This window comes from Serratia grimesii NBRC 13537 (genome assembly GCF_001590905.1).
Lineage (GTDB): Bacteria > Pseudomonadota > Gammaproteobacteria > Enterobacterales > Enterobacteriaceae > Serratia > Serratia grimesii.
Genome location: NZ_BCTT01000003.1, coordinates 56,703 through 170,876 on the forward strand (window position 1 = coordinate 56,703; position 114,174 = coordinate 170,876).

At 52.8% G+C, this 114,174-nt stretch carries 112 protein-coding genes and 1 riboswitch (2 of these 113 running past the window's edge); of the genes, 47 read left to right on the forward strand and 65 right to left on the reverse strand.

The window, feature by feature from the left end:
* Positions 1-555 carry the beginning of a glucose-6-phosphate dehydrogenase gene (gene zwf, locus SGR01S_RS02595; protein WP_037419787.1) on the reverse strand. It extends 921 nt beyond the left edge of the window, so 555 of the gene's 1,476 nt are visible here — the first part of the coding sequence; the start codon lies at positions 553-555; its stop codon lies beyond the left edge, outside the window.
* 352 nt (positions 556-907) lie between these two features.
* Here zwf and SGR01S_RS02600 point away from each other — a divergent pair, with 352 nt between their 5' ends.
* The 3 genes from SGR01S_RS02600 (at position 908) to SGR01S_RS02610 (ending at position 4,401) form a co-directional block, all read left to right on the forward strand.
* A complete protein-coding gene (locus tag SGR01S_RS02600) occupies positions 908-1,780 on the forward strand; it encodes a MurR/RpiR family transcriptional regulator (protein WP_037419984.1) in 873 nt (290 codons plus the stop codon).
* Positions 1,781-1,968: 188 nt separating this feature from the next.
* Positions 1,969-3,411 carry a pyruvate kinase gene (gene pyk / locus SGR01S_RS02605; RefSeq protein ID WP_037419789.1) on the forward strand — a complete coding sequence of 481 codons (1,443 nt, stop codon included), beginning with the start codon at positions 1,969-1,971 and terminating at the stop codon, positions 3,409-3,411.
* Positions 3,412-3,516: 105 nt separating this feature from the next.
* Positions 3,517-4,401: a leucine-rich repeat domain-containing protein gene (locus SGR01S_RS02610; RefSeq protein ID WP_061806447.1), complete on the forward strand. Its 885-nt coding sequence runs from the start codon at positions 3,517-3,519 to the stop codon at positions 4,399-4,401.
* 66 nt (positions 4,402-4,467) lie between these two features.
* Here the strand turns inward: SGR01S_RS02610 and lpxM are convergent, their stop codons facing one another.
* From lpxM to znuA, 3 genes are all read right to left on the reverse strand, one after another.
* A complete protein-coding gene (gene lpxM / locus SGR01S_RS02615) occupies positions 4,468-5,436 on the reverse strand; it encodes a lauroyl-Kdo(2)-lipid IV(A) myristoyltransferase (protein WP_061806448.1) in 969 nt (322 codons plus the stop codon).
* Between the two features lie 149 nt (positions 5,437-5,585).
* The gene (mepM, locus tag SGR01S_RS02620; RefSeq protein WP_037419795.1) at positions 5,586-6,908 is read right to left on the reverse strand and encodes a murein DD-endopeptidase MepM; all 1,323 of its coding nucleotides are present in this window, start codon (positions 6,906-6,908) and stop codon (positions 5,586-5,588) included.
* Positions 6,909-6,929: 21 nt separating this feature from the next.
* A complete protein-coding gene (gene znuA, locus SGR01S_RS02625) occupies positions 6,930-7,883 on the reverse strand; it encodes a zinc ABC transporter substrate-binding protein ZnuA (protein WP_037419799.1) in 954 nt (317 codons plus the stop codon).
* Positions 7,884-7,961: 78 nt separating this feature from the next.
* Between znuA and znuC the strand changes: the two genes are divergently transcribed.
* The gene (gene znuC, locus SGR01S_RS02630; RefSeq protein ID WP_037419807.1) at positions 7,962-8,720 is read left to right on the forward strand and encodes a zinc ABC transporter ATP-binding protein ZnuC; all 759 of its coding nucleotides are present in this window, start codon (positions 7,962-7,964) and stop codon (positions 8,718-8,720) included.
* Positions 8,717-9,502, forward strand: a complete 786-nt coding sequence (gene znuB / locus SGR01S_RS02635; protein ID WP_037419809.1) for a zinc ABC transporter permease subunit ZnuB — start codon at positions 8,717-8,719, stop codon at positions 9,500-9,502. The genes znuC and znuB overlap by 4 nt, the downstream gene beginning before the upstream one ends.
* Before the next feature lie 68 nt (positions 9,503-9,570).
* On the opposite strand, the gene ruvB is transcribed toward znuB, so the two are convergent.
* From ruvB to SGR01S_RS23585, 7 genes are all read right to left on the reverse strand, one after another.
* Positions 9,571-10,575 (reverse strand): Holliday junction branch migration DNA helicase RuvB, encoded by a 1,005-nt coding sequence (gene ruvB, locus SGR01S_RS02640; protein WP_037419811.1) that lies wholly within the window; start codon positions 10,573-10,575, stop codon positions 9,571-9,573.
* 20 nt (positions 10,576-10,595) lie between these two features.
* Positions 10,596-11,210: a Holliday junction branch migration protein RuvA gene (ruvA, locus tag SGR01S_RS02645; protein ID WP_037419814.1), complete on the reverse strand. Its 615-nt coding sequence runs from the start codon at positions 11,208-11,210 to the stop codon at positions 10,596-10,598.
* Positions 11,211-11,322: 112 nt separating this feature from the next.
* Positions 11,323-11,844, reverse strand: a complete 522-nt coding sequence (gene ruvC, locus SGR01S_RS02650; RefSeq protein WP_037419817.1) for a crossover junction endodeoxyribonuclease RuvC — start codon at positions 11,842-11,844, stop codon at positions 11,323-11,325.
* A gap of 73 nt (positions 11,845-11,917) precedes the next feature.
* The gene (locus SGR01S_RS24125) at positions 11,918-12,661 is read right to left on the reverse strand and encodes a YebC/PmpR family DNA-binding transcriptional regulator (RefSeq protein ID WP_012145503.1); all 744 of its coding nucleotides are present in this window, start codon (positions 12,659-12,661) and stop codon (positions 11,918-11,920) included.
* Positions 12,662-12,679: 18 nt separating this feature from the next.
* Positions 12,680-13,126: a dihydroneopterin triphosphate diphosphatase gene (gene nudB / locus SGR01S_RS24130; protein ID WP_037419820.1), complete on the reverse strand. Its 447-nt coding sequence runs from the start codon at positions 13,124-13,126 to the stop codon at positions 12,680-12,682.
* Positions 13,126-14,910 carry an aspartate--tRNA ligase gene (gene aspS / locus SGR01S_RS02665; RefSeq protein WP_037419823.1) on the reverse strand — a complete coding sequence of 595 codons (1,785 nt, stop codon included), beginning with the start codon at positions 14,908-14,910 and terminating at the stop codon, positions 13,126-13,128. Before aspS ends, nudB begins: the two co-directional genes overlap by 1 nt.
* An 84-nt stretch (positions 14,911-14,994) precedes the next feature.
* Positions 14,995-15,225, reverse strand: coding sequence for an FmdB family zinc ribbon protein (locus tag SGR01S_RS23585; protein ID WP_322740269.1), 231 nt, complete (start codon positions 15,223-15,225; stop codon positions 14,995-14,997).
* A 202-nt stretch (positions 15,226-15,427) separates the two neighbouring features.
* Between SGR01S_RS23585 and SGR01S_RS02670 the strand changes: the two genes are divergently transcribed.
* From SGR01S_RS02670 to SGR01S_RS02695, 6 genes are all read left to right on the forward strand, one after another.
* On the forward strand, positions 15,428-16,006 hold the full coding sequence (locus tag SGR01S_RS02670) for a hydrolase (RefSeq protein WP_061806449.1): 579 nt from the start codon (positions 15,428-15,430) through the stop codon (positions 16,004-16,006).
* Positions 16,007-16,053: 47 nt separating this feature from the next.
* Positions 16,054-16,869 (forward strand): DUF72 domain-containing protein, encoded by an 816-nt coding sequence (locus tag SGR01S_RS02675; protein WP_037419829.1) that lies wholly within the window; start codon positions 16,054-16,056, stop codon positions 16,867-16,869.
* A 102-nt stretch (positions 16,870-16,971) separates the two neighbouring features.
* Positions 16,972-17,367, forward strand: coding sequence for an MAPEG family protein (locus SGR01S_RS02680; protein WP_061806450.1), 396 nt, complete (start codon positions 16,972-16,974; stop codon positions 17,365-17,367).
* Positions 17,368-17,470: 103 nt separating this feature from the next.
* Positions 17,471-18,214 carry a carboxy-S-adenosyl-L-methionine synthase CmoA gene (cmoA, locus tag SGR01S_RS02685; protein ID WP_037419835.1) on the forward strand — a complete coding sequence of 248 codons (744 nt, stop codon included), beginning with the start codon at positions 17,471-17,473 and terminating at the stop codon, positions 18,212-18,214.
* The gene (gene cmoB / locus SGR01S_RS02690; RefSeq protein ID WP_037419839.1) at positions 18,211-19,182 is read left to right on the forward strand and encodes a tRNA 5-methoxyuridine(34)/uridine 5-oxyacetic acid(34) synthase CmoB; all 972 of its coding nucleotides are present in this window, start codon (positions 18,211-18,213) and stop codon (positions 19,180-19,182) included. Before cmoA ends, cmoB begins: the two co-directional genes overlap by 4 nt.
* 188 nt (positions 19,183-19,370) lie before the next feature.
* Positions 19,371-21,212 (forward strand): putative phage tail protein, encoded by a 1,842-nt coding sequence (locus SGR01S_RS02695; RefSeq protein ID WP_061806451.1) that lies wholly within the window; start codon positions 19,371-19,373, stop codon positions 21,210-21,212.
* Between the two features lie 101 nt (positions 21,213-21,313).
* On the opposite strand, the gene cutC is transcribed toward SGR01S_RS02695, so the two are convergent.
* A complete protein-coding gene (cutC, locus tag SGR01S_RS02700; protein ID WP_037419844.1) occupies positions 21,314-22,072 on the reverse strand; it encodes a copper homeostasis protein CutC in 759 nt (252 codons plus the stop codon).
* Positions 22,073-22,216: 144 nt separating this feature from the next.
* On the opposite strand from cutC, the gene SGR01S_RS02705 reads away from it, so the two are divergent.
* Positions 22,217-23,368, forward strand: a complete 1,152-nt coding sequence (locus SGR01S_RS02705) for a MalY/PatB family protein (protein WP_061806452.1) — start codon at positions 22,217-22,219, stop codon at positions 23,366-23,368.
* Here the strand turns inward: SGR01S_RS02705 and SGR01S_RS02710 are convergent.
* Complete coding sequence (locus SGR01S_RS02710; RefSeq protein ID WP_061806665.1) at positions 23,365-23,928, reverse strand: VOC family protein; 564 nt, start codon at positions 23,926-23,928, stop codon at positions 23,365-23,367. The two genes, SGR01S_RS02705 and SGR01S_RS02710, sit on opposite strands and share 4 nt — an antisense overlap.
* 863 nt (positions 23,929-24,791) lie before the next feature.
* Here SGR01S_RS02710 and argS point away from each other — a divergent pair.
* Positions 24,792-26,522, forward strand: coding sequence for an arginine--tRNA ligase (gene argS / locus SGR01S_RS02715; protein ID WP_037419850.1), 1,731 nt, complete (start codon positions 24,792-24,794; stop codon positions 26,520-26,522).
* Positions 26,523-26,596: 74 nt separating this feature from the next.
* On the opposite strand, the gene murJ is transcribed toward argS, so the two are convergent.
* From murJ to rimJ, 4 genes are all read right to left on the reverse strand, one after another.
* A complete protein-coding gene (gene murJ, locus SGR01S_RS02720; RefSeq protein ID WP_037419854.1) occupies positions 26,597-28,132 on the reverse strand; it encodes a murein biosynthesis integral membrane protein MurJ in 1,536 nt (511 codons plus the stop codon).
* A 122-nt stretch (positions 28,133-28,254) separates the two neighbouring features.
* Positions 28,255-29,175: a Gfo/Idh/MocA family protein gene (locus SGR01S_RS02725; protein ID WP_061806453.1), complete on the reverse strand. Its 921-nt coding sequence runs from the start codon at positions 29,173-29,175 to the stop codon at positions 28,255-28,257.
* Positions 29,168-29,812 carry a YceH family protein gene (locus tag SGR01S_RS02730; protein ID WP_061806454.1) on the reverse strand — a complete coding sequence of 215 codons (645 nt, stop codon included), beginning with the start codon at positions 29,810-29,812 and terminating at the stop codon, positions 29,168-29,170. The genes SGR01S_RS02725 and SGR01S_RS02730 overlap by 8 nt, the downstream gene beginning before the upstream one ends.
* 9 nt (positions 29,813-29,821) lie before the next feature.
* On the reverse strand, positions 29,822-30,406 hold the full coding sequence (rimJ, locus tag SGR01S_RS02735; RefSeq protein WP_037419996.1) for a ribosomal protein S5-alanine N-acetyltransferase: 585 nt from the start codon (positions 30,404-30,406) through the stop codon (positions 29,822-29,824).
* 345 nt (positions 30,407-30,751) lie between these two features.
* On the opposite strand from rimJ, the gene mdtH reads away from it, so the two are divergent.
* From mdtH to SGR01S_RS02760, 5 genes are all read left to right on the forward strand, one after another.
* Positions 30,752-31,957, forward strand: a complete 1,206-nt coding sequence (gene mdtH / locus SGR01S_RS02740; RefSeq protein WP_061806455.1) for a multidrug efflux MFS transporter MdtH — start codon at positions 30,752-30,754, stop codon at positions 31,955-31,957.
* 86 nt (positions 31,958-32,043) lie between these two features.
* Positions 32,044-32,292 carry a hypothetical protein gene (locus SGR01S_RS02745; RefSeq protein ID WP_061806456.1) on the forward strand — a complete coding sequence of 83 codons (249 nt, stop codon included), beginning with the start codon at positions 32,044-32,046 and terminating at the stop codon, positions 32,290-32,292.
* A gap of 129 nt (positions 32,293-32,421) precedes the next feature.
* Positions 32,422-33,069, forward strand: coding sequence for a glutaredoxin 2 (grxB, locus tag SGR01S_RS02750; RefSeq protein WP_061806457.1), 648 nt, complete (start codon positions 32,422-32,424; stop codon positions 33,067-33,069).
* A gap of 28 nt (positions 33,070-33,097) precedes the next feature.
* Entirely contained in the window at positions 33,098-34,738 is a 1,641-nt protein-coding gene (locus SGR01S_RS02755; protein WP_061806458.1) for an ABC1 kinase family protein, read from the forward strand.
* A gap of 137 nt (positions 34,739-34,875) precedes the next feature.
* The gene (locus SGR01S_RS02760; protein WP_061806459.1) at positions 34,876-35,439 is read left to right on the forward strand and encodes a lipoprotein; all 564 of its coding nucleotides are present in this window, start codon (positions 34,876-34,878) and stop codon (positions 35,437-35,439) included.
* Positions 35,440-35,528: 89 nt separating this feature from the next.
* On the opposite strand, the gene yebF is transcribed toward SGR01S_RS02760, so the two are convergent.
* The 4 genes from yebF to dbpA form a co-directional block, all read right to left on the reverse strand.
* Complete coding sequence (gene yebF / locus SGR01S_RS02765; RefSeq protein WP_061806460.1) at positions 35,529-35,888, reverse strand: protein YebF; 360 nt, start codon at positions 35,886-35,888, stop codon at positions 35,529-35,531.
* Between the two features lie 70 nt (positions 35,889-35,958).
* Positions 35,959-36,267, reverse strand: coding sequence for a N(4)-acetylcytidine aminohydrolase (gene yqfB, locus SGR01S_RS02770; RefSeq protein WP_037419871.1), 309 nt, complete (start codon positions 36,265-36,267; stop codon positions 35,959-35,961).
* Between the two features lie 39 nt (positions 36,268-36,306).
* A complete protein-coding gene (locus SGR01S_RS02775; protein ID WP_061806461.1) occupies positions 36,307-36,630 on the reverse strand; it encodes a YebG family protein in 324 nt (107 codons plus the stop codon).
* Positions 36,631-36,718: 88 nt separating this feature from the next.
* Positions 36,719-38,101: an ATP-dependent RNA helicase DbpA gene (gene dbpA / locus SGR01S_RS02780; protein WP_061806462.1), complete on the reverse strand. Its 1,383-nt coding sequence runs from the start codon at positions 38,099-38,101 to the stop codon at positions 36,719-36,721.
* Positions 38,102-38,344: 243 nt separating this feature from the next.
* Here dbpA and purT point away from each other — a divergent pair, with 243 nt between their 5' ends.
* On the forward strand, positions 38,345-39,523 hold the full coding sequence (gene purT, locus SGR01S_RS02785) for a formate-dependent phosphoribosylglycinamide formyltransferase (protein ID WP_061806463.1): 1,179 nt from the start codon (positions 38,345-38,347) through the stop codon (positions 39,521-39,523).
* Between the two features lie 35 nt (positions 39,524-39,558).
* On the opposite strand, the gene SGR01S_RS02790 is transcribed toward purT, so the two are convergent.
* Positions 39,559-39,801 carry a YoaH family protein gene (locus SGR01S_RS02790; protein ID WP_061806464.1) on the reverse strand — a complete coding sequence of 81 codons (243 nt, stop codon included), beginning with the start codon at positions 39,799-39,801 and terminating at the stop codon, positions 39,559-39,561.
* Positions 39,802-39,864: 63 nt separating this feature from the next.
* A complete protein-coding gene (locus SGR01S_RS02795) occupies positions 39,865-40,872 on the reverse strand; it encodes a glycosyltransferase (protein WP_037419878.1) in 1,008 nt (335 codons plus the stop codon).
* Positions 40,873-41,372: 500 nt separating this feature from the next.
* Between SGR01S_RS02795 and pabB the strand changes: the two genes are divergently transcribed.
* The 4 genes from pabB to SGR01S_RS02815 all read left to right on the forward strand — a co-directional run bounded on the left by pabB (position 41,373) and on the right by SGR01S_RS02815 (position 47,029).
* Positions 41,373-42,746, forward strand: coding sequence for an aminodeoxychorismate synthase component 1 (pabB, locus tag SGR01S_RS02800; protein ID WP_061806465.1), 1,374 nt, complete (start codon positions 41,373-41,375; stop codon positions 42,744-42,746).
* Positions 42,743-43,321, forward strand: a complete 579-nt coding sequence (locus SGR01S_RS02805; protein WP_037419887.1) for a CoA pyrophosphatase — start codon at positions 42,743-42,745, stop codon at positions 43,319-43,321. The genes pabB and SGR01S_RS02805 overlap by 4 nt, the downstream gene beginning before the upstream one ends.
* 444 nt (positions 43,322-43,765) lie before the next feature.
* Positions 43,766-45,130: an L-serine ammonia-lyase gene (sdaA, locus tag SGR01S_RS02810; protein WP_037419890.1), complete on the forward strand. Its 1,365-nt coding sequence runs from the start codon at positions 43,766-43,768 to the stop codon at positions 45,128-45,130.
* A gap of 282 nt (positions 45,131-45,412) precedes the next feature.
* Positions 45,413-47,029 (forward strand): EAL domain-containing protein, encoded by a 1,617-nt coding sequence (locus SGR01S_RS02815; protein WP_061806466.1) that lies wholly within the window; start codon positions 45,413-45,415, stop codon positions 47,027-47,029.
* 18 nt (positions 47,030-47,047) lie between these two features.
* On the opposite strand, the gene SGR01S_RS02820 is transcribed toward SGR01S_RS02815, so the two are convergent.
* Positions 47,048-48,592, reverse strand: coding sequence for a TerC family protein (locus tag SGR01S_RS02820; protein WP_037419896.1), 1,545 nt, complete (start codon positions 48,590-48,592; stop codon positions 47,048-47,050).
* A 573-nt stretch (positions 48,593-49,165) separates the two neighbouring features.
* Here SGR01S_RS02820 and manX point away from each other — a divergent pair.
* The 5 genes from manX to mntP all read left to right on the forward strand — a co-directional run bounded on the left by manX (position 49,166) and on the right by mntP (position 53,482).
* Positions 49,166-50,137, forward strand: a complete 972-nt coding sequence (manX, locus tag SGR01S_RS02825) for a PTS mannose transporter subunit IIAB (RefSeq protein WP_061806467.1) — start codon at positions 49,166-49,168, stop codon at positions 50,135-50,137.
* 55 nt (positions 50,138-50,192) lie between these two features.
* Positions 50,193-50,990: a PTS mannose/fructose/sorbose transporter subunit IIC gene (locus tag SGR01S_RS02830; protein WP_037419902.1), complete on the forward strand. Its 798-nt coding sequence runs from the start codon at positions 50,193-50,195 to the stop codon at positions 50,988-50,990.
* Between the two features lie 15 nt (positions 50,991-51,005).
* Entirely contained in the window at positions 51,006-51,848 is an 843-nt protein-coding gene (locus tag SGR01S_RS02835) for a PTS mannose transporter subunit IID (protein WP_012145539.1), read from the forward strand.
* Between the two features lie 191 nt (positions 51,849-52,039).
* Positions 52,040-52,498 carry a DUF986 family protein gene (locus SGR01S_RS02840; protein ID WP_037419903.1) on the forward strand — a complete coding sequence of 153 codons (459 nt, stop codon included), beginning with the start codon at positions 52,040-52,042 and terminating at the stop codon, positions 52,496-52,498.
* 220 nt (positions 52,499-52,718) lie between these two features.
* Positions 52,719-52,901, forward strand: a riboswitch (yybP-ykoY riboswitch).
* An 11-nt stretch (positions 52,902-52,912) separates the two neighbouring features.
* Complete coding sequence (gene mntP / locus SGR01S_RS02845) at positions 52,913-53,482, forward strand: manganese efflux pump MntP (protein WP_037419904.1); 570 nt, start codon at positions 52,913-52,915, stop codon at positions 53,480-53,482.
* Positions 53,483-53,538: 56 nt separating this feature from the next.
* On the opposite strand, the gene SGR01S_RS02850 is transcribed toward mntP, so the two are convergent.
* Positions 53,539-54,930, reverse strand: coding sequence for an MFS transporter (locus SGR01S_RS02850; protein WP_061806666.1), 1,392 nt, complete (start codon positions 54,928-54,930; stop codon positions 53,539-53,541).
* A gap of 129 nt (positions 54,931-55,059) precedes the next feature.
* On the opposite strand from SGR01S_RS02850, the gene SGR01S_RS02855 reads away from it, so the two are divergent.
* Positions 55,060-55,797: an ArsR/SmtB family transcription factor gene (locus SGR01S_RS02855; RefSeq protein ID WP_061806468.1), complete on the forward strand. Its 738-nt coding sequence runs from the start codon at positions 55,060-55,062 to the stop codon at positions 55,795-55,797.
* On the opposite strand, the gene rlmA is transcribed toward SGR01S_RS02855, so the two are convergent.
* Positions 55,794-56,615: a 23S rRNA (guanine(745)-N(1))-methyltransferase gene (gene rlmA / locus SGR01S_RS02860; protein WP_037419909.1), complete on the reverse strand. Its 822-nt coding sequence runs from the start codon at positions 56,613-56,615 to the stop codon at positions 55,794-55,796. The two genes, SGR01S_RS02855 and rlmA, sit on opposite strands and share 4 nt — an antisense overlap.
* 144 nt (positions 56,616-56,759) lie before the next feature.
* On the opposite strand from rlmA, the gene pgeF reads away from it, so the two are divergent.
* Complete coding sequence (pgeF, locus tag SGR01S_RS02865; RefSeq protein ID WP_037419912.1) at positions 56,760-57,476, forward strand: peptidoglycan editing factor PgeF; 717 nt, start codon at positions 56,760-56,762, stop codon at positions 57,474-57,476.
* 52 nt (positions 57,477-57,528) lie between these two features.
* Here the strand turns inward: pgeF and cspE are convergent, their stop codons facing one another.
* The 3 genes from cspE to SGR01S_RS02875 form a co-directional block, all read right to left on the reverse strand.
* Complete coding sequence (gene cspE, locus SGR01S_RS02870) at positions 57,529-57,738, reverse strand: transcription antiterminator/RNA stability regulator CspE (protein ID WP_002221949.1); 210 nt, start codon at positions 57,736-57,738, stop codon at positions 57,529-57,531.
* A gap of 41 nt (positions 57,739-57,779) precedes the next feature.
* Positions 57,780-57,896, reverse strand: a complete 117-nt coding sequence (locus SGR01S_RS23590; RefSeq protein WP_071593021.1) for a DUF2627 domain-containing protein — start codon at positions 57,894-57,896, stop codon at positions 57,780-57,782.
* An 877-nt stretch (positions 57,897-58,773) separates the two neighbouring features.
* A complete protein-coding gene (locus SGR01S_RS02875; protein ID WP_061806469.1) occupies positions 58,774-59,772 on the reverse strand; it encodes an MBL fold metallo-hydrolase in 999 nt (332 codons plus the stop codon).
* A gap of 224 nt (positions 59,773-59,996) precedes the next feature.
* Between SGR01S_RS02875 and SGR01S_RS02880 the strand changes: the two genes are divergently transcribed.
* On the forward strand, positions 59,997-60,287 hold the full coding sequence (locus tag SGR01S_RS02880) for a hypothetical protein (RefSeq protein WP_037419918.1): 291 nt from the start codon (positions 59,997-59,999) through the stop codon (positions 60,285-60,287).
* Between the two features lie 39 nt (positions 60,288-60,326).
* Here the strand turns inward: SGR01S_RS02880 and SGR01S_RS02885 are convergent, their stop codons facing one another.
* The 3 genes from SGR01S_RS02885 to SGR01S_RS02895 form a co-directional block, all read right to left on the reverse strand.
* Positions 60,327-61,694 carry an amino acid permease gene (locus SGR01S_RS02885; RefSeq protein WP_037419921.1) on the reverse strand — a complete coding sequence of 456 codons (1,368 nt, stop codon included), beginning with the start codon at positions 61,692-61,694 and terminating at the stop codon, positions 60,327-60,329.
* Between the two features lie 176 nt (positions 61,695-61,870).
* Entirely contained in the window at positions 61,871-62,107 is a 237-nt protein-coding gene (locus SGR01S_RS02890) for a DUF4060 family protein (RefSeq protein ID WP_037419924.1), read from the reverse strand.
* A 67-nt stretch (positions 62,108-62,174) separates the two neighbouring features.
* Positions 62,175-62,489, reverse strand: coding sequence for a phage protein NinX family protein (locus SGR01S_RS02895; protein ID WP_037419927.1), 315 nt, complete (start codon positions 62,487-62,489; stop codon positions 62,175-62,177).
* A gap of 170 nt (positions 62,490-62,659) precedes the next feature.
* On the opposite strand from SGR01S_RS02895, the gene fos reads away from it, so the two are divergent.
* Positions 62,660-63,067 carry a fosfomycin resistance glutathione transferase gene (gene fos, locus SGR01S_RS02900; protein ID WP_061806470.1) on the forward strand — a complete coding sequence of 136 codons (408 nt, stop codon included), beginning with the start codon at positions 62,660-62,662 and terminating at the stop codon, positions 63,065-63,067.
* Between the two features lie 49 nt (positions 63,068-63,116).
* On the opposite strand, the gene SGR01S_RS02905 is transcribed toward fos, so the two are convergent.
* Positions 63,117-63,389: a YebO family protein gene (locus tag SGR01S_RS02905; RefSeq protein ID WP_061806471.1), complete on the reverse strand. Its 273-nt coding sequence runs from the start codon at positions 63,387-63,389 to the stop codon at positions 63,117-63,119.
* Between the two features lie 99 nt (positions 63,390-63,488).
* Positions 63,489-63,632, reverse strand: coding sequence for a PhoP/PhoQ regulatory lipoprotein MgrB (gene mgrB, locus SGR01S_RS23595; RefSeq protein ID WP_461531917.1), 144 nt, complete (start codon positions 63,630-63,632; stop codon positions 63,489-63,491).
* Between the two features lie 181 nt (positions 63,633-63,813).
* Here mgrB and SGR01S_RS02915 point away from each other — a divergent pair, with 181 nt between their 5' ends.
* Positions 63,814-64,047: a YobH family protein gene (locus SGR01S_RS02915; protein WP_037419940.1), complete on the forward strand. Its 234-nt coding sequence runs from the start codon at positions 63,814-63,816 to the stop codon at positions 64,045-64,047.
* Positions 64,048-64,089: 42 nt separating this feature from the next.
* Here SGR01S_RS02915 and SGR01S_RS02920 read toward each other — a convergent pair whose 3' ends face one another.
* Positions 64,090-64,329 carry a DUF2766 family protein gene (locus SGR01S_RS02920; RefSeq protein ID WP_004945684.1) on the reverse strand — a complete coding sequence of 80 codons (240 nt, stop codon included), beginning with the start codon at positions 64,327-64,329 and terminating at the stop codon, positions 64,090-64,092.
* A 202-nt stretch (positions 64,330-64,531) separates the two neighbouring features.
* On the opposite strand from SGR01S_RS02920, the gene SGR01S_RS02925 reads away from it, so the two are divergent.
* Complete coding sequence (locus tag SGR01S_RS02925; protein ID WP_037419942.1) at positions 64,532-64,744, forward strand: YccJ family protein; 213 nt, start codon at positions 64,532-64,534, stop codon at positions 64,742-64,744.
* A gap of 454 nt (positions 64,745-65,198) precedes the next feature.
* Positions 65,199-65,585 carry a helix-turn-helix domain-containing protein gene (locus tag SGR01S_RS02930; RefSeq protein WP_037419945.1) on the forward strand — a complete coding sequence of 129 codons (387 nt, stop codon included), beginning with the start codon at positions 65,199-65,201 and terminating at the stop codon, positions 65,583-65,585.
* 29 nt (positions 65,586-65,614) lie between these two features.
* On the opposite strand, the gene SGR01S_RS02935 is transcribed toward SGR01S_RS02930, so the two are convergent.
* From SGR01S_RS02935 to lysM, 3 genes are all read right to left on the reverse strand, one after another.
* The gene (locus SGR01S_RS02935; RefSeq protein WP_037419947.1) at positions 65,615-65,968 is read right to left on the reverse strand and encodes a DUF1304 domain-containing protein; all 354 of its coding nucleotides are present in this window, start codon (positions 65,966-65,968) and stop codon (positions 65,615-65,617) included.
* A 427-nt stretch (positions 65,969-66,395) separates the two neighbouring features.
* A complete protein-coding gene (locus SGR01S_RS02940) occupies positions 66,396-67,337 on the reverse strand; it encodes a pirin family protein (protein ID WP_061806473.1) in 942 nt (313 codons plus the stop codon).
* Positions 67,338-68,054: 717 nt separating this feature from the next.
* The gene (lysM, locus tag SGR01S_RS02945; RefSeq protein ID WP_037419951.1) at positions 68,055-68,501 is read right to left on the reverse strand and encodes a peptidoglycan-binding protein LysM; all 447 of its coding nucleotides are present in this window, start codon (positions 68,499-68,501) and stop codon (positions 68,055-68,057) included.
* Positions 68,502-68,727: 226 nt separating this feature from the next.
* Between lysM and SGR01S_RS02950 the strand changes: the two genes are divergently transcribed.
* Both SGR01S_RS02950 and SGR01S_RS02955 read left to right on the forward strand, forming a co-directional pair.
* Positions 68,728-68,919: a YdfD/YebW family protein gene (locus SGR01S_RS02950; RefSeq protein WP_012145560.1), complete on the forward strand. Its 192-nt coding sequence runs from the start codon at positions 68,728-68,730 to the stop codon at positions 68,917-68,919.
* 130 nt (positions 68,920-69,049) lie between these two features.
* Positions 69,050-69,274, forward strand: a complete 225-nt coding sequence (locus tag SGR01S_RS02955) for a biofilm development regulator YmgB/AriR family protein (protein ID WP_037419954.1) — start codon at positions 69,050-69,052, stop codon at positions 69,272-69,274.
* Between the two features lie 89 nt (positions 69,275-69,363).
* Here the strand turns inward: SGR01S_RS02955 and ompC are convergent, their stop codons facing one another.
* The 6 genes from ompC to SGR01S_RS02985 form a co-directional block, all read right to left on the reverse strand.
* Positions 69,364-70,446, reverse strand: a complete 1,083-nt coding sequence (gene ompC / locus SGR01S_RS02960) for a porin OmpC (RefSeq protein WP_037419956.1) — start codon at positions 70,444-70,446, stop codon at positions 69,364-69,366.
* Positions 70,447-71,097: 651 nt separating this feature from the next.
* Positions 71,098-72,081 carry a succinylglutamate desuccinylase gene (astE, locus tag SGR01S_RS02965; RefSeq protein ID WP_061806474.1) on the reverse strand — a complete coding sequence of 328 codons (984 nt, stop codon included), beginning with the start codon at positions 72,079-72,081 and terminating at the stop codon, positions 71,098-71,100.
* Between the two features lie 11 nt (positions 72,082-72,092).
* Positions 72,093-73,433, reverse strand: a complete 1,341-nt coding sequence (gene astB, locus SGR01S_RS02970; protein WP_037419960.1) for an N-succinylarginine dihydrolase — start codon at positions 73,431-73,433, stop codon at positions 72,093-72,095.
* Between the two features lie 54 nt (positions 73,434-73,487).
* Positions 73,488-74,960 (reverse strand): succinylglutamate-semialdehyde dehydrogenase, encoded by a 1,473-nt coding sequence (astD, locus tag SGR01S_RS02975; RefSeq protein WP_061806475.1) that lies wholly within the window; start codon positions 74,958-74,960, stop codon positions 73,488-73,490.
* Positions 74,960-75,994, reverse strand: a complete 1,035-nt coding sequence (gene astA / locus SGR01S_RS02980; protein ID WP_037419966.1) for an arginine N-succinyltransferase — start codon at positions 75,992-75,994, stop codon at positions 74,960-74,962. The genes astD and astA overlap by 1 nt, the downstream gene beginning before the upstream one ends.
* A 52-nt stretch (positions 75,995-76,046) precedes the next feature.
* Positions 76,047-77,261, reverse strand: a complete 1,215-nt coding sequence (locus SGR01S_RS02985) for an aspartate aminotransferase family protein (protein WP_037419968.1) — start codon at positions 77,259-77,261, stop codon at positions 76,047-76,049.
* A gap of 690 nt (positions 77,262-77,951) precedes the next feature.
* Between SGR01S_RS02985 and SGR01S_RS02990 the strand changes: the two genes are divergently transcribed.
* From SGR01S_RS02990 to SGR01S_RS03015, 6 genes are all read left to right on the forward strand, one after another.
* On the forward strand, positions 77,952-79,274 hold the full coding sequence (locus SGR01S_RS02990) for an ABC transporter substrate-binding protein (protein ID WP_082797595.1): 1,323 nt from the start codon (positions 77,952-77,954) through the stop codon (positions 79,272-79,274).
* A gap of 60 nt (positions 79,275-79,334) precedes the next feature.
* Positions 79,335-80,276 carry a carbohydrate ABC transporter permease gene (locus tag SGR01S_RS02995; protein ID WP_061806476.1) on the forward strand — a complete coding sequence of 314 codons (942 nt, stop codon included), beginning with the start codon at positions 79,335-79,337 and terminating at the stop codon, positions 80,274-80,276.
* Positions 80,266-81,099, forward strand: a complete 834-nt coding sequence (locus SGR01S_RS03000; protein WP_061806477.1) for a carbohydrate ABC transporter permease — start codon at positions 80,266-80,268, stop codon at positions 81,097-81,099. Before SGR01S_RS02995 ends, SGR01S_RS03000 begins: the two co-directional genes overlap by 11 nt.
* A 3-nt stretch (positions 81,100-81,102) precedes the next feature.
* The gene (locus tag SGR01S_RS03005; protein ID WP_061806478.1) at positions 81,103-82,512 is read left to right on the forward strand and encodes a leucyl aminopeptidase family protein; all 1,410 of its coding nucleotides are present in this window, start codon (positions 81,103-81,105) and stop codon (positions 82,510-82,512) included.
* Entirely contained in the window at positions 82,512-83,645 is a 1,134-nt protein-coding gene (locus tag SGR01S_RS03010; RefSeq protein WP_061806479.1) for an ABC transporter ATP-binding protein, read from the forward strand. Before SGR01S_RS03005 ends, SGR01S_RS03010 begins: the two co-directional genes overlap by 1 nt.
* 61 nt (positions 83,646-83,706) lie before the next feature.
* Positions 83,707-84,699, forward strand: a complete 993-nt coding sequence (locus SGR01S_RS03015; protein ID WP_061806480.1) for a LacI family DNA-binding transcriptional regulator — start codon at positions 83,707-83,709, stop codon at positions 84,697-84,699.
* A gap of 8 nt (positions 84,700-84,707) precedes the next feature.
* Here the strand turns inward: SGR01S_RS03015 and SGR01S_RS03020 are convergent, their stop codons facing one another.
* Positions 84,708-85,634, reverse strand: a complete 927-nt coding sequence (locus tag SGR01S_RS03020; RefSeq protein ID WP_061806481.1) for a glycosylasparaginase — start codon at positions 85,632-85,634, stop codon at positions 84,708-84,710.
* A gap of 243 nt (positions 85,635-85,877) precedes the next feature.
* On the opposite strand from SGR01S_RS03020, the gene SGR01S_RS03025 reads away from it, so the two are divergent.
* A complete protein-coding gene (locus tag SGR01S_RS03025; protein WP_061806482.1) occupies positions 85,878-86,852 on the forward strand; it encodes an alpha/beta hydrolase in 975 nt (324 codons plus the stop codon).
* A gap of 1 nt (position 86,853) precedes the next feature.
* Here SGR01S_RS03025 and SGR01S_RS03030 read toward each other — a convergent pair whose 3' ends face one another.
* The 6 genes from SGR01S_RS03030 to SGR01S_RS03055 form a co-directional block, all read right to left on the reverse strand.
* Entirely contained in the window at positions 86,854-87,822 is a 969-nt protein-coding gene (locus SGR01S_RS03030) for an ABC transporter ATP-binding protein (RefSeq protein ID WP_061806483.1), read from the reverse strand.
* Entirely contained in the window at positions 87,812-88,798 is a 987-nt protein-coding gene (locus tag SGR01S_RS03035; RefSeq protein WP_061806484.1) for an ABC transporter ATP-binding protein, read from the reverse strand. The genes SGR01S_RS03030 and SGR01S_RS03035 overlap by 11 nt, the downstream gene beginning before the upstream one ends.
* Positions 88,795-89,745: an oligopeptide ABC transporter permease gene (gene opp4C / locus SGR01S_RS03040; protein WP_061806485.1), complete on the reverse strand. Its 951-nt coding sequence runs from the start codon at positions 89,743-89,745 to the stop codon at positions 88,795-88,797. The genes SGR01S_RS03035 and opp4C overlap by 4 nt, the downstream gene beginning before the upstream one ends.
* A 2-nt stretch (positions 89,746-89,747) precedes the next feature.
* On the reverse strand, positions 89,748-90,704 hold the full coding sequence (locus SGR01S_RS03045) for an ABC transporter permease (protein ID WP_037419221.1): 957 nt from the start codon (positions 90,702-90,704) through the stop codon (positions 89,748-89,750).
* Between the two features lie 48 nt (positions 90,705-90,752).
* Positions 90,753-92,441 carry an ABC transporter substrate-binding protein gene (locus SGR01S_RS03050; RefSeq protein ID WP_061806486.1) on the reverse strand — a complete coding sequence of 563 codons (1,689 nt, stop codon included), beginning with the start codon at positions 92,439-92,441 and terminating at the stop codon, positions 90,753-90,755.
* A gap of 153 nt (positions 92,442-92,594) precedes the next feature.
* Positions 92,595-94,013, reverse strand: a complete 1,419-nt coding sequence (locus tag SGR01S_RS03055; protein WP_061806487.1) for an aminotransferase-like domain-containing protein — start codon at positions 94,011-94,013, stop codon at positions 92,595-92,597.
* A gap of 144 nt (positions 94,014-94,157) precedes the next feature.
* Here SGR01S_RS03055 and SGR01S_RS03060 point away from each other — a divergent pair, with 144 nt between their 5' ends.
* The 3 genes from SGR01S_RS03060 to SGR01S_RS23600 are packed head-to-tail and all read left to right on the forward strand — an operon-like array spanning position 94,158 to position 96,732.
* Entirely contained in the window at positions 94,158-95,558 is a 1,401-nt protein-coding gene (locus tag SGR01S_RS03060; RefSeq protein WP_037419213.1) for a cytochrome ubiquinol oxidase subunit I, read from the forward strand.
* Between the two features lie 2 nt (positions 95,559-95,560).
* Positions 95,561-96,568 carry a cytochrome d ubiquinol oxidase subunit II gene (gene cydB / locus SGR01S_RS03065; RefSeq protein ID WP_061806488.1) on the forward strand — a complete coding sequence of 336 codons (1,008 nt, stop codon included), beginning with the start codon at positions 95,561-95,563 and terminating at the stop codon, positions 96,566-96,568.
* Between the two features lie 14 nt (positions 96,569-96,582).
* Complete coding sequence (locus tag SGR01S_RS23600) at positions 96,583-96,732, forward strand: DUF2474 domain-containing protein (RefSeq protein WP_073963403.1); 150 nt, start codon at positions 96,583-96,585, stop codon at positions 96,730-96,732.
* Between the two features lie 49 nt (positions 96,733-96,781).
* Here the strand turns inward: SGR01S_RS23600 and SGR01S_RS03070 are convergent, their stop codons facing one another.
* The 14 genes from SGR01S_RS03070 to SGR01S_RS03135 all read right to left on the reverse strand — a co-directional run.
* A complete protein-coding gene (locus SGR01S_RS03070; protein WP_061806489.1) occupies positions 96,782-97,867 on the reverse strand; it encodes a fatty acid desaturase family protein in 1,086 nt (361 codons plus the stop codon).
* Positions 97,864-98,946 (reverse strand): fatty acid desaturase family protein, encoded by a 1,083-nt coding sequence (locus SGR01S_RS03075; RefSeq protein ID WP_061806490.1) that lies wholly within the window; start codon positions 98,944-98,946, stop codon positions 97,864-97,866. The genes SGR01S_RS03070 and SGR01S_RS03075 overlap by 4 nt, the downstream gene beginning before the upstream one ends.
* Entirely contained in the window at positions 98,939-100,072 is a 1,134-nt protein-coding gene (locus SGR01S_RS03080; protein WP_061806491.1) for a sterol desaturase family protein, read from the reverse strand. The genes SGR01S_RS03075 and SGR01S_RS03080 overlap by 8 nt, the downstream gene beginning before the upstream one ends.
* A complete protein-coding gene (locus tag SGR01S_RS03085; RefSeq protein WP_082797596.1) occupies positions 100,069-100,689 on the reverse strand; it encodes a phosphatase PAP2 family protein in 621 nt (206 codons plus the stop codon). Before SGR01S_RS03085 ends, SGR01S_RS03080 begins: the two co-directional genes overlap by 4 nt.
* Positions 100,686-101,969, reverse strand: coding sequence for a F390 synthetase-related protein (locus SGR01S_RS03090; protein WP_061806492.1), 1,284 nt, complete (start codon positions 101,967-101,969; stop codon positions 100,686-100,688). Before SGR01S_RS03090 ends, SGR01S_RS03085 begins: the two co-directional genes overlap by 4 nt.
* On the reverse strand, positions 101,966-102,772 hold the full coding sequence (locus SGR01S_RS03095; RefSeq protein ID WP_061806493.1) for an MBL fold metallo-hydrolase: 807 nt from the start codon (positions 102,770-102,772) through the stop codon (positions 101,966-101,968). Before SGR01S_RS03095 ends, SGR01S_RS03090 begins: the two co-directional genes overlap by 4 nt.
* Positions 102,765-103,781, reverse strand: coding sequence for an NAD-dependent epimerase/dehydratase family protein (locus tag SGR01S_RS03100; RefSeq protein WP_061806494.1), 1,017 nt, complete (start codon positions 103,779-103,781; stop codon positions 102,765-102,767). The genes SGR01S_RS03095 and SGR01S_RS03100 overlap by 8 nt, the downstream gene beginning before the upstream one ends.
* Positions 103,778-104,788, reverse strand: coding sequence for a 3-oxoacyl-[acyl-carrier-protein] synthase III C-terminal domain-containing protein (locus SGR01S_RS03105; protein WP_061806495.1), 1,011 nt, complete (start codon positions 104,786-104,788; stop codon positions 103,778-103,780). Before SGR01S_RS03105 ends, SGR01S_RS03100 begins: the two co-directional genes overlap by 4 nt.
* A 281-nt stretch (positions 104,789-105,069) precedes the next feature.
* Positions 105,070-105,747, reverse strand: coding sequence for a respiratory nitrate reductase subunit gamma (gene narI / locus SGR01S_RS03110; protein WP_061806496.1), 678 nt, complete (start codon positions 105,745-105,747; stop codon positions 105,070-105,072).
* Positions 105,748-105,749: 2 nt separating this feature from the next.
* A complete protein-coding gene (narJ, locus tag SGR01S_RS03115) occupies positions 105,750-106,472 on the reverse strand; it encodes a nitrate reductase molybdenum cofactor assembly chaperone (protein ID WP_061806497.1) in 723 nt (240 codons plus the stop codon).
* A complete protein-coding gene (gene narH / locus SGR01S_RS03120) occupies positions 106,469-108,013 on the reverse strand; it encodes a nitrate reductase subunit beta (protein WP_061806498.1) in 1,545 nt (514 codons plus the stop codon). Before narH ends, narJ begins: the two co-directional genes overlap by 4 nt.
* Complete coding sequence (locus tag SGR01S_RS03125; protein WP_061806499.1) at positions 108,010-111,786, reverse strand: nitrate reductase subunit alpha; 3,777 nt, start codon at positions 111,784-111,786, stop codon at positions 108,010-108,012. Before SGR01S_RS03125 ends, narH begins: the two co-directional genes overlap by 4 nt.
* A gap of 323 nt (positions 111,787-112,109) precedes the next feature.
* Positions 112,110-113,363: a hypothetical protein gene (locus SGR01S_RS03130; RefSeq protein WP_061806500.1), complete on the reverse strand. Its 1,254-nt coding sequence runs from the start codon at positions 113,361-113,363 to the stop codon at positions 112,110-112,112.
* 48 nt (positions 113,364-113,411) lie between these two features.
* A protein-coding gene (locus SGR01S_RS03135) for a glycosyltransferase family 2 protein (RefSeq protein ID WP_061806501.1) crosses the window boundary here: on the reverse strand, positions 113,412-114,174 show its 3' portion. 140 nt of this gene lie beyond the right edge of the window; 763 of the gene's 903 nt are visible here — the last part of the coding sequence; its start codon lies beyond the right edge, outside the window; the stop codon is at positions 113,412-113,414.

Sequence of the window (114,174 nt, forward strand, 5' to 3'; positions counted from 1 at the left end):
CAGCACGGTCTCTTTACCGAGGTAGTGGTCAATTCGGTAAACCTGAGACTCATTGAAATATTCCGCGACCTGATCGTTGATCACGCGTGAAGACGCGAGATCGGTACCAAGTGGCTTTTCCATGACGACACGTGCTGGCTCGTGGTTCAGCTTGGCTTCGCCCAAGCCTTTGCAGATCGCGCCGAAAGTGCTTGGCGGCATCGCAAAGTAGTTAATGGTGGTGCGATGCTTCTGGTCCAGCATTTTGCCCAGTTTGGCAAAGTTCTTGCTGTCGTTCACATCCAGGTTGCAGAAATCCAGACGCGCGCTCAGCGTGGCCCAGAGTTCGTCATCCAATTTTTCTTTCATAAAGGTGCCAAGCGCTTCCTTGACCACTTTGATATAGGCTTCTTTATCCCACTCGGCACGGCCGACGCCGATAATACGGGTATCCGGGTGGATATGACCGGCTTTCTCTAACTGGTACAGGGAAGGCAACAGCTTACGACGCGCCAAATCGCCTTTCGCGCCGAAAATAACCAGGTCACACGCCTGGGCTGTAGAGGTTACCGCCATGTTCATCTCCTCGTTGCAGGATATTTGTAATTTTCTTACATTACTAATGTACTCTCTTTAACTACGGCCAGTAAACCCGGATCAAAAGTAGAAAAAAAGCCCTGGAAATTGCAGTGTTAAGCGTTATCTGGCGTAAATGCCGCTGACCGAACGAAAAACTGTAATTTTCTGTCTTTTTTGACACTCTTTTACCATTATGAAAGTTAGACACAGGTCATGTTCTGATGAAAAAAGACTGCATACCCTCTGTCTACACTGCCAACGGTCTCCAGCACGTAGTATATTTTCACTAAACCGGCATTGATTTCTCCTTTGATTGAAATCGACATACCCTATGAGTGACTCTCGTTATATGAATACGCTGGAAAAAATCCAGAGCCATCTGGAGCTACTGAGCAAATCTGAACGGAAAGTTGCAGAGGTGATCCTGGCCTCTCCGCAGACCGCCATTCACTCCAGCATCGCGACGCTGGCCAGGATGGCGGACGTCAGCGAGCCTACCGTCAACCGTTTTTGCCGCCGTCTTGATACCAAGGGCTTCCCTGATTTTAAGCTGCATTTGGCACAAAGTCTGGCCAATGGCACACCTTACGTAAACCGTAACGTGGAGGAAGATGACAGCGTCGCTTCCTATACCGGTAAAATTTTCGAATCCGTCATGGCGAGTCTGGATACAGTAAAGGCAAATTTAGATATTGCAGCAATCAATCGTGCTGTTGATCTGCTTACCCAGGCAAAAAAGATCTCTTTCTTCGGTTTAGGTGCCTCGGCAGCCGTCGCCCATGACGCCATGAATAAGTTTTTCCGCTTCAATATCCCGGTAGTCTACTTCGATGATATCGTCATGCAACGTATGGGGTGCATGAACTCCAGCGAAGGTGATGTGGTGGTATTAATCTCCCACACCGGCCGCACCAAAAATCTGGTGGAAATGGCGCAGCTTGCGCGAGAAAACGACGCTACGGTGATCGCCATTACCTCACGCGACACCCCTTTGGCACACGAAGCAACGTTGGCGTTATTGCTCGATGTCCCCGAAGACACTGACGTTTATATGCCCATGGTGTCTCGAATTGCGCAATTAACGCTCATCGACGTTCTCGCTACCGGATTTACCTTGCGTAGAGGGGCCAAATTCAGAGATAACTTGAAGCGGGTCAAGGAAGCGTTGAAAGAATCGCGCTTTGATAAGGGTGTAGTTATTCCCAATAATTTCGACTCGTAACCGATGTGAAAAAAACTGTCGGTCAGGATAATCTGAACGGCAGCATTAGAGGCAGTACCCTGTTAAAACGCTCATGCGGGTAACCCGAGTGAAACATCAGTGTAGTAAAATTACATTTCACTCCTGGTTTCGTTATCCGACGTTATCGCAACACCAATAATTTGCTTCACCAGTCAACGGAGTAATACATGTCCAGACGGCTCAGAAGAACCAAAATTGTTACCACACTGGGTCCGGCTACTGACCGCGACAATAATCTGGAAAAGATCATTGCCGCTGGCGCTAACGTAGTTCGGCTAAACTTTTCCCATGGCAGTGCTGAAGATCACCAAGCTCGCGCTGACAAAGTGCGCGAAATTGCTGCCAAGTTGGGACGTCACGTCGCTATTCTGGGTGACCTGCAAGGGCCGAAGATTCGTGTTTCCACCTTTAAGGAAGGCAAAATATTCCTTAACATCGGTGACAAATTCCTGCTCGATGCCAACATGTCCAAAGGCGAAGGCGATAAAGAAAAAGTCGGTATCGACTATAAAGGCCTGCCTGCCGATGTTGTGCCGGGCGATGTGCTGCTGCTGGACGATGGCCGCGTACAGTTGAAAGTGCTCGAAGTTCAGGGCATGAAAGTCTTCACCGAAGTGACCGTTGGCGGCCCACTGTCCAACAACAAAGGTATCAACAAACTCGGTGGTGGCCTGTCCGCTGAAGCCCTGACCGAGAAAGACAAAGCCGATATCGTCACTGCAGCAAAAATCGGCGTTGACTACCTGGCTGTTTCCTTCCCACGTACCGGCGAAGACCTGAACTACGCACGCCGCTTGGCACGCGATGCCGGCTGCAATGCCAAGATCGTATCCAAGGTTGAGCGCGCCGAAGCCGTGTGCAGCGACGAAGCTATGGATGACATCATCCTGGCTTCTGACGTAGTCATGGTAGCACGTGGCGATCTGGGCGTCGAAATCGGCGATCCTGAGCTGGTCGGCATCCAGAAAAAACTGATCCGCCGTGCCCGTACACTGAACCGCGCCGTGATTACCGCTACCCAGATGATGGAATCGATGATCACCAACCCGATGCCTACCCGCGCCGAAGTCATGGACGTGGCGAACGCCGTGCTGGATGGTACCGACGCCGTTATGCTGTCTGCTGAAACCGCAGCCGGTCAATACCCGGCGGAAACCGTGGCTGCGATGGCCCGTGTTTGCCTGGGCGCGGAGAAGATCCCTAGCATCAATGTCTCCAAACACCGCCTGGACGTGCAATTTGACAACATTGAAGAGGCTATCGCCATGTCTTCAATGTACGCGGCAAACCATCTGAAAGGGGTTACCGCACTGATCGCCATGACCGAGTCCGGGCGCACTGCTCTGATGATGTCACGCATCAGTTCCGGCCTGCCTATCTTCGCCATGTCACGTCATGAGCACACACTGAACCTGACTGCACTGTACCGCGGTGTTACACCGGTGTACTTCGATAGCCACGAAGACGGCGTCATCGCTGCCAACGACGCGGTTAATCGCCTGCGTGATAAAGGCTTCCTGGTCTCTGGCGATTTAGTGATCGTTACCCAGGGCGACGTAATGGAAACCGTTGGTACGACCAATACCAGCCGTATTTTGCGCGTCGAATAATCACTACTGATGCCGGCCGTTAACTCGGCCGGCATTTTTCCCCGCACTGCCCTTTCCCCTGTTAAACTCCCCTCCAGTCGCCGCTCGGCAAACGGAGAGCCATTGATGCTTCATCAACACCCACAGCAAAACCACACCACACACGCTCTGGATCTGGACAGCCAGGGGCTGGAAAGTTTGGATGATGCCTGCCTGCAAGGCAATTCACTGCTGAAAATCAGTTTATATAACAACCGGCTTCGTGAACTCCCGGCGCAAATGTTCAAACACACAAATTTGCAGGTGTTGAATATTTCCTGTAATCAACTTGGTGAACTGCCGAACGGCATTGGCCAACTGCAACGTCTTGCCATGCTGGATTGCGGCCACAACAAAGCCACTCACGTACCTGCAGCAATTGGTGAGTTGCATGATCTGACCTATTTATATCTGAGTGATAATGCCTTTTGCGATCTGCCCATCGAATTGGGTCGGTTACGCAAATTGCGCTATCTGAATGTGACAGATAACCAGCTAACTCAATTGCCAGCGGCTATCGTTCAACTCGACGCATTGCAAGAGCTCCGGTTGTACAACAACCAAATTGCTGCATTGCCTGGGGCTATCAGTCAGTTAACTGCACTGCGGGAACTACATCTGATGAACAATCGCCTGACGACGCTGCCAGATGAGATATCTCACTTGTCCGAGCTGGCAGTGCTGGATGTTGAAAATAATGCCATCAACCTGCTACCAGATGCTTTATGCCATCTGACCCACCTGACCGACCTCAACCTACGCGCCAATCAGTTACAGCAGTTGCCCGCCGATTTTGGCCTGCTAACCGCGCTGACCACGCTTGATCTGCGGGCCAACCGTCTGAGTACTCTGCCGGCTAGCATGGCGGCATTGACCCGTTTACGGCGGTTGGATCTCCGCTGGAACAACTTTGCCCATATGCCTTCCGTGTTGGAGCCACTGATTGCTCAAGGCTGCATGGTGCATATTTAGACCCAGCAACAAAAAGGGCCAGACACCTGAAGATGGCTGGCCCTTGGCCGTCAGCAAAAACTTCACTTAACGATATAAATCGTCACGTGAATAGGGTTCAATTTCCCCTTCTTTGCGCGTTTTCAATAGTTTGAGGATCCAGGTGTACTGTTCTGGGTTCGGCCCCACCAGATTCTCAACCTCTTCATTCATTCGTCGTGCAATATAGTGATCATCAGCCGTGGCCAAATCATCCATCGGCGGGCGAATATGAATATCCAGCATGCTGGTTTTGCCATCATAGACCGGGAACAGTGGCACAATGGCTGCACGACAAACCTTCATCAAACGCCCAACAGCCGGCAGCGTCGCCTTATAGGTCGCGAAGAAGTCGACGAACTCACTGTGTTCTGCACCGTGATCTTGGTCAGGCAGATAATACCCCCAGTAACCCTGACGCACTGAGCTGATAAACGGCTTGATACCGTCATTCCGTGCATGCATTCTGCCGCCAAACTTACGACGCACCGTATTCCACAGATAATCGACTAATGGATTGCTTTGATTGTGGAACATCGCCGCCATCGGCTGGCCACGAGCCGCCATCAGCATTGCTGGTACATCTACTGCCCAGCCATGCGGTACCAGGAAAATCACGTTACGACCTTCTTCACGGATTTTATCCAGCACTTCTTCCCCATGCCAGCGAACGCGCTTCAGCACTTTTTCCGGTTTAGTGCAGGCCAGTTCCGCCATCAGGATCATCGATTGGGGGGCCGTGGCGAACATCTCATCAATGATGTGCTCACGATCGCTTTCCGACACCTCTGGTAAACAGTACAACAAATTGATACGGGCACGACGCCGGGCACCTTTAGCGACTTTGCCTGCCAGTTTGCCAACCGCACCAAGCACCGGATCGCGCAGGCGCGCAGGCACCAGTGAAATACCGGCCATCAGCCCTGTACCTAACCAGACGCCCCAGTAGCGCGGGTGGTAAAAAGCTTTCTGAAATTGCGGGATGAACTCAGGATTTGATTTTTTTTCGTTTTGCATGCACAAGCTCTTAACTTAGCGGTTCGGCTAATCATAATTGCAATGATTGATTTTGCAATTAACAACGGCGAAGCGCCAATATAAAACAACATCGGCCCGTAATCAGGCCGATGGAATCACTGGCGCGTTAACGCGCCCTGACAAATGGATTAATCTAACTGCAGTTGAGGAACTACTTCTTTCACCTGTGCCAGATAATCGCTGCGATCTTTACCGGTCAAACCTTCAGATCTTGGCAGTTTCGCCGTCAACGGGTTTACCGCCTGTTGGTTTGTCCACATTTCAAAATGCAGATGTGGCCCCGTAGAACGACCGGTATTGCCGGATAAAGCGATGCGGTCACCACGTTTTACCTTCTGCCCTGGCTTAACCAACAGCTTTTTCAGGTGCATATAGCGCGTGGTGTACTGACGACCATGGCGGATCGCCACATAGTTACCCGCTGCTCCGCTACGTTTGGCGATCAACACTTCACCGTCACCTACGGCCAACACAGGGGTACCGACTGGCATCGCAAAGTCGACACCTTTATGCGGTGCAATGCGCCCTGTCACAGGGTTAACCCGGCGTGGATTGAAGTTGGAGGAAATACGGAACTGTTTCATGGTTGGGAAACGCATAAAGCCACGCGCCAGACCGGAACCCTGACGATCGTAGAATTTACCGTCTTCGGCACGAATAGCGTAATAGTCTTTACCGCCGCTACGCATGCGAACCCCCAGCAACTGGCTCTGCGCACTCTTGCCATCAAAATGTTCACGGGACATTAATACAGAGAACTGATCGCCCTTGCGCAACTTATGGAAGTCCAACTGCCATTGCAGCGCTTTGATTACTGCATTGATCTCTGCACGACTCAGACCGGCATTACTGGCGCTGCTGACAAAGCTGCCGTTTAAGCGACCACTAATGACATTGTTACGCCATTCGCCCTGCTGAGATTCCTGAGTTTCTTTGAAGTTGTTACCTGTACGATCATAGGTGCGGGTCTCACGGCGGGACACTTCCCAGGTCAAACGCTGCAAATCGCCGGCTTCGTTCACTGTCCAAGACAACTGTTGGCCGATTTTCAGATTACGCAGATCGCGGTTTTGCGATGCCAATAGCGTGACGTCCGACATATCGATGCCATATTGGGTCAGAATACTGCCCAGTGTATCACCCGTCGAAACCACATATTCATGCACTCCATCCTCGCCGGCGACCTTCTGGTCCAGCTCATCCTGTGGGATGTCATCATCGGGGGTGGGTTGGTCGAGATCGATCGGTTCACTGGCTTCGGGTAACAAGGAACGTAATTGGCTGGATTCTAATTCAATGCTCTTAACGATGGGGTTATGTTCTGGGTGATAAACAAAAGGCCGCCAAACAGCGACGGCCAATGTAACGACTGTCAACGACCCCAGCATGACGCGGTGGGGCCGTGGCAGGTTGTTATACGCCAGAGCGATAGTTCGGACTATCTGCTGCACTCGATATTATCCTCATAATCTTTACTTCAGGCAGCTCACGTACTGGTTTGACAACTGAGTCAGGAAATTCCCGTAGCTGTCTTTCCCCAGTGCGATGCCGGTGCCTAGCGGATCCAGCGTTCCTGAACGCACTTTGGTCCCTTTGGCAACAGCATTGATTACGGCCGGCCTGAATTGTGGCTCAGCAAAAACGCATACTGCTTTCTGCTCAACCAACTGTGTTCGAATTTGGTGTAAGCGCTGTGCTCCAGGTTGGATTTCGGGATTAACGGTAAAATGGCCCAGTGGGCTCAAGCCGAAGTGTTTTTCAAAATAGCCATAAGCATCATGAAAAACAAAATATCCCCTACCTTGCACAGGCTTAAGCATGTTACCAACATTTTTGTCAGTTTGCGTCAGCAGATTCTCGAACTGGCGCAGGTTTGCGTCTAATTTGTCCTTATTTTGTGGCATAAGTTCCAATAACCTGTCGTGAATCGCGATCGCGGTCACTTTTGCCACTTCCGGGGACAGCCAAACATGCATGTTATATTCACCGTGGTGATGTCCATCACCTTCATCATGACCAGCATGATTATGCGCGTCGGTTGCATGATCATGATCGTGGTCGTCGTCTTCTCCCTTCATCAACAATGGTTTCACGCCACTCAGTTCGCTAATGGCTAACTGATGTTTAGCCGCTACTGGCGCTAACGATTTTGTCAGGAAAGCTTCCATATCTGGACCTACCCACACCACCAGATCGGCGCCACGTAGACGCTGAATATCGGATGGTCGCAACGCGAAATCATGCGGTGATGCGCCATCTGGCAACAGCACTTCTGTTGGCGTTACCCCATCAGCAATTGCAGAGGCGATAAAGCCCAGTGGGCGAATGGAAGTCACTACCGCCGCAGAGGCGCTGCTCAGCGGTCCAGCCATTATCAATGCACTGGCCAGCAGCGTGCGTTGTAACCATTTATTTTTCTGTGCCATTATCCGTAATCCCGTCGTTTTCGTCAGCGAAGCGTGATATTATAACATTCGGTTAGTTCTGCAAAATGTAATCATGAGATGTCCACACTGACAACGCTAAAAAATATCTCCGTCTCCTTTGGCAACCGCAAAGTGCTGTCGAATATTTCGCTCAGCCTGCAGCCAGGTCGTATTCTGACGCTGCTCGGCCCAAACGGTGCGGGCAAATCCACGCTGGTACGCGTGGTGTTGGGGCTGATTGCACCAACTGAAGGCACACTGGAACGCGAGCCAGGCTTACGTATCGGGTACGTGCCGCAAAAACTGCACCTCGACGCCACCCTTCCTCTTACCGTCAGCCGCTTTATGCGCCTGAAACCCGGCGTTAAAAAAGCCGATATTCTGCCTGCGCTTAAGCGTGTGCAGGCAGCGCACCTGCTTGAGCAACCAATGCAAAAGCTCTCTGGCGGTGAAAACCAGCGCGTGCTGCTGGCTCGAGCTTTACTGAACAAACCGCAGTTGCTGGTGCTGGATGAACCCACACAAGGGGTTGACGTCAATGGCCAACTTGCGTTGTACGATCTGATCGATCAACTGCGCAAAGAGTTAGGCTGCGCGGTACTCATGGTATCTCATGACCTGCATCTGGTGATGGCGAAGACCGACGAAGTGCTGTGCCTCAACCAACATATTTGCTGTTCCGGTGCGCCGGAAGTGGTGTCGATGCACCCTGAATTTATCGCCATGTTTGGCAACCGTGGCGCAGAACAACTGGCGGTCTATCGCCACCACCATAATCACCGTCACGACCTGCAAGGACGAATCGTGTTGAAGAAAACCGGGGGCCGTGAGGCATGATCGAACTGTTATTACCCGGCTGGCTCGCCGGGGTGCTGTTGGCTGGTGCCGCCGGGCCACTCGGCTCATTTGTGGTCTGGCGCCGGATGTCTTATTTTGGTGATACTTTGGCGCATGCCTCACTATTGGGTGTGGCGTTCGGCCTGCTGCTTGACGTGAATCCCTTCTACGCGGTGATTGCAGTCACGCTGGTGTTGGCTCTGGTGCTGGTGTGGTTGGAGCGTCGGCCACAACTATCCGTTGATACCCTGCTCGGTATTATGGCGCACAGCGCACTCTCGCTGGGATTGGTGGTGGTCGCTCTGATGTCCAACGTCAGGGTCGATCTGATGGCCTATCTGTTTGGCGATCTGCTGTCGGTCACGCTCAACGACATTTGGATGATTGGTATTGGTGTTACTCTCGTGCTGCTGATCCTGTGGTGGCAATGGCGTAATCTGCTGTCGATGACCATCAGCCCTGAACTGGCACACGTTGATGGCGTCAATCTGGTACGGGCACGTACCGTGTTGATGCTGGTCACAGCGCTCACCATTGGGTTGGCAATGAAATTCGTCGGCGCGCTGATTATCACGTCGCTGCTGATAATCCCCGCAGCTACCGCACGACGCTTCGCTCGTACACCGGAACAAATGGCCGGATACGCAGTACTGGTTGGTGTGCTTGCGGTGACCGGTGGGTTAGCCTTCTCGGCATTTTACGACACGCCGGCCGGCCCATCAGTCGTCCTGAGTGCCGCCGTGTTATTTGTGTTGAGCTTATCTAAAAAGCAGCAAGCCTGATCCCAGATAGCTACCGTCGTAAAAAGGGCCGCACTTAGCGGCCCTTTTTAATGCTGGCGATATGATACTTACTCTTCGCGCACCATACCAAAGTGCTTATACGCATGGTTGGTGGCCATACGCCCGCGCGGTGTACGTTGGATAAACCCTTGCTGGATCAGGAAGGGTTCGATAACGTCCTCGATCGTTTCCCGTTCCTCGCCAATCGCTGCCGCCAGGTTATCCAGGCCAACCGGCCCACCGGTGAACTTGTCGATAATGGCCAGTAACAGCTTACGGTCCATGTAGTCGAACCCTTCGGCATCAACGTTCAGCATATCCAGCGCCTGCATCGCCACGTCACCGTTGATCACACCATTAGCGCGGACTTCGGCAAAGTCACGTACCCGCCGCAGTAAACGGTTAGCGATACGCGGAGTACCACGCGCCCGGCGAGCCACTTCATGAGCCCCTTCGTCCGACAGATCTAGCCCCAGGCAATTAGCGCTACGTGAAACAATGTGCTGCAAATCGGCGACCTGATAAAACTCCAGGCGTTGCACAATGCCGAAACGATCGCGTAACGGCGAGGTCAGTGAACCGGCACGGGTGGTTGCTCCCACCAGTGTAAAAGGCGGCAAATCGAGTTTAATCGAACGTGCAGCTGGGCCTTCGCCGATCATAATATCCAGTTGATAATCTTCCATCGCCGGATACAACACTTCTTCCACCACCGGAGAAAGCCGGTGGATTTCATCAATAAATAGAACGTCGTGTGGTTCGAGGTTGGTCAGCATCGCCGCCAAATCCCCTGCCTTCTCCAGCACCGGGCCGGAAGTGGTGCGTAAATTCACACCCATTTCATTGGCAACGATATTGGCCAGCGTGGTTTTACCCAGCCCTGGAGGACCGAAGATCAGCAAATGGTCCAGTGCATCGCCACGCTGCTTGGCCGCCTGAATAAAGATTTCCATCTGTTCGCGGACATGCGGCTGACCAACATATTCCGTCAGCAGCTTCGGCCGTATTGCGCGATCAAGAATTTCCTCTTCATTGATCGGCTCGGCAGAAATCAGGCGATCGGCTTCAATCATTCTCTACCTCTTATCGACGCTTACAGCGCGGCACGCAACGCGTCGCGGATCAGGGTTTCGCAATCAGCGCCCGGCTTGGCGATTTTACTTACCATGCGGCTGGCTTCTTGCGGCTTATAGCCCAATGCCACCAGCGCAGAGGCGGCTTCTGCTTCGGCATCCACCTCAGCCGTTTGCGCAGAGGTAGCAGGAAGCGTGATTTCGCTGCTGTTGTTAAACAGATCGCCGTTAAGCCCCTTGAAGCGGTCTTTCATTTCTACGACCAGGCGCTCTGCGGTTTTCTTGCCTACACCCGGTAATTTTACCAGGGACGTAATCTCTTCACGTTCTACAGCACTGACAAACTGTTGTGCAGACATACCGGACAAAATGGCCAATGCCAATTTTGGTCCTACACCATTCACTTTGATTAGCTCGCGGAACAGCGCACGTTCTTGCTTATCGTTGAAGCCGTACAGCAGTTGTGCATCTTCGCGCACCACAAATTGGGTAAACACGATAGCCTCTTGCCCCAGTTCCGGCAGCTCATAAAAACAGGTCATCGGCATATGCACTTCATAGCCCACACCGTTTGCCTCCAGTAATACCAGTGGCGGCTGCTTTTCCAGAATATATCCTCTGAGACGACCTATCATTTACCCTCCTGCAGAATTCGTGAACATGGCCTTCTGCCATGCCGTGCTGGTAAAGCTTATAACATAAAAAAGGCTGGATGAATATCCAGCCTCAGTTATCACTGACTAAGCACTACTTTAAACGCCCACGCGCCAGGTTCAATCGCCCTTCACTCATCCGCAGCACGTTTTGACTGAGATGGCAGTGGGTAATGGCAATCGCCAGGGCATCGGCGGCATCAGCCTGAGGGTTAGCCGACAGTTTGAGCAACGAACGCACCATATGCTGCACTTGCGCCTTTTCTGCTGCCCCCGTGCCGACCACTGTCTGTTTTACCTGACGTGCCGCATACTCAAACACTTCCAGATCCTGGTTCACGGCAGCGACAATCGCCACCCCGCGGGCCTGCCCAAGCTTGAGCGCCGAATCCGGGTTTTTCGCCATAAACACCTGCTCTATGGCGAAAAAATCCGGTTTAAACTGAGTGATAATTTCGCTGACACCTGCGTAAATCAGCTTTAACCGCGTCGGCATGTCATCCACTACGGTGCGGATGCAGCCGCTGGCCACATAGCTTAACTGACGGCCTTGCTGACGAATAAGGCCGTAACCGGTGACGCGTGATCCGGGATCGATACCGAGTATGATCGTCATCCCTACACCCACCTTGCGTTAAGCATTAACGTCGCCAGGCGCTGCCACACAGCAGCGCCATACTTCACGCTGATTACAGCGTTGCTGCAACTTCGTCGGAGATTTCACCGTTGTGGTAAACCTCCTGCACGTCGTCACAGTCTTCCAGCATGTCGATCAGACGCAGCAACTTAGGTGCAGTTTCTTCATCCATATCGGCCTTGGTCGATGGGATCATGGAAACTTCCGCTGAGTCAGCGGTAAAACCGGCAGCAGTCAGTGCATCTTTTACTTCGCCGAGATTTTCCCACGCAGTGAACACGTCGATCACACCATCGTCGTAGCTAACGATATCTTCAGCGCCAGCTTCCAGTGCTGCTTCCATTACCACGTCTTCATCCAGACCCGGTGCGTAAGTGATTACGCCCTTTTTGGTGAACAGATAAGCCACTGAACCATCGGTACCAAGGTTTCCGCCGCATTTTGTGAAGGCATGACGCACTTCTGCCACGGTACGGTTACGGTTGTCACTCAGGCATTCGATCATGACGGCAGTGCCGCCCGGGCCGTAACCTTCATAAATGATGGTTTCCATGTTGGAATCATCATCACCGCCCACACCGCGTGCGATGGCACGGTTCAAGGTGTCACGCGTCATATTGTTGGACAGCGCTTTATCGATAGCCGCGCGCAGACGCGGGTTAGCCCCCGGATCGCCACCGCCCAGTTTCGCGGCAGTCACCAGCTCGCGAATAATTTTGGTGAAAATTTTACCGCGCTTGGAATCCTGCGCTGCTTTACGGTGCTTTGTGTTGGCCCACTTACTATGACCTGCCATAAAAATCTCCGAAAAAAATTACTGGACTGAATTAATCACAAACTCTTCAATCGCCTGCTGATTGCTCCAGGACTTGGTCAATTTCACGGCTTCCGCCGCGTCAAGCCACTGGTAGGCGTGATGCTCGGTAATCACCGGATCTCGCTCTTCAGGCAAAGCCAGACAGAACCAATGCTCTTTATTGCGCGTGGTCCCCGGGGCATAGCGATGTCGCAAATGGACAAAGAGTTCAAACTCCACACAGCGCTGGCAATCGAACAACGGCAGATTCTCTGCTTCGATATCGATGCCGACTTCTTCCTTGACCTCACGCCGTGCGGCATGCGGCGGCGATTCTGCGTCCTCCAGGCTGCCGGTAACCGACTGCCAGAATTCGGTATCATCGCGCCGCTGTAACATCAGCACCCGGCCACTGGAGATGGCATAAATCACTACCAGAATAGACTCGGGTCGCTTGTAGTTCATCACTCGCTCTCTTGTTCCGCAGAGGCTTTCTTCACCACACAGATAGCCAATTCCTGCAGCGACGCCGGGTTGGCGAAGCTTGGTGCTTCGGTCATCAAACAGGCCGCAGCCGTGGTTTTCGGGAAGGCGATAACGTCACGAATGTTGTCAGTACCGGTCAGCAGCATCACCAGACGGTCCAAACCGAAGGCCAGCCCGGCGTGCGGTGGTGTACCGTACTTCAATGCGTCCAACAAGAAACCGAATTTCTCACGTTGTTCGTGTTCGGTAATGCCCAGAATGCTAAAGACCGTCTGCTGCATTTCACTGCGGTGAATACGTACAGAACCACCACCCACTTCATAGCCGTTAATCACCATATCGTAAGCGTTGGCGATGGCGTTGGTTGGCGTTGCTGCCAGCTCTTCCGGGCTCATGTCACGTGGAGCAGTGAACGGATGGTGCATTGCTGCCAAACCACCCTCACCGTCTTCTTCGAACATAGGGAAGTCAACCACCCACAGCGGTGCCCAACTGTCCAATTTGGTCAGGTCCAGATCGCGGCCCAGTTTCAGACGCAGCGCGCCCATCGCATCAGTCACAATCTTGAAGCTGTCAGCCCCGAAGAACAGAATGTCGCCTGACTGCGCGTTAGTGCGCGCCAGGATCGCTTCCAGCACTTCCGCGCTGAGGAATTTGGCGATCGGGCTCTGTACGCCTTCCATACCGGCAGCACGGTCATTGACCTTCAGCCAGGCCAGGCCTTTAGCGCCATAGATGTTAACGAAAGCACCGTACTCGTCGATCAATTTACGGGTCAACTGTGCACCACCAGGTACACAGATGGCAGCGACGCGACCTTTAGCATCGTTGGCCGGACCGGAGAATACTTTGAACTCTACGTCTTTTACCAGATCGGCAACGTCCACCAGCTCCAGCGGGTTACGCAGGTCTGGCTTGTCGGAGCCATAACGGCGCATCGCTTCTTCGAAGGTCATGATCGGGAAATCGCCCAGATCAACGCCCTTCACGTCCAGCCACAGTTCACGTGCCAATTTTTCCATCACTTCACGCACCTGTTCGGCAGTCATGAAGGAGGTTTCCACGTCGATCTGAGTAAATTCAGGCTGACGGTCAGCACGCAAGTCTTCGTCACGGAAGCATTTAACGATTTGATAGTAGCGATCGAAACCGGACATCATCAGCAACTGTTTGAACAGCTGTGGTGACTGCGGCAACGCATAGAATTTGCCTTTATGCACACGACTCGGCACCAGGTAGTCACGCGCGCCTTCCGGCGTGGCTTTGGTCAGCATCGGTGTTTCGATGTCGAGGAAGCCGTGGCTGTCCATAAAACGGCGCACAAAACTGGTGATTTTGGCACGGGTTTTCAGGCGGTCAGCCATTTCCGGACGACGCAGATCCAGGTAGCGATACTTCAGGCGCGCTTCTTCGCTGTTAACCTGGTTGGAGTCCAGTGGCAATGGCTCGGAGCGGTTGATGATCTCCAGGGCATGAGCGAAGACTTCTACTTCACCGGTAGCCATATCTTTATTGATCTGGCTGTCCGGACGTGCACGCACTGTGCCGACGATCTGGATGCAGAATTCATTACGCAGGTCATACGCCTTATCGAACGCGACCTTCTGGTCCGGATCGAAGAACACCTGCACGATGCCTTCGCGGTCGCGCATATCAATAAAGATCAGGCCGCCCAGATCGCGACGACGGTTGACCCAACCACACAGAGTGACTTCCTGGCCCACGTGGGACAGATTCAACTGCCCGCAATATTCAGTACGCATACGCTATCCTTTTGGCTTAAGCCGATGCCGCGCGGGCTTTTGGCACCTGCCACACGGCTGTTTTCTGATGATTTCTGATGAACTCTACTTCTTGCCCGGTTTGAAGTCTGTTGCATACCAACCGGTGCCCTTTAACTGGAAACCCGTGGAAGAAATCAGCTTAGTTAACGCAGGCTGCCCACACGCCGGACAATCTGTCAGCGGCGCATCGGAAAATTTTTGCAGTTTCTCTAACCGAAGGCTGCAAGCACCACATGCATATTCATAAATCGGCATAGGTCTTTGGCGTAAAGTGTGTTGAAAAAAGGCGATCATTATAAAGGAAATTCATGCGCCAGATAAGTGCGAACACAGCTTTGTTGCAGCACTAAATGACGTGTTTTTGCCCGAAGTAACACATTGATTAACAAATTTCCCATTAACCGGTGACGCTTTTTTCACGTAGCCTGAATCAACACTTGTTTAGCGCACGGTTTCGTTTGTGCGCATTTCATCCACCTCGTAACGAGATATGACCATGTTGAAACTTGATGCCCAAACCACTGCCCTGGTGTTGATTGATTTGCAAAACGGCATTCTACCTTATGCTGGCGGGCCGCACAGCGCCGAGAGTGTTGTTGCCCATGGTGCACAGCTTGCTGCACGCTTTCGCTCCCTGGGTGCGCCGGTGATCCTGGTTCGTGTCGGCTGGTCAGATTCTTTTGCCGAAGCATTGAAACAACCCGTGGATCAACCTTCTCCTGCACCGGCTGGCGGATTACCGGCTAACTGGTGGGAGTTTCCTGAAGCCCTGGCGGTAAGCGACAGTGATATTCTGGTGACCAAACGTCAATGGGGCGCATTTTATGGCACCGATCTCGACCTGCAACTGCGTCGCCGCGGCATTAAATCCATCGTGCTTGGGGGGATTGCCACCAACATTGGCGTAGAATCTACCGCCCGTGCCGCCTGGGAACACGGCTACGAGTTGGTGATCGCCGAAGACTTGTGCAGCACAGCAAACGCCGAAATGCACCAATTTGCCTTCAACAACATCTTCCCACGCTTGGCACGCATTCGCAGCACCCGTGAAATTCTTGCCGCATTCGGCGAGTAACGTTAATTTGTAAACTGACGGGAATAATTAAGGAAGATGCCAGCGTGATGTATATCGGACTCCCACAGTGGCAACACCCAGCCTGGAATCGTATCGGGCTGCGCGATCTGGCGGATTACAGCCGCTATTTTAACTGCGTAGAAGGCAATACCACCTTCTACGCATTACCTAAACTGGAAATCGTCCAGCGCTGGCGCGACATGACCACCGACGATTTTCGCTTTTGTTTCAAATTTCCCGCGACCATCAGTCATCAGGCGGCATTACGCAACTGCGACGCCGATCTACACGCATTTTATCAGTGTCTAAGCCCAGTTCATCAACGTATTGGTCAGCTTTGGCTACAATTACCCGCAGCTTTTGGCCCGGCGGAATTACCGGCGATGTGGCAATTCTTTGACGCGTTACCGAAAGAATTTACTTACGGCGTGGAAGTGCGTCATCCGGCATTCTTCGACAAGGGTGAAGAAGAGCGGTTGCTAAATCAGGGACTGCATCAGCGCGGCATCAATCGGGTGATCCTCGACAGCCGCCCCGTGCATCACGCCGCGCCCAACAGTGCAGCAGTGCGCGATGCCCAACAGAAAAAGCCCAAGCTACCGGTGCATGCATTGGTGACGGCCAATAATCCGTTGGTGCGGTTTATCGGTGGCGACGTATTGCAGGACAATCTGCGTTGGTTCGATGCCTGGCAGCAGAAACTGCCCGTTTGGCAACAGGACCACCAGCCCTTCTTATTTATTCATACGCCAGATAACGGCGATTCCCCGCAGCAGGCGCAAAAAATCTGGCAGCAGCTCCATCAGGCTATTCCGAATTTACCGCCGCCGCCAGACTGGCCGGAGCAGGATGCACTGTTTTAACCGATTAATCTGACCAATTACATCAGATTTTTCCTCGCGACAGTGATTGCAATGGCAGCTATGATGCTCGCTGCCAGTTTTGGTTAGGGAATGGAGTTAAAAATGGTAAGCGCGCTTTATGTTGTGCTCGGCGCATTGTTGTTGATCAAACTCTCTTATGACGTGGTTAGGCTAAGGATGCAATACCGTGTTGCTTACGGGGACGGTGGCTTTTATGAGCTACAGACGGCCATCCGCGTGCACGGCAATGCCGTAGAATACATTCCTATTGCCGCCGTACTGCTCGTGCTCATGGAAATGAACGGCGCTGAAATATGGATGATCCATATTTGCGGCCTGATGTTGATGGCTGGCCGTCTGGTGCACTACTACGGCTTACGTAATCGTGAAGTTCGCTGGCGTCGTTCAGGCATGGCGGCAACCTATATTTCGTTGGTGTTAATGGTATTAGCCAACATTTTCTATCTGCCGTGGGATCTTATTTTCAGCCTGCATTGATCCCCCGTTGCTCCTCAGGCGGCTACGCCGCCTGCTTCCGCTGCGCTTTCTTGCCGTTATCTGTTAGAATATGCCCCTTCGAATTCTGAACTGATTTGCCGCTATGCCAAACCGCGATACTCTTTTTTCTGCCCCGATCGCCAAATTGGGCGACTGGACCTTCGACGAACGTGTTGCTGAAGTGTTCCCTGACATGATTCAGCGTTCCGTTCCCGGCTATTCCAATATCATTTCAATGATTGGCATGTTGGCAGAACGTTTCGTTCAGCCCGACAGCCAGGTCTATGATCTTGGATGCTCTCTGGGCGCAGCAACGCTGTCGATGCGACGGAATATCAAAGTGGCGGGTTGCAATATCATCGCCGTCGACAACTCTCCGGCCATGGTTGAACGTTGCCGCCGCCATATTGATGCCTTCCGTGCCGACACGCCGGTAGACGTCATCGAAGCTGATATTCTCGACATCAAAATCGAAAACGCCTCGATGGTCGTATTGAACTTTACCCTGCAATTCCTTGAGCCCGCCGACCGTTTGCGTCTGCTGGAAAAGGTCTACCGTGGGCTACGCCCAGGCGGTGCCTTGGTGTTATCAGAGAAGTTCAGCTTTGAAGATGCTGATGTCGGTGAATTGCTGTTCAACATGCATCACGATTTCAAACGTGCCAACGGCTACAGCGAACTGGAAATCAGCCAAAAGCGCAGCATGCTGGAAAACGTCATGTTGACCGACTCGGTGGAAGCCCACAAGGCGCGCTTGAAACAGGCAGGTTTTGAACATGCGGAAGTTTGGTTCCAGTGCTTTAACTTTGGTTCACTGATCGCCTTAAAATCGGGAGCCATGGCATGATTGAGTTTGGTGACTTTTACCAACGTATTGCGAAAAGCAACCTCAGCCATTGGCTGGATACCCTACCAGCACAGCTGAGTGCCTGGCAGCGTGAGTCGTTGCACGGCAAATTCAAACAGTGGTTTAACTCCGTTGACCATCTGCCTGCACTAACACCAACCCACCTCGATTTGTTGAATGGTGTGCGTGCCGACATGGACTCGCCACTGTCACCAGGCCAGTTGGAAGGCATCGAGAAGATGCTGCGCACCATGATGCCATGGCGCAAAGGGCCGTTCTCGTTGTATGGCATCGATATCGATACCGAATGGCATTCTGACTGGAAATGGGATCGCGTGCTGCCACACATCTCACCGCTGGCTGGCCGTACCATTCTCGACGTTGGCTGCGGCAGCGGTTATCACCTGTGGCGTATGGTGGGTGCTGGTGCCCAATTGGCGGTAGGTATCGATCCGATGCAACTGTTCCTGTGTCAGTTCGAAGCCGTGCGTAAACTGCTGGGCGGCGATCAGCGCGCTCATCTGTTGCCACTCGGCATTGAGCAACTGCCTGAATTGGCCGCCTTCGATACGGTATTTTCGATGGGCGTGCTATATCACCGCCGCTCTCCGTTGGATCACCTCTATCAGTTGAAAAACCAATTGGTCAACGAAGGTGAGCTGGTGTTGGAAACTTTGGTGATAGAAGGCGATCGCAATCAGGTGCTGGTACCGGGTGACCGTTATGCGCAAATGCGTAATGTCTATTTTATTCCGTCAGCCGAAGCGCTGAAGTGCTGGTTAGAAAAATGCGGTTTCGTCGACGTGAAGATCGCCGACATGTGTGTCACCAGTACCGATGAACAACGTCGCACCGATTGGATGACCAGCGAATCACTGGCCGAGTTCCTTGATCCGAACGATCCGAGCAAGACTATCGAAGGCTACCCAGCTCCACTGCGTGCCGTGCTGGTAGCGAAAAAGCCGTAACCCCCCTCCTGCTTTAAGGGCTCAGCAGATGTTGGGCCCTTACCCCACGGTATAAAAACACCTGCTAAACAAAGTCCCCTGACGCTTTCGTTTCGTCCTGTTGTGTCATGTTCCAGCGGCATAGGATCGCTATATTGAAAATGCCTCCACCTCCTAGAATGGCGATGAACCCAACAAAGGATAACGCCATGACGACATTACAATATATTGAGAGTATCAACGCACTCAGAGCCTATGCACCGGCAGAGAATGATCAGGTCGTATTTCTGATTTCCCATCAGGCAGGTAGTCATCAAGGAAGCGGTAAGTTTTACTATGACACAACGGATAGCACCAGCGCTGACAACAATGGCACGGTGATTGTCACCGCCACAGGCGCGCGTTGGAAAAGGTTTGCTAAACAGATCACCTTCGATGATTTTGGTGCGGACCCAACGGGTGCAACCTCTTCAGATGATGCTGTAGAAGCCGCCATCAAAGCGGTTTCTTTACTGAAGAACAAGATCGTCTTTACCAGCAATAATGCACAATATCTGCTTAACAGAGCCACCCCTATTGCCGTACCTGCGGGGGTCACCCTCAAAGGGAATCGCACTGCCATGGCGCAGGGGCCTTCTAGCAATACGACCAATGGCCCTGCCCGCGCGGGACTTTCGGACGACAGCGCATTCATTATCCGTAAACCGGTGGGGATTACATGCTTCACCTGTGCTCGGGACGTGGTCTTTGATGGCTGGTCTTTCTTGTATCCGGATCAAATCTATACCGCGGAAAGTAGTACGCAATTTAGACAATACGGTGCAACGATCACTTCCGCAGGCACCCTGTCGGTATCACATTGTCGCTATGTGGGTGCTTATGACTTCGTTAATGCTAGTGGCGAAGCCAATTACTTTAACAGTATTTACGGCTGGGCTATCCGTTGTGATTATAAGGTCTCCGGGAGCCGCGAAATAAACAGATTCACTAATGTCCACGTCAATCCTAACGTCGTACGCCCGACAGAGAAAGCGGTCACCGCCTCACTGACAGTGGAAGGCTCATGCGCTTTTAACTTAGACCATCATGACAATACCTTTTTGACCAACGTTTTCTCCTATGGCAAAAAGGTCTTCCTGAGATCCACAACTTTGGGAACCAGTTACTTAGGTGGTATCAGTCTGACTAACTTTATGGCCGACCGTAACGGCACCTGTTTTGAGATCGACTCTGACTCAGCTGCGAATATTCAGATCGCCAACGGCTCCTACATTAATGATTACGGCGATCTCGACGGGGGCTTCCTGGTGTTAAAGAAATCGGTATCCCGCAAAAATATCACGCCGGTTCAAATCTCCAATGTAACGTTTTCAACCGCCAACAACCCTAAAGGAACACTTTCACCGCAGGCTATTTATTTTGCAACGGATAGTGGCTATCAGTTGGCTTTCAGTAACAGTGCTATGCCTCTATGGACAAACGGTGCACTTAATAACGCCAGCGGATATAACTTGCTCAGAGGCGAAATCACTATTGCTCAACGTGCATATCAGCTGACATCTGCACCGCAGAACTACCTCAATAATGCCAGTCTGATCGATGTCGATACCAATAGTCAGCCAGTCAATTGGTCGATCGACGGCAATTTGACGGCAAACAGCAATCAGATCACATCGACGGGTGTTAACCCAGGATACAAAGGCATTCTACAGCGAGTACATCGGAGTATCGGTTCCAGAACCTTTTGGGCCGTCGCCTCATCCATTGGTGACCCCAATGCCAGTGTGCCACCCGGCACGCCAGTGCCAAGTATTTCAACAGGAATATGGGCGCGTGGTTTTAACGATGGCTATACCGATCTTATCGAAAGTGGCACGGTGCCTTGGGTACAGATAGGCAATCTGTTTTACGCACAGTTTCATATGAATAATACCCGGACAATTCACGACATCCTGGTCAACCCCGGTTCAAACGGTAACACAGTGAAAATTATTGCTTGTGGCATCAGCCCCGGACAAATTTTCAATTTTAGTTCCCAAGCATTACGCTAAGTAACATTAAAAAGGCCCCGACAAAAATTGGGGCCTGCTATTTATTTATGCTTATGCGCGTACCGTGGTTTCTTTCAGTCAGTGCAACGATAACGGGATACTTATGCGCTCTGCGCCAACGGATCAACCAGCGCCAACGCGTTTTTCATCGCCTCTACCATTTCGCCATCGACGCAATAGTGGCTAAATTCGTCAACCTCACTGTCTGAACACATGGTCACGCCAGCTTTGCGATAGCGCATGGTCGAAGGCACTTCATGACCGGATGAGCTATGCAGCTCCTGAATGCCAATATCAACAAACTTGTGCAAGTTGCTGAGTCGCACCCCCGCTCCGGCCATAATCACTGGCCCCTGGCTGGCCTGCACCAGATCACGCAGCAATGGCAAACCCAACTCTGCATTTTGCTGCTGACCGGATGTCAGTATCCGTGCAACGCCCAATTGCGTTAACTGATCAAGCGCGACCATCGGATTCTGGCACATGTCAAAAGCACGATGGAAAGTCACCGCCATATTTCCACTCAAGCGCATCACTTCGCGCATACGCTGCAGATCGATATGCCCTTCTTCATCCAGCATTCCGACCACCACACCGGCAAAACCCATATCGCGGATTTGCGCAATATCATGCTTGATCACGTCAAAATCTACGGCGCTATAACAAAAATCTCCACCACGCGGGCGGACGATCGGATGCACCGGTACGCTGACGCTGTCCCGCGCCAACCGTAATGAACCATAGCTGGGTGTCAAACCGCCCTCACTCTGACTGGCGCAGAGTTCTATGCGATCAGCTCCTGCCCGCTCAGCCGTCAGCGCGCAATCGACGCTATAGCAACAAACTTCCAGTTTAATCATTGTCACCCCCAGATGACGGCTAACATGTGACGGCAATTGTTAATTCTTCAATTTCTCACGTAGGCTCATACAGAGCCCCTAAATAATTAGAGCTGCATTACGCAACAAAAATGCAGCTTCAAAAACCAGTTCAGGGTAGTAACTATGGCATTCAATTTTGATCAATGGGTAGACCGTAGTCACAGTGACAGCGTTAAGTGGGATAAATATCGTGACCGCGACATTATTCCGCTCTGGGTTGCTGATACCGATTTCCCATCACCACCCGCTATCATCGCTGCATTACAGCAGCGAGTTGCTCATGCTGTGTTCGGCTATGGTCATCCGTCCCCTGAACTCATTGAAGTTTTTACGCAGCGTATGCTAGAGCGCTATGGCTGGCGTATCAATCCTGAGTGGCTGATTTTCCTGCCTGGACTGGTTTGTGGCCTAAATTTATGCGTGCGAGCCTTTACGGCTGAAGGCGAAGGGACACTGGCACCATCCCCGATCTATCCCCCGTTTCGCAAAGCGGCTAAATTCGCCGGGCGTTCACAGCTGCCAATACCGCTGACACTGGAGGATAAGCGATGGGTGTTGGATTTAACCGCCATCACAGGACAGCTCAATGGCAGAGAGAAATTACTGCTGTTATGCAACCCACAAAATCCGGGTGGCACTGTCTATAGTAGGCAAGAGCTGTTGCAACAACATGCGTTCGCTCAACGTCATGACCTGATCGTCTGTTCTGATGAAATCCATTGTGATCTGCTGCTTGAACCCGGTTGTCAGCACATTCCCTTTGCCACGTTAAATGAGGACGCAGCACAGCGTAGTATTACGCTAATGTCACCGTCGAAAACCTTTAACATTGCCGGACTGGGGGCCTCAATGGCGCTTGTTCCCAACACCGCTTTGCGGCAAAAACTGATCCGAACACGCAGTGGCATCGTACCTGAAGTGGATATACTGGCGCTGGTTGCCGCGCAAGCAGCCTACCAGCACGGACAAGATTGGTTGGATGAACTGTTAGTTTATCTGCGTGCCAACCGTGATTTGGTGACCGAGCGTATTAATGCCATGCCCGGTCTGCAGCTACAACCGATTGAGGCGACTTACCTGGCCTGGATCGACTGCAGTCAACTGGCCGTCGACAACCCGCACGCCTTTTTTGAACAGGCTGGCGTCGGATTAAGCCCGGGCCTGGATTTTGGTAACCGGCATTTTGTCCGTTTGAATTTTGGCTGTCGGCGCGAGCTACTCAGTCAAGCATTGGATCGTATGCTGATAGCCACCCGCTCGCTAATCCCTGATTAACGTTGTTCGCTAGCGACAACGTCCCTAATAGAGTAAGGATGAAATTTGATCGTCACGGTGCCGTCGGTAATCGCCAACGTCGGGTTCGGCAAACGTTCCCCTTCAGTCTGTGGTGAACTCTGTTTCAGTTTTATCCCTTGAGCCAACAGCGCTTCATCAGGCAACTGGGCCAGTGCCCGTGCGTAAAGCGTGGCTGGATCGCCAGCAAGTACCAGTTCCACATGCTCCCAGCCTTCTTGCGGATAACGTTTATCACCGGGATAAGGCAACTCTATGCAGTCAATCTGCCATGGACCCACTTTAAGTGGTTGTTGGAGATCGAACAGGTAAATTGGGCGCCCCTTGATTATCGCCTCTGACAGCAGTGAACCACACTGTTGTAGCCCTTCGCGCCAACGATCGGCCGTTGTGTTTTGATGGCAACGCACCGATATGTGGTCCGCACTGAACTGTGTTAAATCCAGGTGCAACTTCTCGGCAAACCGATTCAGCGCCTGTTCAAAGCGCGGCAGATCCAGCGCTAAATCGTTAAGTTCGGCAATGGCCGCAAAAGTCGTCATAGAATCCTCGAAACAACGTAAAGCGATTTTCAGGTGGTGTAATTTACACGCCGGAGCCATAGCTATCCATACGGAAACCTCCGGCAAGCAAACTTTTTTGGTACAGGATGTCCTCTTTGCCTAAACCGGGAATGTCGCTGGTCATAAAAAGCACAAAATAACAATTTATTCAGATTTTATTACAGCGTGGTTTCGTCTTTGCCAGTTTTTAATTCCAAAAACTGATTGTGGCATAAGTTTATAACGTTTAACCATGGCAATATCCTTAGGAATACTACTAACTTATTAAGTTTTAAAACCGTAATAACAATGGCTAAATATGATTAAAAAGAAAGCAGAAAACGGCATAATGCAAATGTCATTTCAATTAAACAAATAAATCAACATGCTGTTTTTTAATGAATTTAATTTATAACAACATGAGAATCGTCCTAAACAAGATTCACGCAATTGCGTGAAAATATCATTTAAGCTACTTTAGTGAAAATTGATTTTGAGATAATTAGCCATGATGCTTTTAATAATATCCCTGCTATTGATCGTTATTGCCGCATATGCGATATACCGTCATTTCAAATCACGACGCAATAACACATTGGATGGCGGTCGACGGAAAAAAAGGCACTGATTTTGCCTATTGTATCTCTTCACCCCTCTCTCTTTTTGACCCATTTACTTCTCTCATTTCGCGCGCCGCGACTTTCAGCTTATCCCCTCGCCAACTGCTGACGTACTCACTCAAATCGGTTACAATTACAGGCTGTTTTGTGGTGGGCCGCCGTCTTGACGTGCAGCCAGGAAGCCACCTTTGAATCCCGTAGGGGCATGGCACACGGCCCCTCGTTCGTCATTAAGGTAACCCGGTGAATATTCAGGTTCTTCTTTCAGATAAAGTCAGCCAGGCGCTGATTGCCGCAGGCGCGCCAGCCGATTGCGAAGCGCAGGTCCGTCAGTCAGCAAAAGCACAGTTTGGTGACTATCAGGCCAATGGCGTGATGTCCGTAGCCAAGAAACTCGGCATGCCACCTCGCCAGTTGGCAGAAAAAGTGGTGCAACTGCTTGATCTCGGTGACGTCGCCAGCAAAGTAGAAATCGCCGGCCCAGGCTTTATCAACATCTTCCTGAACAGCGCATGGGTCGCACAGCAAGCCGACCGTGTCCTGAGTGCACCCAAACTGGATATTGCGCCAGTCGAACAGCAAACCATCGTTATCGACTACTCTGCTCCCAACGTAGCGAAAGAAATGCACGTCGGCCATCTGCGCTCCACCATTATCGGTGACGCTGCTGCGCGTACTCAGGAGTTCTTGGGCCATAAAGTGATCCGCGCCAACCACGTCGGCGACTGGGGCACCCAGTTCGGCATGTTGATTGCCTATCTGGAAAAAATGCAGAACGAGAACGCCAGCGATATGGATCTGTCCGACCTGGAACAGTTCTATCGTGAAGCGAAAAAGCACTATGACGAAGACGCCGACTTCGCAGAGCGCGCTCGTGCCTACGTCGTTAAATTACAAGGTGGCGATCAATACTGTCTGAAAATGTGGCGTAAATTGGTCGACATCACCATGGCACAAAATCAGCTGACCTATAACCGGCTGAACGTGACCCTGACCGAAGACGATGTCATGGGTGAAAGCCTGTATAACGCGATGCTGCCAGGCATCGTCGCTGATCTCAAGGCCAAAGGTCTGGCGGTAGAAAGCGAAGGCGCAACCGTGGTATTCCTTGATGAATACAAGAATAAAGACGGGGAGCCTATGGGTGTCATCATCCAGAAGAAAGATGGCGGCTACCTGTACACCACAACCGATATTGCCTGTGCTAAATACCGTTATGAAACACTGGGTGCCGATCGCGTGCTGTATTACATCGACTCACGTCAGCACCAGCATTTGATGCAAGCCTGGACCATCGTGCGTAAGGCCGGTTATATCCCGGACTCTCTCTCGCTGGAACACCACATGTTCGGCATGATGTTGGGTAAAGACGGCAAGCCGTTTAAAACCCGCTCAGGTGGCACGGTAAAACTGTCTGATCTGCTGGATGAAGCCGTCGATCGCGCAGCGAAGCTGATTGCCGAGAAAAACCCGGACATGCCGGCAGAAGAAATGAAAAGTCTGGCCAATGCCGTTGGCATCGGTGCAGTGAAGTATGCCGACCTGTCAAAAAGCCGCACTACCGATTATATCTTCGACTGGGACAACATGCTGGCGTTCGAAGGTAATACCGCGCCTTATATGCAGTATGCCTATACCCGTGTCTCTTCCGTATTTAAACGTGCTGGTGTCGACGAAAGCAATCTGACCCTGCCATTGGTAATGACGGAAGAACGCGAGATTACGCTGGCGACGCGTCTGCTGCAATTTGAAGAAGTCATCACTACCGTAGCACGCGACGGCACACCGCACGTGATGTGTAGCTACCTGTATGACTTGGCGGGTCTGTTCTCCAGCTTCTATGAACACTGTCAGATCCTTAACGCAGACAGCGAAGAAGCTCGTCAAAGCCGCCTGAAACTGGCGTTGCTGACCGCGAAGACGCTGAAAGCCGGTCTGGATACACTGGGTATCGAAACCGTCGAACGTATGTAAGCCATTCGCGCTGAATACGAAAAAGGGTCGCCGCGGCGACCCTTTTTTATGCTTTGAAAACGGAGAATGTCCGCTTATGCCACTCGACGGGCAAAATCTCGTGGACGGAAACCCAACCCCCCCAATACACCAAAGTAAGCCACGACACCGGCGACAACCACCAGCGACAGACGCAACAAACGTTCAAGCATATTGCCTTGATCCCAGGCAGGCATCAGCCACATCACACAGACTAGCACCGCTGACATCACGATCACCGCAATCACCAGTTTGGTCAGGAACATCGCCCAACCCGGCTGCGGGTGGAAAATCTTCTGCTTACGCAACTGCCAGTACAACAGTGAAGCGTTAAGGCAGGCCCCGAGACCAATCGACAGCGAAAGGCCGGCATGTTTCAGCGGACCGATAAACATCAGGTTCATCACCTGGGTCAAAATCAGCGTGATAATGGCGATTTTAACCGGCGTCTTAATGTCCTGGCGCGAATAAAATCCTGGTGCCAACACCTTGACCACGATTAACCCCATCAAGCCGACCGAATAAGCGACCAGTGCGCGCTGCGTCATCGCGGCATCGAAGGCACTGAACTTACCGTACTGGAACAGCGATACCGTCAAGGGTTTGGCCAAAATACCCAGAGCAATGGCGCTCGGCAACGCCAATAAGAAGCATAGACGCAGCCCCCAGTCCATCAAGCGGGAATACTCGTCGTGGTTGCCGCTGGAGAAACTTTTTGCCAAAGATGGCAGCAGAATGGTGCCCAGTGCCACGCCCAAAACGCCAGAAGGAAACTCCATCAGACGGTCAGCATAATACATCCAGGATACCGAACCAGAGACCAGGAACGAGGCGAAAATGGTGTTGATTATCAGCGATATTTGGCTGACAGAGACGCCAAAAATTGCGGGTCCCATCTGCCGCATCACACGCCATACACCGGCATCGCCAAGCTTAAGACGTGGCAGCACCAGCATGCCGATCTTCTTCAGGTGTGGGAGTTGGTAACCCAGTTGCAGCACACCGCCAACCACCACTGCCCAGGCCAGCGCCATCACCGGCGGATTAAAGTAAGGCGCGGCAAACAGCGCAAAACCGATCATGCTGACGTTCAGCAGCGTCGGCGCAAACGCCGGGATCGAAAAGCGGTTCCAGGTATTGAGGATCGAACCGACCAATGAGGCCAGCGAAATCAGCAGAATATAAGGAAAGGTGACGCGCAGCAGTGACGACGTCAGGGCAAACTTGTCCGGTGAATCGACAAAGCCCGGTGCGGTAATGTAAATCACCCAAGGAGCTGCCAACATGCCAAGCACGGTGACCAGTGCCAGTACCAACGTTAACAGGCCGGAAACGTAGGCGATAAAAGTACGTGTCGCCTCTTCCCCCTGCTGACTTTTATATTCAGCCAGGATAGGCACAAAAGCTTGGGAAAATGCCCCTTCTGCAAAAATACGCCGCAATAAGTTGGGAAGCTTGAATGCCACGAAGAAGGCATCTGTTGCCATACCGGCACCAAACACCCGCGCCACGATAGCGTCACGGGCAAAGCCCAGCACCCGTGAGAACATCGTCATAGAGCTGACGGCTGCCAGTGATTTTAGTAGGTTCATGTGGTTTTTCTGATATGCCCTGTAAATGTCGACGCCTGCATCAGCAGGCGTCAGTAAAACTATCGGCTCAGTTTACCCATCCGCAGCAGAATAGCTACCGCCATATGTTACATAGAGTTATCTTATAAACCGGCATCAAGCAGCAGTTTTTCAATCACCCGCTGGGCAACAATGGCCTGCTCTCCGGCAGTTTCTGGTGCAGTTTGATTACTAACAGAAGCGATAAAATGGCGAACTGCGCCGTCAAAACCGCGTTGCGCCAGTGTGGTCTGCCAACCAGGAGCCGGTTGTTCCAGAACACCGTGAGTATCTTCTCGTAACCACTGACGCATATCGTTCAACTGATATACCGCGCCATCTGACACTGCCTGAACGCTTTCGCGTTGACTGCCGGCCCGGCGATGCATACTGGTGGTTACCTGTGTTTCGCCACACTCAAAATGATGCTCGGCATATAACAGCTCGCCACTTTCCGTGCCACGCAGGCAACCACTGAGTAGTTGCCCTGTGCCGCCTCCCAGCCACAGTGCGGTATCCACCACGTGCAAATAGTCATCCAGCAAGGTAAAACGCATATCATTGGGCCCAACGCTGTCCGCACGGTGTTTGTCCATGCGGAGCGACGCAGGTTGACACATATCCTGCTTCAACTGCTGATACAACGGAGCAAAACGGCGGTTAAACCCTACCATCAGGGCTTTGCCTTGTTTTTCTGCCAAGGCAATCAGTTGTTCGCCCTGCTCCACGGTTTCGGCCAAGGGTTTATCGACATAAACGTGAACGCCGTAATGCAATAATTCGCTGATCACCTGAAAATGGCTGGCGGTACTGCTGTGCACGAACACGGCATCGCATTGCTGTGCTAGGCTGTCTAACCCCGAGAAGCAGGCCATACGATAGCTGTCACATATTGGCTGTGCTTTCTGTTGGTTGGGGGAAAAACCGCCAACCAGCGTCCAGTCCGCCGCCTGGCTCAGGATCGGTAAATAGGCTTTTTGTGCAATGCCACCCAACCCCACGACACCAATGCGCAATTTACTCATCTGCACCCCGAGCCAATAACGCCTGCAATTGTTGTTTAAGCTGCGCCACTTCATTTTCCAACGCGGTCACACGTCCGTGCAACGCTGTCTCATCAGACGGCAACGCCTCCGCAGGTGCCTCATCTATTTGGCCGCAGAATAAATGCATAAACCGGCTTTCACGTTTACCCGGCTCCCGGGCCAGACGCACCACAAAGGGGCCATCCTCACGGGCGCTCAGATTGGCCAACACCTGTTCCACCTCAGTGACGTCATTAAATTCATGCATGCGATTGGTACGGGTGCGGAGCTCACCGGGTGTTTGTGCACCACGCAGCAATAAGGTCGCGATCACGGCCAATTCTGCTGTTGACAGTTTTAACTGGCCGAACTCTGAGTTGCAGAAACGGTGTTCATATTTTACAACCCGATTACCGAATCCACTTAATGTACGTAAAAAATGCTTTTTCAGCAGCAGATCAAGGTGTTGTTGTACCTCACTTTCCGCCAGATCCATCACAGGTTCACGGTTGGTTTTCTGGTTACAGGCCAACGTAATACCGTTAAGGGAAAGTGGATACTGATCTGGAGTCGTGACCTGCTTTTCTAACAGACAGCCGATCACTCTGGCTTCTTTAGCGCTTAATTCATATTTCATTGTTTGGCCTCAGCGTGGTGGTAGCCATTCTTTATTGGTTAATGCGGTCAATACGTGATCCCGCCACTGCCCGTCGATCAGCAGATAATCCTTGGCATAACCTTCACGTTCAAACCCTAGCCGGGTCAACAACGCACCGCTGCGCTGATTATGCGGCATATAGTTAGCCATGATGCGGTGCATCCGTTGCTGACGCAGCATATAACGGATAGCAGACTGCAACGCTTCATACATCAGCCCTTGCCCCTGCCATTTCTCAGCTAATGAATAGCCGAGGAAACAAGCATGAAACGAACCGCGCAACACGTTGCTAAAGTTCGCCACGCCCTGCACTTCATGTTCGTCTGGATCGAGCAGGATAAAATAGTAGGCGCTGCCCTGCTTTTGCATTTCGGTGATCATCCCCAGCCGCGCTTGCCAACCGGAAGGATAACAGTGGCTTTCATCCCGTACGGGTTCCCAGGGTTTGAGGAATGCACGATTTTCGGCATAGTATTCCGCTAACCGGTAGGCATCGCGTTCATGAACTAAACGGACGACCATCCGATCGGTGGTGAGGCGTACTTTTGGTGATGCAGAGCGGTAGCCAAACATCATTTCCCCCGCAGTCAGAACGGTTCGATAAGAAGTATTTATTGGGCGCATGTCCGGATAATTATCCTGCGGCAGATTTATCCTGAGTCATTATTTCTCAACGACCAGCGCAGAACCGCATTTACCCTCATTTAATATAACCGCAGCCAGCCCAGGAGGTAAAACACAGACAGCTCAGTAAATAAGCGATTGGCCATTTTACGGCTATTTTTGTGCGGTTTTGCCGTGCAGGTAACGTATTGACGATAAAAAAATATTATCTACCCCGCCCCTATCGGCAATCCTGGATTGGGTACAAACTAGAGCGGTCGCACTCCTCTCCCTCTTAATTGCTCGTGGTGAAGCATGTCTCTGGTATCGCAAGCTCGGAGCTTGGGTAAATATTTTCTATTACTCGATAACCTGTTAGTGGTTTTAGGCTTCTTTGTGGTCTTTCCACTTATTTCGATCCGCTTTGTCGATCAGCTTGGCTGGGCGGCAGTCGTGGTCGGCGCCGCGCTAGGTTTACGGCAGTTAATCCAACAAGGCTTGGGGATTTTTGGTGGTGCGATAGCCGACCGATTTGGCGCCAAACCGATGATTGTCACCGGTATGCTGATGCGCGCTGCGGGCTTCGCCACTATGGCAATGGCCGATCAGCCCTGGTTACTCTGGTTTTCTTGCGCCCTTTCCGCCCTCGGCGGCACGCTGTTTGACCCACCACGCACGGCATTGGTGATTAAACTCACCCGTCCACATGAGCGTGGCCGTTTTTACTCCCTATTGATGATGCAAGACAGCGCTGGTGCAGTGATTGGTGCCCTGATCGGCAGCTGGCTGCTGCAATACGATTTCCACTTTGTCTGCTGGGTCGGCGCGGGCATTTTCGTACTGGCAGCAGGCTGGAACGCCTGGCTATTACCTGCGTACCGTATATCCACCGTGCGCACGCCAATGAAGGAAGGCATGATGCGCGTATTACGCGATCGCCGTTTCCTGACCTACGTATTGACACTCACCGGTTATTACATGCTGTCGGTACAGGTCATGCTGATGCTGCCCATCGTCGTTAATGAAATCGCCGGCTCACCGACTGCGGTAAAATGGATGTATGCCATTGAAGCTGCACTGTCACTGTCACTGCTTTACCCATTGGCACGCTGGAGCGAGAAACGTTTTCGCCTGGAACAACGGCTGATGGCAGGCCTGCTGCTGATGACACTCAGCCTGTTGCCAGTGGGACTTGCAACCAGCCTACAGGGCGTCTTTACGCTGATTTGCTGTTTCTATCTCGGCTCTATCATCGCCGAACCGGCACGTGAAACCCTGAGTGCTTCGCTGGCAGATCCGCGGGCACGCGGTAGCTATATGGGATTCAGCCGCCTGGGCCTGGCACTGGGTGGCGCGTTGGGTTACACCGGCGGTGGTTGGATGTATGACACCGGTCATGCGATGAACATGCCAGAACTGCCGTGGATTCTGCTCGGTATTGTCGGTTTTATTACCCTGTTCGCGCTTTATTGGCAGTTCAACCCACGTGGTGCTACCACCGCCGTTGTGCGCGGAGGCTGAGTTTTTTCTCTAAGTTGCCAGAAAATCAGCCGAATTTCCCATAGCTGCTATCCTGATAGTAAAAACACAAACGGGAGACGTTGGCGATGACTAATGAAGATAAATTACCGCAGCTGCTGGAACACATGGTACTGAACCTGCGCATGCTTTATGCACGCTCGACATTGGTAGAAAAAGCGCTGGCCCATATTATTGCTGAAAATGCCGACCTGAAGAGTAACATTATCAAACAACTGCAGATCGTCAATGCCACCACCGAACGTGATAAAATCGATCTGGAAGAAGCGCGCATGCATCTGATTGAAGTGATCAATTCCGTCCCGATAAAGAAATAATCCTCGCGTTGATCCGCGCATGATGCGCGGATCAAACAATAATAACGCACCTTCCAGCAAGAACTCTTCGCGACAGCCTCAGTATGCTGTGATAACTATTGCTATTAAAACCTGACAACCGGAGCAAGCATGAAACTGTTTATCTACGATCATTGCCCATTCTGCGTTAAAGCCCGCATGATTTTCGGCCTGAAAAACCTGCCCGTCCGCCTGGTCACCTTACTCAACGATGATGAAGCGACGCCTGTCAGTATGATCGGCAAGAAAATGGCGCCTATTTTGCAAAAAGAGGACGGCAGCTATCTGCCTGAAAGCATGGATATCGTACATTACGTCGATAATCTTGACGGCAAACCACTGTTGACGGGTAAAACCAACCCAGCGATCGCCGACTGGTTGCAGCAAGTCGGCAGCTATAGCATCAACTTATTGCTGCCCCGTTTTGCCAATGCTGACTTCGAAGAATTCGCTACTGATAGTGCACGTCAGTACTTTACCGATAAAAAGCAGGCATCAATCGGTAATTTTGCTGAGCACCTCGGTGACAGCGCCGATCTTATTACCCAATTGGAAACTGACCTCCAGGCACTTTCCACGCTGATTGTATCCCCTGAAGCAGTCAACGGTACGTTGTCTGAAGACGATATCCACCTGTTCCCACTGCTGCGTTCGTTGTCCATCGTCGCCGGGCTGACACTCCCGGAAAATGTAGAAGCCTATCGCAACCGTATGGCACAGCGCAGCGATATACCGTTGTTGTTCGATATGGAACAGTAATCCCTCGCAATAAGGATATAGCGCGCAAATGTTAAAAATGGTGCTCGTCACCGCCCGCGATCGGGCGAGGCTGAAAGAAATTTCCGCAGTGCTCATCCGCTACGGACTACAAGATGTCATTCGCCTGCTGGGCCTCAGCACCCTGTTAAGCGGCAATGACGTCGGCGGTGAACCGCAAGACAACCAAACATTGCCGCAGCGTTTGCGCGCCGCGCTGGAAGCGCTCGGGCCAACCTTTGTCAAATTTGGTCAAATTCTGGCAACTCGCTCAGACTTGTTGGATCCAAGTTGGACTGACGAGCTTGATCGTCTGCATAGCCAAGCGGCCACTCTGCCGTGGGACGAACTGGCACCGCAAATTACCGCTGATTTGGGTGGAGATCCACACAACCTGTTTGCGGAGTTTGACGACGTGCCACTGGCTGCTGCATCGATGGCGCAGATTTACCGTGCCCGACTGCACAGCGGTGAAGCCGTGGTGGTCAAGGTGTTGCGTCCTGGCTTGGCGAAGACCATTCATGCCGATTTGCGCTTGTTAGCCTATTTGGCGGAAACCGTAGAACAGCAAAGCCCGGCATTGGCCCGCTATCGACCACGTCAGATGGTGCGAGCGCTGGCAACCGCACTTAATCATGAACTGGATCTGACTCACGAAGGCAATAACTGTGAACGGGTCGCCCAACAGTTTGCTCAGCAACCCGATGTGGTCATCCCGAAAATTTATTGGCCATTGTCATCAAAACGTCTGTTGGTGCAGCAGTTTTTGCCCGGCATTGCACCAGAAAATCCGCAACAACTGGCAGCAGCAGGTTTCGATGGCCCGCTACTCGCACAACGCGGTGCTCAAGCCTTTATGAAAATGGTGTTGGAACACCGTCTCTACCACGCCGACCCACATCCGGGCAATGTCATGGCCTTAGCGGATAACCGTGTCGGCTTTATTGACTTCGGTATGGTCGGCCAGCTTTCCGAACGGCGACGCAATCAACTATTGCTGTTGCTGCAAGCCATTGCCGAGAGGGAATCCAGTGGGATCGTCAATACGTTGATCGCCTGGTCAGACAGTGATCCTTTGGATCTTCTGGATCTGGAGTTGGCGGCCCAAAACTTTCTCGATAAGCAGGCCTCTGCCACCTTAACCTTGGGTAAGGCACTGGCTGATTTGCTGGTAATGGCACGCGAACATCAGCTCGCGCTGCCACCAGATCTGGTGTTGTTGTTCAAGGCCTTAATCACCGCAGATGGCGTTCTGCACCGATTAGATCCCAACTTCGATATCATCGCTACCCTAAAGCCAATGCTGCAACAGGTCATGTTGCAGCGTTACACGCCAGAGGCGGTGCGGCGACGCATGCTAGCGCTGGGCGGTGAGGCACTCGACGCAGGTGAAGAGCTACCGCAAACACTACGCCTGTTAATGCGCCGGCTGAAACGCGGTCAGATCAGTGCCGACATCAACCTCAAGAACATTGATCAGCTAAGCAAGGCGTTGGAACGAGCCGCCGTCACGCTGGCTATAGCCATCGTCACCGCCGCCTTCACGCTCGGCCTGGCACCTTACCTGATGCAATCATCGGTGCGCTTGTGGGGTATCCCAGTGTTTCCTGCACTGGGTGCACTGGCCTGCCTTGGCGGCGTATTGTTGTTGGTGCTTCGTCTGCGACGCTGAACAGTTTCAGTGTTATCCGATAGGTCATGGCGGATTTCCCGCGCACTATCAATATTATCCCACGTTCCGGAATGGGCGCTGTATACTGCGCCCATAGCAATCGGGGCACCTTAGTCGCCCCCTACATGTGAGTACTTATGAAGAAGATTTTATTGGGCGTCGCTGCCCTGGCATTCGTCGGCGCATTGGTCGGTTGCAATCAGCTGACCCAATACACGCTCAGCGAGCAAGAAGTGAACGATTATCTGCAAAAACATAACGATTACCAAAAGCAGATCGGTGTACCGGGGTTGCTGGACGCCAATATCGTCCTGACGCAGTTGCAGAGCCAAATTGGTCGTAGTGAACCCGGCAAGGTTACCCTGTCTGGCGATGCGAAAGTGAATATCACTTCGATCCTCGGCCCGCAAACGGCAGATTTGAAGCTAACGTTGAAAGCGCAGCCGGTCTATGATCGTGAGCAAGGCGCGGTATTCCTGAAGGACATGGAATTGACCGACTATAGTGTGCAACCAGAGAAAATGCAGACAGTGATGAAAGCACTGACGCCTTATCTGAATCAGTCACTGAAATCCTACTTCGACCAAAAACCGGCCTACGTTCTGAACCCAGACAACAGTAAAACAGAGGCAATGGCCAAGAAACTAGCCAAAGGATTGGAAGTCAAACCGGGAGAATTGGTCATCCCATTTACAGACTGAGTCCAGTCTAAAACAAATAGCCCGCTGATAAGGCGGGCTTGATATTTTCAGAAGGGCAAACGAAAACGGCCCCGCCAGAAAATCAGCTATTACTGTGGTTCACTGTAGGTGATTTTGCCCACGTTGCAGTCGAGAGTGACATTGTAGGTTTTATCCTGCTTAGTGCCGCGGACTGTTAACGGCACCTGCCAGACTGCATCTTTGCCGGTAATAGCTTCCGGGCTTACCCAGGCGATCGGGGTAGCGGTACCAAGCAGCTTTTTATCCGACTCCCAGCGCGTAATGCGGTTTTGTAGATAATCGCGTTTCACCTGAGCGGCCACGTCTGCCGGTTGCAGACCCATACATTGCGCCACTTTGGCGCTACGTTGCTCTTGCGCCTGTACCGTCGTCGTTAAACCAGCCATGGTCAACAGTGCTACGGCTAAACTCAGACCTGTTGTTTTCATATTCCCTCCAGTTGTGATTTACGCTATCCGCAGGCATTTGCCCTTGGCTCACAACTGGTCTGGCGAAAGATCAGCGTTTCGCGAAGGTGATGACAAACAGCTCATCCAGCCCCGGATAGATTTCCTTGATCACCTGCTTCAGCTCGCTGAGCGACATGTTTTCCTGCCGAGCATGCAACTCGGTTAACGCATCCAACCGTACCGGCGTGACTGACAGTACTTCAATCATGCAAAAGAATACGTTGTCTTCATTACGGCTAACACGTAAGACCTCACCGGGTTGAAAGTGAGATTCACTGGCATCCCGAATGGTGATGGTCTTGAGGCCTGCCAAGATGTCTTGTTCAAAGCGACTGAAGAAAGTTATTTCACGGCTCATTCTAGATCCTTTTTCATCACATTGCCGCAACATAAGTCATTATGCTGCCTGCTTTTCTGACGCAGATCCCTCTTTTGTGGTAGGGACAGGTTTTTCCGCTTTAACTTTGGCCGGTTTCTTCGGTGTTTCTACCGGCGCCGCGCCGCGCAGAATTTGCCCCAGCACGTCTTTATTTTCCGCCAGGAAGAAACTCAGCCCTTCACGTTGCTCGTCATCCAGGGTCAACGGCGCCTGCTGCAACCATTCACCGAGGCTGTCAGCCAGATCCAGCATTTTGTCGTAAGCATCGGCTTCTTTCTTGGTTGCGAAAGTCATCTTTTCCTCACCGTTTCTCACCACCACATAGTGAACTTCAACTGCCATGTGTGCATTCCTCAAAGGTTAGAATACTGTAATTTTATACAGTATAAGGTGATTTTACGCAGGGATGCAAGTGCACCCCTGACGTGATTTATTTCAACAACCGCACCTTGCAGTTCTTACCCTTGATTTTACCCTGTGTAAGCTGTTGCAGTGCCTTACGGGCGCTAGCTTTGCGGATTGCCACATAGGCATGCACGGGGAACATATCTATCTTGCCCACTTCAGCGGCCGTTAACCCGGCGTCACCGGTCAAGGCACCAAGAATGTCACCAGGACGAATTTTGGCCTTACGCCCACCGTCAATACACAAGGTCACCATCTCGGCCTCAAGCGTAGTATTACTCGCACCACTCAGTTCAGACACCGGTGCCCAGTTAACACTTATCTGCAAATACTCTTCGATCGCATGCGCACGCGCCATTTCCTGCGGTGTGCACAGGCTAATTGCCAGGCCACTCAGGCCAGCGCGCCCGGTACGACCAATACGGTGTACGTGCACTTCTGGATCAAATGCCAGCTCATAATTGACGACCAGCTCCAGCTCTTTAATGTCCAGACCACGCGCTGCAACGTCGGTCGCCACCAGCACGCGGCAGCTACGGTTGGCAAAACGCACCAGCACCTGGTCACGATCGCGCTGTTCCAGATCACCATGCAGTGCCAATACGCTTATACCGCGTGCTTCCAGCGCTTCATATACGCTCTGGCAATCGCGCTTGGTGTTACAGAACACCACGCAGGAAGACGGTTGGTAATGACGAATGGCCGACACCAACACCGCTGGACGTTGATCGCGGGTGGTTTCGTAGAAGCGTTGTTCGATGGTGGTTTGTTCTTCGCCATCGTCCACTTCCACATTTAACGGATCGCGCTGTACACGTGCGCTGATACGTTCAATACCATTTGGGTAAGTCGCCGAGAACAACAGCGTCTGGCGCTGTGGCGGCGTATAGCTGATCACATCGTCGATATCATCGGCAAAGCCCATGTCCAGCATGCGATCGGCTTCGTCCAATACCAGCACTTTCAGCTCGTCCAGCACCAGCGTTTTCTTACGCAGGTGTTCCTGAATACGCCCAGGTGTTCCCACCACGATATGCGGTGCATGCACCAAGGAGTCGAGCTGGGGTCCCATAGGCTGGCCACCACACAGAGTCAAAATTTTGATGTTCTGAGTGAAGCGTGCAAGACGGCGCAGTTCTTTGCTCACCTGGTCAGCCAGTTCACGTGTCGGGCACAGGATTAGCGCCTGCGCAGCCACCTGAGCAACGTTAATTTTGTCCAGCAGGCCGATGCCGAACGCCGCCGTTTTACCGCTGCCGGTTTTTGCTTTGGCACGTACGTCCTGCCCTTTCAGGATGGCGGGCAATGCAGCAGCCTGCACCGGTGTCATTTCGGCATACCCCAATTCGTTGAGGTTGGCCAACTGTTCGGCTGGCAGCGGCAGGGAAGAAAAAGAAACTGTGCTCACGGCGATAACTCTTATATGGCAAATGGAATGGCGGCGTGCCTATGGGCAGCACCGAATTAACCGCAGATGATAACAGAGATAGGGGGGATTACGGATTTCACACATAAAAAAAGCCGCTACTTGCGGATTTTGGCGTCAGTGACAGCAATACGCTTGCCTTCGGCTGCATACGCAAACGTTTTCGTATATACTGCTCGCCCATTATCAGACCGCTTTACACTCCACAGATCCAGGTACGAGACTATGTTAACTATTGGAACCGCCCTGCGCCCATCCGCCACTCGCGTTATGCTGCTCGGCTCCGGCGAGCTGGGAAAAGAAGTTGCCATCGAATGCCAGCGTTTGGGACTGGAAGTGATCGCCGTTGATCGCTACGCTGATGCCCCAGCCATGCACGTGGCACATCGCAGCCACGTTATTAACATGCTGGACGGCAACGCGCTGAAAGCCGTGATTGAACAGGAACGTCCTGATTATATCGTGCCTGAGATCGAGGCTATTGCCACCAGCATGCTGGTTGAGCTTGAACAGCAAGGGCACCATGTAGTGCCATGCGCCGAGGCAACTCGCCTGACAATGAACCGCGAAGGCATCCGCCGCCTGGCCGCAGAAACGCTTGGTCTGCCAACCTCTCCTTATCGGTTTGCTGATGACAAAGAAGCATTTCTGCAAGCTGTCGATGACATCGGCTACCCCTGCATCATCAAGCCGGTCATGAGTTCCTCCGGCAAAGGCCAAAGTCTGATCCGCACCCCAGAACAACTAAACGCGGCTTGGGAGTACGCCCAACAAGGTGGCCGTGCCGGCGGCGGCAAAGTGATTGTCGAAGGGCTGGTTAAGTTCGACTTTGAAATCACCCTGTTGACCATCAGTGCCATTGATGGCGTGCATTTCTGTGCACCGATCGGTCATCGTCAGGAAGATGGGGATTACCGTGAGTCATGGCAACCTCAGCAAATGAGTGATCTGGCACTGAGCCGCGCGCAGGCGATTGCGGAAAACGTGGTGAAGGCGTTGGGCGGTTTTGGCCTGTTTGGTGTGGAACTGTTTGTTTGTGGGGATGAGGTGATTTTCAGCGAAGTTTCTCCACGCCCGCATGATACCGGTATGGTGACCCTGATTTCGCAAGATCTGTCCGAGTTCGCCCTGCACGTTCGCGCTTTCCTTGGGCTGCCTATTGGTGCGATCCGCCAGTTTGGGCCGTCGGCCTCTGCGGTGATCCTGCCTCAACTGACCAGCAGTGATCTGCGCTTCAGCGGTCTGGACCGCGCCCTGCTCGGCCACAATCAACTGCGCTTATTCGGCAAACCAGATATAGATGGGCAACGTCGGATGGGTGTCGCGCTGGCTACGGCAGAAAGCATAGCGCTGGCAGTTGTATCAGCCAAACAGGCTGCGGCTGCGGTCTTGGTTGAAGGATAATACTTTTTGGGGCCGGCTTGCCGGCCCCTGCAACATCAATAGTTTTCGTCTTCTTCCGAGTCATCATCAGCCTGATCGTCCGGCCGTTCCTGATACTCTTCATCGTCTTCGTCATCAAACAGCACGCTGACCTGGTCACCCTGATGTTTTTCGCGGATTTCCTGTGCAACGCGCGCAATGGCTTCACCACTGCTCATGCCTTGTTCCATCAAAAAATGGATACGATCCGCAGCTTCCTGCTGCTCTAGATGGCTCAGTGACGGCATACCTGCAAGCATGTGTTTCTCTCCGGCAAAATGGAGGGCGAGTATACCCCCTAAACCGACGGATCCCAACGCTTGTTATTCAGCAGCCGGTTGTGAAACATGTTCACCATGCCGCCACTGTTTCAGGCGATGAAGCCAGAGTATGACGTGCCAGCCTTGTTTTAGGCCACGCGCGTTGGCGAACATGGCGCGATCAATACCGCGTTGGTAGAACTCATCGGTGATTTGGCACTGTGCAGCCAACTCAGGTTCACGGCGGATACTGTGGCAAATCCCCAATGCTTCGCGCGCGATTTGCCAATGGAAAGCGGGTCTGATGTCAATTTTTCGTGCGTAACGCTGGTTAAGAGCCATCAGCATCTCCACTATTTTCATATAATGGCGCTGATATTCCACGTTAGCTTTACCAATACGGCGGCGATTGCTGATCGATTGCTCGTGAACGCGCTGGCGATACAGCGGCTTACTGATGTATTTCACCCGCTTGGCATTAAACATCACTTCGGTGGTCCAGGGTATATCCTGGTGATGTAATCCCGGTTCGAAATACAGCTGATGCTGTTTAATAAAATCAAGACGATAAACGGCTAACCAAACCACATGAATAAATTTTCTTGATTTCAGCGCACGCTCCAACCATTGAGTGCCACTGATAACATGCGTATCGCTTAGTCGATTTGGCGGAATAATCGGTTGAAGTTCATCCGCATGGGTGAAATAACGTTCACCATTACACTGCATGACATCCAATTGATTTTTTTCGGCCAGCTCAATGAGCGTTGAATACATTTCAGGCGCTAATAAATCATCGGCGTCAGGAAAGGCAACATATTTGCCTTTGGCAACAGCCAGCCCGGCATTGCGTGCACAGGATACACCGGCGTTACGCTGATCAATGACAGTAATATGTGAGTACTGTCGAGCATAACGATGGGCAATATCGCCAGAGCCATCGGTGGAACCGTCATTGACGATGATCACTTCCAATCGCTGTTCCTTTTGGGCCAGCAATGACGCCAGAAAAGGTTCAAACAGCTCACCCACGTTGTGCAACGGGACAATAACACTCAGCATTAGGGGCATAGGCAGCTCTTCGCAAAAGTAACGAATGAATATTTTTAAAAATATCAGGGTGCATTTAAATAAAGTGAGGCATTCACCAGTCGATTTATTCGAAGGCTTAAATGCGTCTTGTTACCATTTATATTTTTATACGCGCACTCTCACAGGCAGTAATTTATCACCCAAAATACAGAACATCTTTACCGTACTTAATACGAATGGATTCCTGTACTCTCGGCTAGTGATAACAATCAAAAATAATAACCAAATGAAACTAAAAACTGATTCTTCTGTTTTTAGCTTTAGATATAAGAAACATATCAACCATTGACTGATATAATTATTTTTAACATATTAGATTATAGCTAAAGTCGCAAAAAATGCTTCATTTGCAAAATTGTTTACTCGCCGTTTATGCAAAGTGTGCTTCACCTGCCGATGCCAAGACATGCACCCGCCGGTTGAATATGGCAGAATAGCCAACAGAAACAGCCGTCTGTTAGTCAGGTTTATTGAGGCCCATGAGCATAACCGCACCGAATATTAAGTCTTTACCTTATACCCGCACCGCACTGTTAGAGTTGTTTGCACCGCTTGCACAACAGCCTTGGGCGATGCTGTTGCATTCCGGTTTTGCCGAACATTCACACAACCGTTTCGATATCCTGGTCTCCGCGCCCTGCGCTACCTTAACCACCCGTGGCTCCATCACCGAGATCCACTGCGGTGAAGAGCATTGGCAATCTTCGGAAGACCCTTTCAGCCTGCTGCAACAGCAACTGGATCAACTGAATCTGCACCCCGAGATTGATACCTGTTTGCCATTTCAGGGGGGCGCACTGGGGTTGTTCGGTTATGATTTGGGCCGCCGCGTGGAAAAACTGCCGCAATTGTCTCTGGCCGATATCACGTTGCCGGATATGGCAGTTGGCATTTATAACTGGGCTCTGATTGCCGATCATCACCGACAAACGCTGACATTGTTGAGTTATGAGGATGTAGAGCAACGTTGGCAATGGCTCCGCGGCCAACAAGCTGAACCCCGACAAGCATTCACTTTAACCAGTTGCTGGCAAGCCAATATGACGCGACAACAGTACGGTGAAAAATTTCAGCGTATTCAGCGCTATCTGCGCAGTGGTGACTGTTATCAAATCAATCTGGCACAGCGATTTTCTGCTGAGTATCAGGGCGATGAATGGCAAGCATTTCAGCAATTGAGCACCAGTAATCGTGCGCCCTTTTCCGCGTTCTTACGGCTGCCACACAATGCCGTCCTGAGCGTTTCACCCGAGCGTTTTCTATGGCTGGAGAATCACCATATCCAGACTCGCCCGATTAAAGGCACCCTGCCACGCCTGGCCGAACCTGAACAGGATGCTCAACAAGCGCAACGGCTGGCGAGCTCCGCCAAAGATCGTGCGGAAAACCTGATGATTGTCGATCTGTTGCGTAATGATATTGGCCGTGTCGCCGAGCCTGGCAGTGTGAGGGTTCCTGAGTTATTTGTGGTCGAACCCTTCCCGGCAGTGCATCATCTGGTTAGCACCATCACGGCGACCCTGCCGGAACACACCCCTGCGACCGAACTGCTGCGCGCGTGTTTCCCAGGCGGTTCCATTACCGGTGCGCCCAAAGTGCGTGCGATGGAGATCATTGAAGAATTGGAGCCACAGCGGCGCAACGCGTATTGCGGCAGTATCGGCTACATCAGTGCCTGCGGCACTATGGACACGAATATCACCATTCGCACACTCATCACTGAAAACAACCGTATTTACTGTTCCGCCGGTGGCGGCATCGTTGCTGACAGTCAGGAACAAGCGGAGTACCAGGAAACCTTTGATAAAGTTGGCCGCATCTTGCCACAACTGGGGGAGTTTACCGCTTCGTGAACCAACCGACTTATCCAACCTCATTGGCAGCCTTCATCAGTCGTTTTCAACTGCAGCTGCCGCAGGCGTCGCAAATCTCACATAACGTTCGCCCGGCGGCGGTGTTAATCCCTATTATCTGCCGCCCCGAGCCTACGCTGCTGCTCACCCGTCGCGCTGATTCACTGCGTAAACACCCTGGTCAGGTCGCCTTTCCTGGCGGTAAAACCGATGCCGACGACGGCTCAGCGATTATCACTGCCCTGCGAGAAGCCCATGAAGAAGTGGCGATCCCGCCTCAAGCGGTCACCATTTTGGGGCAACTGGCGCCTCTCGACAGCAGTACCGGCTTCCAGGTCACTCCTGTTGTTGGTCTAATCTCTCCAGATGTACGATTTGTCGCCAATGCGGACGAAGTGGCCGATGTTTTTGAAATGCCATTACACGAAGCACTGACATTATCGCGTTATTATCCACTCGATATTCAGCGTGCCGGTCATTCACACCGCATTTATCTTTCCTGGTATCAGAGCCAATTTGTCTGGGGGCTAACCGCCGCCATCATTCGGCGCCTCGCACAACAGGTCAGCATTTAGCGTTAATTCCGTGACGCAGATCACAAGCCAAACGGTTACCTGCACAACAGACGTGGGTAAAGCGATCGGCATCACTTCATTCGTTTGCTTTTTCAACTAGCTTCTGGTTATCAGAGTTTTAAAAAAACTGTAAACCCTCTCTTCAACCTTACGAAATACCTGTAAAATACCGCCGTCCGGAATAAACCACTATGCAAGCAAGGTTTAAGCGGGTGCGTTCAGCAGTGAAAGCTGGCGCGATTGCCATTAACGGAGTTTAGGCAGCGGAAGGTTCCAGGGCCGGCCGAATGTCTGAGGCAATCACTAACAGAACTAACACCACGGATTATTTTATTTCATGCGAAAAAGACAGCCGAACCCGTACGGTCCTTTTACAATATCGCTGTTCCCTGCGCGGTTTTTAACCGATGCAGCCATAACAATATGCCTCTAAGGAGTTTTAGCGTGATTAGCGTTTTCGACATGTTTAAGATCGGCATCGGCCCGTCCAGCTCTCATACGGTTGGACCGATGAAAGCCGGCAAACAGTTTGTCGACGATCTGGTAAATAAAGGCCTGATGCCTTCTATCACGCGTGTTGCTGTAGATGTTTACGGCTCACTCTCATTGACCGGTAAAGGTCACCATACCGATATCGCTATCATCCTCGGCCTGGCAGGTAATATGCCGGATACCGTTGATATCGATAGCATCCCGGGTTTTATTCGCGATGTAGAACAACGTCAACGCCTGATGCTGGCCAATGGCCTGCATGAAGTCGATTTCCCACGTGATGGCGGCATGGTTTTCCGCAGCGACAATCTGTCACTGCATGAAAATGGCATGCAAATCCACGCCTTCGCTGGGGATAAACAAGTTTTCAGCAAGACTTACTATTCAATCGGCGGCGGTTTTATCGTCGATGAAGAAAACTTCGGCAAAGCCGACGAACATGAACTGAGTGTCCCATACCCGTTCAGTTTTGCTCGCGAAATGCTCGATCACTGTCGTGAAACCGGGTTGTCCCTGTCTGGCATGGTGATGCAGAACGAACTGGCATTGCACAGCAAACAGGACATCGAAACCTATTTCGGCAACATCTGGCAGACCATGCGCGCCTGTATCGATCGTGGCCTGAATACCGAAGGCGTATTGCCGGGCCCGCTGCGTGTTCCACGCCGCGCATCCGCACTGCGTCGTCTGCTGGTTTCTTCCGATAAGCTGTCCAGTGACCCAATGAACGTGATTGATTGGGTCAATATGTTCGCCCTGGCAGTGAACGAAGAGAACGCAGCAGGTGGTCGTGTCGTCACAGCACCGACCAACGGCGCTTGCGGCATCGTGCCGGCCGTGCTGGCGTATTATGACCACTTCATTGAGTCCGTCAGCCCTGACATTTACATCCGCTACTTTATGGCTGCGGGTGCTGTCGGTGCGCTGTACAAGATGAACGCCTCTATCTCCGGTGCCGAAGTCGGCTGCCAGGGTGAAGTGGGCGTGGCCTGTTCAATGGCTGCGGCCGGCCTGGCTGAACTCTTGGGCGGTAGCCCGGAGCAGGTTTGTATCGCGGCGGAAATCGGTATGGAGCACAATCTGGGTCTGACCTGTGACCCGGTTGCCGGCCAGGTTCAGGTGCCGTGCATCGAACGTAACGCCATTGCTTCCGTGAAAGCGATCAACTCAGCACGCATGGCCTTGCGCCGTACCAGTGAACCTCGCGTGTCACTGGATAAGGTGATCGAGACTATGTACGAAACCGGTAAAGACATGAACGCTAAATACCGCGAAACTTCTCGCGGCGGTCTGGCGATCAAAGTGCAGTGCGATTAACTTCCTCACCCCGCCTTTACGGCGGGGTTTTTCTTGGTAAGAACGCTGGATAATCAAACCGCTAACTCACACCAAGTGACAACGTCACTATAAAATATGTCGACACTGTCACGCCGATCCTGCGGTTAACCCCCAATTTAGCCCTCTGTTTCGCCAAATTTAAATAATTTACTGGGTTACCATCACTCTTGTATAACGACAGGCTAGAATTAGCCAAGTATCATTTAGGGCAGTTTGGCCTGGCGGTGATTTTGGGCTGGCTTACCGAACAAGGATTTAGCGATGTTGATGACCCAACTTACCGTGACCAAATACCGTTATTACCGTTGGCTGCTGGCCGGGGCGGTTGGGTTGGCTATTCTGCTACTCTCACTCTACACCCGCTATTATCAAGAACTTGGCACTATCGAACAAAACCGACAGTTTCTCGCTACCCGTACCGTCGCCAAGATAAACGATTTGCTGACGCCCGCCAGACAACAAGCCGAGCGCTCTATCCCGCTGTTGGACCAATCTTGTGAAACCGTGATGTCGGCACTGCGTTTTCGGGCCGCACAAAACCAAGCTTTGCGTGCCATGCTGTTGGTCAAAGATGGCGTTATTTACTGTTCCAGCCTGTTCGGCGCACGTAAGTATGATTTCAGCGCTATTTTGCCCACCATAGCAAACGATGGCGCGACACTGGTGTTGCGCCCTTCGTTGACCGTCGCCAAAGGCGTACCGACGCTGATCATGTGGACACCCGTTGCGCCCGATGATAACCGCAACGGCGTTTTACACGTTTTCAATATAGAGTTGCTGGCAAACTTTCTGCTGGAACCTCAGGAACCCTATGCACAGCGCGTGGTGTTGAACGTCGGCAATTACAGCCTGGAATATGGTCGTCGGGAGATCTTGCGCAGCGATACACTGACAGCAGACCTGCGGTATACAGCAAAATCTGCGCAGTATCCGTTCTCGATCTCACTGTTTGGCCCTCAGGCTAACGTGCTGGCGCTGGCGGCGTTGCCGCGTCATATCCCATTGTCATTGTTAATCAGTTTGTTGGCGGCCTATGTGGTGTATCTGCTTACGGCTAACCGCATGAGCCTGTCGTATCATATTGGACACGCCATTTCCCATCGTGAGTTCCGCGTTTACTGTCAGCCGATCATCAATGCCGAAACCGGCCGATGTGTTGGCGTTGAAACCTTGTTACGCTGGAAAAACAAACGCCAGGGGTGGATTTCGCCTGATGTATTTATCCCGCTGGCAGAACAGCATGGCTTGATCATCTCTCTGACACGCTACCTGATAACCACCGTGGTCGATAATCTGCACTTGTTCCCGCCCCGCCCCTCTTTTTATATCAGCATCAACGTTGCCGCCGAGCATTTCAACGGGGTTACGATCATCGACGACATCCGTCGTCTGTGGCTGCCAGCCCACCCTATGCCATCACTGATGCTAGAACTGACCGAACGTACGGCATTGTCGGAAATTCAGTATGAGCAAATCAAGACGCTGAAAGAAATGGGTATTATGCTGGCGATCGACGATTTTGGCACCGGACATAGCTCCCTCAGCTATCTGAAAAAACTCAGCCCTGACGTATTGAAGATCGATCGCGGCTTTACTGCAGCCATCGGTACCGATGCGATCAACGCGACCGTCACAGATACCATCATTACCCTGGCGCAGCGTTTGAAACTGAAGTTGGTGGCTGAAGGGGTAGAAACTGCCGAGCAGGCGGATTATCTACGCTCACGTGATGTGAACGCCTTGCAAGGTTTCTATTTTGCCAAGCCAATGCCTATCAATGTATTTCCGTTGTGGTTACAACAGTATGAATCGCGGTTACGGACAGTGAATCAGCGGGACGAGCGGCAGAAAGAACATGAAATCAAGCCGGAGGCGTGATGCCTCCGGCCCGTGATATTACTGATGCTCCTCGTCTTGAGGTTCCACTTTGGTGATACGCACCAGCTCGATGCGGTACTCAGACACCTCAATGATCTCGAAGCGCAGTCGGTTAAGTTCAACCACGTCGCCCGCCGCGGGCATTTGCCCATAGTGGGACAGCAAGAACCCTGCTAGCGTGGCATAGTCTGCCGTTGGGCTAACCAGATCTTCGCAGTTCAGGGCCTGCTCCAGTGAGTGCAGATCGGCTCCGCCCTTCACCAGCCACGCTGTACCCTCAACCACAATATCCGGCGTTTCGTCCTCATCGGGGAACTCACCCGCGATCGCCTCCAACACATCCAGTGGCGTAACCAATCCCTGCACGACGCCAAATTCATTGGTCACGACGACCAGACGCCCTTTGGCACGTCGCAAGACCGCCAGCAGGTTAATCACATCCATGGTCTCCGGCACAACAATCGGCGGAGTGCGCGCAGCGAACTCTGCGATATCTTCGCCCCGCTCTACTGCTACCAACAAATCCTTGGCACGAACCACACCGATAATCTCATCGAGAGAATCCCGGCATACTGGGAACAGGCTGTGCGGCGTATCCAGTAATTGTTCGCGGACTTCTTCGCGGGAACGATCGCAATCTACCCATGAAATTTCAGTACGCGGCGTCATGACGCTGCGCAGTGAACGTGAGGCCAACGTCAACACCCCGCTGATCATATAGCGCTCTTCCGCAGCAAAGGTTTCATTTACCGGCATCGGCACCGCTTCATCTGTCTGCTGTGCACGTTGTTGCCCCATCAGGCGCATAATCGCTTCTGCGGTACGCTCACGCATCGGACGATGCGCCTGGTGCTTGATAAAATTACGACGTGCAATTTGGTTAAACAGCTCGATCAGGATCGAGAAGCCAATCGCAGCGTACAGATACCCTTTAGGAATATGCAGACCAAAGCCTTCGGCGATCAAGCTCAGGCCGATCATTAACAGGAAACTCAGGCACAGCACCACAATGGTCGGATGCGCATTCACGAAGTTTGTCAGCGGTTTTGACGCCACCAGCATGACTACCATGGCGATAATAACTGCTGTCATCATGACCGGCAGGTCGTTCACCATACCCACAGCGGTAATTACCGCGTCGAGCGAGAACACTGCGTCAAGGATCACAATCTGCACCACCACAGCCCAGAACTTGGCGTAGCCACGGTTAGCGCCATCTTGGTGTGTCTGTCCCTCCAGCCGTTCATGCAGCTCCATGGTGGCCTTGAACAACAGGAATACACCACCGAACAGCAGGATCAAATCACGACCGGAGAAGCTAAAGTCTGCCACGCTAAACAACGGCGTGGTCAGCGTTACCATCCAGGAAATGACCGACAACAGGCCCAGACGCATAAACAGCGCCAGCGACAAACCGAGTATACGCGCTTTATCACGCTGCTTCGGCGGCAGCTTATCGGCCAGAATGGCGATAAACACCAGGTTGTCGATACCCAGTACAATTTCCAATACCACCAGTGTCAGTAACCCAGCCCAAATTGAGGGGTCCATTAAAAATTCCATATCAGACTCCGAAAAAAAGACAGGATGGCCGAGCGATGCTCAGACGTGACGATGCCGACGCAGGATTCGCGCAAACAACAGCAAGATAACGGGATTGTAGTACCGGGGGATGGCCGAACGGCCGTGTGACTTGTGCTACGCCAGCAGGTGGCGGGTGGAACCTTGAAAAACAGTAACTTCGGTGACAGTCCATAGGGTGGGCTGAGGCCCTTCACTCCTAAATATGAAAGAAGAAATACTCTATCAGGAATTTTTTTGTCGGCAAAGAAGCTTTTTTACCTTCTGCATCGTCTTGTAACAGCTCTGTTGTTTAATTCCGCAAACATCGCGTTAGGACTTATCTGAGCGTTCAATAACAGAGCAATGTCACAAAATTTATTTTTTCACTCACTAAAATAAATAGCGCTGACGTGGTTCAACACACACAGGCTTTTGAAACTGCGCGAGAAATGTTAAGAGCGGGTTTCCAAATTTCTACCATAATGTATCTGAACCACGGAAGTGACCTGCCAGGAAGCAAATGAACTAAAGAACGACACAATCCGTGCATGAAGTTCAATGAGGAGGTAGCGAGTGGCAATAGCTATTATCATCGGCACACACGGGACCGCAGCGGAACAATTGCTGAAGACGACGGAGATGCTATTAGGCGAACAGGACAACGTCGCTTTTATAGATTTCGTCCCCGGTGAAAATGCCGAAACGTTAATCGAGAAATATAACGGAAAAATCAGCGGACTCGACACCAGTGGTGGCGTCCTGTTTCTGGTGGATACCTGGGGCGGCAGCCCTTTCAATGCGGCTAGCCGCATCGCCGTCGATAAAGAAAACTATGAGGTCGTCACCGGGGTTAACATTCCCATGCTGGTGGAAACATTCATGGCAAGAGATGACAACCCAGGCTTTGACGAATTGGTCGCGCTGGCGGTGGAAACTGGCCGTGAAGGCGTGAAAGCCCTGAAGAAACCGGCAGAAGAGAGTGTTAAGCCCGCGGCACAACAGAGTTCTCCCGTCGCAAAACCCGCAGCGCCACAGGCGCCTCTGGGCCCCAATGACCACATGAAGATCGGCCTTGCCCGCATCGATGACCGTTTGATTCATGGTCAGGTGGCCACCCGTTGGACCAAAGAAACTGACGTCAGTCGCATTATCGTTGTCAGTGACGAAGTCGCCGCCGACCACGTCCGCAAAACCTTACTGACTCAGGTTGCCCCACCCGGCGTCACCGCACACGTGGTTGACGTAGCGAAAGCTATCCGTGTTTGGAATAACCCCAAATACGCTGGCGATCGCGTGATGTTGCTATTCACCAACCCCACTGACGTGTGGCGTTTGGTGGAAGGCGGTGTGGACATCAAATCGGTGAATATCGGTGGTATGGCATTCCGTCAGGGTAAAACCCAGGTAAATAATGCCGTTTCTGTTGACGAAAAAGATATTGAGGCGTTTAAGAAATTAAACGAGCGCGGTATTGAATTGGAAGTACGTAAAGTCTCGTCCGACAGTCGGTTAAAAATGATGGACCTGATTAACAAGCTCAATTAATGGCGACAGCCAATAATTATTTTACTCAGAGATCTTTGGTCATAGGAGAAGTGCAATGGAGATTACCACTCTTCAGATTGTACTGATATTTATCGTTGCCTGTATCGCCGGGATGGGTTCCGTCCTCGACGAGTTTCAATTCCACCGTCCGCTGGTCGCCTGTACCCTGATCGGCTTTATTCTCGGTGATATGAAAACCGGCATCATCATCGGCGGTACGCTGGAGATGATCGCCCTGGGCTGGATGAACATCGGTGCGGCAGTTGCGCCAGATGCTGCGTTAGCGTCTATCATTTCTACCATTCTGGTTATTGCCGGCGGGCAAAGCGTCGGTGCCGGTATCGCCCTGGCCATACCGCTGGCGGCGGCCGGACAAGTTCTGACCATCATCGTGCGTACCCTGACTGTCGCCTTCCAGCACGCAGCGGACAGTGCGGCGGAACGCGGCAGTTTGCGCGCCATTACCTGGCTGCATATCTCCGCCCTGCTGCTGCAGGCGATGCGTATTGCTATCCCGGCGGTTATTGTCGCCATTTCGGTGGGTACCTCAGGCGTTCACGCACTGCTTAACTCGATCCCAGAAGTTGTCACCAGCGGCCTGAACATCGCCGGTGGGATGATCGTGGTCGTCGGTTACGCAATGGTGATCAACATGATGCGTGCCGGTTATCTGATGCCATTCTTCTACCTCGGCTTCGTGACAGCTGCCTTCACCAACTTTAACCTGGTCGCACTTGGTGTCATCGGTGTGGTGATGGCGGTGCTTTATATTCAGCTCAGCCCGAAATACAACAAGTCTCAGGTTGTACAAGCTGGCCCGGCGAATAATGACCTCGATAACGAACTGGACTAGGAATAGGTGAGAGAAATGGTTGATACAACAGCTCAAAAGAAACTCACGCCAGCCGATATTCGCGGTGTGTTTATGCGCTCGAATCTGTTCCAGGGTTCATGGAACTTCGAACGTATGCAAGCGCTGGGTTTTTGCTTCTCAATGGTACCGGTGATCCGTCGCCTGTATCCGGAAAATAACGACGACCGTAAACAGGCGATTAAACGCCACCTGGAGTTCTTTAACACCCACCCTTACGTGGCAGCGCCAGTGCTTGGTGTGACCATGGCAATGGAAGAACAACGCGCTAACGGTGCGCCTATCGACGATGCGGCCATTAACGGTATCAAAGTCGGTTTGATGGGACCACTGGCTGGCGTGGGTGACCCGATCTTCTGGGGGACTGTGCGCCCGGTATTTGCCGCGCTCGGTGCCGGTATTGCCATGAGTGGTAGCCTGCTTGGCCCGATTTTGTTCTTTGTCCTGTTCAACCTGGTACGCCTGTTGACCCGCTATTACGGCGTGGCTTACGGTTATCGCAAAGGGGTTGATATCGTCAATGATATGGGTGGCGGCTTCCTGCAAAAACTGACGGAAGGAGCGTCCATTCTCGGCCTCTTTGTCATGGGTGCGTTAGTTAACAAGTGGACGCACGTGAATATCCCGCTGGTAGTCTCGAAGATTACAGACCAGACCGGGCATACCACGGTGACCACAGTGCAAACCATCCTCGACCAACTGATGCCGGGCTTGGTACCACTGTTGCTGACCTTCGGCTGTATGTGGCTGCTGCGCAGAAAAGTGAATGCGCTGTGGATCATCATCGGCTTCTTTGCCATCGGTATCTTTGGTTACTGGGTTGGATTGCTGGGCCTGTAAGTCTGTTGACAGCCGGGGGGAAACCCCCGGTTTGAGTTTGTTGTTTAGCCCAAGGTACTCGGGCCTAGAGCACCGAGAGCGCTCCGATGGACAAGCCGCTACGCTCCCCCTTCGGCACGCTCTTCCTAATAACTGGCTCTGCCAGCCGTATGCCCGGGGGAAACCCCGTTTTTTTATCTGTGGAGTTAAAGATGTCGCTGACCGATGGCGTATTACTTATTTTCACCGCGCTAATGCTGGTGTATGCGATTTACGACGAGTTCGGCATGAACTTGCTGAAAGGCAAAACGTTACTCAAGGTACAGTTAAAACGTCGTAATCGGGTTGATTGCCTGATTTTTGTTGGCCTCATCGCGATACTCATCTACCGTAATGTCACCACCCAGGGTGCGGTATTAACCACCTATCTGCTTATTTCTTTAGCACTGATTGCCATTTATATTTCTTATATCCGTTGGCCCAAGATGTTGTTTAAAGCGCAGGGCTTCTTCTATGCAAATACCTTCATTGAATATAACCGTATTAAAGCCATGAATTTATCAGAAGATGGCATTCTGGTGATAGATTTGGAACGACGCCGATTACTGATTCAGGTTACTCAATTAGATGATCTGGAGAAAATTTATCACTTTTTTGTTGATAATCAGTGAATAAAAAACAACCTTAATCCTACCGCGGCCCGCCCTGCGCTGAATGTGGGTAATTAATCACCAGCGCACAAGGCTACCTGATTATTATTTACGCAACATTGTTGCACTCGCCTACATTATATTCCTTCTTGCATGCTTCATTAATGAAAACAATTATCAATTCCGAAAAAATATCCATTTGGAATAAGGGTTGTTGCTGGCGGAAATAATATGGTATGGTTGCGCCGTCATTGGGGAGTAGCCGGTTTCTGGACAATAAAGCACCAGAAACGCCCGTATCAACATACTCGTTTTTTCATTAAAACGTGGTGCGGGCAGCCAGGTAAGGTTGGCGAGACCATAGACACGTAACTCCGTCGTATGGTTGGGGGTGGGTTACGTGTATATGGAGCCGCCCGGCCGAGGCTATTTAACATGAACTTGTCAGCTACACTCATTCTCGCTTTTGGCATGTCTATGGATGCGTTTGCCGCGTCGATCGGCAAAGGTGCCAGTCTGCATCAACCCCGTTTTCGTGAAGCCCTGCGTACCGGACTCATCTTTGGTGTGGTCGAAGCTATTACCCCCATTATCGGTTGGGGTATCGGCCTGTTTGCCAGCCAATACATTATGGAATGGGATCACTGGGTCGCTTTCTCGCTGCTGTTTATTCTCGGCATGCGCATGATCGTTGAAGGTGTCAGAAATCGTCCAGATGAAGTGGAAAAAGTGAAACGTCACGGATTCTGGCTACTGGTCGCTACCGCTATCGCCACCAGCCTTGACGCCATGGCTATCGGTGTCGGTCTGGCCTTCTTGCAAGTGAACATTGTACATACCGCCATGGCGATTGGCATGGCCACCATGATTATGGCGACATTAGGCATGATGATTGGTCGCTTCATCGGCCCACTCCTCGGCAAGCGTGCGGAAATCCTCGGTGGCGTGGTATTGATAGGCATCGGTATCAATATCCTGCTAGAGCATTTGGGCTACCTCGCCTGATACCGCTAAACGCGAAGAAAAACCTGCCAAAGGCAGGTTTTTTTGTTTCTAAACCCTCAATCACCCTGCCCATTACCGGCTGCCGTCATCGGCTTAGCGGAAAGCTTGAGCGCGAAAAACCACCCAGCAGCTGCAATCAATGACAACCCGATGGCACTGCACACGGCGATATAAATACCGCAGGCCTGTGGCAGGAGCATTGACATCAACGCGCCAAAGATCGCCACACCAAACGCCGACCCACTTTGCCGGGCAACGTTAAGCACCCCAGCGGCAATTCCCGCCCTTTCATTCGTGACTTCATTCATTAGCACCGACGTGGCTGCTGGGGTAATCACACCGGCTACCAGGCCAAGCAACGGCAAACACAGCGCAATACGCCAGTAAGGTGGGTTTTCCACCAATACCAACAAACCGGCAAATCCCAACGCATAAAGCAGCAAACCATAAAAGACGACCCGACCTGCCTCTAATACTCGAACCAACCGACCAGAAATAAAGCTGCCAAACGCGACCATGATGGTTAGTGGAAGAAACGCCAGGCCAGCCTGTAATGGCTGCCAACCGCGTACCGTCTGAAAATAGAGACTGAGCAGAAAAAACGCGCCATAGAACACCAGCGCTGAGACCAACGAAACTAATGCCGCCGCGGAAAACATTGCGTTGCCAAATAACATCAAGGGCAACATCGGCTGTCTGCGCCGGCGCTCGATGGCCACAAACATCAACCAACTCACGACTGCAATAGCAGTACCACAGATGATCCAGCCCGAAGTCCAGCCAAGCCTTGCGCCCTCGATCAGTACGGCCACGGAACTGGCTAACGCCATGATCACCGCCCCTTGCCCGGCATAATCCATTTGCCGTAAGGTTATGACCGAATACGTTGCCTTAATGCGCAGGGTAAGACCGATACCCACGGCAATCACGGGTATATTGACCCAAAACAGACTGCGCCATCCTAAAAGTGCGATCAGCACACCGCCGACCAACGGACCCGCCGCCATCGCCACCCCACCGCATCCAGCCCATATGCCAATAGCCGCCAGCCGTTGTTTCGCATCGGGAAACCCCGTATTAATCAGCGTTAATGAACTGGGCACCAGTAACGCAGCACCAATACCCTGAAGTGCTCGGGCAACCACCAGCTCTGGCAAAGTTTCCGCTAACCCACAAATGGCGGAAGCACCTGCAAAAACCGCCAATCCGCCGAGATAGGCCCGTTTTGCACCCAACCGGTCCCCCAATAGCCCGCCACTCAATAACAAGCTGGCAAACGCCAACGTATAAGCATTTACCACCCACTGCAAACCGCTTAGCCCAGCGCCCAATTCAGCTGCAATCGACGGCAAGGCGACATTAACAATAGACGTATCGAGAATGACAATGACATAGCTGAGGCTGGTCGCCATCAAGACCGATGTTTGATACTGATTCAAGTTTGCCACGCGCAGCGGCTCCCGCCAGAAGAAATAGGCATTGACTATAAGCAACGATTCGCCTGGAATACTTCGAGCCGTATCGAAGCATGCTTCAAGCGTTTAAAACATCACCAGACATCCGGGGAGGATAACGCCGTGGGTCAACATAATATTGCCATCGTGGCGCACCTGATTGCTGAACCGGTGCGGGCGGTAATGCTGATCGCACTGGCTAACGGCAATGCCCTGTCCGCCAGTGCCCTTGCAGAGGTATCTGGGGTCACCCCACAAACCGCCAGTTCACATCTGGGTAAGTTGCTCGACGGTGGGCTATTGAGTGTCGAACAAAGGGGGCGCTACCGCTATTACCGCCTTGCAGGGCCCCATGTTTCACATCTGCTGGAAAGTCTGGCATCGATAGGACCTGTTACCCCTGCCTGGCGCAGCACCCCCAATCGGTCTGCACGCGAGATGCGCTTTGCGCGCTGTTGTTACGATCATTTGGCCGGAAAGGTCGGTGTGGCGATAATGCGCGGTTTACTGGAGCAAGGGCTGATAACCGAAAACGGCTTGCGGGAATATGTACTGACCCCCGCAGGCGCCGATTGGCTACAGGAGTTGGGCATTGAGGCCGCTGCTTTGACGTCTGGTGAGGTGAGTAATGGACGCCAGTGTCTGGATTGGACAGAAAGACAATATCATCTTGCAGGACCACTGGCGGCTCAGTTGCTGAAAGCTTTTCATCAGTGCGACTGGTTACGGAGCCTACCGGGCTCCCGAGCACTCGCGGTTACCCCAACAGGATGGCTGGCGTTGAAAAAGTATTTCGCCCTCACGCCTGAAAACCTGGAGGACGATACTTTTCATGATCAACCACTCTGTTCACCGGTTTAATCGGACTGGCGGCGGTACAGCGCTATCGCAAAATCGGTTTCGCAGGCGAACACTTCACAGCCTTTGAGATGCTCCTGCACCTCTGGGGAGGCCCGCCAGGCAAAAGGTGTCATCTGCAACAGATTAGCCGCCTGTTCTCCCGGCAATGTCATCGGATACGCCAACGATTCAACCCGTTCACAGTCAAAACCTGCGAATTGCTCATCCTGCTCTTCATGCAGTTGTACCTGCTGATAGACCTGCTCTTTCAGTTGGTACAAATGGCGTGGGCCCGGCGATACCGTCACGACAACCCCGCCGGGTTTCACCACCCGCGCCAACTCTTCAGCCTTGCAGGGCGCGTAAATACGCAGTATGGCGTCCAAAGAACCGTCAGCAAACGGCAGGCGATGGCTGGACGCGACACAAAATGACACCGCAGGATAACGCTTGGCCGCATAGCGGATTGCTACTTTGGCGACGTCCAACCCATAAACCGTAATATCACGCTGTTGCGCCAACCGTGCAGCTACCTCCGCCGTGTAATACCCTTCGCCGCAACCGATATCCAGCAAAGCCTGTGCGTCAGGTGCCAACGTTTGATCCAACAGCTCTGCCACGCGTTGCTGCAAAGGTTGATAGAAACCCGCATCAAGAAATGCACGCCGTGCCTGCATCATTTCAGCACTGTCACCCGGCTGCTTCGAACGCTTATGTTGTACCGGCATCAGGTTTACATAGCCTTCTTTGGCACAATCAAACAGGTGGTTAGCGTCACAACGCCATTGCTGATGAGAAAAATGAAGTGGCTGATGACACAGCGGGCACTGATAAGACATGGTTTGGATTCCAAAGAGATACGGCGCGGCTAGTCTAAAGAAGGCTTCTATGCGATGCAAGGCACATCCCGTATGGGTCTAGCCAAGGAGGAAAAAAACTGACTACACTGACGTTAAGTTTTCTGACGCAGGCAAAAACGTTATATGACTGATTACTCCCTACTGCTCAACACCATTCCGTCCATTCAACACGGTTTCGGTAATAAGAGCGCACTGCTTCCTGGGCATTTACAGCCCTACCGCACCACCTTGCCGGAAAAAAAGCAGGTCCACGGCACGCGCATTGTTGACGTCACACAGGCAGCGCAACTCTGCGGTGAAGCTGATGGGTTCTATACCACCCAACCGGGTATTTTGCTTAGCGTGTTAACAGCAGACTGTCTGCCCGTCATTTTCAGTCGTCATGATGGTTCAGCGATTGCAGCGGTGCATGCGGGCTGGCGTGGGCTATTGGACGGTATTCTGGAGCAACTGGCGGCACGTATCCGCCGTGATGACTCAACGGCCAACTGGGTGGCTTCCATCGGCCCTGCTGCCGGCCCATGCTGTTATGAGGTGAACGAAGAACTGGTTGCACGCTTCAAGCAACAGTTGCCACTGCCCATGACGTTAATCAGCCCCCACTATCGCCACCTGGACCTGGCAGCCATTGCCGAATCCAAACTCCGTGAACTTGGGTTTGCCGACGTTGACCTTGCCGGGAGCTGTACCATCTGCACGCCAAATACTGATTCTCTCCAGCCGCAGCGCTTTAAATACACCAGCTACCGTCGAAACAGCCATCGACGTGAGCAAGATCCGAGCCATCCGGGTATTACCGGACGTAATCAATACGCAGGCATTATTATTACCGGCAGATAATAGAAACGAAAAAACCCGCACCAAGGCGGGTTTTTTGTACAGCTGACGCTGATTAGATTGCAGTAACGTTTACTGCAGATGGGCCTTTCTGGCCATCTTGGATTTCGAACTCAACGTTCTGGCCTTCAGCCAGGGTTTTGAAGCCGTTACCCTGGATTGCAGAGAAGTGTACGAACACGTCTTTGCTGCCGTCAGCTGGAGTGATGAAACCGAAACCTTTAGACTCGTTGAACCACTTAACTTGACCTTTGATCTTTGCCATCTTGAGTATTTCCTTTGGATTGTTTAAACCGCCCGTAGGCGTTACATAGACAAACTAGAGTCGTTACTGCTTGAGGCACTAAGATAAGGATCGGCAGAGAAGCGGTATTCAACGCTAACGTTTTTACTCAGAACTTCTTTACTGAAAATGCCACACATATACAGAACTGTACCTCGTTTTACCCAGATGCGTTATCACATACTCTGTATTCGATGGCAAGCCATTTTTAATCACTGATGGAGCTGTCGCACATATTTGAAACGGTCGAGAGCAACATAAGCTTAAATAGACTAAAAGATGTTGAAGCCTTAGCTATTTTCTGCTTAACACTTACACCACGCTACACTCCGCATCCTGACTGAATTTTAACAATTCTTTCATCCAATTGACCCACGCATGTTGCAACATATAAACCCAAACGGACGCTTAGAACGTTAAAAATTTTGAATCTTTATGGAATTTCTTATACAACATTTGAATATCGATGAACGGGCGCATTTGATATCGGATGATCCGACCATTAAGCCGCCATCTGGATGGCCTAACGCGGATACCACCGCCATCCCGGTACTCTACCTGCCTGCAACAGTGAAATAATACTGAGGCTCATTATTGCCATGAGTGACGGTGGCCATAATTTGTGCAACGACGTTATCGTCACAAAAATCAAATAGCGTGCCACTTTAGGGTGCATAAGCATGCAAAATCAGAATTTACGCACTATGACCGTGCAGCAGCCAATAAATAGCGCGTTCGTAACGGGGATTAAATAACGGCAATAACATTGAGGTTTGTGGGAATGTATCGCGGAATTAGATCTTAAAAACAGAACGGGTATTTGCTCGGCCAATAACAATGTCCGTTTAGTGTATTAATTTTACCTTTTCGTATACGTCATCTCTATTCATAGCGATAGCGTAACCCCGATACCGGATAACACCAGCAACGACCCAGACATGGCTACAACCCGCAACCGAGCTGGCCTGCGGGTAATCACATTGCGCACTCCGGCCATGCCGGCCAGAGGGTTAACGCTTAAGAGTTAGACTCAAGCGCAATGCGCTCGCCAATTTTGATTGGCCGGAACTGGTGCAGCTCTATTCCTGCTGAACTCAGCGCCAGATTTAATTGCTGAGGGGGCTCATCCAAAGACTCATCAGCTAACTCAAAAACCCCCCAATGGATAGGAATTACCCGTGGCGCATTTAATTGTTGGTACAGCGTCACCGACTGCTGCGGATCCATATGCTGTTCCTGCATGAACCAACGTGGTGCATAAGCGCCGATCGGCAAAGCCGCAACGTCAAATGGCCCTAAACGGGTACCAATATCCACCAAGCGATCCGAATAACCGCTGTCGCCAGAGAAATAAAAACGCAGCGTCGGATGATGAATCACCCAACCACACCATAGGGAACGGTTGCGGTCCCAGAACGTGCGCATGCTCCAGTGACGCGCAGGCGTGCAGTGAAACGTCAGATCGCCCAATTGCAGGCTATCCCACCAATCCAGCTCTTCGACTCGCTGCAGACGATAACGCCTGAACCAATTTTTCAGCCCTAACGGGACAACAAAGGTCGCATGAGGAAAACGCCGTGCCAACTGCCGAACCGTACGTCGATCAAGATGGTCATAATGATTGTGTGAAATTAATACCACATCCACCGTCGGTAACTGCTGCACCGTCAACGGCGGCGGCGTTTTACGCTTCGGGCCATAGAAACTCAGCGGTGATGCACGCTCTGACAATACCGGGTCGATCAGGATATAACGCCCCTCAAGACGCAGCAGCATGGAAGCATGCCCCAGCCACCAGATGCTATTATCGCTGCCGCTAAGGTCAGCACGCTGCCACCAGCGCTCTGTGAACTGCTGATACCCCATTTGCGGCGGTTTGGGTAACCCTTGCTGCTTACGCTCATCCTGCCAGCGCTTCAAATCCCCTTCCCGACGCTCAGAGGGTTCCGGATTGCGAAAGCCCTGCGGGGTATGGTGCGATTTGGCGGCATCATAGTAACGATTGGTTATCTTCATCCAGTTGCTCTCCTGACCACTGCGGACACCCTGCACGGGCAGGTTCGATAGCATAACAAGATACGCGATCATCACGTGTTGTGAACCGTGCTCACATTGGGGGGACCTTTTCGCGTATTGTGTTGTCACAGTCCTTGTGAGAATGCCAGGGCCGCCTAGAGCCTGTTAAGCATCTCTTAAGATCCTTATGATTTACTTATAGGACATTCAGAAAAGGAGAAGTTATGAGCCGTTCTACATCACGCAAATCACGTGTTCGTATGGGCCGTATCCGTAGCGCGATGCTGGCACAGATGCAGTATTGGAAAATGTATGCCGCGATGAAACTACGTCGGGTACGTGTGCCGGCACCGTTGATGGTGTTATTGGGGGCGTTGGTCAGTGTCTTCATGCTGGGCATGCTGATGCTTAGCGTGGTCGCTATCGATGTCATCACCACCCTGTTCTTGCTGTGCAGGAAAGTCTTGGGGTTGGGCCGCGCAAATCCAGGCAATGCCTTTATGCCACGCAGCTAAAGGTTGAACCGGAGGCGCACCTGGCGCCTCCGTTAACGCTTATCGGCGTACTTTAGCGCTTTTACGGCGCGTCAGCATAAATCCTATCCACAACAGCAAAATCCACACTGGCATCAGCAAGACCGAAATACGGATCCCTTCACTGAAATACATGATCACCAGAATCAGGCTGAGGAACACCAGGCACAGATAGTTGCCAAACGGGTACCACAGCGCTTTGAACACCGGGATGACGCCTTGGCGATTTTTCGCCGCACGGAACCGCAGGTGTGCCAAACAAATCATCACCCAGTTAATCACCAGGGTGGACACCACCAGCGCCATCAGCAACTCAAACGCCTTGCCGGGCATCACATAGTTGATAAGTACCCCCACCGAAGTCACCAGCGCCGACAGCGCAATTGACAGCATAGGTACACCGCGCTTATTCACTCGCGTCAATGCCTTTGGTGCATTCCCCTGCGTCGCTAAGCCAAACAGCATGCGGCTGTTGGCATAGACTCCGCTGTTGTACACCGACAGAGCAGCCGTCAGTACCACAACGTTAAGGAGCGTCGCCACCAGGCTACTGTCCAGTGCATGGAAAATCATGACGAACGGGCTACCGCCTTCCACAACCTTGTGCCAAGGATAGAGCGAAAGCAGTACCGTCAACGAACCAATATAGAAAATCAGGATGCGATACACCACCTGGTTAGTGGCCTTCGGAATACTGCGACGTGGGTCAGCCGCTTCAGCCGCAGTGATACCGACCATCTCCAGCCCACCGAATGAAAACATGATCACGGCCATCGCCATCACCAGCCCTTCGATGCCATGCGGCATAAAGCCACCCTGCTCCCACAGGTTATTGATGCTGGCTTGCGGGCCGCCATTACCACTCGCTAGCAGCCAGGCGCCAAAAACGATCATGCCAACAATTGCCACCACTTTGATGATGGCAAACCAAAATTCGGTTTCACCATACAGACGAACATTGACCAGATTGATCAAGTTAATCAGTACAAAAAACACGGCGGCGGACACCCAGGTCGGGATGTCTGGCCACCAATATTGAATGTAAATGCCGACGGCGGTCAGTTCGGCCATGCCGACTAAGATAAACATCGCCCAGTAATTCCAACCGGACAGAAAACCGGCGAAATCACCCCAATATTTATAAGCAAAATGGCTGAATGATCCGGCAACCGGCTCCTCAACCACCATTTCACCCAACTGGCGCATAATCAAAAAAGCGATAAAACCGCCGATGGCATAGCCCAATAGCACCGAAGGACCGGCCATTTTAATGGTCTGTGCGATGCCAAGAAACAGGCCGGTGCCAATGGCACCGCCCAAGGCGATAAGTTGTATATGTCTATTTTTTAAACCGCGTTTTAGCGGGGTATCCTGATGCTGACCGCCCATCTTATCCTCATTTGGCGTGGGATCCTGTCGAGCCTGCACAAGATTTCGCCAATTAATAAATGTATCTGCGGGCGGCTTTTTAACACTTAACCCCGTGAGCATCAAGGAGTAGCGCCCCGGCAAGGGTGGCCAGGGCGCTATTTTATACTGGGAATCACCCCAAAATGGGGGTGTTTTTAACCGGACAAACCGCACAGTTTAGTGAGATTTCGGGCGCCGATCATCAGCGTGGCGACGTACGATTGGCGGCGCGTTACCACCTCTACGGCCACACGATCGTTTTGATATTTTATCAGGTAGGTGGAAGGCCAGCCCTGTCGGCGCTGACCAAAGCTTTCGGCATGACGATCGATTGCCGCATGGGCAATCACCAGATGAGACAAGTTTTTATCACCTTTAATAATGCGCTTCATAAACAGGCTCCGCCAGAGACAGTTCTGTTGTCATAAAAAGGGAAAAATCATCAGTAATTCTGGTGTTTCAACGTACCATTTCGCTGTTTTGCTGACTCAGCAGGAAGCAGATCATCGCTGCGCGCAGTGGGCTGTTGCTGTCCGCCTGCCATTCGCCACGCTGGGTAATCATACGTGCCTGCCACTGCGGGTTATCACTGTGACTGTCGGCATTGAGACTGATTTTGTTGGCGCAGATAATCGGCCAGGCATCGGAGGGATTCTTGCAATAATCTTTACCTTTAACGCCGCCGTAGGGATACCATTTGTCCGGGTTCTCTCCGGTGATCAACGCAATGCTGCGGTTCACCTCGGCGTCGCTTTCTTCATACCATTTAATCATCGGCTTTATCCATCTTTCGTAGAGTTGGCGCTACATTACGATGCCAATACGACAGATTTATGACAACAAGAGAGCTTTTCACATTATCTACACTAATGTTTTTCAGGCTTTAACTTTTCACTGCGGCTGATTACACTTTTACTGGTTTATCTCGCTCTGGAATACCTCTGATGCTGAACGGCCTTAACCACCTGACTCTCGCGGTTCGTGACGTCGATCGTAGCTTCAATTTTTATATCAACCTGTTGGGGTTTGTGCCACATGCCCGCTGGCAAAACGGAGCCTATCTGTCTCTTGGGGAACTATGGCTGTGTTTGTCATGGGACGCCGCACGAACAGCAAACGCAACAAGCGACTATACCCATTATGCCTTTAGCGTTTCGCCAGCAGATTTCGCAGAGGTGGCATTACGACTGCGCCAGGCAGGCGTTAAAGAGTGGAAAACCAACCGCAGCGAGGGGGAATCACTGTACTTTCTTGACCCCGATGGGCATCAATTAGAAATTCACAGTGGTGATTTGGCGAGCCGTCTTGCGGCATGCCGCGCACAGCCCTATCAGGGGATGGAGTTTTTCTGAGTGCTGCGGGTGGCATAAGGATCGCCCCACCACCCGGCTCACTATTTGATTAACGCTCTGGGATAAAACCTTTGAAATCCAGCGCCGGACTGAGATCATCATCGTCAGTTACGCTCTCGCCACGCGCGCTTTGCGCCAGGCTTTTCAATAATGCCGTTTGCTGACGCTGCTGCTCGGCAATGTCCTGCAGCAGACGAATTTGTTCATTGGCACGCACACTGGCGCGATTCACCAGGAACCAGACCCATAATCCCACCAGCAGTGCCAACGCGGCGATGGCCAGTGATACCAGGCCATTAAGACCAAAACCTAAATCGTACATGGAAAACCCTACCTACTGCTAAAAACAGGCGGACATCTTAGCACTCTGGATATGGACGCGAACATCGTGATAGAAAATTGTTACGCACCGCTACGCATCTCACCATGGAACAAAGCGGGTGACAGAGCAAATACCCAACGCAAAAGTTCCTCCTTCATCGCAATAGCTATCCAGCGCCAGCAGATAAAAAAATACGCAGGCCGCGAGGAAGGCGATTATCACGAAGATTTTTTTCCGTAACAAATTTAGCAGCCTCATTGTTATCTTGGTAATCTATTGATCATGCTATCACAGCCAACTTAAACGAAGTTTAACCTGTCGTTTAGAAACCAGCTTGAAGGTGATTTTTCAGATTGTTACCGTTGCCCCCGACGCCTGCGCATGGCTATATCATCGCAGCAACAATACATAACAAGGAGTCCCAATGGGCAAGCTGATTAAGTGGGTGGTGGCGCTGGCGGTGCTATACGGCGTATTTTTATTTTCGGGGTATGGCATGCTGGTCGGCAGCAATAAAAATGTGGGTGGTCTGGGATTACAATGCAAGTACATGACGGCGCGCAATCTGGTGATAGCGCAATATCTGCATGGTGACAACGGACTGATTGGCGTTGCGGACTGTCCACTGTTTAAAAAAGTCGAAACGGTGGTGGATTGATCACCACCGTCCAAAACCGCCGCTATGCGGCGGTTCCCGCATTTAGTTACGGGTAAACTTCATTTCAATCAGTGCAATCGCTTTTTCGATCGCCCGCCGGGTCACGGGATCAGCACCGGCAGGGTGAGTGGAAAAATCGATGCTTTTCAGCTGGCTTGCCATTTTGTCACGCACCTCGGTTGGCGCAATAACGTCAATAACATCCAAAATCTGCTTGATCACCAGTTGGCAGGCAACCAGGTCGGAGGCCAATTCCTGATCGTTGCTCAGCATGTCAGACATAATTACTTTCCTTCTTAATTCAGACGCCGCACAGAATAGCATGCCGCCTGACGCTTTGCCGCTCCCTGTCCGTTTGCCACTGAATTTTCAACGTTCTTGCGCATTGGACGTCAAAACACTCGACTAAATTGACCTATACTCAACGTTTGAACGGTGCACCTATCGGCGTACCCTTCAGCCACAACCCAACAGGAGAAAAGTTATGGCAAACCACAATGTGAAATCCTGGGCTACCGTGCGTGAAACCTCGGTTGAGATTGCCGAGGCTATTTTTGAACTGGCAAAAAATGATGAAGTTCTGGCACAAAAAATTTGGGAAGAAGGCAGCGATGAAGCGCTGCAAATCGCATTTGCCAAAACCAGTGCCGATCAACTGTACTGGGGTGAAGAAACCGTAGAGCGGAAGAACGTCTGATTGGATTGCGCTCACCAATAAAAAGCCCGGGTCACTTACGCGCCCAGGCTTTTTCGAAAGTCGATCAAACCCCATTGGGGGTCATGTTGTTCCCTGAAATCACGGCTCTTCACCTCCCACACCTTCCGCATTATTCATTCTCATCACCGGTGTCACCATGAAAGCGGCAACACCCACAATTACAACCAGAGTAATAATCACTGTCATTAACATGCGATCACCCCATCAACGCTGAATTGTCACGGCTGACTCTGCTTAGGCTGTTATTTATTGCGACCTGAACCACTTTATCAGCGGTAGCGGGCAACTTCAGATTAGCCGTTTTCCCTTCTCACTGACAAGCCACTTGACGATGGTTTTTCCGAATAATTTCACCTTGATGTGGGCGGCTTTTTGTCCGTGGCGGCAAGTTGTGTATACTTCAGCGCTATGTAGATCTCACACAGACGCACTGATGATACAAGAACATCACCTCTCATTAGTCTGCGCCCTCAGTAAATGGGTCGAAACTCACCTCGGACGAGTGATCCATCTCGAAGAGTTGGCCGAATACTCAGGCTACTCTCTGTGGCACATGCAGAAGCTGTTCAAAGAAGCGACAGGGATCTCGCTGGGTAAATACATCCGTGAGCGTAGACTTGCCGGTGCGGTTTACCAATTGCGCAGCAGTGACGCCTCTATTTTCGACATCGCGCTCGATTTTGGTTTTGGCTCTCAATCACATTTCACGTATATGTTCAGAAAGCGGTTCAATATCACGCCTTATGATTTTAGGCAGGATCTGAGCGTGGATCTGCACATCGCCCCACCGCTGCACGTGATTCATCAGAAAACAGCCTGACTGGATTTCCCGCCGCCCCTCACGGCGGGTTAATGCGCCCACACCACGATCAATAAGGCAATCAATGCAGGTAATGCTTGTACCCTGAGAATTTTACGACTCGCCGTTAGGCCACCAAATACGCCTGCCACCAGCACACAACCAAGGAAGAATATCTGCACTGCGGGATCAGCACGCCAGACACCCCATGCCAGACCTGCCGCCAAAAAACCGTTATACAACCCTTGATTGGCTGCCAATATCCGCGTTGCAGCTGCAAATTCTGCTGTGGTAGCGAACACTCGCCTGCCTGTCGGCTTCTGCCAAAGGAACATTTCCAGGATCAGGATATACAGATGAATCGCAGCAATTAACAACACGACGACGTTAGAGAGAATTATCATTGCACTTCACAAGGTTAATTAGAAATTGGTTTAATAAGTATTAACTGTCTTCTGAATATTGCGAATATCCAGTCATAAAAAAACCCGCCGTAGCGGGTTTATTGCATAATCATTCAGAGTTAGTTCAGAGCAACAACCAGCATGGCTGCAATTGAGATCCAAAACACCGCCGTTGCAATAACAACATGGGACAATCTTGCACGATAGAGTACTTGGCTCATAATAACCTCACAGGCTTCTGACTAGCGGTAGATAACATCACTTCTTGAGAGTTATCTTAATCCACTGCTCCGACCTTTTATTTGCGCCAGATCACTATTTCCCAGATAAACTATATCGGTACTAAAACATGTAATTGCGATCACATTAATTTAACGTTAATAGAGCCAAATGAATAAAACCATCCCGTTGTTATAGCTTGAAGATATCAAACATCGCTCCAGGGCAGCTGTGGCGCGGCCATCCGAGGACCAGAATAGCCAACAACATCGGGGAAACGTATATTCCCCTGCTCCCAGTCAAGCTGTGCACGCGTAATCTCTGGCTTACTGTGTCCAACAAAATTCCACCAAATGAGAATATCCTCGTTTAATGGCACGCCGCCGATTAATAATGCGCGACTGCCCTTCCTGCCATGTAACTCGATACGGTTAAGATTCTTACCTAAATAGGCAAACTCATCAGGTGAAAATTTTTCATCATTAACCCCAAATGCACCAATAAGGGGCAGAAAACCTATTTCAAAATCGTCTCGCAAAGGAAGCTGCAAATATCCGTCTTCCTGCCATTCCAAATCAATGGCGATTAACGGCGAAAACGTTAAAACCGGAGAACGGTATTGTTGAAACTCCCCCACCAGCAACGTCTGCTTAACCCCATCGCTCAGCCAACACGGCAAGTCTGAATAATGATCAAAGCGTGGTGACATATCGGCATATTCGGCAGGCAGCGCAATCCACAATTGTGCGGCATGTAAACGTCGCTCTTCCCCCGTAGATTGTTCCGTATGTGCAATACCACGGCCTGCGGTCATCAGGTTAACCTGCCCAGGGCGTATGACCTGTTCACTGCCCAAGCTGTCGCGGTGCAACACTTCGCCTTCAATCATCCAGGTGAAGGTTTGCAGCCCAATATGCGGATGTGGCCCTACGTCCATACCTTGTGAGGAGCCACTAAATACCGATGGTCCGGCATGGTCCAGAAAGCACCATGCGCCAACAGTACGACGTTCACGTGTGGGTAACGCACGATTAATCGCAATGCCACCGACTTCAGCATTGCGCACAGCAATGCGTTGGATCTGACGTACACCATCGATGACAGGACAATCACGGGAAGATGAAGAATAAGTTGGGCGGGAATTGCTCATCGTAAAACACCTCCAGAACGGCACACAGGTTGAGTGAGTTGCTGGACGCCAGCTTAACATGAGCAAGCGACCAGAACGCAACCTGGGAGGCAGGACGCTAAGGCGCCCTTATATAGCAGCCTTTTATATCGATTTCATCACGCGCATGCTTTAGATCAGAGAAGTAAGTCACACCAAAAAGTATTGATACGACTAACAACACGGAAACCAGAAGGCCAATAATAGCCAACAGCTTGGTTTCATCGTGGAGATTGTGCTCCATTTTATCCCCTGTATTGAACGACGTCATGTCAGCCACAACGTGACTGACAGCGTAAAAATGATCAGGGAGCAAGACGCTATCGCCAGCACAATGATAGCAAATTGCGCATCTCCCAAAGTTTCACGGTAATTTTTATCTTGTGAGGTATTACGCTGTTGTTTCACAGAATCTATCTTAACTCATCACGCGTTAACGTTATTGTGAGGGGTGATTGATAAATAAAAAGCCCGCCATAGCGGGTTTGTCAGATTCCGCGCTCGATACCGCTCAGACCTCAGTTGGGCTGAGACGCTATCAATTTTCCTCATCAGGGTCAACACTCCCCCCAGATGATGAGGATGAACGGCGTGGGACATTCATAAATTTTATTAAAATACCAAAATAATTAGACCAACTTATACCAATTGTGATTAAAAAGCCCGACCAAAGATCGGGCTATACCAAACGCGTCCGTATTATTGCGGAATACGCAGAACCTGACCCGGATAGATCTTATCTGGGCTAGACAGCATTGGCTTATTCGCTTCGAAGATTTTGTTGTACAGATTCGCGTTACCATACACTTCTTTCGAAACAGCGCTCAAAGTATCGCCTTTCTTCACCGTGTAGAAACGGCTCTCTGCGGCAGATTGTTCAACCGTCACCTTGTCTTCTACACCACTGATGCCGGCCACGTTGCCGAGTGCCACCAGAATTTTCTCTTTCAGCTCTTGGCTGGCTGCATCGCCAGTCACCACAGCTTTACCGTCAACCACCTGTACATCAACTTTATCGGTGCCCGGCAAACCCGTTTTATTGAGATGATCCTTCAGTTTGGCGCTTTGATCTTCGGCTGTTGCATTGCCGGTCACTGTGTCCCACAGTTTTTCGCCCGCTTCTTTGACGAAGTTAAACAAACCCATATTCACTCCTTTCGATGGTTACAATGTTGCGTTGACTTAAGGCCTGTTAAGCTTAGCACTGCAAGAGGGATATTCAATTGGCCCTGAGGTATTAAGCGGTTAGAGTAATCCGAAAGTGCCGCTTTTCACTGCAAATCCGTCTCTTCGGGCCGAGCCAGACATGAAACAATTGCCATTTTTACCTACAATAAAGGAACGGAGAGATTGATGAAGGATATAAGACGCAATGTACGCCTTGGTGATGTTTGTCTGTTATCTGGATGGTGGCTGCGCTGATATCGTGGTGGACGTCCTGCGCGATGAACGCCAGTGTCTAATCAGTATGAAAGAACAAAATCTGCGTCACGCCGGTTGCTTCCCATTTGAGGACTTCATCGACGGCTTCTGGCTCCCCGCCAACGAATATGCGCCGATGTAAAACACCCATCGACTTTTCTGCTAGTTTCTTCTGAGGAATTTCTGAATTCACTGGAAAGCCAGCATACCAACGATGCTTTATTCCACGATTTTGCTAAATTGCTTCACCCGAACGATATGGAGACGGCACCATGACCGTATCTACCCTTTCAAACGAACATTATGAAGCCCTATTGCGCGACGTCAGCCTGGTGGTTGGCGGCGCAGTAATTCAACTGATCAATCTCAATAAAAAAGTCTCCGGCAATAATATTCTGGCCCATTTGGTTAATGAAATTGAGCATGAGACCAATCAGCAGCGCTTTGCCTCATTGCGCTCCGCCATCGAAGTGATGGGTCAAGCCCCGAAAGGATGATAACGCCCCAATAAATAAGGCAGAGCTTACGCTCTGCCTGGTTACCGTTTTTTCCCGACACAGGAAGAAGAAGGTAATACCGTTGAAACTTAGAAACGATAGGTCAGGTTAACCGCGACAATATCGTCGGTGCTCAGTTTCAGCTTGTTATCGTCGTTCAGCTGGTTGATTTTGTAGTCAACGTAGGTGTACATGTTCTTGTTGAAGTAGTAAGTCGCACCCACTTCCACGTATTTCACCAGATCGACATCACCGATCCCTTCGATATCCTTGCCTTTGGACTGCACGTAGGCCAGGGAAGGACGCAGACCGTTCTCAAATTGGTACTGGGCCACAACTTCGAAGTTCTGTGTTTTGTTGGCAAAACCAGAGACACCGTTACCGCTGATTGGTGTCATGTTACGCGTATCGGCATACATCGCTGCCAGATAAACCTGGTTGGCATCATATTTAATTGCCGTGGTCCAGGCCGTAGCGCTGTCGCCTTTACCGTAAGCCAATTTTTTCTGATCGCTAGTACGGTTAGAGTCAGAGAATGCTGCCGCCACACCGATACCCGAGCCGCCGATGTCCTGATAATCCAGGGACATGCCGTAACCATCACCGTTTTGCTTGGTTACACTCCGGCTGTCACTGTCGTTTTTACCTTGATACTGCAACGCCAGGTTCAGACCTTCTACCAAACCGAAGAAATCACGGTTACGGTAGGTAGCCAGACCGTTGGAACGCGCAGTCATGTAGTTATCGGTGTAGCTGTAGGAGTCCCCGCCGAATTCCGGCAGCATATCGGTGTAAGCTTCTGCGTCGTATACGACACCGTAGTTACGGCCGTAATCAAATGAACCGTAGTCGGCAAATTTCAAGCCCGCAAAGCCCAGACGGGTTTTGGTGCCTTTGGAGCCTTGCGCTTCGTCGTGGTTCGCTGCAACCTGGTATTCCCACTGGCCGTAGCCGGTCAGTTGGTCATTGATTTGCGTTTCGCCTTTAAAACCCAGACGAACGTAAGTCATATCACCATCTTCACCTTTATCTTTGCTGAAAACATGTTTGGCAGCAACGCGACCGTAAAGATCGAGCTTATTGCCATCCTTATTATAAATTTCAGCCGCGTTGGCAAATGAGGTGATTGCCCCAAGGGCAATAGCTAAGGCTAATACACTGCGTTTCATCATTTATTTTCCTAGATATTATAATTTTTAAATCCTGCCCATCACGCCCAATTTATGGTTTGGGCTGTGATCTTTATCATTTAGTGTTTTATGAGCGCCCCTAATAAAGGAGCCATGTGACATTAGCATCATGAATCCAAACTTAAAATAAAAAAGTTCATAAAACACCGTGGATAAAGCATGTTTATTTGTAACTAAATATTACAATATCGCAAATAAACAAACCATTGATTAGTAATGAAATTTATCACATATCTTATAACCATATTGGTGCAACGCACCTTTTTGGTGCAAATTAGTTTCTTTTTGTATGCTTTCCATGCGATCTGCAAATATCATGAAAGTTAGCATGGTTATTAATAACGTTACTTATTTCACATTTTTATCTGAGTAAAGTCATCAGGCGAATTTAGTGCGTCAAATCACGTTTTAATCAAAGTTTTTACTGCTTCGAATAATTAATTCTATTCAACGCATCAAAAATGACAGCAGGAAATGATTAAAGAAAAAAATGGCAATAACGAGCAATAGGATATAAAGAGGGATAAATAAGAGGAATTAGCAGCATTATATAGCGCTGTTATTTAATGTTGCAGCTAACATCGCTGCAACATTAAATTGTACAAGTATAAAACGGTATTCGGCACTAACGATTCAATACAGCGTGCTCCGCGGTGCTTCAATTAACACCATACCGGCACGCAGACCTGATGCAACCTTAGGATTAGGGAACAAGATCCACTCACTGGCATGCTGAACCCGGTACTCTTCACCTGGCTGCTCACATAACAGCGTCCCCTGCTTGAGTTCGGTAAAATTGGCAGTATCGTCACTGAGATGCAGCCTAAACGCCTCACTGCGCTTGATAAGCGATCGCTCTACACGGAACACTCTCAGCGCATCGCCAGGACGCTGCGGTAAAGGCTCATTACTCACTGCGGCCTGCAATGCGCGGTTGATAGCGGCAAATTGCTGCAAGTCGTTACTGCCAAACGGCCGTGCCTTGCCCAGTTCCAGCGTACAACTGGCGGCTCCAGCATGTTCACTGGTGAAATGACTGAAGGTGCCGCCCGGCGCGCTGTGGATCACCAACGCATCCAGGTCGGCAGCATCCAACAATGCCAGCATATCTGCACTGTAAGGCCGTGTCTGGAAAGGCAGAATACCAAAACGTGGCAACCGAGAATCGCGGATCGCCGTATGCAGGTCATAATGGAATCGTGCCGCTTTCTCTGCGTCGAAAAACGCCGCAATAATCTGCTCAAGTTGCTGTGCCCGCGCGGTTTCGCCACTGTGTTCAAAATCACGATGACGGCCACCAAACATCCGGTTCATATCACTGTGCAAGTAACGCTGGCCAGCCCGCATCGCCGCAGGATTGCCCAGCACTACCAGCAACCTAACGGCTAATGGACGGGCTCCAGTAAGCAAATCCATGACCAACTGATTCAGCAGTTCAATGGGAGCAGTTTCATTACCGTGAATGCCCGCAGAAACAACCACTGCTTGCTGATAATCCTGCCGCGGCGTTATTTCCAGCAGGCCTTCGCCCAGCCAACGCCAACGCAAATTTTCGTTCTCACCCTGTTGCTCAGCGGGAACCTCCCCCGCCAGCGTCAGGGCCAACAAATTAAACATGGTGGCTTCGCCTATTGTTGGAATGGATAAACCGAGCCCAACCCGAGAATTGACGTCAGGGCATCCAGTGCATCACGCCCTTCACGCAGCAGTTGCGGATCGGCCAAATCATTTTGCGTCAGGCGATCGCGGTAATAACGATCAACCCACTCATTCAACGTAACAAACAGCGTATCGTTCATCATTACACGCGGATTAACCGCCCGTAACTCTTGCTCATTCAATGCCACGCGTAACCGTAAACAGGCCGGTCCACCGCCGTTACGCATGCTTTCACGCAGATCGAACACCTTGATTTCATCGATCGGCCCGCCGCCAGCCACCATCTCACTCAAATAGCCCCACACACCACTGTGTTGACGCGATTCTTCCGGCACCACGATCATCATTTTGCCATTGGGCTTAGTCAGAATCTGGCTGTTAAACAGATAGGTCGCGACCGCATCGGCCACAGAAACCCGTGCTGTCGGCACCTCAATTGCCACCAGCTCGCTGTCCAGCGTCGCCATCTTGCGGCGCACGTCATCCAGGGCCTGCTGCTGCTGATAAAATGCCTGTTGATGATGGAACAACACATTCTGGTTACTGACAGCAATCACATCATTATGGAACACGCCCTGATCGATCACAGCCGGGTTCTGTTGTACGAATACCGTATGCTGCTCATCCAACTGATGCAGGCGAGCAATTGCCTCACCGGCTTCGCGTGTTTGACGTGCCGGATAACGTGTCGGGGCAGTTTCGCCACCAAATTCCTGGCGACCATAAACAAACATTTGCACACTACGTTTACCGTAGTCGCCGCCCAATCGGTTGTGGTTGGCTGCACCTTCATCACCAAACAACGCCACCTGCGGCAAAGCCTCGTGGTGAGCAAAATGACGCGGATCGTTAAAAATCGCCCGCAACACACCGGAGGTCGTTTCAGCCTCAATCGCACGGTGGAATTTATTGTTCAAGTTGGCGGCAGTAAAATGTACCTTGCCGTCAGCACTGTCAGCCGACGGTGACACCGTGGCCGCATTGGCGGTCCACATACAAGACGCCGAGCTTAATGCGGACAACAGACGTGGAGACTGTCGCATCGCCTGTGCCAAGACCGCCTCATCGCTGCCGCTGAAGCCTAACTTGCGCAGCATTGGCACATGAGGTCTTTCCTGTGGCGGCAAAACCCCCTGCTGGAAACCGAGATCCGCCAAGGCCTTCATCTTCAGCAGCCCCTGCTTGGCCGCCAGCTTTGGGTTCGACACACTGTTTTGGTGCTGTGTCGACGCTTCATTACCAAATGACAATCCGGCGTAGTGATGCGTCAGGCCCACCAGACCATCGAAATTGACTTCATATCCTGACATGTTGTTCTCCTGGGGCCGAGCAGGCTCGACCCTGCACAACAAAGAGCTGAGTGCTTAGTTAAATGAGAGTCCTGGCGACAGACTGGCTGGCAACGTCAAACTTTCGCTTTCCAACGACGCCATTGGCCAGGCGCAGTAATCCGCTGCGTAGTAGGCACTCGGACGGTGGTTACCGGAAGCCCCAACACCGCCGAAGGGTGCTGCACTCGATGCGCCAGTCAATGGTTTATTCCAGTTGACGATACCCGCGCGAGCTTCCAGCAACAGGTGATCAAAACGCTCACGCTGCGGCGATACCAGACCGACCGACAGGCCATAGCGCGTCTGATTAGCGATACGCACCGCTTCATCAAAGTCGTTATAACGAATGATGGTGGTCAGTGGGCCAAAGTATTCTTCATCCGGCACGTCTCGCACGCCAGTCACATCAATAATGCCTGGGCTCAGCAACGCACTACCACTTTCTAACCGTTGCATGGTCAACAAGGCTTTTCCGCCCAACGCCAGCAAGTGATGCTGCGCCGCCAGCATTTTTTCTGCCGCTGCCGAGGAGATCACCCCGCCCATAAACGGCTGTGGTTCAGCATCCCAGCGACCAATGCGCAACGCACTCGCCACCTGCACCAAACGCTCGATAAAGGCATCGCCCTCACTGCCACGTTTCACCAGAATACGGCGTGAACAGGTGCAGCGCTGACCGGCAGAAATAAATGCCGACTGAATAGCCAGATTAACCACCGCATCACGATCGTCGATCTGATCGATAATCAGCGCGTTGTTACCGCCCATCTCCAATGCCAGAATCTTTTCAGGCTGCCCCGCCAATTGGCGATGCAGGTGATAACCAGTGCCGGCACTGCCGGTAAACAACAGGCCATCAATGTCTGCGCGGGCGGCCAGAGCTTCACCGGTTTCACGCCCGCCTTGCACCAGGTTGATCACCCCATTGGGCAAACCGGCTTGCTGCCACAGCTTCAACGTTTCTTCAGCGGTCTGCGGCGTCAACTCACTCGGTTTAAACACCACGGTGTTGCCCGCTAACAGAGCCGGGACAATGTGACCATTGGGTAAATGGCCCGGGAAGTTATAAGGCCCAAACACCGCCAACACCCCATGCGGCCGGTGTCGCAGTACTGAAACACCGTCCGCCATCGCCGTCTGGCTAACACCGGTACGGGTCTGATAAGCCTGCAGTGAAATCCCCACTTTACCGATCATTGCCTGGACTTCGGTCAGCGTTTCCCAGCGCGGTTTGCTGGTTTCGCGGCTGATCACCGCAGCCAAATGCTGTTTGTGTTCTTCCAGCAGCGCAGCAAAACGTTTCACTATCTGCTCGCGTTGCTCAAAAGGCGTACGTGCCCAGGTTGGGAACGCCGCACGAGCCGCTTCACAGGCCGTGGCAACATCGCTACCATCGGCAGCGTTTGCTTGCCATAGCGCCTGATTATCGACCGGATCAGTTTTGCTGAATTCAGCACCGTGGCCTTGTTGCCATGTGCCATTAATAAACAGTGCAGGATGTGACATTACGCTTTCTCCTGTGCAATAAGGGGGATAACCCGCACCGGGCTGCCTTGCTCAACACCCAACGCTGCTACTGTGGCCGCATTAAGATGTAGACGGTCGTCATACAGATCGGCATTGACCAGCAGTGCGCGGTAATTCTGATAATGATCGTTGGCCACCAGATAGAGCGGCGCATCAGCGCGCATCGGCGTCTCGTCCAGCACCACTTTCACCAGACGGCTTTGTTTGACCGCACGAATCTGATCGATTTCCGCTTCCAGTGTTGGGCCACCGTCGAAGATATCGACATAACCCTGGTAACGCAGGCCTTCCGACTCCAGTACCCGGCGCGCCGGTACTGTCTGCGGGTGCACTTCACCAATCACTTTTTGCGCGTCTTCAGCCAGGAAATCGACATACAACGGGTGTTTCGGCATCAGCTCGGCAATAAATGCCTTTTGCCCAGTGCCGCTAAGGTAGTCCGCCTTGGCGAACTCGATAGAAAAGAAGTGGTTCCCGACACTCTCCCAGAAAGGTGAGCGGCCATTTTCATCGGAGAAACCACGCATTTCAGCAATCAGCCGAGCGGAGAAACGCTCACGGAAAGCGGCGATGAACAGGAAACGCACCTTCGAGAGCAATTTACCGTTTTCACCGTGGCGATAATCCGGATCAAGGAACAACGTACATAATTCGGAATGACCAGTGTGATCATTGCTGAGGAACAGCGTCGGCACCGATTTATACACATTCAGCTGTTTAGACGCATGCACCTGGGTGCCAACGCGGAAGCTGTACCATGGCTCAGTAAGCCCAACGGCCACTTCAATGGCGCAAACCCCAACGGCCTGCTGGCGTTCGCTGTCCTCCAGAACAAACAGATAACACTGCTCACCACGCGGAAGTTCGCCTTGCCAGGTTTTTAACGCCCGCTCAATGCGTGCCGACAAGGTATCTTCATCTTGTGGCAGGGAAGTGAGACCGATGCCGGACTTGCCGGCCAGCGTCAATAAGTCAGCCAAATCGCGACGCTCTATAGGGCGAATAATCATCATAATGCGAACCTCGTCTTAATCAGGCTGCGCCGGTAAGGGCGCAGCCTGTGTATTAGCTGCAAATCCGCGCCACGGCTCGCGCGAATCGCGCCAGCCCCTCTTTCACATCCTGTTCTGGGATGATCAGTGAAGGGGTAAAGCGCACCACATCCGGGCCGGCGATCAGGGCAATCACGCCCTCTTCGTTGGCCAATTGCGTGATCTGTTTCGCCTTGCCGGCATAATCTTTGGTCAACTGGCAACCAATCAGCAGGCCACCGCCACGGATTTCAGAGAAAATCGGGTACTGCTGATTAATCTTGTTCAAACCGTCGAGGAACCACTGGTGGCGCTGTTTAACCCCATCCAGCACTTCTGGCGTATTGATGATAGAGAACACCGCACCTGCCACTGCTGTCGCCAGCGGGTTACCGCCGTAGGTGGTGCCGTGCGTACCGACGCCCAGCGTTTTAGCCAGTTCATCAGTGGTCAGCATCGCGCCGATCGGGAAGCCGCAACCCAGCGCTTTCGCCGTAGTCAGCACGTCAGGTACCACGCCGTATTGCATGTAGGCATACAGGTCACCAGTACGGCCCATGCCGGTTTGCACTTCATCGAAGATCAACACCGCATCATGGCGATCACACAATTCACGCAAGCCCTGCAGGAAAGCAGGATCGGCAGGTAATACACCACCCTCGCCCTGAATCGGCTCAACAATCACCGCACAGGTGTTGTCGTTGATCACGTCTGCCGCCGCCGCCAAATCGTTAAACGGTGTATGGGTGATGCCGCCCGGCAATGGCGCGAAATCTTTTGAATACTTCGGCTGTCCGCCGGCAGAAACTGTAAACAGCGTGCGGCCGTGGAAGGCGTTGTTAAATGCGACAATCTGATTTTTGCTGCTGTTGCCCTGGTCCAGCGCACGTTTGCGTGCCAGTTTCAGTGCCGCTTCGTTGGCTTCCGCCCCGGAGTTACAGAAGAACACCTTGTCGGCAAAGGTGGCGTCAATCAGCTGTTTTGCCAAACGCAGCACCGGCTCATTGGTGTAGCCGTTGCCCAGATGCCACAGTTTGCCCGCCTGCTCCACCAACGCCGCCGTCACCACTGGGTGAGCATGGCCCAACGCGTTGACCGCGATACCACCGGCAAAATCGATGTAAGACTTACCCTGTTGATCCCAGACCTGCGATCCTTCTCCCCGCACCAAAATAAAATCAGCGGGGGCGTAAACCGGGACCATCCAGTCATCGAAAGACTGGCGGGTAACTGCGATTGGCTGTTCCATAATGACCTCATAACTTCAGCAAAGACTGAATTTTGACTGTAAGGGCCGTTCCTGCCCGGATGTTCCACAACAAAACAAAAAAACTGCGCCGCTAAATCCACTTTTCGACCGGTGATAACTCTGCCTCTCACCGTCTATTCAGAAACAAATCTGTTACATCAAACGCGTTTTTCGCTATTTATGCCGGGTATCAGGTCCTGGAACGGGGAATAAATGTTAACGAGCAGTTAAAATACATGCCGTTTGATAAAGAGTGTAGAGCAGCTATCGTGCCAAACTGGGATTTTCGGCGAATTTTGCGTTTTTTTGCGCTAAAACAACGGGTTACAATGCATACTTATTCAATAAATATGCATTGGTAATGAATAATTGGAAAAATAAGGCGAAAAATCATCGTTGGCTGCGAAATCCTATTCAATTACAAAAAACTTCAATAATTCTGATCGCGCTCGCAAAAATAATTTGGCCTGATTTGCGTCCCATCACACTTTTGCCTCACATCAGTGCAGGCAATGCACCTTATGCGTGCAAACCCACGTCAGCTAAGGCTCTGCGCGACAGAATGCGGATCATCATTGGGCGTATGTTTGCTCAACCCCGCGTCAGATCTCATATTTGTTAACTTAGCGAACAAATTGTTGACAGTCTGGGAGCGCGATAATAGGTTAATTTCAATGGAACACGTGTTCCATGATGAAAAAACACACACCACATCGACTGCACAGCATCGGGGTTATCATGGCTCATTTCTGCTTGCGTACTAACCATAGGATCACCGGGACCGCACTGGCCGTGCTGCTGGGCCTGCCCATTTCCGTCAGCGCCAACACCAGCATTACCTTCGCCAACTATTTGCCGAATGATTACATCAATAAGGTGATTAAAGATTTTGAGGCGGCGCATCCGGACATTCAGGTGCAGTCGATCAAATGCGGGTTCGCCGACTGCCACCAAAAACTGACGACCGCGCTGGCCGTTGGTCAAGGTGCCGCCGATATCTTCAGCGTCAGTACCATTAAGCTGGGCAGCTTCGCCAACTCAGGCGGTCTAAACAACCTGAGCGCCCCACCATTCAGCATCGATAGCCAAGGCTGGCAGTTTGATCCTTCAATGGTCAGTCTGGCAAAAGGTAGCGATGGCAACATCTATGGTGTGCCTTACGATACCGGCCCGGTAATCATGATCTACCGTAACGATATGGTGCAAAAGGCGGGGATGAAGATTGAAGACATCACCAAAAGCTGGGACAGCTTTATCGCCTTCGGTGAGAAGCTGAAAAAAGAACAAGGCGCCTATTTGCTGCCTGCCGCTACCAGCCTGATCAACCCGCTGGTGGTGGGCATGAACAGTGAACCGGGCAAGCCGGTATACACCAAAGATGGCAAACCCAATCTCGATTCACCGCAAATCAAACAGCTGATGACGGTAATTAAAACGCTGTATGACAAAGGTCTGGCGGCTTCGCTCGACGGTTCAACCAATTCGCAGGAATACATCAAGCTGTACCGCCAGGGGAAACTGTTCGCGGATATCGACGGGCCGTGGGACGAAGGCCGTATTGAACAGGAATTGGATCCGGACGGTGCCAAAGCCGGCCTGTGGCGTGTCACGGGCGTACCGGGCAATATCAAGGTTAATGCCGGTGGTACCACACTGGTGATCCCGAAACAGAGCAAAAACGCCCAGGCCGCATGGCAGTTCATTCAGTACTTTATGCAACGAGATGTGGTGATTGATGCCGCTAAAACTGCCGGAACCCTGCCAGCCCGCCTTGACGTGTATAACGCGCCCTACTTTGACACACCGAGCAATATTCTCGGCGGGCAGCATTCGATGCGCTACTACGCCAGTCTGGTGCCGGATCTGAAACCGGTCGCCTCATCGCCAGAGGACAATATCGCCAACGAAATTCTTAACGAAGCGGCGAAGAAAATTCTGGTGCAGCATCAGGACATCGACAGCACCTTACACGATGCCAACAAGCTGCTGGAACGGCGGATGCGCGCTTTGTAATCATCAGATACGGCGGCCAGTCGGCCGCCGACTTTATGTTTCCGTCGGTTCGGGGAGTCTATGCGTAAGCGATTTTTCAAAGGGCTGCTGCACGATCACCGCACCGCCTACCTGCTGCTGCTGCCGTTTATGCTGCTGTTCGCGGTGTTCAACGCGTTCCCGATCTTCTTTTCGGCTTTTCTGTCATTTCAGTCGTGGAACCCGGTCAAGGGCCTCAGTTCGATGAAATTTGTCGGGCTGGATAACTTTTACTACGCCTTCACAGACGATGCCTTCTGGGTGTCACTGGTCAACACCATCAAAATTACGCTGGTGTCCGGCCTGTGCCAGCACCTGTTTGCGATTACCCTGGCTTACTCACTGCTGCATATCATCGTGCGCGGCAGACGCTTTTTGAAGGCGGCGATCTTCCTGCCCTACATCACCTCTTCCGTTGCCGTCAGCCTGATTGTGTTCAACCTGTTTTCTCCGGTCGGCATGGTTAACGAAATGCTCAGCGGGCTGGCGACCAAATTGCACCTCAACGCATTGGCCGCCGCGTTACCCATCAACTTCTTTGACAGCGACTGGATCCGCTTCACCATCGCCAATCAGGTGACCTGGAAGTTTACCGGCATCAATACGGTGATTTACATGACAGGCCTGGCATCAATCTCACCGGACCTGTATGAGGCCATTGAGCTAGACGGCGCAAACCGTTGGCAGAAATTCCGCTATATCGCGCTACCGCTACTGGCGCCCTTTATCTTCTTCGCCACGCTGATGACGCTGATTGGCAACATGCAATTGTTCAACGAACCGATGATCTTGACTCAGGGTACGGGTGGCGTTGACAACAGCGGTCTCACGGTGTCGATGTACGTGTATAAAACCGGCTGGTCCTATCTGGATATGGGTACCGCTTCGGCGATCTCCTGGATATTGTTCCTGTTGATTGCCGTGGTCAGTGCGCTGGTGTTCTGGGGCTTTGGCAAGCGCGGAGGATTAAAAAATGAACGCTAACGGCCGCCGTTTCGACACCGGAAAACTGGTGATTTACCTGTTGGTCTCCTTGTTCGCTTCGTTGTCGCTGTTCCCGTTCTATTGGTCTGCCTTGCTGGCAACGCAGGACACCCGCAGCATCATGGGCATGTCGTTGCGTTTTGGCAGCCACTTGCTGGAAAACTACCGCGGGCTGGAACAACAGGTGCCCTTCACCCGCTCGCTACTTAATACCCTGTATGTCACCGCCATGGCGACGTTGACCAGCGTATTGGTTTCCGCTGCTGCGGGTTACGCTTTCAGCGTTTATCAGTTCAAGGGCAAAAAGGTGCTGTTCACCACCCTGATGCTGACCATGATGGTCCCCAGCGTGGTCAACCTGGTGCCCTACTTCTTCGTCATCAAAAGTGTTGGCCTGCTGGATCAGTTTGCCGCCGTTTGGCTACCTGCCGGGGTGAACATCTTCGGTATCTTCCTGGTACGCCAATACGTCAGCGCCTCATTACCCAGCGAAATCCTCGACAGTGCACGTATGGATGGCCTGAACGAACTGCAGATTTTCCTGCGCATCGGTCTGCCACTGATGCGCCCGGCGCTGCTGACGGTAGCGATCGTGGTGGTGGTCGATACCTGGAACAACTTTATGCTGCCGTTGGTGGCATTACAGTCACCGGATAAACAAATTCTTCAGTTGGTACTGCGTAGCCTGAGCGGTGCCACCGCCACGCCGTGGAACCTGGTAATGACCGGCAGCTTCCTGGCGATCGTGCCGCTGCTGATTGCCTTTATCTTCTCGTCCAAACAAATGATGGAGAGCCTCACGCGTGGGGCGGTCAAAGGGTAACTTATGCAATCAATCGATATTTACAGCGTTAACGGCGCGGCTGCGCAGCAGCAAGTCATCTTGTTTGCTGCCGCAGAAGATCAACTGCCTGCCGCACTGCAAAATGCCGGCCTGCAACGGGCTAGCATCGGCGTACTTTATCCACTGGGCGAAGGCCGATTTGGGCTCAACATCGGCCCCCTTCTGGCCCCTGCCGCGTTGCAGGATGCCGGTGCCGTTATCGCCGCGGGGCAAAAAGACTTTGGGCTGCAACAGTTGAGGCTGACCTTAGCCCCAGACCTGACGGCAGACGATGAGACCTGGCGCTGGCTGTTGTTCGGCCTGCGTCTGGGTGCCTACCGCTACCAGCACCACACCAGCGTAACGCTGGCCGATCCAACGCTGCAACTGGGCAGCAAAGATGCAGCTACGCAAGCTTTGTGCGACTGGGCAAACCTGCATGCCGAAGGCGTGATCGCCGGTCGTGAGCTGATGAATAAACCCGCCAATATTCTCTATCCGGAAAGCTTTGTTGACGCAGTCGCGCAACTGCCATTCCGTCATCTACGCCAGGAAGTGTTAGGGGATGAACAAATGGCGGCGTTGGGCTTTGGCGGCCTGCTCGGGGTCGGTCAGGGCAGCGCCCGGGCATCGCAGTTGCTGATCCTCGATCACCATCCGGCCAACGCTCGTCACACCCTGGCGCTGGTCGGTAAAGGCGTCACCTTCGACAGCGGTGGTATCAGTATCAAAGGCGCGGCACGCATGAGCACCATGAAGTTTGATATGGGCGGAGCTGCCGCAGTGGTGGGCGCAATGCGTATCATCGACGCACTGCAATTGCCGATCCGCGTCATTGGCCTGTGCGGGCTGGTGGAAAACATGCCCTCTTCACGCGCCCAGCGCCCTGGCGACGTTGTGACCATGCACAACGGCAAGTCGGTGGAAATCATTTCGACTGACGCTGAAGGGCGTATGGTGTTGGCGGACGTCATCAGTTATACCCAGCAACGCTTCCAACCGGATTACCTGTTGGATATTGCTACCCTGACCGGTGGTGCAGGCGTAGCGCTAGGCAAGGAATATGCCGCCATGATGGGCAACGACGATGACTTTCTGGCGCAGGTCACCCAAGCGGGCAAGGCTAGCGCAGAGCCGGTATGGCCAATGCCACACGGCGGCTGGTATCGCGGCGTGCTGAAGTCTGAATTTGCCGACTACCGTCACGGCGGAGAGGATCCGCATGGTAGCCCGTGTGTGGCAGCAACCTTTATCAGTGAATTTGTGCAGCCTGGCCAACGCTGGGCACACCTGGACATCGCCGCCATGTCGACGGATATGCCGCACCGTAAGCTGTACGCCAACGGTGCCTCCTCATTCGGTGTGCTCTTGCTGGCACGCCTGAGTTCCCTGCTTGCCCAAACGGAGCGCTGATGGCTTACGTAGAATTGGTTGATATCAACAAACGCTATGACAACGGCTATCAGGCCGCCAGTAACGTCAATTTGCAGGTGGAGAAAGGCGAGTTTGTGGTGCTGCTTGGCCCGTCAGGGTGCGGTAAATCGACCACTCTGCGGATGATAGCGGGGCTGGAAACCCTGTCTTCCGGTGAATTACTGATCGACGGCGAACGCATGAACGAAGTGCTGCCCAAATACCGCGATATCGCCATGGTATTCCAGAGCTATGCGTTGTACCCGCACATGACGGTGTACGAAAACATGGCGTTATCATTGAAAATTAAAGGAATGGCCAAAGCAGAGATTGCCAGCCAGATTGCCGCCGTCGCCGAAATGCTGCATCTGACCGAATTTCTGAAGGTTAAACCGGGCCAGCTTTCTGGCGGACAACGCCAGCGTGTGGCATTGGGGCGCGCCATCGTCCGGCGTCCCAAGGTGTTCCTGTTTGATGAACCGCTGTCCAACCTTGACGCCAAACTGCGTAATCGCATGCGCCAAGAGCTGTCGGCACTGCACAAGGCGATCGGTGCCACCATTATTTATGTCACTCATGACCAGGTCGAAGCCATGACCATGGCCGATAAAGTGGTGATCATGAATCAGGGCAAAGTACAGCAGATCGGCACACCGCTGGACCTTTATCATCGGCCGGTTAACCGTTTTGTCGCCGAATTTATCGGCTCACCACAGATGAATTTGTTCGATGTGCAGGTACAGGTTCAAGGTGCGCAGATTGTGCTGCAAGGTGATTCAGGATTAGTGCTACCACTGGCTACGGCCGATTTCCCGGCACTGACGACCCAGGCTGGTGCCTGGCTAACGCTGGGTTGCCGCCCGGAAGCCTGTAGTATCAGCGCACCACAGGTGGAGCCGCACCTGCGCGGTACGCTGGTGTACAGTGAAAATTTGGGGGCAGAAAGCAATCTGTTTGTTCAGGGTGACAATGGCGCACAATACATCGTGAAACAACATGTTCAGCAGCACTATCCAAAGGGGTTGCCACTGGCAGTGACGCTGGATACCACCGCCCTACACTTTTTTGACCCGAAGACGGGTGAGCGTCTGGCGCCACACGGGGAAACAGTGTTGCCGACCGGCATTCTGTGAGACCATATCGCCGCTGCACATCCTTACCGCAGCGCCCTGTTTCCCGTTGAGTACTTGTACCATGCCGATTAAAAAAGTCACGTCTCACGATGTCGCCCGCGTTGCCGGCGTTTCACGCACCGTGGTTTCCCGCGCCTTTTCCAATCAAGGGCGGGTCTCGCAAAAAAACCGTGAGCTGGTGATGCGTGTGGCCAGTCAGTTGGGCTATGCACCCGATGCTATTGCCCAAAGCCTGCACACCGGTAAAACCGGCTTTGTCGCCGTCGTGGTTAACCACTTTCATGACCTGTCTGATCTGGAGTTTTTCGATCGTTTGGTGGAGCAGTTGCAAAACAGCAACCGGCAGGCGGTGATGATTCGGCTGGAAGGCATTGAAGATCCTGCCAGCTATCTCAAACAAACCATTTCTTATCATGTCGATTCTGCTGTGGTGTTCGCCGACAACATTAGCGCTCGCACAGCGAAGGATCTGTTCCGTATCGCTACACCGATTATGCTCAATGGGTTAGCCGGTGATGCCCTGTGCGATGCGCTCAACGCCGATGAGGCTCCCAGCCTGCAACAACTGGCAGCGCTAATGGCACAAAAAGGCCAACGACAGGTAGCGGTCCTTGGTGGGCGCAGCAGCGCCAAAGGCGAACAAGTGCGCCAGCAGACCTTTTTAACGCATGCGGCTGCACAGCAATTGCAGATCGTGGCGCAACTCAGCGGCGACTACAGCTATCAGAGTGGTTTCAAACTGGCGCCACAACTGCTGGCGGCACAACCGGCCCCACAGGCTATCTTCTGCACGGCCGATTCGATGGCGATGGGCGTGATGGATTATATTCGTTTACATACACCGCTGCGCATTCCACAGGACGTCGCGGTCTACGGCTTTGACGATATCCCGATGGCCGCCTGGCCGAGCTATCAACTGACTTCGGTGCGGCGGGATATCAGCGCGATGATCGCCGCCATTGTACAGCTGGTTGAATTACGCAGCAGCAGCCCGCAGGCTGCGCCGCAGCAGGTGACCATCCCCACCGAACTGGTGGTACGTGCCTCCTGTTAACTCCGCCCTCAGCGGGTCGTTATAATCTCGGCATGACGCAATTCTGGTGCCGCCATGCCGGTTTGCCACAGCCAGTATTGGATAGGACCAGGACAGTTCAGACTCACCACCTTGTGGTTGCCGTGTTTATCGACGGCATGGATCGTCACCCCTTCGGTATAACCGTCCTTCAGGTAGTTCAGATCTTCGATCGCTTCATATACCGCCTGATCCAGCGTCATCCCCATCTTCATGTACAGCACGACGGCGCGACTGGTGCCACAACGGATGGTCATTTCCCCGGTATGGGTGCAGGCACAAGCGCCGTAACGGCTGTCGGCATAAGAACCGCTACCAATGATTGGGCTATCACCCAACCGCCCTGGGTATTTCCACGCCCAACCAGAGGTCGAAGTAGCAGCGCTAAGTGTTCCACCGCCATCAAGCGCTAAAAATACCGTGGTATCGCGTACTCGCTCGGGATCAGTGGCATTATTCGACAACCCCGCCAGTGGAATATTCGGCCAATCGCGTCGCTGCTCTGCGCTCATCGCCTGTTCCAGCTTCTCCCACCACACGCGTTTGGAATCAGCTATCAGGTTGTCGCCCGCCAACGCCCCTATTTCGGCCGCGAAACGTGCAGCTCCGGCCCCCACCAGAATTTCGTGGTTAAGATCTTCCATTACCCGGTACGCTACCTCCACCGGATGCAGGTAGCCTTGTAATGCTCCCACTGCGCCGGTGCGCAAGCTATCACCGTCCATTACCGAGGCGTCCAATTCCATCTCACCCAAGACATTGGGCCAGCCACCATAACCAACGGTGCGCACGCTTGGATCCAGCTCCACCAGTTTGATGCCATCAACAATGGCGCGCAGGCCGTTGTGCCCCTGTTGCAGCCGTTCGGCCGACAGACCGATGCCCGGATGTCCTTCAGAGTTTGCAATTACAATCATAGGGTTATGTTTCCTGCACGGCGTTGACCGATAAAAGAGATGCACCGGGGCCTCCGGTGATTACCGCCAATGGAACACGTGTTCCATCGATAATTAAAAAGTATCGTTGCCCTGCTGAAAAGTCAAACTCTGGCGGCGAAAAGCGTGGCGCAACACGTCTTTTCACTGCGTGCTGTACGGCCAGCAAACACCAGCCGTTCGACTACACTGTGATCTCGACCGCAAAGCGCTTGAGGAGCCATGATGTCTAAAAAAACTGTAGATCCAACCCAACCGGCAGCACAGTACGATATCCGTACCTTTCTGGACGCGTTGAATGCCGGTGGCGGCAAGCCGATGGAAGAGATGAAACCAAAAGAAGCGCGTAAGGTGTTGGAGGGTGCACAACGCAGTGTCGACGTGCCGCTTCGCGAGGTCGAGATCAGTGAGAAAACTATTCATGTTGAGGGACAGGACATCCTGTTGCACATCGTGCGACCAGCCAAGGTCAAAGAAGCGCTACCGGTATTTATGTTCTTCCACGGTGGCGGATGGGTGCTGGGTGACTTCCCTACCCATGAACGGCTGGTACGGGATTTAGTCTACAGTTCTGGCGCGGTCGCGGTATTCGTCAACTATACTCCCTCGCCGGAAGCCCATTACCCGACCGCCATCAATCAGGCCTATGCCGCCACCGAATGGGTGGCTGAATACGGCGAGAAAATCAACGTTGATGGCACGCGGTTGGCCGTGGTCGGCAACAGCGTTGGCGGCAATATGGCAGCGGTGGTCAGCTTGATGGCCAAAGAAAAAGGCACTCCGGCGCTGCGCACTCAGATCCTGCTGTGGCCAGTGACGCACGCCAGCTTTGATACCGACTCTTATCACCAGTTTGCCGAAGGCCACTTCCTGACCCGCAACATGATGAAGTGGTTCTGGGACAACTACACCACCGATAAAGCGCAGCGTAAGGAGATTTACGCCTCACCGCTCAACGCTACGCTGGAACAGTTAAAAGGCCTGCCGCCAGCGCTGGTACAGACCGCTGAACTGGATGTTCTGCGTGATGAAGGTGAAGCCTATGCCCGACTGCTGAACGCTGCCGGGGTGGAAGTCACCTCCACCCGTTACAATGGCCTGATCCACGATTATGGCCTGCTGAACCCCATCGCCCATGTCCCAGCAGTGCATTCAGCTATCCATCAGGCCGGGCGAGCACTGAAGCATTATCTGGCCTAAGTCACTCGGCATAATGGCAAGCCACCCGGTGCCCCGGTGCCACCGTACGTAACGCCGGGGCCAATTCCCGGCATTGTGCGGTAGCCAGCGGGCAGCGAGTGTGAAAGCGACAACCGTGCGGCGGTTGTGCAGGGTTAGGCAGCTCCCCCTGGACCATCGCCTGCGGCTGCCGTGAAGGATCCAGACTGGGTACCGCCGCTAACAACGCCTGCGTATAAGGGTGCCGAGGCTGGCGAAACAGGCTATCGCGATCGGCGCTCTCAACAATCTGACCAAGATACATCACCGCCACGTCCTGACATAGATGCTCCACCACTCCAAGATCGTGTGAAATAAACAGGAAGGTGACCCCTTGCTGCTCCTGGAGATCAGAAAACAGATTGATGATCTGCGCCTGGATCGAAACGTCAAGCGCCGAAATCGGCTCGTCGGCGACGATAAACTCCGGCTGCAAGATCAGCGCGCGCGCAATACCGATACGTTGACGCTGACCACCGGAGAACTCATGCGGAAAACGCCCATACTGTTGCGCCGATAATCCGCAGATCTCCATCGTGTCGATCACCCGGTCACGCAATGCGCTTTTATGCACCAGCCCATGCTGCAACAGGGCTTCGCCAATCGCATCGCCAATACGCATCCTCGGGTTTAGCGAGCTGTAAGGGTCCTGAAACACCAACTGCATCTTCGGGCGCATGGCACGCAACTGGCGAGGACTGAGTTTATCCAGCGCCTCACCGTTGAATAACACGTCACCGGCAGTTTTGTCATACAGACCCAGCAACGTGCGACCCACGGTGGTTTTCCCACTCCCTGACTCACCGACCAGGCCGAAAATAGTGCCTTTGCGAATACCAAAGCTGACATCATCCACCGCCCGCAGTTGTCCGGTTGTTTGTCCAAACACCCCTTCACGTAACGGAAAATGCTTCTTCAAACCTCTCACTTCCACCAAAAAATCAGACGGCATGGAAATGCGCTCCCGCGTTGATAAAGCAGGCGGACTGGCGCTGCAAAGTACCGTACAGAGGGGGAATGCCGTCACGGCAACGTGCACTGGCCTGAGTGCAACGATCGGCAAACGCACAGTGATCGGGCAGATTGGCCAGATCCGGCACCTGGCCGGGGATCGAGTACAATCTGCGCCGCCGCTGTCCAGCTACCGGTCGTGAAGCCATTAATCCTTGGGTATAGGGATGCTGTGGGTTAGCTAACACCTCACGCGTATCTCCCTGCTCGACAATCCGTCCGGCATACATCACCACCAGTCGATCGGCCATCTGGGTTATCACGCCAAGGTCATGGGTGATCAGCATCATCGCCATGTTATTTTTGCGGGTTTGCTCACGCAGCAGCGCCAAAATTTGCGCCTGCACGGTGACATCCAACGCCGTGGTCGGCTCATCAGCAATCAACAAGGCTGGCCGACAACTGATAGCCATGGCGATCATAACGCGCTGTAACATACCGCCAGAAAGCTGGTGCGGATAACGGGTCATCAACTGCTCCGCTCGCGCCAGCCCGACCTCAGTAATCAGTGCCGTCGCCTCGTGCCAGGCCGCCTTCGGCGAAGTACCATGGTGACGAATCAGCGGTTCCACCAACTGTTCGCCGATCGTCAGTACCGGGTTCAGTGCGCTCATCGGCTCCTGAAATATCATTGCCAGTCGGTTGCCACGCAAATCACTCATCTGTTGCGGACGTAGTTTGAGCAAGTTTTGCCCGTCGAAATGGATTTCACCGCCGTCTATCTGTGCCAGCGGCTGCGGTAACAACCCCATCAGCGCCATAGCAGTAACGCTTTTACCGCAACCGGACTCACCGACGATTCCCAGCGTCTGTCCTGCATGCAATTCAAAGCTCACTTGCTGTACCGCACGAACCCGCCCTTGCTCGCCATTGAAAGCCACCGACAGTTGATTAAATGCCACCAGTGGTCGGCTCATCGTCTCACCCCTTTCATTTTCGGATCGAGTGCGTCCCGTAGGCCGTCACCCAGAATATTAATAGCCACTACGGTGATAAAAATGGCCAGACCTGGCGGCATCCATAGCCAGGGGCGACGCTGAAAATCAATCAGGCTGTTGGCAGCATCCATCATATTGCCCCATGACGGCGTCGGCGGCACCACACCCAGCCCCAGATAACTGAGCGCTGACTCACTGAGAATGGCATTGGCGACACCCATGGTCGCCACCACGACCAAAATAGGAATGGTATTCGGCAACAGATGACCGAACAAACGTCGGCGTGTGGACAGACCCAAAACCTCTGTCGCCAACATAAAATCACGCTCTCGCAATGACAGGATCTGCCCACGCACCAACCGTGCCAGCGATGGCCATCCCAGCAGGCTGAGCATGATCATCACCATGTAAATGCGGTAGTCCGGCGAAACATCCAGTTCGGACAACATAGCCCCCATGATAATCAGCAGTGGCAAGCTGGGAATGGTCATCAACAGATCGGCAAAGCGCATGATGAGCCTATCTACCAACCCGCCCAGATAGCCTGACAGCGCTCCTAGCAAGTAACCAAGCGTGACGGACAGCAGCATGGATACCAGACCGATGGTCAGCGAGATACGGCCCGCCAACAACAGACGAGTATAAATATCGCGACCGAGAAAATCGGTGCCTAGCCAGTGTTCGGCATTAGGCGCATGGTTGATGTTTAGCGCATCGCCGGCATCGTCTTGCCAGGGCGACAGCATCGGCCCGAAAATGCACAGCACCGCCAGTATCAACAGCAACAGCAGCGAGGCCATCGCCAAGCGGTGGCGCCGCAGCCGTTGCCAGGCCTGTGCTGCCGGTGGCGGCGACACTTGCGCCAGTGCGGGGAGTTGCGCCTGCCGCCAGCGGCGACGGCGTCCAAAAAACAGCGTTGCCAACATGTTCACCTCAAACGAATTCGCGGATCGGCATAGGCGTACAGAATGTCCGCCAGCAGATTGCCCAAAATGGTCAGCACCGCCAGAAACAGCGTAAACCCCATCAGCACCGGGTAGTCGCGCGCAGCCAGTGAATCAATATGAATGTGCCCCGCCCCGGGCCAGTTGAAGATTTTTTCAGTGATCAACGCCCCGGAAAACAGCGCCGGTAATTCAAAACCCAGCAGCGTGATGATGGGCAACAACGCATTACGCAGCGCGTGTTTGACGATCACCGTTTTTTCCTTCAGACCTTTGGCCCGGGCGGTACGGATATAGTCCATGCGGATCACATCCAGCATGCTGGCGCGGAAATAACGCGTCAGGGTACCCGCTTGTAACATCACCAACGCCAGTACTGGCAGCAACAAATGCGCCGCCACTTCCACCACCCAGGCCAATCCGGTCGCCTCACTGCCGGTGCGCAGCATACCGCCCGCCGGTAGCCAGTGCAGATCGACGGCAAACCATTTGATTAACAACAAGCATAGGAAAAAGGTCGGGAATGACATCGCGCCGAACACCGCCACCGTGACCAGATGATCAAACAGCGAATAGGGCTTCATCGCTGAGGCCACACCGACCGCCAACGCAATGCCCCAGTAGAGAACCAGCGCCACTGACGCCAGCAGGAACGAATTCCAGATATACTGATTCAGCAAGGTACTGACCGGGATTTGGTACTGCAACGAAAAGCCGAGATCGCCTTGTAGCAGACGTCCGAGCCAATGCAGATAGCGGGTAAACAGCGGTTGATCCAACCCATACAGTGCCCGCAGCTCAGCGGCGCGCTCCGCGGTCAGATTGATATTGCCATCAATAAAGTCGCCGGGCGTCAGCGCGAAGATGAAGAAAATCAACAGCGACGCCAGTAACATCATTGGAATGGTTTGCAGTAAACGGCGCAGGATAAAATTTCTCATGGTGTTTTCCATCGCCGCCGCACAACATCGCGCGGCGGCGCATTGCCGTTACTGAGCCAGTTTGACGTCCGGTAAACTGCCAGTCAGACCGTTGTAGACATCCGGCTTAAAACCGGTGACGCGGGCACTGCTGGCACTGAGGACTTTACGGTTCCCCAGCAGGATCACCGGTGGATCCTCAGCCAATACCTGATACAGCTTATGGTACAAAGGCTTGCGCTGTTCAATATCCAACGTGGCGTTAGCCTGGCTAATCAGCTGATCCACCTGCGGGTTTTTATAACCGGTTTCACTCATCTGACTGATGAAGTCACGCACCCCGTCATGCGGGTCATTCAACCCACTAGTGCTCAGCGATGCCAGGTCGTAATTGCCCGCCTTGCGTTGCGCCAACAATGCATTGAAATCCAGTACCTGCGGCTTTAATAACACCCCGATCTGCCGATAGTTGTCTTTAGCAATGGGCACTAGCGCATCGTTAATCAACTTTTTGGTCACCAACAGTGTCAGTTCCAGCTTTTTGCCGTCTTTCTGACGAATACCGTCTGCACCGGGTATCCAGCCGGCCTGATCCAGCAGATGTTTCGCTTTGTTGGCATCGTAAGCGTAGGGATTGATGCCCTGCGGATCATAGGCCCATGAAACGGGAGAAATAGGCTGATTAGCCACCGAGCCATAACCTTGGTACACCACCGTAATCAGTTTCTGACGGTCCAGGCCGTAGATCAGCGCCTGACGTACGCGTGCGTCCTGTAACGCCGGGCGCTTCACGTTAAAATCCACCCGACTGTAGTCGCTTGAGCTGTACAAGTTGATGTTGGCAAAGCCCAAGAGTTTCAGCTGTTCAATATCATCGGGCTTTGAGGTGAAGGCGTCGTAGTCGGTTTCGCCGGTTTGGAACAACTGGAAGTTGGTGGCCGGGTTGGTAACGCGGTAAATAAAGCGCGCCACCGCTGGCTGACCGAGATAGAAATTAGGGTTGGCGTGGAAGCGAATCTCCTGCCCGGGAATGTATTTGTCGTAAATATAAGGGCCGTTGCCCAATGGCTTGCCATTCAATGCGCGAACGCTTTCCAACTTACCGCGCTGATAGTCCTTGCCGTAATACGTTTTCGACAATACCGGCCCACCGATCAGTTGCAGCGTGGTGGCACCCGGCTGGGTGGTGGTGATCTGAATCGTCCGATCGTCGATCACCTTCAATCCGCTGATGCCAGGCGCAGTGCCGTTTTTGTATTCCGCGCCGCCTTGAATATGCGCCGGGGTAATGTCGGTTTCACCGTCATAGGCCGGGTCATGCAGCAGCGTCAACGTAAAGGCGATGTCTTCTGCTGTTATGGGTGAACCATCGCTGTAAACCAGATTGGGGCGCAGCTTGATGGTATAAACCCGGTTATCCGGGCTGACCTGCCAGGATTGAGCTAACCGCGCTACCGGTTTACCTTCACTGTCCAGGCCAATTAGCCGGGTGAAGATCACGTCGGTGACGTTCTCATCCCAACCGTTGGTGAACAGATAAGGGTTAAAATTACCCTGTGGCTCGAGGATACCTGCCACCACGGTGTCTTTACGCAGCTTGGCAGCGTTCGGTACCAGGCTGGCATCGCTGGCCGGCGTGATCCCTTCTGCCAGCGTTTCCGCCTGTGCACTGCATGAAAGACTTATTGCAGTAACCAACGCCAACGGCACCAAACGTTTTTGCAACAGCCTGTTTATCTTATTTTTTATTCTGCTCACCACTGCCCCTTGTCTACCCGTTGATAAAATGTGACAAAATTTATCGCAGAGTAATGGGCGGCCGGAGGGCTGTCTAACAACGAAACCGGCATTCCATTGCCGGAAAAAGCATTATGAATTTTTCTATTGCGAAACTCGGCTGGCCTGTGTTGCTCAGTCTGCCGGTTCAAGCTGCCGGATAAGTTTGGCTAAGGTTTTTATCGCCGCTTCGTGCTTGTCGTTCCAGTCAAAAGAGGCATTCAAACGGAAGCAATGGTTGAAATGGTTGCCGGTAGTGAACATTCTGCCCGGCGCAATACTCACCCCGAGTGCTAGCGCTCGCTGATACAGCTCCATCGACGACAACGCCGGATCCAGCTCCAGCCACAGGAAATACCCCCCGTCCGGTTGGCTGACTTTTACTGTGGGTGGGAAATGATGTGCGATAGCCTGGCGCATCATACTTTGGCGCTGTGCCAACAACCGTCGCAAGCGCCGCAGATGCGTATCGTAGCCGCCGTGCAGCAAATAATCGGCGAGCGCCAACTGTGTAGGGACGCTGGTCGATACGGTGCTCATCAACTGCAACCGTTGGATTTGCTGCGCATAGCGCCCCGCTGCCACCCAACCCACACGAAAGCCCGGAGCCAGGCATTTGGAGAACGAAGAGCAGTGTAAGATCTGTCCACCACTGTCCAACGCCTTGGCCGGTTGCGGACGTTCGGCGCTAAAATACAGCTCGCCGTAGACATCATCCTCGATCAACGAAATCTGACGCTCACGCAGTAAGCTCACCAACCGCTGCTTATTATCGTCTGGCATGCTGGCACCCAATGGGTTCTGGAAGTGGGTCATCAGCCAACAGGCCTTGATCGGGTACTGCTCCAATGCCTGCTCCAGCGCGTCCAAATCGATACCGTCCTGCGGGTGCGTAGCGATCGCCACTGCTTTCAGCCGCAGTCGCTCCAACGCCTGTAATGCGCCATAAAAAGCCGGCGATTCAATCGCCACGTAATCCCCCGGTTGAGTCACTGCCTGAAGACTTAAACTCAATGACTCCATCGCCCCGGCGGTAATCACAATTTCGTCCGGTGCCACCTGCATGCCACTCAGAGCATAGCGTTGGGCAATATGGCGCCGTAACGCATCATTACCGGGCGGTAAGTTAGCCAGTGAACTGTGTGGCGTAAGTTTGCGCGCAACGCTGCTCAACGCCCGCGCCAGTTTGGGTTGAGCAAACAAGGTGGCGTCAGGAAACGCCGAACCGAAAGGGACAATAGCCGGATCTTTGCATGCCTGTAACACATCAAAAATGAAAGTGTTGATGTCCACCTGCTCGCTCAGCAGCATTTTTTCGCCGCTCACCGGCTGTGGCAACGGTTGCGGACGCGCCGCTACGTAATAGCCCGACTGTGGCCGCGCGACGATCCAACCCTGACTCTCCAACAGTTGATAGGACTGCACCACCGTCATCAGACTCAATCCTGCACGTTTACCGCTTTCACGCAGTGATGGCAGTTTATCCCCCGCCCGCCATACCCGGTTCTGGATCTGTTCGCGAATCTGTTGCGCAAGCTGCTCGTATCTGGTCATAGGCCCTAACTGTTATATAAAAAAGTGAAATAACTGTCACTATTATAGTCACTGTACTCCGTGATTAACTTGGCGCCAAGCTTTCCACAGAAAAATTACCGCTATACTGAAGAGGCCATTTTATGTTCAACCCAAGGAGGCGCCATGCTGGGTCTTGATGCACTGGAACTTGCCAGAATACAGTTCGCCTTCACCGTTTCTTTCCATATTATTTTTCCGGCGATTACCATCGGCCTGGCCAGTTATCTGGCGGTGCTGGAAGGTTTATGGCTGAAAACGCGCAATGAAACCTACCGCGATCTGTACCATTTCTGGTCAAAAATTTTCGCCGTTAACTTCGGCATGGGCGTGGTTTCCGGCCTGGTTATGGCCTACCAATTTGGCACCAACTGGAGTTTCTTCTCCGAGTTTGCCGGCAGTATCACAGGACCGTTGCTGACGTATGAAGTGCTGACCGCCTTCTTCCTGGAAGCAGGTTTCCTGGGTGTCATGCTGTTTGGCTGGAACCGCGTCGGCCCCGGCCTGCACTTTTTCGCTACCTGCATGGTCGCGCTGGGCACACTGATTTCCACCTTCTGGATCCTGGCGTCCAATAGCTGGATGCAGACGCCTCAGGGACACGAGATCATCAACGGTCAGGTAGTGCCGGTCGACTGGCTGAAAGTAATTTTCAACCCGTCATTCCCGTATCGACTGTTGCACATGTCAACCGCCGCCTTCCTGTCTTCGGCGTTCTTCGTGAGTGCCTCTGCCGCCTGGCATTTACTGCGCGGTCGCGACACGCCTGCCATGCGTAAAATGCTGTCGATGGCGATGTGGATGGCACTGATTGTCGCACCAATACAGGCGATGATCGGCGATGCCCACGGCCTGAATACACTAAAATACCAGCCGGCAAAAATTGCCGCCATCGAAGGGCACTGGGAAAACCCGCCGGGGGAAGCTACACCACTGATCTTGTTCGGTTGGCCGGATATGCAGCGTGAAGAAACCCGTTTCAAGCTGGAAGTCCCCTACCTCGGCAGCTTAATCCTGACCCACAGCCTGACCGAACAGGTACCGGCACTGAAATCCTTCCCACCGGAAGACCGTCCGAACTCCACAGTGGTGTTCTGGTCGTTCCGCATTATGGTGGCGTTGGGTATGTTGATGATCCTCGCCGGGGTCTGGAGCCTATGGCTACGCTGGCGTGGCGGGTTATATCAATCCCGACCCTTCCTCTATTTCATTCTTTGGATGGGGCCTTCCGGATTGCTGGCGCTGCTGGCGGGCTGGTTCACCACCGAGATAGGACGTCAACCGTGGGTCGTTTATGGCCTGCTGCGTACCAAGGATGCCGTTTCTGCACACGGCGACCTGCACATGAGCATCAGCTTATTGGCGTTTATCATCGTTTATTGCTCGGTATTCGGCGTGGGTTACTCCTACATGATGCGGTTGATTCGCAAAGGGCCGCAGCAGCATGAAGTGCACGAAGATGACACCGAAGGCCGACCGGCACGTCCGCTGTCTGCGGTGAAAGAAACTCTGGATGACAGGAGCTGAGCATGGGCATTGATCTTCCGCTGATTTGGTTTGTGATCATCGTGTTCAGCACCATGATGTACGTGGTAATGGACGGCTTTGATTTAGGTATCGGCATCCTGTTCCCCTGGGTTAAGGACAGCGGTGACCGTGATGTGATGATGAACACCGTCGCCCCGGTCTGGGACGGCAATGAAACCTGGCTGGTACTGGGTGGTGCGGCGCTGTTCGGCGCCTTCCCATTGGCTTACGCGGTAATCCTCGACGCGCTGGCCATTCCGCTGACCCTGATGTTGTTTGGCCTGATCTTCCGCGGCGTAGCTTTTGAGTTCCGCTTTAAGGCCACGGCAGAAAAACGCCACATTTGGGACAAGGCGTTTATCTGGGGCTCCATCTTCGCCACCTTCAGCCAAGGGGTCGTGGTGGGCGCCATCATCAATGGTTTCCCGGTCAATGGCCGCACCTATGCCGGTGGCGCCCTCGACTGGCTGACGCCGTTCGCGCTGTTTTGCGGCTTGGGGCTGGTGGTGACCTATGCGTTACTCGGCTGCACTTGGCTGGTGATGAAAACTGCCGGCGACTTGCAGGCACGCATGTATCGGTTAGCAACACCGCTGCTGGTGATCCTGCTGCTGGTGTTGGCAGTCGTCAGTATCTGGACGCCGATTGCTCACCCGGAAATCGCCACCCGCTGGTTCACGTTACCTAATCTGTTTGTGCTGCTGCCCGTGCCTATATTGGTACTGCTCAGCGCCTGGGGCATCCAGCATGGTGTGAAAAATGCTGGGCATTACTCGCCGTTCTTGCTCACTCTGTTGCTGGTATTTCTGGGCTTGAGTGGTCTGGGCATCAGCATTTGGCCGCTGTTGATTCCGCCGTCCATTACCCTGTGGCAAGCCGCGGCACCGCCGCAAAGCCTGGGTTTCATGCTGGTGGGCGCGCTATTTATCATTCCAATTATTTTGGTTTATACCTTCTGGAGCTACTACGTGTTCCGCGGCAAGGTCAGCCATGAACATGGTTATCACTGATGAGGGAAGAAACTATGCAGGATAAAACCTCACCCGCACCGGCGCCCTGGTGGAAACGCATCGGCTGGCTGGTCGTGATCTGGAGTGCCAGCGTACTGGGGCTGTTTGCAGTCGCTTCGATGTTCCGCCTGTTGATGAATGCAGCGGGTATGAGATCGCATTAACCCAGGTGTTGTCTGGCAAGCGTGGGCGGTAAAATGCCCACGCTAATAACTACTCCGGTTTGCGCCCCATCGCGCTAAGAAAACGCTGTTGCAAACGCAATAACTCCCCCAGTTCCAACACCCGATAGTCGATACTAAAACGCGGTGCCACCTCAGCAATGATACGGCTTAATGCCGGGTAATGCCGGTGACTCCAGTGCGGAAACAAATGGTGCGTCAGATGCAAATTGGCACCGCCCAACCAATAACCTAACCAACGTGGTCGCGGAAACCAGTCAAACGTCGTGGCAAACACATGATGATACCAGCCGTGCGGTAACGGCCCCTGCGCCGGAGCCTGATAAAACTTCGCCTTGGCCCAATGGGTACCAATAATCAGCATCACAAACAGCAGCGACGAAAGCATCTGGCTCAGCAGATAAACCAGCACTATTTGCCCCACACCTATCGCTGGTGGTAACAGGTAACAGGGGATGGCCAGCGCCAGTATCAGGTGCGCAGTTTTGCCCATCAAAAACACAGTCCAGCCACGTATTCCCCGCTGCGCCATTCGTGCCGTAACCCGGGTTTGCCCCGCCCGATCCAGCCAATCGAACAACCAGATGTAATACGGGAAGGTCATCGCGGCAACCAGCGGCCAGTAAAAACGCTGCGCGCGCATAAAAGGCCGCCAACGCTGGAACGGCGTCTGACGCAGTACGCCGTTGGCATCGATATCAGGATCGTAATGCTCGATGTTGTTGTGTGCGTGATGAAAAATAACGTGTCTTACTCGCCAGCAATCGGGATCTAATCCAAGCGGAATACTCACCAGGCAATTCAGCCAGCGATTGGCCCATGGCTGTTTGAAAAATGCGTTATGCGACGCATCATGGACCACGTTCACCGTGAGGAACATGCCAATGAAAATAAAACCGAAGTAACAGGCAAAATACGCCCAGATACTGTGTTGTTGCAGACTCAATGCATAACAAAGCGCACACAGCGCCAGCAGTATCAATACCTTTGCCAGCATGCCAATATCAGCAAAACGGTGATCGCGACTTTCGGCCAGATAATTCTGTGCAGCCTGCATCAATGCGCGGTGCAGACCAGAGTCATCACGCTGAAAAGCCAGCGGGCGCAACGGTGTCATGGCTGCCCCATCCGACGTAAGAATTGCTGTTGCTGTGCCAGCAGTTCGCGGTAACCAATGCAGCGATATTCCATACCATGCTGCGCCGCCAGTTGCGCCACTATGGCGGCCAGCGCCGGGTAATGTCGATGATTCCAACCGGGGAACAAATGGTGGGTCAGATGATAATTCAACCCGCCGGTCAGATGCTGTAATCCACGTGGTGAGGTTTCCCAATCGCACGCAGTAGCAAAATTGTGTCGGTACCAACCGTGCGGCATGCTTTCGCCTTCCGGCACAGAGTAAAACTCAGCCTGCGCCCAATGGGTGCCCAATAACAAGAACACCACCAACAGTGAAGCGCACATTTGACTGAGTGCGTAAGCCAACAACACCCATTGCCAGCTGATGCCGTTCTGTTGACATAACACCAGCGGTACTGCCAGTACCAGCAGCAGATGGCCAATCTTGCACAGGATAAACACGGCCCAACCACCACCGCCCGGTAAAATGTTCTTTTCATGCAATGGGGTTTTACCCATGCGATCCGACCAGTCAAAAATCCAGGCGATATAGGGCAGAGAGAGTGCGGCAATCATCGGCCAATACAGATGTTGATAGCGCATATGTTTACGCCAGCGCTGGAACGGCGTCTGGCGAAAGAAACCATTTTCCTCGGTATCCAAATCATAATGTTCAACATTGGCATAAACATGGTGATAATCCACGTGCCGCACGCGCCAGTAGTCTGGATCCACCCCCAACGGCAACGTGACTAACCGTCCTACCAACCGGTTGGCCCAAGGGCTGCGCAAAAAGGCATTATGCGAAGCATCATGATTCACATTCACATTGAGCAGCATCCCCATCATCACAAACAGGAAATAACAGCCGAAAAACGCCCACGGCTGTTGCTGCATCACGCTCAAAACATAAAAACCACAGCACAACACCAGCAGCAGTGCCGCTTTAGCCAGTCGCCAGCCGTCGGCATAACGGTGATCACCCGCCAGATACGCGTGCGCGGCATGTTTGAGCGCACGATGAAACGCCTGTTCGCCATCGGCAGGAAAACGCAGCGGTGGGAGTGCGTCAGCCATGCGACACTCCCGTCGGAACCGGCTGTTTCGCCCGGCCCCAACCTAATGCCACGCAAACGCCGTGCAGTGCGATAATGGCCATCGCAATTTGCCAATAGCGCTGCGGCCACCCGAGATAACCGATGAACAACAGCGGAATACTCAGCGTAATCACCAGCCAGGCCACAATCGCCCAGCGATGCCCTTCTGTCATGCCGCCCAACGCCATTGATCCAAACGCCAACAGGACCAACAGCGTCATTTGCGGCCAGTTAACATCACTGTAGCCGTAGCCGTACTGGTAAACATAACCTATGACCAGCGTAAACAGCAGCATCGCACCGCTGAACACGCTAAGTGCTGAGCAACGGAAACGCCCCGTTGTCGCTTTAGGCCGCCAGGACAGACGTAAATAACGCAAGAAAGGAAGATTGCTCGCCCAGAACGGATTGGCGGACGGCTTATCGCCACTGACGCCATACACAAATGGCGTTTCAGGCAGGTTCGGACAAAAAGTACCGAACAACTTATCCCAGAAGATAAAGCTGCCGCCAAAATTTTTGTTCGAATAGGCCAGGTCTTTAACGTGATGCACCCGATGATGCGCCGGCGTGACCAGTATTTTCTCCAACAGACCAAGCTTAGGCGTTAGCGCATTATGGTTAAACAGCTGAATGCTGTAGTGCAGGATAGACACCGTGACAAACACTGACAACGGCACACCCAGCAGCGCCAATACTAAAAAGAACGGGATCGACGTTAGCGACGAATACCAGGAATTGCGAACCCCCAACGAGAGATTGAAATGCTCCCCCTGGTGATGCACCACATGCACCGCCCACAGCACCCGTAAATAATGGTGCAGGCGATGCAACCAGTAAAAACCCAAGTCCCACGCCAGCAGGGCAAACAGCCACATTAGCACCGGTGGCCAGGTATCCAACAGGCCCAGGCTGAAGTGTGCTGCCACATAGCCATAGCAGGTGATCTCCAACCCACGGAACAGCCACAGCATGATATGACCGGAGTTCAGATTGAACACCAGATCGTGCCAGTTCACCTGGCGCCGCTGCGCGTATTGCAACACCAGCGCCTCACCAATGACGACAAACAGCATGAACAGGATCGGCATCGCCAGTTCGCTCATCCTATTTCTCCTTTGACGGTATCTCGCCGCACGCTATTGATGCGCTGCACCACCCAACCGGCAATAAATGCCAACAGTGCCCCACTGACCAGATCAACCAGCAAATGGCGACGCAATTGCAGGATGGAAAACGCGATCGCCAGCGCCCATACCATGAGCAACGCCGTTCTCACTTTACGCTGCTTATCGCTCAATGCCCACACGGCCAACACCGTCAGCGCCATGTGTAGCGAAGGCAGGCAATTTTGCAGTGAATCAACCTGGGTCAGTGCCGCCAGCAGTTGTGAACTTAACCCGTCCCCCTTGTCTTGCGGATAAACCAAGGTCGTTGGCCACAACAGGTATATCGCTCCAGCGCCCACTGCGGCCAGTTGCATCGCTGCTCTCAGCCATTTGACCCGCTCAATCGGCGCTAACAGATAGCCGAGCGGAACAATGATAAAGAAAGACAGATACAACCAAATGGCGGTCGGACTAAACGGGATCCCGCGGTCAATTGCTGATGGCGGGAGCACTGTGCCCGTACTTTGTAGACGGTCGGTTAACGTATAAACGACGCCCACGAGTCCCCAGCCCAGCAACATCTGCCACAACCGATACGCGATCATTCTCATCATGCCCCCGCCTGGCGGATAATCCGTCTTCTCTTACGATCAAACTGCGGCATCACCGTCTGTACCGTCCGTTGCCACTCCAGATTCGCGGTCGCAATGCCCTGTTGTTCAAACAATGCCGTTAGCTGTGACTGGCAGTGAGCCAACTCAGCCTCGCTGCAATCGGCGATCAGATGCAATTGCGTCTCACCGTATTGGATCAGCCGGTAATCGCTGGTCAGCGGCAACGCATTGGCAATCGCGCGGCTGCACACGTCGGCAAATACCACCTGTGGTTGTTCAAACCTATTGGGCAACACCAGTTGATCGTCACGCCGCCCTTCAATACGCGCAATCGCCATTGATCGCTGCCCACAAGGGCAAGGTTCCGTCTGTTTGACCAACACATCATCCAGCCGGTAGCGCACAATCGGTTGGGTGCTACGGGTAAAGTCAGTGATCAACGGCGTAAAACGCTGCTCATCAATCCACTGCGGTTCAATATGCAAGAACTCTTCGTTCAGATGCAGGGTACCGTGCGCACAAGTAGCCGCCAGGAAGCCCTCAGTGGCCTGATACACCTCACCTACCACGGGAAAAACCTGCGCCAGCAGACGCCGGTCTTGTTCTTCCAGCACTTCTGCCACCGAAATCACCTTCTTTACCTCGAGATGAATCTGTTTGGCTAACACCGCTAGCGCCAATGCGCGCAGTACCTGCGCCGGTGCGACAATGATGGTGGGTGCCTGCTGCTCCAGCCGGGATAGCTGTGGGGTAAAAGGCGCAAAAAGATCGTAAAACACCAGACTCAGCCAACGATTGTTCACGCTGTGATACAGGTTATTGTCCGCCCGCAGAAACAGCGCCACGCGTTCACCGGCAAACAGACCGTCCGGCAGCATTTTCGCCAGCATGCCTCCGGCCCAAACCTGTTGTTCACGTGGACTGACGACAAAAATGCCACGTTGTCCTGACGTCCCTGACGACAGGCCTACGCTGTATTTCCCGATTTTTGGCGTGAAATCCCGTTCCACCTCACTGCGTTGCGCGCAGGCTAACAGTGCGTCGCGTTGCAATCCGGCGGTGTTCATTTGATCGAACTGCGCCATCATCAACGCCTTATCCATCAGCGGCCAAGTGGCGATCGCTTGCCGGCTGACACGCCGGAAATAAGGGCTTTTAGTCAACACGCTCCGGGCAAAGCGTTTTAGTTGCCTCTTCTGGTAGGCTTCCAAAGAATGGCGATCGGAAAAGACTAAACGGCGGGCCCGAAAGTAGTGCCACAGTGTCATTAACGGGATCATAAATCCCCCTCATGGCACAGCAGGATCTCGGCATTACCACTCGCCCACAACTGGTTCAGCCGCTCCAACGTGCGATAATAGGCATTAGAATCCTCCATCACCAGGTTGGCCAACCGTGAAGGCCCACGCAACTGCTGGTAGCTTAACGGAGACCAGGCAGCGTCGCTGGCCAGCAGTGTCCAACCGCTGTCCGTGAGGATAAATGCACCTATATGGCCGGCAGCATGCCCTGGCAGGTCTACCAACACGATTTGCCCGTCGCTGCCCGGCAACGCATACCCGCGATCGAAGGGTGCGAGCAAAGCAGGTAGGCTGACCTGAGGAAAACCTTCGATGAACGTCAGGTTAGTCTCGAAACTCTCTGGAATCAGGCCGGGAATAAAGGCGCGTTTTAACGCTGCAAAGCCTCGCAGTTCACGAGTTTGCCGCCATCCTTCACCGGAACAGATAAAACCGAGGTGCGCGAAATCACGCAGCCCGGCAACGTGATCTGCATGAAAATGTGAAACGATTAACGCCTGGATATCATTGGCGTCATAACCTGCGGTGCGCAACTGGTGTGCCAACGATTCTCTGGGATCGAAATACACCGGCGTCATCTGCCGGTAAATGCGGAAAATGCCAGACTGCGTCTGCTGCTGGAAATAGTGCGCGTAGCCAGTGTCCCACAGCCAACGTCGTTCTCCCACCTCCAACAGATAAGCACGTGCGGGGAATTTGCACACCCGGAATCCTGCGCCACGCAACGCCATACAACCGATATGGGTACAATACCCCACGTCAAAAACGGTCACCTTAGCCATGCAGCGCGCCCCCCTGCCGTTTAAACCATTCGCCGGTCATACGAATTCCCTCATCCATCGAATAGCGCGGCAGGTAGCCCAGTTCTTCAATAGCACGGGTCTGGCTAAGCGTCATATCGAAATACACCGCCGCCACGCTATAACGGGTCAGCAGGGGTTCTTTGCCGGTAAAACGGGCCAGCAGTTCCAAACAGCCTGCCAGCACACTCAGCAAGGGATAAGGCACCGCCTGTAGCCGATAACGTAATCCCAACTGCTGACGCAGCAACGCATCCAGCATATCTGCCAGCCGTTGTGGTTGATGGTTTGTGATGTTGTACACCGCGCCGGAGGGCAACCGATGCTGACGGCTCGCCAGATCCATCGCGTGCACCACGTTGAGCACGAAGGTCAGGTCCAGTAGCGCGTTCCCTCCACCGGGCAAGCGAAGCACGCCACTATCGCGGTCCAACTGTTGCAGCAGGCGTGGCACAATCACCCGGTCATGCGGGCCAAACAGCCCTCTCGGGCGAAGAATAATGTAGGTGGTTTGCGGGTAACGGAGCACCCGCTCCTGCAACCGTTGTTCCGCAGCGTATTTGCTGGCCGCGTAATGATTGGCGAAACGACGGGCGCGGTATCCTTCATCAACATATTGATGAACGTTAAAATCAAAGTAAATCGCCGGCGTGGAAATATGAATAAAGCGCCGCACGCCACAAACCCCTGCCGCCTCCACCAACTTTTCTGTGGCAACCGCATTGGCCTGATAAAACTCGGCCTTACTGCCCCACGGAGAAGACTTTGCCGCACAGTGCCACACCCAATCACAGCCCAGCATCAATTGTCGACACTCTTCCGCCGTGGCCTGTGCTAAATCCAATGGGCTAAACTCGGCCCCCAGTAGCCTCAGTTCTTCTCCAGCCCGCTTGTCGCGCCCGGTAGCCTGCACCTGATAACCCGCGTCCAGCAACCACTGCGCCGCATTGCGCCCTAGCCCACTGGTGGCCCCCGTGACCAACACCTTCACGGCAGCAGTACCATGCCAGCCAGCGATAACCCGGCGGCGGTACCAATCAGCATCACCGGTTTCCCTGGGTTAAAGCGACCATCGGTAACCGCAGCATGCAGTGCCGTGGGAATAGACGCCGCAACCTGATTGCCGTGATAGCGGTAAATATCCACCAGTACCTCGCTGGACACATGCAGGCGCTTACGCATATGTTCAAGTGACAGATGACTTGCCTGATGCGGCACCACCGTGGCGATCTGCGCCAACGTCAGGCCGCTGGCAGCAAGCAGACGAGCCAGGTAGTCTTCGATCAACGCCGAGGCCTGACGGAACAGTTGTTTACCTTGCATATGAAACAGGAAGTCGCTGCCTGTCATACCGGCCCGCGGATTACGTCGGGTCCCTCCGGCACGGATCTCACACAATTCGCTGCCTTCGGGGTAGGTTTCCACCAGGCTGGCCAGAATGCCACTGGTTCCATCACCCCGCTCCACAATGGCACAAGCCGCCCCGTCGCCAAAAATCAGTGAGGACTCTTCGTGATCCCAGTCGATGCCGCGCGAGGCCAAATCTGCCGAGATAATCGCAATACGTTTATAGGTCCCGGCATTGAGCAAACCGGCAGCCACCTGCATCGCAGAGATAAAACTGACACAGCTGCTATTAATATCGAAGCCTGCCGTACCGGGTGCCAAACCGGCGATTTTGAGAATGTGCGCAGCAGTACAAGGCAGCGCTTGCACTGAGATCGCTGAAGCGGAAATCAATAAGTCGATGGATTGCGCGTCGATATTGCAACGGGTCAAGGCATCCTGTAACGCGGCAACGGCCAGCTCAGCCTGACTCGCATCATCAGCAGCGTGATAACGGTGGACGATGCCGGAGCGTTTTTCGACGTAACCGACTGGCTTGCGCAACAACCTGTCCAGAGTGGAAGATTCGACGCGATTAGGCGGTAACGCCGCCCCAGTAGCGATGACTTTAAGAGGCAGCAACGCAGGTGACGAAAAAGAGTGTATTGTCATTATTGTTGTTGATTAACCTGACTATCCATAAAGCGATCTCCCGGCGCTATCCTACTAACAGCGGCGAGTCATCCCCGGTTTTAAATCCCAAAGTGCCCGCAAACAGGGGCTATTGATTGTTGTTATGCACTGCAAACAGCCGGCAGGCGCCGACGAATAATTGTAACAATACTGAGATATTAAGTTTACGGCAAGGAAGCAAAAATAGGCAGGCGAAGGCGTAAAAATTGTAGGCGGGAAGAGTACACCGCCGCTGTTATACAGCGGCAGTGTTTTGATGCTCAGCGGCGGTTGCGTACCAACTGATAGCGGCGAGTCAGATACTCTAGCGGTACACTCCAGATATGTACCAGGCGGCAGAACGGGAACAGCACGAACAGTGTCATACCCAGAACCATATGCAGTTTAAAGATTGGAGCCACCCCTACCAGATGTTCTGATGCACCAGCGTGGAAGGTCACCACAGCCTGCGCCCAACCCACCAGTTTCATCATTTCACTGCCGTCCATATGTTGGGCGGAGAACGGAATGGTCAGCAAACCGAGGCACACCTGCACCACCAATAGCGTCAGGATCATGATATCGGCAAAGCTGCTGGTCGCCCGTACCCGTGGATTGGTCAGACGGCGTTTGAGCAACAACGCACCGCCGATCAGTGTCATCACACCGCAGGCACCACCGGCAATCATCGCCAGCTTCTGCTTCACATCAATCGGCAGGAAGGATTCATACATCCAATGCGGCGTCAGCATGCCGAGGAAGTGCCCGGCAAAAATGCCCAGAATACCGATGTGGAACAGGTTGGAGGCCAGTCGCATCCCTTTTTTATCCAGCATCTGGCTGGATCCGGCACGCCAGGTGTATTGGCCGTAATCGTAACGCAGCCAACTGCCGATCAGGAAAATCGCTCCCGCCAGATAGGGGTAGATATCGAAGAAGAACTGATTTAAAAATTGCATGATTAGCGTCCTTTGGTTCCGGTTAGCGCATCCGTCAGGTCCAGGTATTGCGGTGCCACCGCGCCGGCAAAACGCCGTTGGTGCGCCACTTGCTGCGCCGAAGCGCAGCCCTGCTCGCCTAGAAACTTAACTTGTTCCTCTTCCCATACTGCGTCTAGTGCCTGCGGCGTGTCATCGCGAGCTTCTTTTGCAACCTGGGACTCCAGCGTTTGAGACTGAACTTCACTGCCAGATAACACCAGCAGCAGATCAAACAGTACTGCATACGGACTTTCACGCTGTTGTAACCGCGCGCCAAGCAGTGCCAGGATCGGCGCAATATCCTGCAACCCACCCGCGGCCTGTTCCTTGCTGCGGCTAGCGAGATACTCCAGATACAGCGGCAAGAAATCCGGCAGTTCGCGGCTGTCGATCTCCAGCCCGGCTTCGCGGTATTGCGCCATCAGATCGACCATGGCCTGGCCGCGATCGCGCGACTCGCCATGCACATGCTCAAACAGCAACAGTGAGGTGGCGCGCCCTCGATCGAACAGCTCACAGTATTCGGCCTGCACGTCCAACAATGGGCGAGCGCAAAAACGGCGAATAAACAAGATCAGCTGTGCACTGTGATGCAAATCCAGTTCGCTGGCCGGTTCCAGCGCTTCAACCAGCGCCTGCTGATGGTCAAACAGCGCCTGCTCCGGGTAGTCCAGCAGGCGAGCAATCACTTTCAGGCTGATCATGAGGCATCCTCCTGACGCGGCGTTTTCTTCGTCACATCAATAGCGTCAATGCGGCGGCTGTTGAACAGGTTGAATTTACCGTCGCTGCCGTGGCAGCCGTCGCCAAAGCTAAAGCCGCAGCCTTTGCTTTCCGGGAAGGCAACACGTGCCAGTTCGCGATGGCTGGACGGGATCACAAAGCGGTCTTCGTAGTTGGCGATCGCCAGATAGCGATACATCTCCTGCGCCTGCGCTTCGGTCAGCCCCACCTGTTCCAGTGCGCTGGTGTCCAGTACGCCGTCAACGGTTTCTGCCCGTTTGTAATGGCGCATCGCCAGCATGCGCTTGAGCGCTAACAGCACCGGCGTAGTATCGCCAGCGGTCAGCAGGTTCGCCAAATATTGCACCGGAATACGCAGGCTTTCCACGTCCGGCAGCACGCCGCTATGCGCCAGCTCACCGGCATCGGCGGCAGATTGAATCGGTGACAATGGCGGCACGTACCATACCATCGGCAGCGTGCGGTATTCCGGATGCAAAGGCAGCGCCAGTTTCCAGTCCATCGCCATTTTGTATACCGGCGACTGCTGGGCGGATTCGATCACCCCTTGTGGAATGCCGTCGGCCAACGCCTGGGCAATCACCGCAGGATCATGCGGGTCGAGGAAGATATCCAACTGGCTCTGGTATAAATCCTTGTCGTTTTCGACCGCTGCCGCCTGCTCAATACGGTCGGCGTCATACAGCAGCACGCCCAGATAGCGAATGCGACCCACACAGGTTTCCGAACACACCGTCGGCTGACCGGATTCAATGCGCGGATAACAGAAGATGCACTTCTCGGACTTGCCGCTTTTCCAGTTGAAGTAGATCTTTTTGTACGGGCAGCCGGTCAGGCACATGCGCCAGCCGCGGCATTTATCCTGATCGATCAGCACAATGCCGTCTTCGCCACGCTTGTAGATAGCACCACTCGGGCAGGTCGCGACGCAGGCCGGGTTAAGGCAGTGTTCGCACAGGCGCGGCAGGTACATCATGAAGGTGTTTTCGAACTGGCCGTACATCTCCTTTTGCATATTGTCGAAATTTTTGTCCTTCGAACGTTTGGAGAATTCGCCACCGAGGATCTCTTCCCAGTTCGGGCCATTTTCAATCTTCTTCATGCGCTGGCCGGTGATCAGCGATCGCGGACGGGCGATCGGCTGATGCTTGCCCTGTGGCGCGGTATGCAAGTTTTGGTAATCGTAGTCGAACGGCTCGTAGTAATCGTCCAGCGCCGGGACATCCGGGTTGGCAAAAATCTTCGACAACAGACCGACACGACTGCCCATGCGTGGCTCAAGCTTGCCGTTGATTTTACGGATCCAACCGCCTTTCCACTTTTCCTGATCTTCCCAGGCGTGCGGATAACCCACGCCGGGCTTGCTTTCCACGTTATTGAACCAGGCGTACTCCATGCCCTCGCGGCTGGTCCAGACGTTTTTGCAGGTCACTGAACAGGTGTGGCAACCGATGCATTTGTCCAGGTTCAGCACCATGCCAACTTGCGAACGAATTTTCATTTTGCTTTCTCCTGCTGGCTGCCCTGCGAATCGTCGTTACCCTCACCGTCTAACCAGTCAATACGGTTCATCTTGCGCACCACCACGAACTCGTCGCGGTTAGAACCGACAGTGCCGTAATAGTTAAAACCGTAGGCCAGTTGCGCGTATCCCCCAATCATATGGGTCGGTTTCGGACAGACACGGGTCACCGAATTATGGATACCGCCGCGCTGGCTGGTGATTTCCGAACCTGGAATATTCACGATGCGTTCCTGCGCGTGGTACATCATGGTCATACCGGACGGGACGCGCTGGCTGACCACCGCCCGCGCCGTTAACGCGCCATTGGCGTTAAAGGCTTCGATCCAGTCGTTGTCCTCAATGCCCAAGTCTTTGGCATCTTCTTCACTCATCCAGACGATCGGTCCACCGCGCGACAGGGTCAGCATCAGCAGGTTGTCGCTGTACGTGGAGTGAATGCCCCATTTCTGGTGCGGCGTCAGGAAGTTCAGCGCCTTCTCCTTGTTGCCGTTCGGCTTCTGGTTCAGCAACGGCTGCGCGGCACGGGTGTCGATCGGCGGGCGATACACCAGCAGGCTTTCGCCAAAGGCACGCATCCACTCATGGTCCTGATACAGCTGCTGACGGCCGCTGAGGGTGCGCCATGGGATCAGCTCATGCACGTTGGTATAACAGGCGTTGTAAGACACATGTTCATCTTCCAGGCCTGACCAGGTCGGGCTGGAAATGATTTTGCGCGGCTGCGCCTGAATATCGCGGAAGCGGATTTTTTCATCTTCCTTGTTCAGTGCCAGATGGCGGTGGTCTCGGCCGGTCATCTTGCCCAACGCGTCCCACGCCTTGACCGCGACCTGTCCGTTGGTTTCCGGTGCCAGCGCTAGGATCACCTCGGCGGCATCGATGGCGGTTTCAATCTTCGGCCGACCGGCAGCCGGACCTTCCGCCTTCACGTAGTTAAGCTGTTTCAGGAAATCAACTTCGGTCTGGGTGTTCCAGCTAATCCCTTTACCGCCATTGCCCAGCTTATCCAGCAGCGGCCCCAGCGAAGTGAAACGCTCATAGGTAGCCGGATAATCACGCTCTACCACCATGATGTGCGGCGCGGTAATCCCTGGGATCAGATCGCACTCACCTTTCTTCCAGTCTTTAACGCCATAAGGCTGTGCCAACTCGGCGGCTGAATCATGCTGGATCGGCAGCGTCACCACGTCGGTTTCCTTGCCCAAATGCCCGACACAAACTTCAGAGAAGGCCTTGGCAATACCTTTGTAGATCTCCCAATCGCTCTTCGAATCCCAGGCCGGATCGACCGCCGCCGACAGCGGGTGAATAAACGGATGCATATCCGAGGTATTCATGTCGTCTTTTTCGTACCAAGTGGCAGTTGGCAACACGATGTCCGAGTAAAGGCAAGTGCTGGACATGCGGAAATCAAGCGTTACCACCAGATCCAATTTGCCTTCACCGCCGTTATCCAACCATTCCACTTCCTCGGGCTTAGCGCCGCCCTGCTGGCCCAGATCCTTGCCCTGAATACCATTTTCAGTACCCAGCAAGTATTTGAGCATGTACTCATGGCCCTTGCCGGATGAGCCCAACAGATTGGAACGCCAAACGAACAGGTTACGCGGGAAGTTCTGCGGGTTGTCTGGCTGTTCAGCGGCAAAATTCAGGGTGCCTTTTTTCAACCCTGCAACGGTGAAGTCCAGCGGTGATTGACCAGCGGCTTTCGCCTGTGCCGCCAGATGCAGCGGGTTGGTACCCAGTTGAGGTGCCGACGGCAGCCAGCCCATGCGTTCAGCACGCACGTTGAGATCGATCAGACTGCCGCCAAAGCGGGTCTTGTCCGCCAACGGCGACAACAGCTCTTCAGTACCGACAGTTTCATAGCGCCACTGGCTGGAGTGGTTATAGAAGAACGAGGTACTGTTCATATGGCGCGGTGGACGTTGCCAGTCGAGGCCAAACGCCAGCGGCAGCCAACCGGTCTGTGGACGGAGTTTTTCCTGGCCGACGTAGTGCGCCCAACCACCACCGCTCTGACCAACACAGCCGCAGAAGATCAGCATATTGATCAGGCCACGGTAGGTCATGTCCATGTGGTACCAGTGGTTAACACCGGCACCAACGATAATCATCGAACGGCCATGGGTTTTCTCGGCGTTGTCGGCAAACTCACGGGCAATGCGGATAATGTTGTGACGTGAGACGCCTGTGATTTGCTCGGCCCAGGCTGGGGTATAAGCCTTGACGTCGTCATAGTCGGTGGCGCAGTTGGCATCGTTCAGACCACGTTCGAGGCCGTAGTTGGCCAGGGTCAAATCGTAAACGCTGGTCACCAACGCGTCGCTACCGTCCGCCAGACGCAGGCGTTTTACCGGCAGCGTGTGCAGCAGGATTTCGTCCAGCGCCACGCTGTTGAAATGTTCGCTCTCGGTACTGCCGCTTTTAATGCCGCCAAAGTACGGGAACCCGACTTCGGCCACTTCGTCATGCGCACCCAGCAGGCTGAGTTGCAACTCGACTTCCTGCCCGTCTTCACCGGCGCGTTGTTCCAGGTTCCATTTGCCCTGCTCACCCCAACGGAAGCCAATCGACCCCTGCGGCGCCACCAGCTCACCGTTGCGCTGATCGATGGCAACGGTTTTCCACTCAGGGTTGTTTTCCTGGCCCAAACCATCCACCAGATCAGCGGCACGCAGCAGGCGACCGGCGGCGTAATAACCCTCTTCGCGCGGTTCGAGCATCACCAGCATTGGCATATCGGTGTAACGACGCACGTAGTCCCGGAAGTAGCCCACCTCACGATCCAGGTGGAACTCTTTGAGCATCACGTGGCCCATTGCCAGCGCCATGGCGCTATCGGTACCCTGCTTCGGATTGAGCCACTGGTCGCACAGCTTGGCGACCTCCGCGTAGTCCGGCGTGACTGCCACGGTTTTGGTGCCTTTGTAGCGCACTTCAGTGAAGAAATGAGCGTCCGGGGTACGCGTCTGCGGCACGTTGGAGCCCCAGGCGATAATGTAGGAAGAGTTGTACCAGTCGGCCGATTCCGGCACGTCGGTTTGCTCGCCCCAGGTCATTGGCGAGGCTGGCGGCAAGTCGCAGTACCAGTCGTAGAAGCTCAGGCAGGTGCCGCCAATCAGCGACAGATAGCGGGCGCCGGCGGCGTAGGACACCATCGACATCGCCGGGATCGGTGAGAAGCCGATAATGCGATCCGGGCCGAAGGTTTTGGCGGTGTAAACGTTAGACGCGGCAATCAGTTCATTCACTTCTTGCCAGCTGGAACGCACAAAACCTCCGCGTCCGCGTGCGACTTTGTAGCTTTTGGATTTTTCTGCATCACTGACGATCGAGCCCCAGGCATCGACCGGATCGCTGTGCAGCGCCTTCGCTTCACGCCACAGTTTGATTAGGCGTTTACGCATCAGTGGGTATTTCAGTCGGTTGGCGCTGTACAGATACCAGGAGTAGCTGGCGCCACGCGGGCAACCGCGAGGTTCATGGTTGGGCAAGTCCGGGCGGGTACGCGGATAATCGGTTTGCTGGGTTTCCCAGGTCACCAGACCGTTTTTCACATAAATCTTCCAGCTACAGGAGCCGGTACAGTTCACCCCATGGGTGGAACGCACAATTTTATCGTGCTGCCAGCGGCTACGATAGCCGTCTTCCCAGTCACGGTTGGTGTTCAGCGTCTGGCCATGATCGCCCGAAAAGGGTTCCGCCAACTGCTTAAAATAGCGGAATCGGTCTAGAAACTTGCTCATCCGGAGTTCTCCTGAAGGCTTTTATAATCTTATCGTTATAAGGAACGACGTTGCTCAATCTGCCGCCAGCCTACTAATGCGGCTCAGCCTGCAAATTGATTGCGATCAAGAGAACGGAGGGAGAATAACGGCGACAGCGGCGTGACTACCCCTAAAGTATCAGGGCAGAAAAAAGCGTTAATCCATTGAAAATATAATAAAAATTATGATTTAGATATTCGGTGGGATGTTCTGCGAAGTGCGTTGGGGTATTTGGGGGTAGGATGCGGATCGGCGTCCGCATCCCTGGCTGCAAGGTTGCTGTTATAGGTAGAAAAGGCACGCTACCCAAGATCCATCTCGTGCCCTATCCATTCACCGCTATCGCGGTTAATCACACGTAGATACTGCTCATACTCCTGTTCACCGTAGAACAGGTTCAACAACGGCGTTTTATAGAATGACTGCCACATTTGCCCCAGCATAATCGGCCGACGCGGGACATAGATGTTCTCGATCAGGTTATAACCTGTCGCCATCAACATGAAGCACAGAAAGAAGTAGTTAAACCTGCCGCGAATGAACGACCCCTGATGAGCAATGTAGTAAAACAGCAGGAATACCGACGCCACACTGGCATAGCGGCTGGCTGCCTGTAGCGAACTGGAACACAGGAAAACAAACACCACCAGCCATGCCGCAGTGTTTTTGATGTCCCCAGCCTGATTGTGCATCGGATGAGACAACATGAATACGCCGAGAAACAGCGCCGGGAATAACACAATCAAGAAATTAATCATCCCGTTAGCGTTGCCAGACGTCAGGTAGTCGCTGGCATACATACCGGAGGTATACACATCGGAATAGCTGTTGATGCCGGAAATCGTAATATGGGAAACGATAAACGGCAGTGCGAACTTCGCGGTCAGTAACGCGATGGCGCTAAACACGACCGTCAGCAAGCGATTTAGCCGCATTACCCGGCTGCATAGAAACACCCCGACCAGTAACATGCTGGAAAAATGAGTCAGCATGGCAAACAACATCAGGCCAGCGGCAAGTGGTCGATTCTGTTGATGGCAAAACAGCACCATCGCCAGCGTCATCACAGCCATCGAGAAGCCAAAGCGCAGCCCCATGCCGATGATAAACGGGTTGATCAAAAACAGCACGGCCAGATGCAGCAATACAAATTGCCGCGGCGAAAATGCCTTGCCGGAGTGCAACATGACAATATTGAGCGCGGCAAGATAACAGTAAACCGACAGGCCAACGTATAACCCTGGAATGATGTAAAAAGGGATACCCAACGTTTTGAAAATATAAAAGTTGGCGTACAGCACTACGTCCACCTTACCCTGAATGACATCACCCAGGCTGGTGGACGAGTTAATCGCATCATAGTTGGCGAAGTGGCGGTAGAGATCCGCCAAGGGCGGGATCTTGATAAAAAAGAAGAAAAAACACAGCGCAATCAGCAGATAAGCCGCCGAATTTTTCTTTCCCACCCGCAGCGTGGCGATGCTGTGCAGCAAAGCAAAAAGCGGAACCGTCAGCAACAGCACGCTACCAATCAACGTCGAACGTTCAAAGCGCATAATCTTCCTCTGGAGGGGCGTTGTTCTTTTATCTTTTCGGGTAACGCATCAGAACGGCACGCCACGGAAAAACACATTACGGATGATATTCTTCATATACACACCGGCCATCAGGCCACTGTTGATGTAGATGATGCCCTTTAGCCCATACAGCACCCCCACCAGACGGCTCTTGCAGTCAGTAATGATGCGCGAGTTAATGCAGGTATGACGCAGGCGAATGATCTTGCGTGCGCGAGGCGATATGTGCGGCATCAGCCGCTGTTCGAACTGCATTTTATTGCGATAACCGATAATGCCTTTCGGGCTGGAGGTGATCCGTTCACCATCGTGATCGTTGTGCACCGCCAGCCGTTCATGCAGAGTGCCAATGTGAGCCCCGGCAGCCAGTAGCCGGTAAAGGAAGATATGGTCCTGGTAGCGTGGGGTGTTGAAAAAACCGCGTACCGCGATCGCTGTACTGCGCCGCATCATGATCATCGGCGTGTAAGCCACTCCAGCCAACATAAAGTCTTCCAGGCCTTCGCAACGCGCCCGATAGTAATGCTCGGCGCTGATTTTCCCCTCTTTCAGAATATCCATGTCGCACAGGCTAACGTCGTAATTACCCTGCTGCATAAACGCTAACTGGCGGGCGATTTTTTGTGGATGGTAGTAGTCGTCATCATCCAAAAACGTAATGTATTCCCCGCGTGAACGCAGGATCCCACTATTACGTGCCTGAGCGCCCCCGCCGTTGTGCCGACGCGGATAATAGATAACCTGCCCCCGTTCGATATATTCGGCCAGACGTTCCTGAGTTGCGAGGCGA

Excerpts from the sequence above, each read along its gene's own strand:
- SGR01S_RS03025 (WP_061806482.1), top strand. The coding sequence starts at position 85,878 with ATGTCTAAAAAAACTGTAGATCCAACCCAACCGGCAGCACAGTACGAT.
- SGR01S_RS02925 (WP_037419942.1), top strand. The coding sequence starts at position 64,532 with ATGGCAAACCACAATGTGAAATCCTGGGCTACCGTGCGTGAAACCTCG.
- SGR01S_RS02820 (WP_037419896.1), bottom strand. The coding sequence starts at position 48,592 with ATGGAATTTTTAATGGACCCCTCAATTTGGGCTGGGTTACTGACACTG.
- SGR01S_RS02915 (WP_037419940.1), top strand. The coding sequence starts at position 63,814 with ATGGGCAAGCTGATTAAGTGGGTGGTGGCGCTGGCGGTGCTATACGGC.
- znuC (WP_037419807.1), top strand. The coding sequence starts at position 7,962 with ATGTCCACACTGACAACGCTAAAAAATATCTCCGTCTCCTTTGGCAAC.
- SGR01S_RS02920 (WP_004945684.1), bottom strand. The coding sequence starts at position 64,329 with ATGTCTGACATGCTGAGCAACGATCAGGAATTGGCCTCCGACCTGGTT.
- SGR01S_RS02670 (WP_061806449.1), top strand. The coding sequence starts at position 15,428 with ATGTTGAAACTTGATGCCCAAACCACTGCCCTGGTGTTGATTGATTTG.
- SGR01S_RS02995 (WP_061806476.1), top strand. The coding sequence starts at position 79,335 with ATGCGTAAGCGATTTTTCAAAGGGCTGCTGCACGATCACCGCACCGCC.
- SGR01S_RS23585 (WP_322740269.1), bottom strand. The coding sequence starts at position 15,225 with ATGATCGCCTTTTTTCAACACACTTTACGCCAAAGACCTATGCCGATT.
- SGR01S_RS02930 (WP_037419945.1), top strand. The coding sequence starts at position 65,199 with ATGATACAAGAACATCACCTCTCATTAGTCTGCGCCCTCAGTAAATGG.
- pabB (WP_061806465.1), top strand. The coding sequence starts at position 41,373 with ATGAGCATAACCGCACCGAATATTAAGTCTTTACCTTATACCCGCACC.
- SGR01S_RS03000 (WP_061806477.1), top strand. The coding sequence starts at position 80,266 with ATGAACGCTAACGGCCGCCGTTTCGACACCGGAAAACTGGTGATTTAC.
- nudB (WP_037419820.1), bottom strand. The coding sequence starts at position 13,126 with ATGAACTACAAGCGACCCGAGTCTATTCTGGTAGTGATTTATGCCATC.
- SGR01S_RS03055 (WP_061806487.1), bottom strand. The coding sequence starts at position 94,013 with ATGACCAGATACGAGCAGCTTGCGCAACAGATTCGCGAACAGATCCAG.
- astB (WP_037419960.1), bottom strand. The coding sequence starts at position 73,433 with ATGTCAGGATATGAAGTCAATTTCGATGGTCTGGTGGGCCTGACGCAT.
- SGR01S_RS02985 (WP_037419968.1), bottom strand. The coding sequence starts at position 77,261 with ATGGAACAGCCAATCGCAGTTACCCGCCAGTCTTTCGATGACTGGATG.
- narJ (WP_061806497.1), bottom strand. The coding sequence starts at position 106,472 with ATGATCAGCCTGAAAGTGATTGCTCGCCTGCTGGACTACCCGGAGCAG.
- SGR01S_RS03045 (WP_037419221.1), bottom strand. The coding sequence starts at position 90,704 with ATGAGAAATTTTATCCTGCGCCGTTTACTGCAAACCATTCCAATGATG.
- SGR01S_RS02875 (WP_061806469.1), bottom strand. The coding sequence starts at position 59,772 with ATGAAGATAACCAATCGTTACTATGATGCCGCCAAATCGCACCATACC.
- SGR01S_RS02775 (WP_061806461.1), bottom strand. The coding sequence starts at position 36,630 with ATGGCAGTTGAAGTTCACTATGTGGTGGTGAGAAACGGTGAGGAAAAG.
- SGR01S_RS02680 (WP_061806450.1), top strand. The coding sequence starts at position 16,972 with ATGGTAAGCGCGCTTTATGTTGTGCTCGGCGCATTGTTGTTGATCAAA.
- ruvB (WP_037419811.1), bottom strand. The coding sequence starts at position 10,575 with ATGATTGAAGCCGATCGCCTGATTTCTGCCGAGCCGATCAATGAAGAG.
- SGR01S_RS24125 (WP_012145503.1), bottom strand. The coding sequence starts at position 12,661 with ATGGCAGGTCATAGTAAGTGGGCCAACACAAAGCACCGTAAAGCAGCG.
- SGR01S_RS02840 (WP_037419903.1), top strand. The coding sequence starts at position 52,040 with ATGTCGCTGACCGATGGCGTATTACTTATTTTCACCGCGCTAATGCTG.
- SGR01S_RS02710 (WP_061806665.1), bottom strand. The coding sequence starts at position 23,928 with ATGACGACTTTTGCGGCCATTGCCGAACTTAACGATTTAGCGCTGGAT.
- lysM (WP_037419951.1), bottom strand. The coding sequence starts at position 68,501 with ATGGGTTTGTTTAACTTCGTCAAAGAAGCGGGCGAAAAACTGTGGGAC.
- SGR01S_RS02830 (WP_037419902.1), top strand. The coding sequence starts at position 50,193 with ATGGAGATTACCACTCTTCAGATTGTACTGATATTTATCGTTGCCTGT.
- SGR01S_RS02905 (WP_061806471.1), bottom strand. The coding sequence starts at position 63,389 with ATGTACGATTTAGGTTTTGGTCTTAATGGCCTGGTATCACTGGCCATC.
- SGR01S_RS03105 (WP_061806495.1), bottom strand. The coding sequence starts at position 104,788 with ATGACAATACACTCTTTTTCGTCACCTGCGTTGCTGCCTCTTAAAGTC.
- SGR01S_RS02885 (WP_037419921.1), bottom strand. The coding sequence starts at position 61,694 with ATGGGCGGTCAGCATCAGGATACCCCGCTAAAACGCGGTTTAAAAAAT.
- SGR01S_RS03010 (WP_061806479.1), top strand. The coding sequence starts at position 82,512 with ATGGCTTACGTAGAATTGGTTGATATCAACAAACGCTATGACAACGGC.
- SGR01S_RS02730 (WP_061806454.1), bottom strand. The coding sequence starts at position 29,812 with ATGAAATATGAATTAAGCGCTAAAGAAGCCAGAGTGATCGGCTGTCTG.
- SGR01S_RS02755 (WP_061806458.1), top strand. The coding sequence starts at position 33,098 with ATGTTAAAAATGGTGCTCGTCACCGCCCGCGATCGGGCGAGGCTGAAA.
- znuB (WP_037419809.1), top strand. The coding sequence starts at position 8,717 with ATGATCGAACTGTTATTACCCGGCTGGCTCGCCGGGGTGCTGTTGGCT.
- SGR01S_RS03095 (WP_061806493.1), bottom strand. The coding sequence starts at position 102,772 with ATGGCTAAGGTGACCGTTTTTGACGTGGGGTATTGTACCCATATCGGT.
- SGR01S_RS23590 (WP_071593021.1), bottom strand. The coding sequence starts at position 57,896 with ATGTGTGGCATTTTCAGTAAAGAAGTTCTGAGTAAAAACGTTAGCGTT.
- cydB (WP_061806488.1), top strand. The coding sequence starts at position 95,561 with ATGGGCATTGATCTTCCGCTGATTTGGTTTGTGATCATCGTGTTCAGC.
- narH (WP_061806498.1), bottom strand. The coding sequence starts at position 108,013 with ATGAAAATTCGTTCGCAAGTTGGCATGGTGCTGAACCTGGACAAATGC.
- SGR01S_RS03020 (WP_061806481.1), bottom strand. The coding sequence starts at position 85,634 with ATGATTGTAATTGCAAACTCTGAAGGACATCCGGGCATCGGTCTGTCG.
- SGR01S_RS03130 (WP_061806500.1), bottom strand. The coding sequence starts at position 113,363 with ATGCGCTTTGAACGTTCGACGTTGATTGGTAGCGTGCTGTTGCTGACG.
- rimJ (WP_037419996.1), bottom strand. The coding sequence starts at position 30,406 with ATGTTTGGCTACCGCTCTGCATCACCAAAAGTACGCCTCACCACCGAT.
- SGR01S_RS03030 (WP_061806483.1), bottom strand. The coding sequence starts at position 87,822 with ATGCCGTCTGATTTTTTGGTGGAAGTGAGAGGTTTGAAGAAGCATTTT.
- SGR01S_RS02950 (WP_012145560.1), top strand. The coding sequence starts at position 68,728 with ATGTACGCCTTGGTGATGTTTGTCTGTTATCTGGATGGTGGCTGCGCT.
- SGR01S_RS03075 (WP_061806490.1), bottom strand. The coding sequence starts at position 98,946 with ATGGCTGACGCACTCCCACCGCTGCGTTTTCCTGCCGATGGCGAACAG.
- SGR01S_RS02795 (WP_037419878.1), bottom strand. The coding sequence starts at position 40,872 with ATGCCCCTAATGCTGAGTGTTATTGTCCCGTTGCACAACGTGGGTGAG.
- mdtH (WP_061806455.1), top strand. The coding sequence starts at position 30,752 with ATGTCTCTGGTATCGCAAGCTCGGAGCTTGGGTAAATATTTTCTATTA.
- SGR01S_RS02695 (WP_061806451.1), top strand. The coding sequence starts at position 19,371 with ATGACGACATTACAATATATTGAGAGTATCAACGCACTCAGAGCCTAT.
- SGR01S_RS02705 (WP_061806452.1), top strand. The coding sequence starts at position 22,217 with ATGGCATTCAATTTTGATCAATGGGTAGACCGTAGTCACAGTGACAGC.
- SGR01S_RS02935 (WP_037419947.1), bottom strand. The coding sequence starts at position 65,968 with ATGATAATTCTCTCTAACGTCGTCGTGTTGTTAATTGCTGCGATTCAT.
- opp4C (WP_061806485.1), bottom strand. The coding sequence starts at position 89,745 with ATGTTGGCAACGCTGTTTTTTGGACGCCGTCGCCGCTGGCGGCAGGCG.
- grxB (WP_061806457.1), top strand. The coding sequence starts at position 32,422 with ATGAAACTGTTTATCTACGATCATTGCCCATTCTGCGTTAAAGCCCGC.
- astD (WP_061806475.1), bottom strand. The coding sequence starts at position 74,960 with ATGTCACATCCTGCACTGTTTATTAATGGCACATGGCAACAAGGCCAC.
- SGR01S_RS03090 (WP_061806492.1), bottom strand. The coding sequence starts at position 101,969 with ATGATCCCGTTAATGACACTGTGGCACTACTTTCGGGCCCGCCGTTTA.
- aspS (WP_037419823.1), bottom strand. The coding sequence starts at position 14,910 with ATGCGTACTGAATATTGCGGGCAGTTGAATCTGTCCCACGTGGGCCAG.
- SGR01S_RS02725 (WP_061806453.1), bottom strand. The coding sequence starts at position 29,175 with ATGAGTAAATTGCGCATTGGTGTCGTGGGGTTGGGTGGCATTGCACAA.
- SGR01S_RS02835 (WP_012145539.1), top strand. The coding sequence starts at position 51,006 with ATGGTTGATACAACAGCTCAAAAGAAACTCACGCCAGCCGATATTCGC.
- SGR01S_RS02880 (WP_037419918.1), top strand. The coding sequence starts at position 59,997 with ATGAGCCGTTCTACATCACGCAAATCACGTGTTCGTATGGGCCGTATC.
- SGR01S_RS02815 (WP_061806466.1), top strand. The coding sequence starts at position 45,413 with ATGTTGATGACCCAACTTACCGTGACCAAATACCGTTATTACCGTTGG.
- SGR01S_RS03015 (WP_061806480.1), top strand. The coding sequence starts at position 83,707 with ATGCCGATTAAAAAAGTCACGTCTCACGATGTCGCCCGCGTTGCCGGC.
- cmoA (WP_037419835.1), top strand. The coding sequence starts at position 17,471 with ATGCCAAACCGCGATACTCTTTTTTCTGCCCCGATCGCCAAATTGGGC.
- SGR01S_RS03080 (WP_061806491.1), bottom strand. The coding sequence starts at position 100,072 with ATGAGCGAACTGGCGATGCCGATCCTGTTCATGCTGTTTGTCGTCATT.
- SGR01S_RS02895 (WP_037419927.1), bottom strand. The coding sequence starts at position 62,489 with ATGATTAAATGGTATGAAGAAAGCGACGCCGAGGTGAACCGCAGCATT.
- astE (WP_061806474.1), bottom strand. The coding sequence starts at position 72,081 with ATGTTTAATTTGTTGGCCCTGACGCTGGCGGGGGAGGTTCCCGCTGAG.
- purT (WP_061806463.1), top strand. The coding sequence starts at position 38,345 with ATGTTAACTATTGGAACCGCCCTGCGCCCATCCGCCACTCGCGTTATG.
- yebF (WP_061806460.1), bottom strand. The coding sequence starts at position 35,888 with ATGAAAACAACAGGTCTGAGTTTAGCCGTAGCACTGTTGACCATGGCT.
- cspE (WP_002221949.1), bottom strand. The coding sequence starts at position 57,738 with ATGGCAAAGATCAAAGGTCAAGTTAAGTGGTTCAACGAGTCTAAAGGT.
- pyk (WP_037419789.1), top strand. The coding sequence starts at position 1,969 with ATGTCCAGACGGCTCAGAAGAACCAAAATTGTTACCACACTGGGTCCG.
- SGR01S_RS02940 (WP_061806473.1), bottom strand. The coding sequence starts at position 67,337 with ATGAGCAATTCCCGCCCAACTTATTCTTCATCTTCCCGTGATTGTCCT.
- yqfB (WP_037419871.1), bottom strand. The coding sequence starts at position 36,267 with ATGAGCCGTGAAATAACTTTCTTCAGTCGCTTTGAACAAGACATCTTG.
- fos (WP_061806470.1), top strand. The coding sequence starts at position 62,660 with ATGCTGAACGGCCTTAACCACCTGACTCTCGCGGTTCGTGACGTCGAT.
- SGR01S_RS03060 (WP_037419213.1), top strand. The coding sequence starts at position 94,158 with ATGCTGGGTCTTGATGCACTGGAACTTGCCAGAATACAGTTCGCCTTC.
- lpxM (WP_061806448.1), bottom strand. The coding sequence starts at position 5,436 with ATGCAAAACGAAAAAAAATCAAATCCTGAGTTCATCCCGCAATTTCAG.
- murJ (WP_037419854.1), bottom strand. The coding sequence starts at position 28,132 with ATGAACCTACTAAAATCACTGGCAGCCGTCAGCTCTATGACGATGTTC.
- SGR01S_RS02990 (WP_082797595.1), top strand. The coding sequence starts at position 77,952 with ATGATGAAAAAACACACACCACATCGACTGCACAGCATCGGGGTTATC.
- mntP (WP_037419904.1), top strand. The coding sequence starts at position 52,913 with ATGAACTTGTCAGCTACACTCATTCTCGCTTTTGGCATGTCTATGGAT.
- SGR01S_RS02955 (WP_037419954.1), top strand. The coding sequence starts at position 69,050 with ATGACCGTATCTACCCTTTCAAACGAACATTATGAAGCCCTATTGCGC.
- SGR01S_RS23600 (WP_073963403.1), top strand. The coding sequence starts at position 96,583 with ATGCAGGATAAAACCTCACCCGCACCGGCGCCCTGGTGGAAACGCATC.
- SGR01S_RS02675 (WP_037419829.1), top strand. The coding sequence starts at position 16,054 with ATGTATATCGGACTCCCACAGTGGCAACACCCAGCCTGGAATCGTATC.
- astA (WP_037419966.1), bottom strand. The coding sequence starts at position 75,994 with ATGATGATTATTCGCCCTATAGAGCGTCGCGATTTGGCTGACTTATTG.
- SGR01S_RS02890 (WP_037419924.1), bottom strand. The coding sequence starts at position 62,107 with ATGAAGCGCATTATTAAAGGTGATAAAAACTTGTCTCATCTGGTGATT.
- cutC (WP_037419844.1), bottom strand. The coding sequence starts at position 22,072 with ATGATTAAACTGGAAGTTTGTTGCTATAGCGTCGATTGCGCGCTGACG.
- SGR01S_RS03085 (WP_082797596.1), bottom strand. The coding sequence starts at position 100,689 with ATGATGAGAATGATCGCGTATCGGTTGTGGCAGATGTTGCTGGGCTGG.
- SGR01S_RS02610 (WP_061806447.1), top strand. The coding sequence starts at position 3,517 with ATGCTTCATCAACACCCACAGCAAAACCACACCACACACGCTCTGGAT.
- ompC (WP_037419956.1), bottom strand. The coding sequence starts at position 70,446 with ATGATGAAACGCAGTGTATTAGCCTTAGCTATTGCCCTTGGGGCAATC.
- SGR01S_RS03005 (WP_061806478.1), top strand. The coding sequence starts at position 81,103 with ATGCAATCAATCGATATTTACAGCGTTAACGGCGCGGCTGCGCAGCAG.
- cmoB (WP_037419839.1), top strand. The coding sequence starts at position 18,211 with ATGATTGAGTTTGGTGACTTTTACCAACGTATTGCGAAAAGCAACCTC.
- ruvC (WP_037419817.1), bottom strand. The coding sequence starts at position 11,844 with ATGACGATCATACTCGGTATCGATCCCGGATCACGCGTCACCGGTTAC.
- rlmA (WP_037419909.1), bottom strand. The coding sequence starts at position 56,615 with ATGTCTTATCAGTGCCCGCTGTGTCATCAGCCACTTCATTTTTCTCAT.
- SGR01S_RS03125 (WP_061806499.1), bottom strand. The coding sequence starts at position 111,786 with ATGAGCAAGTTTCTAGACCGATTCCGCTATTTTAAGCAGTTGGCGGAA.
- SGR01S_RS02745 (WP_061806456.1), top strand. The coding sequence starts at position 32,044 with ATGACTAATGAAGATAAATTACCGCAGCTGCTGGAACACATGGTACTG.
- SGR01S_RS03070 (WP_061806489.1), bottom strand. The coding sequence starts at position 97,867 with ATGACACCGTTGCGCCCGCTGGCTTTTCAGCGTGATGACTCTGGTCTG.
- SGR01S_RS03035 (WP_061806484.1), bottom strand. The coding sequence starts at position 88,798 with ATGAGCCGACCACTGGTGGCATTTAATCAACTGTCGGTGGCTTTCAAT.
- znuA (WP_037419799.1), bottom strand. The coding sequence starts at position 7,883 with ATGGCACAGAAAAATAAATGGTTACAACGCACGCTGCTGGCCAGTGCA.
- pgeF (WP_037419912.1), top strand. The coding sequence starts at position 56,760 with ATGACTGATTACTCCCTACTGCTCAACACCATTCCGTCCATTCAACAC.
- ruvA (WP_037419814.1), bottom strand. The coding sequence starts at position 11,210 with ATGATAGGTCGTCTCAGAGGATATATTCTGGAAAAGCAGCCGCCACTG.
- SGR01S_RS02600 (WP_037419984.1), top strand. The coding sequence starts at position 908 with ATGAATACGCTGGAAAAAATCCAGAGCCATCTGGAGCTACTGAGCAAA.
- SGR01S_RS02790 (WP_061806464.1), bottom strand. The coding sequence starts at position 39,801 with ATGCTTGCAGGTATGCCGTCACTGAGCCATCTAGAGCAGCAGGAAGCT.
- SGR01S_RS02760 (WP_061806459.1), top strand. The coding sequence starts at position 34,876 with ATGAAGAAGATTTTATTGGGCGTCGCTGCCCTGGCATTCGTCGGCGCA.
- narI (WP_061806496.1), bottom strand. The coding sequence starts at position 105,747 with ATGCAATTTTTAAATCAGTTCTTCTTCGATATCTACCCCTATCTGGCG.